General features: G+C 34.3%; 103 protein-coding genes, 3 tRNA genes, 1 pseudogene and 1 riboswitch (2 of these 108 running past the window's edge). Of the genes and pseudogenes, 25 read left to right on the top strand and 82 right to left on the bottom strand.

Translation table 11 applies throughout. The annotated features are described in order from the left end of the window. From WHC90_RS10475 to WHC90_RS10465, 3 genes are all read left to right on the top strand, one after another. Positions 1 to 1,217: the 3' portion of a DUF5686 and carboxypeptidase-like regulatory domain-containing protein gene (locus WHC90_RS10475; protein WP_188598414.1), read on the top strand. It extends 1,285 nt beyond the left edge of the window; the window shows 1,217 of its 2,502 coding nt (coding positions 1,286–2,502); the start codon falls outside the window, past its left edge; its stop codon occupies positions 1,215 to 1,217. Between the two features lie 90 nt (positions 1,218 to 1,307). Beyond that, positions 1,308 to 1,835, top strand: a complete 528-nt coding sequence (locus WHC90_RS10470; protein WP_188598413.1) for an inorganic diphosphatase — start codon at positions 1,308 to 1,310, stop codon at positions 1,833 to 1,835. A gap of 117 nt (positions 1,836 to 1,952) precedes the next feature. Beyond that, positions 1,953 to 4,412, top strand: coding sequence for a sodium-translocating pyrophosphatase (locus tag WHC90_RS10465; protein ID WP_188598412.1), 2,460 nt, complete (start codon positions 1,953 to 1,955; stop codon positions 4,410 to 4,412). Positions 4,413 to 4,527: 115 nt separating this feature from the next. Here the strand turns inward: WHC90_RS10465 and pckA are convergent, their stop codons facing one another. Both pckA and WHC90_RS10455 read right to left on the bottom strand, forming a co-directional pair. After that, positions 4,528 to 6,120, bottom strand: a complete 1,593-nt coding sequence (pckA, locus tag WHC90_RS10460; protein WP_188598411.1) for a phosphoenolpyruvate carboxykinase (ATP) — start codon at positions 6,118 to 6,120, stop codon at positions 4,528 to 4,530. A 95-nt stretch (positions 6,121 to 6,215) separates the two neighbouring features. Next, positions 6,216 to 6,599, bottom strand: a complete 384-nt coding sequence (locus tag WHC90_RS10455; protein WP_188598410.1) for a DUF423 domain-containing protein — start codon at positions 6,597 to 6,599, stop codon at positions 6,216 to 6,218. 110 nt (positions 6,600 to 6,709) lie between these two features. Here WHC90_RS10455 and WHC90_RS10450 point away from each other — a divergent pair, with 110 nt between their 5' ends. Then, positions 6,710 to 8,080: a saccharopine dehydrogenase family protein gene (locus WHC90_RS10450; RefSeq protein ID WP_188598409.1), complete on the top strand. Its 1,371-nt coding sequence runs from the start codon at positions 6,710 to 6,712 to the stop codon at positions 8,078 to 8,080. Positions 8,081 to 8,175: 95 nt separating this feature from the next. Here WHC90_RS10450 and WHC90_RS10445 read toward each other — a convergent pair whose 3' ends face one another. The 4 genes from WHC90_RS10445 to WHC90_RS10430 form a co-directional block, all read right to left on the bottom strand. After that, the gene (locus tag WHC90_RS10445; protein ID WP_229664906.1) at positions 8,176 to 8,904 is read right to left on the bottom strand and encodes a tRNA1(Val) (adenine(37)-N6)-methyltransferase; all 729 of its coding nucleotides are present in this window, start codon (positions 8,902 to 8,904) and stop codon (positions 8,176 to 8,178) included. Positions 8,905 to 9,071: 167 nt separating this feature from the next. After that, positions 9,072 to 9,296: a hypothetical protein gene (locus WHC90_RS10440; RefSeq protein WP_229664905.1), complete on the bottom strand. Its 225-nt coding sequence runs from the start codon at positions 9,294 to 9,296 to the stop codon at positions 9,072 to 9,074. 30 nt (positions 9,297 to 9,326) lie between these two features. Then, on the bottom strand, positions 9,327 to 9,683 hold the full coding sequence (locus WHC90_RS10435; RefSeq protein WP_188598406.1) for an RDD family protein: 357 nt from the start codon (positions 9,681 to 9,683) through the stop codon (positions 9,327 to 9,329). An 832-nt stretch (positions 9,684 to 10,515) separates the two neighbouring features. Further along, entirely contained in the window at positions 10,516 to 10,713 is a 198-nt protein-coding gene (locus WHC90_RS10430; RefSeq protein ID WP_188598405.1) for a hypothetical protein, read from the bottom strand. A 223-nt stretch (positions 10,714 to 10,936) separates the two neighbouring features. Here WHC90_RS10430 and WHC90_RS10425 point away from each other — a divergent pair, with 223 nt between their 5' ends. Genes WHC90_RS10425 through WHC90_RS10410 form a run of 4 tightly spaced genes read left to right on the top strand, consistent with a single transcriptional unit; the run spans position 10,937 to position 12,504 of the window. Next, the gene (locus WHC90_RS10425) at positions 10,937 to 11,692 is read left to right on the top strand and encodes a hypothetical protein (RefSeq protein WP_188598404.1); all 756 of its coding nucleotides are present in this window, start codon (positions 10,937 to 10,939) and stop codon (positions 11,690 to 11,692) included. A 2-nt stretch (positions 11,693 to 11,694) separates the two neighbouring features. Further along, a complete protein-coding gene (locus WHC90_RS10420; protein ID WP_188598403.1) occupies positions 11,695 to 12,117 on the top strand; it encodes a DUF5675 family protein in 423 nt (140 codons plus the stop codon). After that, positions 12,095 to 12,334: a hypothetical protein gene (locus WHC90_RS10415; RefSeq protein WP_188598402.1), complete on the top strand. Its 240-nt coding sequence runs from the start codon at positions 12,095 to 12,097 to the stop codon at positions 12,332 to 12,334. Before WHC90_RS10420 ends, WHC90_RS10415 begins: the two co-directional genes overlap by 23 nt. Then, positions 12,334 to 12,504: a hypothetical protein gene (locus tag WHC90_RS10410; RefSeq protein ID WP_188598401.1), complete on the top strand. Its 171-nt coding sequence runs from the start codon at positions 12,334 to 12,336 to the stop codon at positions 12,502 to 12,504. The genes WHC90_RS10415 and WHC90_RS10410 overlap by 1 nt, the downstream gene beginning before the upstream one ends. A 40-nt stretch (positions 12,505 to 12,544) precedes the next feature. Here WHC90_RS10410 and WHC90_RS10405 read toward each other — a convergent pair whose 3' ends face one another. Beyond that, positions 12,545 to 13,456 (bottom strand): hypothetical protein, encoded by a 912-nt coding sequence (locus WHC90_RS10405; protein ID WP_188598400.1) that lies wholly within the window; start codon positions 13,454 to 13,456, stop codon positions 12,545 to 12,547. Positions 13,457 to 14,372: 916 nt separating this feature from the next. Next, positions 14,373 to 14,897, bottom strand: coding sequence for an RES family NAD+ phosphorylase (locus WHC90_RS10400; RefSeq protein WP_340820564.1), 525 nt, complete (start codon positions 14,895 to 14,897; stop codon positions 14,373 to 14,375). 290 nt (positions 14,898 to 15,187) lie between these two features. Between WHC90_RS10400 and WHC90_RS10395 the strand changes: the two genes are divergently transcribed. Next, positions 15,188 to 15,811, top strand: a complete 624-nt coding sequence (locus WHC90_RS10395) for a hypothetical protein (protein WP_188598399.1) — start codon at positions 15,188 to 15,190, stop codon at positions 15,809 to 15,811. 89 nt (positions 15,812 to 15,900) lie between these two features. Here WHC90_RS10395 and WHC90_RS10390 read toward each other — a convergent pair whose 3' ends face one another. From WHC90_RS10390 to WHC90_RS10235, 32 genes are all read right to left on the bottom strand, one after another. Then, the gene (locus WHC90_RS10390; protein ID WP_188598398.1) at positions 15,901 to 16,803 is read right to left on the bottom strand and encodes a sce7726 family protein; all 903 of its coding nucleotides are present in this window, start codon (positions 16,801 to 16,803) and stop codon (positions 15,901 to 15,903) included. Positions 16,804 to 16,853: 50 nt separating this feature from the next. Continuing rightward, a complete protein-coding gene (locus tag WHC90_RS10385; RefSeq protein ID WP_188598397.1) occupies positions 16,854 to 17,516 on the bottom strand; it encodes an ATPase in 663 nt (220 codons plus the stop codon). Continuing rightward, complete coding sequence (locus WHC90_RS10380) at positions 17,513 to 18,112, bottom strand: hypothetical protein (RefSeq protein ID WP_340819270.1); 600 nt, start codon at positions 18,110 to 18,112, stop codon at positions 17,513 to 17,515. The genes WHC90_RS10385 and WHC90_RS10380 overlap by 4 nt, the downstream gene beginning before the upstream one ends. A 129-nt stretch (positions 18,113 to 18,241) precedes the next feature. Next, on the bottom strand, positions 18,242 to 18,520 hold the full coding sequence (locus WHC90_RS10375) for a helix-turn-helix domain-containing protein (RefSeq protein WP_026775378.1): 279 nt from the start codon (positions 18,518 to 18,520) through the stop codon (positions 18,242 to 18,244). 289 nt (positions 18,521 to 18,809) lie between these two features. Continuing rightward, complete coding sequence (locus tag WHC90_RS10370; protein ID WP_188598395.1) at positions 18,810 to 19,634, bottom strand: RteC domain-containing protein; 825 nt, start codon at positions 19,632 to 19,634, stop codon at positions 18,810 to 18,812. Between the two features lie 58 nt (positions 19,635 to 19,692). Next, on the bottom strand, positions 19,693 to 20,091 hold the full coding sequence (locus tag WHC90_RS10365) for a heavy-metal-associated domain-containing protein (RefSeq protein WP_188598394.1): 399 nt from the start codon (positions 20,089 to 20,091) through the stop codon (positions 19,693 to 19,695). Between the two features lie 31 nt (positions 20,092 to 20,122). Then, positions 20,123 to 21,895 (bottom strand): efflux RND transporter periplasmic adaptor subunit, encoded by a 1,773-nt coding sequence (locus tag WHC90_RS10360; RefSeq protein ID WP_188598393.1) that lies wholly within the window; start codon positions 21,893 to 21,895, stop codon positions 20,123 to 20,125. 11 nt (positions 21,896 to 21,906) lie between these two features. Then, a complete protein-coding gene (locus WHC90_RS10355) occupies positions 21,907 to 22,698 on the bottom strand; it encodes a cation transporter (protein ID WP_188598392.1) in 792 nt (263 codons plus the stop codon). Between the two features lie 4 nt (positions 22,699 to 22,702). Further along, positions 22,703 to 25,429 (bottom strand): heavy metal translocating P-type ATPase, encoded by a 2,727-nt coding sequence (locus WHC90_RS10350; protein ID WP_188598391.1) that lies wholly within the window; start codon positions 25,427 to 25,429, stop codon positions 22,703 to 22,705. Between the two features lie 12 nt (positions 25,430 to 25,441). After that, the gene (locus WHC90_RS10345; protein WP_026775403.1) at positions 25,442 to 26,797 is read right to left on the bottom strand and encodes an APC family permease; all 1,356 of its coding nucleotides are present in this window, start codon (positions 26,795 to 26,797) and stop codon (positions 25,442 to 25,444) included. A 5-nt stretch (positions 26,798 to 26,802) separates the two neighbouring features. Further along, entirely contained in the window at positions 26,803 to 27,096 is a 294-nt protein-coding gene (locus WHC90_RS10340) for a hypothetical protein (RefSeq protein WP_026775404.1), read from the bottom strand. A gap of 13 nt (positions 27,097 to 27,109) precedes the next feature. After that, the gene (locus WHC90_RS10335; protein ID WP_188598390.1) at positions 27,110 to 27,943 is read right to left on the bottom strand and encodes a universal stress protein; all 834 of its coding nucleotides are present in this window, start codon (positions 27,941 to 27,943) and stop codon (positions 27,110 to 27,112) included. A gap of 6 nt (positions 27,944 to 27,949) precedes the next feature. After that, entirely contained in the window at positions 27,950 to 28,441 is a 492-nt protein-coding gene (locus WHC90_RS10330) for a YybH family protein (protein ID WP_188598389.1), read from the bottom strand. 20 nt (positions 28,442 to 28,461) lie between these two features. Further along, positions 28,462 to 29,019, bottom strand: coding sequence for a potassium channel family protein (locus WHC90_RS10325; protein WP_188598388.1), 558 nt, complete (start codon positions 29,017 to 29,019; stop codon positions 28,462 to 28,464). A gap of 260 nt (positions 29,020 to 29,279) precedes the next feature. After that, positions 29,280 to 29,732, bottom strand: a complete 453-nt coding sequence (locus tag WHC90_RS10320; protein WP_188598387.1) for a heme-binding domain-containing protein — start codon at positions 29,730 to 29,732, stop codon at positions 29,280 to 29,282. Then, complete coding sequence (locus WHC90_RS10315; protein ID WP_188598386.1) at positions 29,733 to 30,281, bottom strand: DUF3347 domain-containing protein; 549 nt, start codon at positions 30,279 to 30,281, stop codon at positions 29,733 to 29,735. It lies immediately after the preceding gene. Positions 30,282 to 30,325: 44 nt separating this feature from the next. Then, entirely contained in the window at positions 30,326 to 32,848 is a 2,523-nt protein-coding gene (locus WHC90_RS10310; RefSeq protein ID WP_188598385.1) for a multicopper oxidase domain-containing protein, read from the bottom strand. Positions 32,849 to 32,922: 74 nt separating this feature from the next. Continuing rightward, positions 32,923 to 33,489: a helix-turn-helix domain-containing protein gene (locus WHC90_RS10305; protein ID WP_188598384.1), complete on the bottom strand. Its 567-nt coding sequence runs from the start codon at positions 33,487 to 33,489 to the stop codon at positions 32,923 to 32,925. A gap of 3 nt (positions 33,490 to 33,492) precedes the next feature. Beyond that, complete coding sequence (locus tag WHC90_RS10300; RefSeq protein WP_188598383.1) at positions 33,493 to 34,710, bottom strand: TolC family protein; 1,218 nt, start codon at positions 34,708 to 34,710, stop codon at positions 33,493 to 33,495. After that, entirely contained in the window at positions 34,707 to 38,435 is a 3,729-nt protein-coding gene (locus WHC90_RS10295; protein ID WP_188598382.1) for an efflux RND transporter permease subunit, read from the bottom strand. Before WHC90_RS10295 ends, WHC90_RS10300 begins: the two co-directional genes overlap by 4 nt. Positions 38,436 to 38,545: 110 nt before the next feature. Further along, positions 38,546 to 38,968, bottom strand: a complete 423-nt coding sequence (locus WHC90_RS10290) for an HYC_CC_PP family protein (protein WP_229664903.1) — start codon at positions 38,966 to 38,968, stop codon at positions 38,546 to 38,548. 63 nt (positions 38,969 to 39,031) lie between these two features. Beyond that, complete coding sequence (locus WHC90_RS10285) at positions 39,032 to 40,975, bottom strand: heavy metal translocating P-type ATPase (RefSeq protein ID WP_188598381.1); 1,944 nt, start codon at positions 40,973 to 40,975, stop codon at positions 39,032 to 39,034. After that, positions 40,972 to 41,334: a DUF3703 domain-containing protein gene (locus WHC90_RS10280; protein WP_188598380.1), complete on the bottom strand. Its 363-nt coding sequence runs from the start codon at positions 41,332 to 41,334 to the stop codon at positions 40,972 to 40,974. The genes WHC90_RS10285 and WHC90_RS10280 overlap by 4 nt, the downstream gene beginning before the upstream one ends. 56 nt (positions 41,335 to 41,390) lie before the next feature. Beyond that, positions 41,391 to 41,804, bottom strand: a complete 414-nt coding sequence (locus WHC90_RS10275; RefSeq protein ID WP_188598379.1) for a Fur family transcriptional regulator — start codon at positions 41,802 to 41,804, stop codon at positions 41,391 to 41,393. A 20-nt stretch (positions 41,805 to 41,824) separates the two neighbouring features. Next, entirely contained in the window at positions 41,825 to 42,154 is a 330-nt protein-coding gene (locus WHC90_RS10270) for a P-II family nitrogen regulator (protein WP_113966046.1), read from the bottom strand. A gap of 107 nt (positions 42,155 to 42,261) precedes the next feature. After that, on the bottom strand, positions 42,262 to 43,479 hold the full coding sequence (locus WHC90_RS10265) for an efflux RND transporter periplasmic adaptor subunit (RefSeq protein WP_188598378.1): 1,218 nt from the start codon (positions 43,477 to 43,479) through the stop codon (positions 42,262 to 42,264). A gap of 16 nt (positions 43,480 to 43,495) precedes the next feature. Beyond that, on the bottom strand, positions 43,496 to 47,911 hold the full coding sequence (locus tag WHC90_RS10260) for a CusA/CzcA family heavy metal efflux RND transporter (protein ID WP_188598377.1): 4,416 nt from the start codon (positions 47,909 to 47,911) through the stop codon (positions 43,496 to 43,498). A gap of 115 nt (positions 47,912 to 48,026) precedes the next feature. Next, entirely contained in the window at positions 48,027 to 48,332 is a 306-nt protein-coding gene (locus WHC90_RS10255; RefSeq protein WP_188598376.1) for a DUF6660 family protein, read from the bottom strand. 98 nt (positions 48,333 to 48,430) lie between these two features. Beyond that, complete coding sequence (locus WHC90_RS10250; RefSeq protein WP_188598375.1) at positions 48,431 to 49,681, bottom strand: site-specific integrase; 1,251 nt, start codon at positions 49,679 to 49,681, stop codon at positions 48,431 to 48,433. Positions 49,682 to 49,918: 237 nt separating this feature from the next. Then, positions 49,919 to 50,003 (bottom strand) — tRNA-Ser (locus WHC90_RS10245). A gap of 38 nt (positions 50,004 to 50,041) precedes the next feature. Further along, positions 50,042 to 50,569 carry a ribosome maturation factor RimM gene (gene rimM, locus WHC90_RS10240; RefSeq protein WP_188598374.1) on the bottom strand — a complete coding sequence of 176 codons (528 nt, stop codon included), beginning with the start codon at positions 50,567 to 50,569 and terminating at the stop codon, positions 50,042 to 50,044. Between the two features lie 20 nt (positions 50,570 to 50,589). Beyond that, positions 50,590 to 51,171, bottom strand: a complete 582-nt coding sequence (locus WHC90_RS10235; protein ID WP_188598373.1) for a 30S ribosomal protein S16 — start codon at positions 51,169 to 51,171, stop codon at positions 50,590 to 50,592. Positions 51,172 to 51,413: 242 nt separating this feature from the next. Here WHC90_RS10235 and dnaE point away from each other — a divergent pair, with 242 nt between their 5' ends. Then, positions 51,414 to 55,793, top strand: a complete 4,380-nt coding sequence (gene dnaE / locus WHC90_RS10230; RefSeq protein WP_188598372.1) for a DNA polymerase III subunit alpha — start codon at positions 51,414 to 51,416, stop codon at positions 55,791 to 55,793. 8 nt (positions 55,794 to 55,801) lie between these two features. On the opposite strand, the gene WHC90_RS10225 is transcribed toward dnaE, so the two are convergent. After that, positions 55,802 to 58,003, bottom strand: a complete 2,202-nt coding sequence (locus WHC90_RS10225) for a zinc-dependent metalloprotease (protein WP_188598371.1) — start codon at positions 58,001 to 58,003, stop codon at positions 55,802 to 55,804. A 73-nt stretch (positions 58,004 to 58,076) separates the two neighbouring features. Between WHC90_RS10225 and lipB the strand changes: the two genes are divergently transcribed. Further along, a complete protein-coding gene (gene lipB / locus WHC90_RS10220) occupies positions 58,077 to 58,781 on the top strand; it encodes a lipoyl(octanoyl) transferase LipB (protein WP_373284664.1) in 705 nt (234 codons plus the stop codon). 13 nt (positions 58,782 to 58,794) lie between these two features. Here lipB and WHC90_RS10215 read toward each other — a convergent pair whose 3' ends face one another. From WHC90_RS10215 to WHC90_RS10205, 3 genes are all read right to left on the bottom strand, one after another. Next, positions 58,795 to 59,292 carry a hypothetical protein gene (locus WHC90_RS10215; RefSeq protein ID WP_188598370.1) on the bottom strand — a complete coding sequence of 166 codons (498 nt, stop codon included), beginning with the start codon at positions 59,290 to 59,292 and terminating at the stop codon, positions 58,795 to 58,797. Between the two features lie 83 nt (positions 59,293 to 59,375). Continuing rightward, a complete protein-coding gene (locus tag WHC90_RS10210; protein ID WP_188598369.1) occupies positions 59,376 to 60,425 on the bottom strand; it encodes a nucleoid-associated protein in 1,050 nt (349 codons plus the stop codon). Positions 60,426 to 60,515: 90 nt separating this feature from the next. Continuing rightward, the gene (locus WHC90_RS10205; protein WP_188598368.1) at positions 60,516 to 61,115 is read right to left on the bottom strand and encodes a ribonuclease HII; all 600 of its coding nucleotides are present in this window, start codon (positions 61,113 to 61,115) and stop codon (positions 60,516 to 60,518) included. Positions 61,116 to 61,199: 84 nt separating this feature from the next. Here WHC90_RS10205 and WHC90_RS10200 point away from each other — a divergent pair, with 84 nt between their 5' ends. Together WHC90_RS10200 and WHC90_RS10195 are read left to right on the top strand one after the other, a co-directional pair. Beyond that, positions 61,200 to 63,158 carry a putative porin gene (locus tag WHC90_RS10200; RefSeq protein WP_188598367.1) on the top strand — a complete coding sequence of 653 codons (1,959 nt, stop codon included), beginning with the start codon at positions 61,200 to 61,202 and terminating at the stop codon, positions 63,156 to 63,158. Between the two features lie 18 nt (positions 63,159 to 63,176). Next, the gene (locus WHC90_RS10195; protein ID WP_308421292.1) at positions 63,177 to 63,422 is read left to right on the top strand and encodes a hypothetical protein; all 246 of its coding nucleotides are present in this window, start codon (positions 63,177 to 63,179) and stop codon (positions 63,420 to 63,422) included. Here WHC90_RS10195 and WHC90_RS10190 read toward each other — a convergent pair whose 3' ends face one another. Then, entirely contained in the window at positions 63,423 to 63,875 is a 453-nt protein-coding gene (locus WHC90_RS10190) for a GNAT family N-acetyltransferase (RefSeq protein ID WP_188598366.1), read from the bottom strand. Then, a complete protein-coding gene (gene nhaC, locus WHC90_RS10185) occupies positions 63,876 to 65,360 on the bottom strand; it encodes a Na+/H+ antiporter NhaC (RefSeq protein WP_188598365.1) in 1,485 nt (494 codons plus the stop codon). Between the two features lie 79 nt (positions 65,361 to 65,439). On the opposite strand from nhaC, the gene WHC90_RS10180 reads away from it, so the two are divergent. Next, the gene (locus WHC90_RS10180; RefSeq protein ID WP_188598364.1) at positions 65,440 to 66,468 is read left to right on the top strand and encodes a metal-dependent hydrolase; all 1,029 of its coding nucleotides are present in this window, start codon (positions 65,440 to 65,442) and stop codon (positions 66,466 to 66,468) included. A 7-nt stretch (positions 66,469 to 66,475) separates the two neighbouring features. Here the strand turns inward: WHC90_RS10180 and WHC90_RS10175 are convergent, their stop codons facing one another. Next, positions 66,476 to 67,675, bottom strand: coding sequence for an aminotransferase class I/II-fold pyridoxal phosphate-dependent enzyme (locus WHC90_RS10175; protein WP_188598363.1), 1,200 nt, complete (start codon positions 67,673 to 67,675; stop codon positions 66,476 to 66,478). Between the two features lie 154 nt (positions 67,676 to 67,829). Here WHC90_RS10175 and WHC90_RS10170 point away from each other — a divergent pair, with 154 nt between their 5' ends. Then, positions 67,830 to 68,288, top strand: coding sequence for an Lrp/AsnC family transcriptional regulator (locus tag WHC90_RS10170; RefSeq protein WP_188598362.1), 459 nt, complete (start codon positions 67,830 to 67,832; stop codon positions 68,286 to 68,288). Between the two features lie 69 nt (positions 68,289 to 68,357). On the opposite strand, the gene WHC90_RS10165 is transcribed toward WHC90_RS10170, so the two are convergent. The 7 genes from WHC90_RS10165 to WHC90_RS10135 all read right to left on the bottom strand — a co-directional run bounded on the left by WHC90_RS10165 (position 68,358) and on the right by WHC90_RS10135 (position 74,509). Continuing rightward, positions 68,358 to 68,981, bottom strand: coding sequence for a YceI family protein (locus tag WHC90_RS10165; protein ID WP_188598361.1), 624 nt, complete (start codon positions 68,979 to 68,981; stop codon positions 68,358 to 68,360). Between the two features lie 82 nt (positions 68,982 to 69,063). Further along, positions 69,064 to 69,516: a D-aminoacyl-tRNA deacylase gene (dtd, locus tag WHC90_RS10160; protein WP_188598360.1), complete on the bottom strand. Its 453-nt coding sequence runs from the start codon at positions 69,514 to 69,516 to the stop codon at positions 69,064 to 69,066. Next, positions 69,517 to 70,473 carry a ribosome small subunit-dependent GTPase A gene (rsgA, locus tag WHC90_RS10155; RefSeq protein WP_188598359.1) on the bottom strand — a complete coding sequence of 319 codons (957 nt, stop codon included), beginning with the start codon at positions 70,471 to 70,473 and terminating at the stop codon, positions 69,517 to 69,519. A gap of 93 nt (positions 70,474 to 70,566) precedes the next feature. Continuing rightward, positions 70,567 to 71,652, bottom strand: coding sequence for a bifunctional 3-deoxy-7-phosphoheptulonate synthase/chorismate mutase type II (locus WHC90_RS10150; RefSeq protein WP_188598358.1), 1,086 nt, complete (start codon positions 71,650 to 71,652; stop codon positions 70,567 to 70,569). 22 nt (positions 71,653 to 71,674) lie between these two features. After that, positions 71,675 to 72,526: a prephenate dehydrogenase gene (locus WHC90_RS10145; RefSeq protein ID WP_188598357.1), complete on the bottom strand. Its 852-nt coding sequence runs from the start codon at positions 72,524 to 72,526 to the stop codon at positions 71,675 to 71,677. Between the two features lie 10 nt (positions 72,527 to 72,536). Continuing rightward, positions 72,537 to 73,685, bottom strand: a complete 1,149-nt coding sequence (locus WHC90_RS10140) for a pyridoxal phosphate-dependent aminotransferase (protein ID WP_188598356.1) — start codon at positions 73,683 to 73,685, stop codon at positions 72,537 to 72,539. Further along, on the bottom strand, positions 73,682 to 74,509 hold the full coding sequence (locus WHC90_RS10135) for a prephenate dehydratase (protein ID WP_188598355.1): 828 nt from the start codon (positions 74,507 to 74,509) through the stop codon (positions 73,682 to 73,684). Before WHC90_RS10135 ends, WHC90_RS10140 begins: the two co-directional genes overlap by 4 nt. 383 nt (positions 74,510 to 74,892) lie before the next feature. Between WHC90_RS10135 and WHC90_RS10130 the strand changes: the two genes are divergently transcribed. From WHC90_RS10130 to WHC90_RS10120, 3 genes are all read left to right on the top strand, one after another. Next, on the top strand, positions 74,893 to 75,246 hold the full coding sequence (locus tag WHC90_RS10130) for a hypothetical protein (protein ID WP_229664902.1): 354 nt from the start codon (positions 74,893 to 74,895) through the stop codon (positions 75,244 to 75,246). A 78-nt stretch (positions 75,247 to 75,324) separates the two neighbouring features. Continuing rightward, positions 75,325 to 79,662, top strand: a complete 4,338-nt coding sequence (locus WHC90_RS10125; RefSeq protein WP_188598353.1) for a CusA/CzcA family heavy metal efflux RND transporter — start codon at positions 75,325 to 75,327, stop codon at positions 79,660 to 79,662. A gap of 10 nt (positions 79,663 to 79,672) precedes the next feature. Next, positions 79,673 to 80,818: an efflux RND transporter periplasmic adaptor subunit gene (locus WHC90_RS10120; protein ID WP_188598352.1), complete on the top strand. Its 1,146-nt coding sequence runs from the start codon at positions 79,673 to 79,675 to the stop codon at positions 80,816 to 80,818. A gap of 53 nt (positions 80,819 to 80,871) precedes the next feature. Here WHC90_RS10120 and WHC90_RS10115 read toward each other — a convergent pair whose 3' ends face one another. The 19 genes and pseudogenes from WHC90_RS10115 to WHC90_RS10030 form a co-directional block, all read right to left on the bottom strand. Continuing rightward, a complete protein-coding gene (locus tag WHC90_RS10115; RefSeq protein ID WP_188598351.1) occupies positions 80,872 to 81,063 on the bottom strand; it encodes a hypothetical protein in 192 nt (63 codons plus the stop codon). A gap of 45 nt (positions 81,064 to 81,108) precedes the next feature. Beyond that, the gene (locus tag WHC90_RS10110; RefSeq protein ID WP_188598350.1) at positions 81,109 to 81,888 is read right to left on the bottom strand and encodes a hypothetical protein; all 780 of its coding nucleotides are present in this window, start codon (positions 81,886 to 81,888) and stop codon (positions 81,109 to 81,111) included. Then, positions 81,889 to 82,263, bottom strand: a complete 375-nt coding sequence (locus WHC90_RS10105; RefSeq protein ID WP_188598349.1) for a hypothetical protein — start codon at positions 82,261 to 82,263, stop codon at positions 81,889 to 81,891. It abuts the gene before it with no gap. A gap of 202 nt (positions 82,264 to 82,465) precedes the next feature. Further along, on the bottom strand, positions 82,466 to 82,993 hold the full coding sequence (locus tag WHC90_RS10100; RefSeq protein WP_188598348.1) for a hypothetical protein: 528 nt from the start codon (positions 82,991 to 82,993) through the stop codon (positions 82,466 to 82,468). A gap of 92 nt (positions 82,994 to 83,085) precedes the next feature. Then, positions 83,086 to 83,580: a DUF6653 family protein gene (locus WHC90_RS10095; RefSeq protein ID WP_188598347.1), complete on the bottom strand. Its 495-nt coding sequence runs from the start codon at positions 83,578 to 83,580 to the stop codon at positions 83,086 to 83,088. Between the two features lie 4 nt (positions 83,581 to 83,584). Next, positions 83,585 to 84,037 carry a GbsR/MarR family transcriptional regulator gene (locus tag WHC90_RS10090; RefSeq protein ID WP_188598346.1) on the bottom strand — a complete coding sequence of 151 codons (453 nt, stop codon included), beginning with the start codon at positions 84,035 to 84,037 and terminating at the stop codon, positions 83,585 to 83,587. A 339-nt stretch (positions 84,038 to 84,376) separates the two neighbouring features. After that, a complete protein-coding gene (locus WHC90_RS10085; protein ID WP_188598345.1) occupies positions 84,377 to 85,414 on the bottom strand; it encodes an alpha/beta hydrolase family protein in 1,038 nt (345 codons plus the stop codon). Positions 85,415 to 85,521: 107 nt separating this feature from the next. Continuing rightward, entirely contained in the window at positions 85,522 to 85,689 is a 168-nt protein-coding gene (locus WHC90_RS12395; RefSeq protein ID WP_188598344.1) for an integrase core domain-containing protein, read from the bottom strand. Positions 85,690 to 85,803: 114 nt separating this feature from the next. Then, positions 85,804 to 87,711 carry a HEPN domain-containing protein gene (locus WHC90_RS10080; RefSeq protein ID WP_188598343.1) on the bottom strand — a complete coding sequence of 636 codons (1,908 nt, stop codon included), beginning with the start codon at positions 87,709 to 87,711 and terminating at the stop codon, positions 85,804 to 85,806. 298 nt (positions 87,712 to 88,009) lie between these two features. Continuing rightward, a tRNA-Asp gene (locus WHC90_RS10075) sits at positions 88,010 to 88,083 on the bottom strand. 65 nt (positions 88,084 to 88,148) lie between these two features. Further along, positions 88,149 to 89,072: a DUF58 domain-containing protein gene (locus WHC90_RS10070; protein ID WP_188598342.1), complete on the bottom strand. Its 924-nt coding sequence runs from the start codon at positions 89,070 to 89,072 to the stop codon at positions 88,149 to 88,151. A gap of 84 nt (positions 89,073 to 89,156) precedes the next feature. After that, positions 89,157 to 89,474: a thioredoxin gene (gene trxA / locus WHC90_RS10065; protein WP_188598341.1), complete on the bottom strand. Its 318-nt coding sequence runs from the start codon at positions 89,472 to 89,474 to the stop codon at positions 89,157 to 89,159. A 126-nt stretch (positions 89,475 to 89,600) separates the two neighbouring features. Continuing rightward, positions 89,601 to 90,554, bottom strand: a complete 954-nt coding sequence (metF, locus tag WHC90_RS10060) for a methylenetetrahydrofolate reductase [NAD(P)H] (RefSeq protein WP_188598340.1) — start codon at positions 90,552 to 90,554, stop codon at positions 89,601 to 89,603. Positions 90,555 to 90,614: 60 nt separating this feature from the next. Next, positions 90,615 to 93,296, bottom strand: a pseudogene (gene metH / locus WHC90_RS10055) (methionine synthase); the annotation flags it as partial. Between the two features lie 18 nt (positions 93,297 to 93,314). Then, complete coding sequence (locus tag WHC90_RS10050; RefSeq protein ID WP_188598338.1) at positions 93,315 to 94,316, bottom strand: homocysteine S-methyltransferase family protein; 1,002 nt, start codon at positions 94,314 to 94,316, stop codon at positions 93,315 to 93,317. 2 nt (positions 94,317 to 94,318) lie between these two features. Beyond that, a complete protein-coding gene (locus WHC90_RS10045; protein WP_188598337.1) occupies positions 94,319 to 95,512 on the bottom strand; it encodes a trans-sulfuration enzyme family protein in 1,194 nt (397 codons plus the stop codon). A gap of 55 nt (positions 95,513 to 95,567) precedes the next feature. Continuing rightward, positions 95,568 to 97,988, bottom strand: a complete 2,421-nt coding sequence (thrA, locus tag WHC90_RS10040; RefSeq protein WP_188598336.1) for a bifunctional aspartate kinase/homoserine dehydrogenase I — start codon at positions 97,986 to 97,988, stop codon at positions 95,568 to 95,570. 18 nt (positions 97,989 to 98,006) lie between these two features. Then, positions 98,007 to 98,966, bottom strand: coding sequence for an alpha/beta fold hydrolase (locus WHC90_RS10035; RefSeq protein ID WP_188598335.1), 960 nt, complete (start codon positions 98,964 to 98,966; stop codon positions 98,007 to 98,009). Between the two features lie 75 nt (positions 98,967 to 99,041). Next, complete coding sequence (locus tag WHC90_RS10030) at positions 99,042 to 100,334, bottom strand: O-acetylhomoserine aminocarboxypropyltransferase/cysteine synthase family protein (protein ID WP_188598334.1); 1,293 nt, start codon at positions 100,332 to 100,334, stop codon at positions 99,042 to 99,044. A gap of 123 nt (positions 100,335 to 100,457) precedes the next feature. Next, positions 100,458 to 100,582: riboswitch (SAM riboswitch) on the bottom strand. Between the two features lie 287 nt (positions 100,583 to 100,869). On the opposite strand from WHC90_RS10030, the gene metK reads away from it, so the two are divergent. Beyond that, positions 100,870 to 102,123, top strand: coding sequence for a methionine adenosyltransferase (gene metK, locus WHC90_RS10025; RefSeq protein WP_188598333.1), 1,254 nt, complete (start codon positions 100,870 to 100,872; stop codon positions 102,121 to 102,123). 81 nt (positions 102,124 to 102,204) lie between these two features. Here metK and WHC90_RS10020 read toward each other — a convergent pair whose 3' ends face one another. Next, complete coding sequence (locus WHC90_RS10020; RefSeq protein ID WP_262890147.1) at positions 102,205 to 103,410, bottom strand: geranylgeranyl reductase family protein; 1,206 nt, start codon at positions 103,408 to 103,410, stop codon at positions 102,205 to 102,207. A gap of 221 nt (positions 103,411 to 103,631) precedes the next feature. Between WHC90_RS10020 and WHC90_RS10015 the strand changes: the two genes are divergently transcribed. Both WHC90_RS10015 and WHC90_RS10010 read left to right on the top strand, forming a co-directional pair. Continuing rightward, positions 103,632 to 104,141 carry a DUF3124 domain-containing protein gene (locus tag WHC90_RS10015; RefSeq protein ID WP_188598331.1) on the top strand — a complete coding sequence of 170 codons (510 nt, stop codon included), beginning with the start codon at positions 103,632 to 103,634 and terminating at the stop codon, positions 104,139 to 104,141. Positions 104,142 to 104,262: 121 nt separating this feature from the next. Further along, the gene (locus WHC90_RS10010; RefSeq protein ID WP_188598330.1) at positions 104,263 to 104,877 is read left to right on the top strand and encodes a deoxynucleoside kinase; all 615 of its coding nucleotides are present in this window, start codon (positions 104,263 to 104,265) and stop codon (positions 104,875 to 104,877) included. Between the two features lie 147 nt (positions 104,878 to 105,024). On the opposite strand, the gene WHC90_RS10005 is transcribed toward WHC90_RS10010, so the two are convergent. Next, the gene (locus WHC90_RS10005) at positions 105,025 to 105,327 is read right to left on the bottom strand and encodes a hypothetical protein (protein WP_188598329.1); all 303 of its coding nucleotides are present in this window, start codon (positions 105,325 to 105,327) and stop codon (positions 105,025 to 105,027) included. A gap of 280 nt (positions 105,328 to 105,607) precedes the next feature. Between WHC90_RS10005 and WHC90_RS10000 the strand changes: the two genes are divergently transcribed. Next, positions 105,608 to 106,471, top strand: a complete 864-nt coding sequence (locus WHC90_RS10000) for a sigma-70 family RNA polymerase sigma factor (protein ID WP_188598328.1) — start codon at positions 105,608 to 105,610, stop codon at positions 106,469 to 106,471. A gap of 98 nt (positions 106,472 to 106,569) precedes the next feature. Next, positions 106,570 to 107,220, top strand: coding sequence for a ribulose-phosphate 3-epimerase (gene rpe / locus WHC90_RS09995; RefSeq protein ID WP_188598327.1), 651 nt, complete (start codon positions 106,570 to 106,572; stop codon positions 107,218 to 107,220). 54 nt (positions 107,221 to 107,274) lie between these two features. Here the strand turns inward: rpe and WHC90_RS09990 are convergent, their stop codons facing one another. Beyond that, complete coding sequence (locus WHC90_RS09990; RefSeq protein ID WP_188598326.1) at positions 107,275 to 107,694, bottom strand: CBS domain-containing protein; 420 nt, start codon at positions 107,692 to 107,694, stop codon at positions 107,275 to 107,277. Between the two features lie 139 nt (positions 107,695 to 107,833). Between WHC90_RS09990 and WHC90_RS09985 the strand changes: the two genes are divergently transcribed. Together WHC90_RS09985 and WHC90_RS09980 are read left to right on the top strand one after the other, a co-directional pair. Next, the gene (locus tag WHC90_RS09985) at positions 107,834 to 108,718 is read left to right on the top strand and encodes a ChaN family lipoprotein (RefSeq protein ID WP_188598325.1); all 885 of its coding nucleotides are present in this window, start codon (positions 107,834 to 107,836) and stop codon (positions 108,716 to 108,718) included. Between the two features lie 9 nt (positions 108,719 to 108,727). After that, positions 108,728 to 109,078, top strand: coding sequence for a DUF2200 domain-containing protein (locus tag WHC90_RS09980; RefSeq protein WP_188598324.1), 351 nt, complete (start codon positions 108,728 to 108,730; stop codon positions 109,076 to 109,078). 608 nt (positions 109,079 to 109,686) lie between these two features. Here WHC90_RS09980 and WHC90_RS09975 read toward each other — a convergent pair. The 6 genes from WHC90_RS09975 to murC all read right to left on the bottom strand — a co-directional run. After that, positions 109,687 to 109,760, bottom strand: a tRNA-Arg gene (locus WHC90_RS09975). Positions 109,761 to 109,773: 13 nt separating this feature from the next. Next, complete coding sequence (locus WHC90_RS09970; protein WP_188598323.1) at positions 109,774 to 110,226, bottom strand: GatB/YqeY domain-containing protein; 453 nt, start codon at positions 110,224 to 110,226, stop codon at positions 109,774 to 109,776. 87 nt (positions 110,227 to 110,313) lie between these two features. Next, positions 110,314 to 112,230, bottom strand: a complete 1,917-nt coding sequence (gene ftsZ / locus WHC90_RS09965) for a cell division protein FtsZ (protein ID WP_188598322.1) — start codon at positions 112,228 to 112,230, stop codon at positions 110,314 to 110,316. Between the two features lie 47 nt (positions 112,231 to 112,277). Further along, entirely contained in the window at positions 112,278 to 113,633 is a 1,356-nt protein-coding gene (ftsA, locus tag WHC90_RS09960; RefSeq protein WP_188598607.1) for a cell division protein FtsA, read from the bottom strand. A gap of 8 nt (positions 113,634 to 113,641) precedes the next feature. After that, the gene (locus WHC90_RS09955; RefSeq protein ID WP_229664901.1) at positions 113,642 to 114,361 is read right to left on the bottom strand and encodes a cell division protein FtsQ/DivIB; all 720 of its coding nucleotides are present in this window, start codon (positions 114,359 to 114,361) and stop codon (positions 113,642 to 113,644) included. After that, on the bottom strand, positions 114,362 to 115,343 hold the 3' portion of the coding sequence (murC, locus tag WHC90_RS09950) for a UDP-N-acetylmuramate--L-alanine ligase (protein ID WP_229664900.1). 365 nt of this gene lie beyond the right edge of the window; only the last 982 of its 1,347 coding nucleotides appear in the window; its start codon lies beyond the right edge, outside the window; the stop codon is at positions 114,362 to 114,364.

Genomic DNA, 115,343 nt, shown 5'->3' with positions numbered 1-115,343 from the left:
AAATTTCTGGCATCTTAAATACACTCTCAACAGGGTATATTAACCTTGTCCCTGGAATACAGTTAGGGCAGTATTGGAACACAGTTGTTGGTAATAGTGTAGAGGGAACAAAACTAAAACTAGGTTTTAGAACTTTTAAATCTGATGATGATCGATTTAGATTGAGTGGTTTTGTGGGGTACGGAATTAAAGACAAACGCTTTAAATTTGGTACAGAAGCAAAATATTTAATTTCATACAAACCAAGAATTGCGGTTGGAGCAGCTTATTTATATGATGTAGAGCAACTAGGTGCCAAACTATTAAATACCAATAGACTAAACGCCAATGTTTTTGACCCAAACGCCTTGTTTTCTAGAGGAGAAAATTACTTCTTGTCTTTTGTAAACAAAAGCGTTGTGAAGTTTGATATTGAAGCTAAGAAAAATTTACACGTTGGGTTTTCTATTGCCCACACAAAAATAAGCTCAGCAAGTCCTTCTGAGTTCTCCATAGATTATGTCAATGAGTTTGGAGGCATCTCTTCTAGAGTTACAGATGTGAGTACTGATTTGTATTTGGCTTACACTCCAGGAAGATTTGAATATGGTTTTGGTGTAGAGCAAAAAATGGGTAGAAACCTATACCCTTCTTTGGTAATCAATTATAAAAGAGGGTATAAAAATTTCCTAGACGGTGATTTTAACTACGATAAGATTCAGATAAAATACAGTCAACCAATTATACTTGGTAAGATTGGAATATTAGTAACCACTGCAGAAGTCGGAAAAACCTTTGGCACAGTTCCTATCGCTTTGTTAAGTCCTGTCCCTGCCAATCAAACTTACTGGCTTACAAAGAATACCTTTTCTTTGATGAATTATTATGATTATGTAACTGACAGTTATGTTTACGGAGATGCAGAACATCATTTTAATGGTTTTATTTTAAATAGAATCCCGTTAATAAATCGCTTAAAACTTCGAAGTATCATTTCTTTTAAAGGAGTCTACGGGACCATCTCTGATGAAAACATAGCTATCAACAGATCAAACATATCCTATGCAGCTCCAAGCAACAAATTATACTATGAATACGGCTTTGGATTTGAAAATATTGGCTACAAAGACATTCGTCCATTACGTGTAGATTTCCTTTGGAGAGGAGATCATACTAGCGTAAATGGCTTACCCTCACCTAAATTTGCAGTCCGCGTCGGAATAAAAGCAGGGTTTTAATTAAAAAATTACCTTGTTTTCTAGTAGAAAAACGTCAAAATATCACTACTTTTGTCCTCCGAAAAAAGAATCTAAAAAGACATAATTAATATGACGGCAAAAGAAAGAAAGACTTTTGATGTATTGATAGAGATACCAAAAGGAAGCAGAAATAAATACGAATACGATTTTGACTTACATAAAATCCGTTTCGACAGAATGCTTTTTTCTTCTATGATGTATCCAGCAGACTACGGTTTTATACCAGAAACCTTAGCTTTAGATGGAGATCCTTTAGATGTTTTAGTTTTAGGTACAGAACCAACATTCCCAATGTGTGTAATGGAAGTTAAACCTATTGGTGTTTTCCATATGGCTGATGAAAAAGGTCCGGATGAGAAAATTATTTGTGTACCAGTATCAGATCCTATTTGGAACGAGTTAAATGACTTGTCTGATATGAATCCTCACCAAGTAAAAGAAATCACTCACTTTTTTCAAGTTTACAAAGATTTAGAAAAGAAAAAAGTAGATGTTGGAGGTTGGGGAGATGCTAATGAAGCATACCAAATTGTAGACAAATGTATTGAGCGTTATATGCAAAGTGAACATAAAAAAAACGGCAATTTTACCATCTAAAAATTTGTTTTTTTAAAAAATATAATAAAAGCCTTACAATGAAAATTGTAAGGCTTTTTGTTTCTCGCTGATTTTGTTATATTTACAGATATTAACTACTAATCAAAACAATAAAATATGGAATCAATGATGATTTATATGCCATTAGTTATGGCAGCTTTGGGATTAATTTATATGGTCATAAAGAAATCTTGGGTATTAAAACAAGATGCGGGTGATGGAAAAATGAAGGAGATCGCAGATCATATCTACGAAGGTGCATTGGCATTCTTAAATGCAGAATACCGACTGCTCGCCATATTTGTAATAATAGTAAGTATAGCTTTGGCAACCGTATCATTTATTGTACCAACCACACATTGGTTAATCGTAATCGCTTTTATATTTGGAGCCCTCTTTTCTGCTTGGGCAGGAAACATGGGAATGAAAATTGCCACTAAGACCAATGTAAGAACTACGCAGGCTGCAAAAACTAGCTTGCCAAATGCTTTAAAAGTTTCTTTTGGAGGTGGTACCGTTATGGGTCTTGGTGTTGCAGGTTTAGCCGTTTTAGGTTTGACCGCATTTTTTATCATTTTCTTCCAGTTTTTTATGGAAGGAAGTTGGACATCAACAGCAGACATGACTATCGTTTTAGAAACCCTAGCAGGTTTTTCTTTAGGAGCAGAATCAATTGCTTTATTTGCTCGTGTTGGTGGAGGTATCTACACCAAGGCCGCAGATGTTGGAGCTGATTTAGTTGGTAAAGTAGAAGCTGGGATCCCAGAAGATGATCCTCGTAACCCTGCAACGATTGCAGATAATGTTGGAGACAATGTTGGAGATGTTGCCGGAATGGGTGCTGATTTATTTGGTTCTTATGTTGCAACCGTTTTGGCTGCAATGGTTTTAGGAAACTATGTTATTAAAGATATGGGGGGAAGTATTTCCGATGCATTTGGTGGCATAGGTCCTATCTTATTGCCTATGGCGATTGCTGGTGTAGGAATTATCATTTCTATTATCGGAACCATGTTGGTAAAAATAAAGAGCAACGATGCTAAAGAATCTCAAGTAATGGGTGCTTTAAACATCGGTAACTGGACATCCATTGTTTTGGTAGCCATCTCTTGTTACGCATTGGTAACTTGGATGTTGCCAGAAACAATGAAAATGGAGTTTTTTGGTGAAGGATTGCAAGACATCTCTTCTATGCGTGTCTTCTATGCAACCTTAGTTGGTTTGGTCGTTGGTGCTGTAATTTCATCGGTGACAGAATATTATACAGGACTTGGAAAAAGCCCTATTTTAAAAATTGTACAACAATCTAGTACAGGTGCAGGAACCAATATTATTGCTGGTTTAGCTACCGGGATGATTTCTACATTCCCTTCTGTGCTGCTATTTGCTGGTGCCATTTGGGCTTCGTATGCATTTGCAGGATTTTATGGAGTTGCATTAGCAGCTTCTGCGATGATGGCAACTACTGCTATGCAATTGGCTATCGACGCCTTTGGACCAATTTCTGACAACGCAGGAGGTATTGCAGAAATGAGTGAACAAGAACCTATCGTTAGAGAGCGTACAGATATTTTAGACTCTGTTGGTAATACAACAGCTGCAACAGGGAAAGGTTTTGCTATTGCATCTGCTGCATTAACCTCATTGGCTTTATTTGCTGCCTATGTAACCTTTACAGGAATTGACGGAATTAACATCTTTAAAGCACCTGTTTTAGCCATGCTATTTGTTGGAGGAATGGTGCCTGTAGTATTTTCTGCCTTGGCTATGAATGCCGTTGGAAAAGCAGCCATGGAAATGGTTCAAGAAGTACGTAGACAATTTAGAGACATTCCAGGAATTATGGAAGGTACCGGAAAACCAGAATACGACAAATGTGTTGCTATTTCTACAGAGGCTTCATTAAAACAAATGATGCTTCCTGGATTATTAACTATTGGGTTCCCATTAGCCATTGCATTTGTTCCGATGATTTTTGGAATGGATCCTTTGGCGATTGCAGAGATGTTAGGTGGTTATATGGCCGGAGTTACTGTTAGTGGTGTACTTTGGGCAATTTTCCAGAACAATGCTGGAGGTGCTTGGGACAATGCTAAGAAATCTTTTGAAGCAGGTGTAGAGATTAATGGCGAAATGACTTACAAAGGATCTGAGGCACATAAAGCTGCTGTTACCGGTGATACTGTAGGTGATCCTTTTAAGGATACTTCTGGCCCTTCTATGAATATTTTAATCAAGCTTACTTGTTTAATTGGATTGGTGATCGCTCCTATTTTAGGAGGACATACTTCTGATGAAAAAGCTGTTTTAGTCACACAAGAAGTGAACACAACAAACACAGTTGAATTTACAACAAACAAACAAGTTGATTATCAATTAGAGTATCAAGATGGTCTTACCATTGCTACAGTAACTATTACGAGTACTACAAATGGAGCAACCACAACCAGCACTCAAAAAATAAAAGGAACAAAAGCTGAGGTAAGTCAAAAGATTAATGAACTAATTGAAGATAATATTGGCAAAGAAGCTTCTCTAGAAAGAGAAAAAATATTAAAAGTGAACAAGATTTACTAATGATAGTTACTAAAAAAACACCTCAATGAGGTGTTTTTTTACTTTAAAATACGTTCAATTTTGCAAAAAAAAAGCTACTAAGTAATTAGTAGCTTTTTTTATTTTTATAAGAGACCTATACCAAAGGACCTCCATTCATTATTTCTTCATTTGCATAATCTTCATACTTAGCAAAGTTTTTTCTAAATGAATTTGCTAGCTCTGTAGCTTTTACATCATAAGCTGCTTTGTCTGCCCAAGTATCTTTTGGATTTAATACCTCATTAGGTACATTTTCACAATTAGTAGGCATTTCTAAGCCAAAAATTGGATGTTTTACAAATGTAGCATTGTCCATGTTTCCTTCTAATACCTCAGTAATCATAGCACGCGTGTATTTTAATTTCATTCGGCTTCCTGTACCGTAAGAACCACCAGTCCATCCAGTATTGATCAACCAAACATTAACACCCGCATCTTTCATTTTTTTACTCAACATCTCAGCATAACGCGTTGGATGCAAAGGCATAAAAGGCGCTCCAAAACAAGCAGAAAAACTTGGCGTTGGCTCGTTAATCCCTTCTTCTGTCCCGGCAACCTTTGCAGTATAACCAGAGATAAAGTGGTAAGCAGCTTGACCTGGAGTCAATTTAGATATTGGAGGTAACACACCAAAAGCATCTGCTGTTAAAAAGAAAATGTTTTTAGGGTTTTTACCAATAGAACCCGGTTGAATATTATCAATATGATAAATTGGGTAACTTACTCTTGTATTTTGTGTGATAGACGTATCTTCAAAATCAACAGAACCATCTTTTTTAAACACTACGTTCTCTAAGATTGCTCCTTTTTTAATTGCTTTAAAAATGTCTGGTTCTTTTTCTTCAGTTAGGTCAATTACTTTTGCATAACAACCTCCTTCAAAATTAAATACGGTATTGTCTTTTGTCCATCCGTGCTCATCATCACCAATTAATCTTCTTTCTGGATCTGCAGACAAGGTTGTTTTCCCTGTACCTGACAAACCAAAGAAGATTGCAGTATCATCATTTTTACCAACGTTTGCAGAACAGTGCATTGGCAATGTTTCTTTAAAAACAGGAAGCACAAAGTTTAATGCAGAGAAAATCCCTTTTTTAATTTCTCCTGTATATCCTGTTCCACCAATTAAAACAATTTTTTTAGAAAAGTTTAAAATGGCAAAATTTTGTTGACGTGTTCCATCAACTTCTGGATCTGCTTGAAAGTTTGTAGCAGCGATTAAGGTCCACTCTGCAGTAAAGTTTTCTAACTCTTCTTCTGTAGGTCTTAAAAACATGTTGTGAGCAAATAAATTACTCGATGGAATTTCTGTGATGACCTTAATGTTAGTTCTGTAATCTTTGTCTGCACAGACATAACTGTCTCTGACAAAAAGTTCTTTTTCAGAAAGATAGTCTGTTACTTTGTTGTATAGTTTGTCAAATTTATCAGCATCAAAAGGAATGTTGATGTCTCCCCACCAAACTTCATCTTTTGTTACATCGTCCATTACGATAAAACGATCCTTTGGAGAACGTCCTGTAAATTTTCCAGTATTAATTGCTAATGCTCCCGTGTTAGCCTCAACTCCTTGCCCTTTTTCAATTGTAATTGCATGCAATTCATCAGAACTTAAGTTGTAACGAACGGTCGCGTTTGATATTCCTAAATTTTCTAACGAAATCGATTTCGAATTAAGATTTACCATGTTTAATTTTTAAGTTATTTATTTAGTTGTGTTAAATAAGAAAGAACAAAAGTACAGATATTTTTGACAATCAATTAATCATTTCTGTTTTTTTATCACTTAGTTTTTTCACTGCTTTTCAAGAAAGTAAATGCCATTAAAGTCCAGCCTGCAATAAAGAGTAACCCTCCTAGCGGAGTTACAAACCAAATACTTTTAGCAGAAACACCTGCTAACTGGATTGCATAAATAGAACCTGAAAAAGCAAGAATCCCTAAAAAAAACAAATTGCTTATTTGCTTTCTTCTAGCCTCAGAAAATCCAGAATAGCTATTGACAAATAATAAAACGAGTACATGATAAAACTGGTATCGAACGGCAGTTTCAAAACTGCTTAAGCCATCAACTGTTAATATCTCTTTTAATGCGTGTGCTCCAAAGGCCCCTAATGCAATGGTTAGCACTCCTAGTATTGCTGTAATTGTTAAATTTTTATGCATTTTATCAAATTTTGTTAAATTTTAAACATTTTAATAATGGATTCTGTATCTTAGCTTTGCTGTTCTTCACAAAGTAAGAACTGCTGTAAAAATAACTATAATATTTAGGAATGCGGAACATACTTATTATCGGTGCAGGAAAATCAAGTGCATCGTTGATTCAATATTTATTAAACAAATCAAGTGCAGAAAAACTACAACTACATATAGGTGACATTCATTTAGAGCATGCAGACCAGATTGTTGCGGGACATGCCAATGCAAAAACCTTTCGCTTGGATATTTTTAACAGTGAAGAACGCAGTCTTGCTATTAAAAAGGCAGACCTCGTAATTTCTATGTTGCCTGCAAGTTTACATATAAATGTAGCCAAAGACTGTATTGAATTTGGTAAGCATATGGTAACCGCTTCTTATATTTCTGATGAAATGCAAGCCTTGGACAGCCAAGCCAAAGAAAAAAACTTGGTCTTTATGAATGAGATTGGCGTGGATCCAGGCATCGATCATATGAGTGCCATGCAAGCCATTGATAGCATTAGAGCGAAAGGTGGAAAACTAATGCTTTTTGAATCTTTTACTGGCGGATTGATTGCCCCAGAAAGTGATAACAACCTTTGGAACTATAAGTTTACATGGAACCCAAGGAATGTGGTATTGGCAGGACAAGGAGGCGCAGCAAAGTTTATCCAAGAAGGAACCTATAAATACATTCCGTACCATAAATTGTTTAGAAGAACAGAATTTTTAAACATTAACGGTAGCGGTAAATTTGAAGCCTACGCCAATAGAGATTCTTTAAAATACAGAAGTGTGTATGGGTTGGATGAGATCCCAACCATGTACAGAGGAACCATCCGTAAAGTTGGTTTTTCTAGAGCTTGGAATGTTTTTGTTCAGTTAGGGATGACAGATGACTCTTATACTATTGAAGAATCTGAACATATGAGTTACCGCGATTTTACCAATCTATTTTTAGCCTACTCACCTACCGATTCTGTAGAACTAAAATTGCGCTCCTACTTAAAAATTGATCAGGATGATATTATGTGGGACAAATTGGTCGAGCTAGATCTGTTTAGCACTCAAAAAACCATTGGTCTAAAAAATGCCACACCTGCAAAAATGCTTCAAAAAATCCTTTCGGATTCATGGACCTTACAAGCCACAGACAAAGACATGATTATTATGCATCATAAATTTGGCTATGAGTTAAACGGAGTAAAAAAACAATTAGAAAGCAGCCTAGTTGTAAAAGGAGAAAATCAAACTTTTACTGCCATGGCTAAGACTGTTGGGCTACCCGTAGCGATTGCAGCTTTAAAAATATTAAACAAAGAAATTACCACTAGTGGTGTTCAGCTTCCGATTAATAAAGAAGTCTATGAACCAATTTTAAACGAACTCGAGCAGTTTGATATCCGATTTATTGAAAAAGAAGTGCCTTATCTGGGCTATAACCCAGAACATGTGATAGGCTAAAAAAATAGTATCGATTATTTGGGGGAATAATTCATGCTTGGTGCGGTTTTGCTAAAACCGCACCTTTTTTATGCACTCTATTTAAAAACCAAGCCCTACATTTTAAGATAAAAGTCTTTGGTTAGCTCAATATAGTCTTCTGTATAGTTGTGGCGCTCTTTTTCTATGACTAGCTCCTGCTCTACTAGCTCTGTGGCTGTAAAAGAGAAACTCATTAAGCTTCTTTTAACCTCTGAAGTATAATTCCCTTTTACACGACACACCTTGTTTAAATGCAATTGATAAATCAGTGCCAATTGAGTAAACTGCGCTTCTTCTGCTGCCGGAATGACCACGGAAAAAATACCATCTGCACTAAGTAGTTGTGCAGCCCCTTTTAACAACTGATCAAAGGATAAGGCTGAGGTAAATCTGGCTTGATTTCTAGCCGAATTGTCTGTTTCATAGTCTGCTGTGTAAAAAGGTGGGTTTGATACGATTAAATCGTAGCTTTCTTCCTCTTCTGCCAACTCTTCAGAAAATTCTGTAAAATTAGCATGGTAGCAAAACAATCGATCAGCCCAATCAGACTGTTCAAAATTTTCTACCGCCTCTTCGTAGGCCTCCTCTTCTAGTTCTACTGCATCAATGGTCATTGCATCTGAGCGTTGCGCCAGCATTAGAGCAATGACACCCGTACCTGTACCAATATCTAAAATAGTATCAGGATAGGCATCCAAAGAAACCCAAGAACCAAGCAATACTGCATCGGTACCAATTTTCATTGCCGTCTTATCTTGGCGGATGTTAAACTCCTTGAATCTAAAAAGGGTTGATGAGCTCATAAATATAAGAGGAATAAATTGTTTTTATTGACCGATTTAGCGACCTATTATTTGATTATTTATCAATCAATCTTAAGGGCAAAATTAAGAAAATAAAACATAGGCGTAAACCTCTACTCTTTTGGTAGTGGAAATACGCCTCTAGCAATTGCTTTTACATCGTGTTTCTAATCGTTATTCGCTGGCTTGTAGATTGCTCCTGTGGCAAAATCAACGATTAATCCCGGGGCAAAAAGTAAAATATCCGCAATTAAAGCAACAACTCTAACCTGTCTTTGCTGTTCTCCTGGTGCTGGTTTCCTTTTTTGACTAGGGGTTACCTTGCCGCCAAGTATGGTTGCACAACTAGACAACATGATTGCAATAAAACCAACTGCGATTACTCTTTTCATTTTTTTCATTTGCTTATATTTAATGTGTGCTTATATTTTTTTTACTGCTGTTTTAGACAGCCGATCATGGATTCCGTTTGAACTGATAAAGTACGACAAAAAATCAATAGGGATTAATCTTGCCAAGGTTCTAATAAGTACGCTACTCAAACTCGGCTTTTCTTGAGTTTTTGCATCAATGACTTTGGTTTTGGTAATCATCTTTCCGATGGTTTGCCCAAAAGCAAACTCAAATATTAAATAGTATAGATAATACAACAGAATCATAAAATACTTTAAAATCTCCCTGCTCACGTAGTCTTTTAGCCCAAGAGAAAATAGTACCACAATAAGGTAGAAAACTAGTGAATCTATTAAGAAGTTATAAAATCTGATACGTTTTTTCATAGGGCCTTGGTGTGCTTAAGCCCTTAAATTAACGAATAAATACTGAATAAGATGCCTTTGAAGGTTTGATTTTATTTTTCTGTAAATTTTAGGAATGTTTTTATATTTCCGTTGTCAGCTTCTTTTATTTAATTTGGCTCTAAGTTGTGCTATTGTCATACTGAGTACTGTCCAAATTGGATTTATCTATTCAAATAAATCTGATATTCGAAGGATAAGTAGTAAGGATTAGCTGCGCTGATCCCTCAAAACTGCGTTTTGAAAATAAAACACCCAAACTTATAAATTCAAGTAAACTTAAGTTCGTATTCAAAGAGTAAGTAGCGGGATTAGCTGCGCTGATCCCTCAAAACTGCGTTTTGAAAACAAAACACCCAAACTTATAAATTCAAGTAAACTTAAGTTCGTATTCAAAGAGTAAGTAGTGGGATTAGCTGCACTGATCCCTCAAAACTACGTTTTGAAAATAAAATACCCAAACTTATAAATTCAAGTAAACACAACCTGATATTCGAAGGATAAATAATAGGGATTAGCTGCGCTGATCCCTCAAAACTACGTCTTGAAAATAAAACACCCAAACTTATAAATTCAAGTAAACTTAAGTTCGTATTCAAAGAGTAAGTAGTGGGATTAGCTGCGCTGATCCCTCAAAACTACGTTTTGAAAATAAAACACCCAAACTTATAAATTCAAGTAAACTTGATTTAACGTTTGGGTGTTTTATTTATTCGCAGAGAGGAAGGAACTAACACAATTCCCATAAACCCTGTATTTATCTATGTTTCCAAATATATGAATTTTTACTGACACCTAATTAGTCCCTTAAAATTTAATCTCTAATATACTTATTTACTATATCTAATTGAATTCCAGAGTATTCAGAAAATTCATCTACAGTTATAAATTGATGAGGTTCTTTATCCAAAAAACTTTTTATATCATTTAAAAGCTTTCGCCCATAACGTTCACTGCGCCCTGTAATACGCTGAATGTCCTTTGGGTATATGCAAGCTCTTTTTTGATTCATAATACACTATCTATGCTTTATCCATACTTAAGCCATATTCTATAATTATATGATGATGGTAATAATGCGTTGTTAAAATGTTGACAACACGTTAGTGTTATCAATATTTTAATGACGTTTATGGTGTTATCGGAAAGAACATCCAAAAACGGAATTTGATTTTTTATTGGCTGCCATAAAGTTACGTGATTTGAAATATTAATCATAAAAAAAAGTAAAAATTATGGCAAAACAAACAGGTATTATCAAATTAAAAGGAACTATCGGAGGTATTTCTTTTTACAAAACAAGTGATGGACATTTAGCTCGTGAAAAAGGTGGAGTGGACAAAAACAGAATTCAAAATGATCCTGCGTTTCAAAGAACGCGTGAAAATGGTTCTGAATTTGGAAGAGCAGGAAAAGGTGGAAAAGTATTACGAAATGCAATTCGTGTGCTTTTGCAGAATGCAAAAGACAAGCGTGTTGTAAGCAGATTAACAAAAGACCTTGTTGCTATTGTTAAAACAGACACCACTAATGAAAGAGGATTAAGAACCATCCAAGATGGGGATTTAAGCCTATTAGAAAGATTTGAATTCAATTTGAATGGTAAATTAGGAGCAACTTTATTTGCTGTATTTACAAATGCTTTCGACAGAGTTACTGGTGATGCAACTTTAAATATTGCTGCTTTTTCTCCAACTTTAAGAATTGCGGCTCCTGCAGGAACAACTCATTTTAAAGTTGTAATGGGTGCAGCAGAATTAGATTTTGCAAATGAAACCTCAACATTTGAAAATGATGAAACTGCAATTTTGCCTTATGCTGCAGCTGATACTGCTCCAATTGCTTTAACATCTACTATAACTGCAAATTCAACATTGCCAATTGTACAAGTTTTAGGAATTGAGTTTTATCAAGAGGTAAATGGACAAATGTATGCACTTAAAAACGGTGCTTACAATGCTTTAGCAGTTGTCACTATTGATACTCCTTAATTATGGAATTAGTGCTTCAAAGAGCGTATTTTAAAGAGGGTACTAATGGTACTCTCTTTCGCTCTGGTTTATTTCTTTGTCATACAATTGAGTTACCCTGGAAAAATAATAAGAGAAATATTTCTTGTATTCCAGAAGGAGAATATCAAATTGAGCCTCGTTTTTCTAAACGATTTAAACATCATTTAATTTTAAAAGCAGTAAAAGACAGAAGTTATATTTTATTTCATCCTGCAAATGATGCTTTAAAAGATTTAGAAGGCTGTATTGCTCCGGTTACTTATTTAAGTGGCATAGGAAAGGGTATTTATTCAAAAAATGCTATGCAAAAGCTACTGTCTCTGGTTTATCAAGCTAAAGACAGAAAGGAAATTATTTTATTAACTATTAAATCACAAAATTATGAACATAGTAGAACGTTATAAAAAACCAACACCAAGGTTTTTTAAAATTTTACGAAATATTGGTATTGCTTTAGCAACAGCTGGAGGTGCAATTATTGCAGCTCCAATTGCAATTCCATCATTGATTGTAACAATTGCCACTTATATGACGGTTGTTGGAACTGTAGCAACTGCAGTAAGTCAAGCAGTTGTTAAAGATGAAGATATTTCTGAAATTAAAGTAAATCCCTCAAAATAATGGACGGCAATACTAAATCTGCGATTATTGGCGGTACTTGTTTTTCATCAATATTACATATTGGTGTTGAAGATATAGCTACAACCATTATTTTAGCAGTTATTGGTGCTGTTGTAAGTTTTTTGGTTTCATTATTTCTTCGTAGAGTTACTAAAAAAAATAAATCTTAATTTTTTCACAAGATTAAAAAAGGGAAAAGTTTTATCAATTTTAAATGCTTTTTCCTTTTTTTTTTAGATTTATCGAATCTAAAAAATCATTGTGCCTTTTATTTTCTGCGAATACTATTTCTTTAAAATTAAGTAATGAATGTTGACTAACATAAAATTTATTTTGATTTAAAAGTTTTTCTTCTTCGATTAATGATTTCTCCAATGATGTCTTTTTCCAAATTAATTCATAATATAAATTAACTCTATTATCAATTTCAGGAATTTTTTCTGGAATAAAAGCAGGGAAATACTCATTTTCGATAGCTACTATTTCACAAAGAAGATTTACAATTGAAAACATCCTATTACATTCATTAATAGAATAATAATTTTCATTCCCTAAACTATGACTAATATAATGTCTATTTAAATTGGAAGATTCAAAGTCAAAATTGTCAGTATTTGAATAAAACCAATTTTTAAGACAGTTTTTTAAAGAATTATTGTAAATGTTTCTCCATTCGGGTTTAAAATGGTTTTCCGTGTTACAAAAATTATCAATCAATTTTATTAAAGAGGGCTTTCTAAAACCATTATTAATGTTCCAATCATAGTATGACAACAATATACCTTCTATGGCTGGTGTTAAACAATTAATTGCTGATAATAAATCTTTTTTATAATAGTGAAAAGTAGCTTTATCAACTATGTGAGAAAACTTGTTTAGATGAGGTAAAGTAATGAATCTATAAACAACAAAAGCTCTTGAATACGGATTGAATATGATAGGAGTTAATAAATGATTTATTTTATCATTACAAATGTTTTTGGTGTATTTATTAGACTCAATTTCTTTACAAAGTATTTTTATTCTTTCAAAATCTCCTCCAATAATCTCTCCATTAATAAACCAACCATACTTGGATAAAATTTCACTAACATATTTATATTTCTTCAAAAATTCATCCATTACACAAAGCTAATTGTTTTTTTGCTTAACGAAATGAGACAAACAAAGAATTTTGATAAAGAAACTAAATGAATTTAGCAGAATTTTTGTGCAGGAGAATGAGATAAGGAAAAAATATCAACGAATATTATCGTTTTTAAAGATTGATAAACAGAGGTGGGTTTGAGCGTGGAGTTTATCAATCTTTAAAAATGTTAGCCCAATGGCGATTGAATGGAAAATTATTAAAGACGAAGTACGTAGTGCGCTGGCAGAAGCGAAAATAAGTGTGTATTTTTTTATTTGTTCTGTACTATTTTTCTGATTGTTTTTGTAAAAAGTGAATGCCTCGAAAAATGTGTTTATTGACCCTAAATTTCTATGTTTACTAAATTGTGTTTAATATTGGATTAGCATTTGCTTTTGTGAAAATAATATTATCTCATTTTCTTACAAATAAAAAAATATACTCTTATTGGCTTTTTCTTGATTTTATAGGTGCTTTAGAATTATTCTTATTATTTCTAATTTTCAATGATTTATAACTCTAATCTATTGAAACTAAAAAAGCACTTATAAAAACAATGCAACAATTACGAAATGTTATTTAAATATCTAAATGTTATTAATTACTAACTATGTGAGCGTTGGAAGAGCGGCTATTTTACATAATGGCGTTATAGTGCCTGGAGTTTTTACGGAAAAGCATTATAACAGCCCATTATGTAAAGATAGCTTTGGGGAGTTTTGTGTTTTATGAAATAATAAAAACGTGTTGCTTTTTAGAGTTGAGTAATGAGTATGCGAATGAAACAAGCTCTAAAATGCAACTTCCTATAGAGTTTTAAAACGCTAAACTTGCGTTGGCGCGCGGAACAAACCAAAAGACAGAAGTTTTTTGCTTTTGCAACAAACTGGATTTTGGTTTGTGGGGATTTTAACTATTATCAAGTAATTTATGGTGCAGTTTTATATTCTCAATTTCATAAACTTTTGTATTAATACATTCCAATTTATCAGGATTGAAAATTGCTAAATTATAACCTTCAGCAAATAATGAACTCTGATATTCTACACCATCAAAACCTAATGATTTTATGTATTCACAGATATATTGAGTAGGAATATAGTCTAATGTTTTATCCTTTTTTCTTATCGGAAGAGACAACTCTTTTTGTAGAGTATAAATAAAAGGTAAATATTCTATATCTTCTCTTTCAGACCAATAAATGGGATCTGTTTCAATATTTCTAAAACTAATAATTTTTAATTCTTCTTTTACCACAAACTCACCAATTGTAACATAATCAAAGATTGTACTTCTTGTTTCGTATAAAGCAGTTTTTAAAGAATTTGCTATATATAAATATGATATCCCTTTAGGATTTGCTCTACCACCAGTTGCTAATTCATTGGGTGGATTACCCATTTGTTTTACAGTAAAATCTGTTTTATCTGATATACGACATCTGTAAAAAGTTTCATCAATATTAATATCTTTAATTAAGCTAATCTGTATAATAGATTTAAAAGTTCAAAGAATTACTTGCAAAATAACAATTTGAAAATTTTTATTTTCGTTTTAAAATCATTCCAAATATTATGAACTTTTATTTCTACTTTTATGATATTTGATGTATTTTGTATTAAATTAATTTTTAAACTTTACTAAACCATTGATAAAAATAGACTGAAATATGAGTTTACAAAATACAAAAGCATTAATCTATTAATAATAAATTTCTAATAATTATGACAAAAGTTACAAGTTTTATTGGAGAGCACACAGTAGAATTGACAATTGTGCCAATTTTAAAAAAAATTCTTCAGAAAGAATTTGAATTTATTGTACCAATATTTCCTTGGATGACAAGAGAGGGAGGAAATATATCGAAATTAATACACAAAAATGATGAGTTTAAGATTATTGGTTTATATCCAAGACGACCAAAGCTTTCGATCAAAAAAAATAGCAACATTTTTATTAAAATTAGTCCACAAATAATTCTTGGCGCAAGAAGTGGACAAGTCCAAGGAATACCCATCATTGGGGGTCTACCATTGGTTAAAAATTTTTGGGAATTAAGTAAAGACCCTAGATGTTTATGGCTAACTCTTGATTTTGAAAATGATGAACAATTAGAATATGAAATCGAGTTAGAAAATTTTTCTAAACTAGAAAAAACATTATTAAATAAAATTTTACCTGTTGAGAAAAATATTTATCAATTAATTAACAAAAAAGCTAAAAAACACAATATAAATCAAGCCCTTGAAGCATTTAAAAAAATTAAAATGGAAAGTATGAATTTAGATTTCTATTCAAGTTTTGCTTATATGGGTGGATATAAACCAATATACTTTTTACTGAAGTAAATCACAAAATATAGATATTTTATTCATTTAAAAAAGCTATTTGATGTATTATATCATTTAATAGAAAATGGATGATTTGTGTAAAGCGATTAATTCAAATTGTTTACCTCTGACATATGGGAAATACATAGCTTACTTTTTTTATAAAGAAAATCTTCTAATTCAATGAAATCTTTTTTTGAAAAATTTAAAGTGTAACAGATATGTTTTAATGAATCTGGAACTAAATCATCATTAAATAATTCTGGATTAGAAATATTTCTAAATTTTAATTCTTTGATAACTAATTTTTGAAACTCTAAAATATCTATTTTTTTTGAAAGTTTAAAACACTCTCTAAAAATTAGTGTGTTAGGAACAACAGGAATTGCTCCAAAATGTTTTTTCAGTAAACTAATATATTCCTCTTTTCTTAAACTTTTGAATAGTGTTTCGTGGGAAAATGAAAAATTTTGTTCTGCTTTTTTAATAGTTTTAAGCGCGTTTCTTTTTGTTAATTCAATTAAACCAATTTCTGTGTTATGAAATTTAACTAATAGATTAGGAATGTGTTTTGAATTTGAAACCACATAGATTTTATCAGCAAATTTTTTATAATCTGCTAATTGTTTATCCAATTTATCTAAACCATCTAATTCAGTTTTTATTTCATAAACACGAGCTTCACCATTTAAAATAACAAAGTCTGCTATTGAATTACCAATTTTAAATTCTGATAGTGCTATTGAATTTTTTAAGCTATACTTTTTAAGAAGTTTTTGATTTAAAAGGATGTTTTTATAAATATATTCATTTTTGTAAGTACCTAAAAGTGATTTGTAAATAGCATTAATGACTTCAAAGTTAGTGGTAGAATCTGATATTTTAGTGTGTTTGTTAATACGATAAAATGTATCAAAATAATTCTTATCCTTTACTATTTTTTTAAAATTAGCAGGAGATAGAATTTGTGATAAATTCCTTAAACTTTCTATATTTTTAGCTACTTGCATTATTTTACAAAGTTAACAATTTACAAAATTTAAACTAAATGATTTAAAAACTATTTTCGTTTATCTAAACTTTCTTTATCAAAAGCAATCAAATTAAATAATTCTCGCATTCTGGAACGTACACGAATACCATATCTGCTCTCTAATTCTTGTGCATTTAAGTTTGTAGTGGTGTGTGTTCTAATTTTACGTTTTAAAAATAAATCATAGCGAGAAAGAAGTATTTCTCCCATTACATTACAATCTTTACCAAAATGTCTTCCTGTGGTTTCTACACCTAAATCATCAAAACAATAAAAGCCATTATTACCATAATCTTCAATAATTTTAAAACCACTTTTATTAAAACTGAAAGTGATATTTCTTGCAGGAATTAGACTATGTTGATTTTGATGAGGTACAATAAACGGTAATAATTGCATCAAACTGGTTTTACCACAACCAACAGGACCAGATAATAAAATTCCTTTGTTAGGATCTATCTTTAATTTTCTACAAGTTTCAAAATCACGAATGAAATAAATACATAGTTTATAGAGAATTGCTTCATCTTCTGAATAAATTTTAAAATTTTTACCAAATAGTAGTTTGCCTTTTGCTTCTAAATAGATTAGCATTTTTGGAAAATCGTATATTATTTGATTTCCCTTTTGTTCGCCTAATTGAAATTGCACACTTCCTTCTTGAATGATATGTGGTTGTATTTTAATCATAAAGGTTCGTTGTAATTTTTATTTTTACTGGTCTTTAGGTTGTCTTGATTTTGGCTAACTGATTTTTGCGTTTCTTTATTTTTTATTTCTTCGGATTTTATCATCCAATTTTTAGCTGTTGCTTGCCAATTGACAATTATTGTTTTGCCACCAACTTTCCAACCAATACCTTGGTAATGGTTGAAGAATTTTTGTGCTTCAATTATTGGCCATTTTTCTTTTTCAAAAAAAACAACAACTTCTTTTTCATTTTTAGGCTGGTCAAGTTTATTAATGTTTTTATTGTTTCTATTAGTTTGTATATGTTTATTAATAGATACCAGTGCTTGTCCACTGCTTGTCTCGATATTGGTATTGTTGTGTACCAGAGCTTGTCCAGTACTTGTCTCGAATTTGAACATCTTAATTTTACTTCCTTTATAAGGGTTATGTGATGGATAATAAATTATATATTTCCAATGACTTAATTCTTTAATACACTTGTGATAGGTAGATTTTGAACCTATTTTAGAAAAACGCATTACCTCTTCACGATTTATGTAAAATTCTTCTAAAAACCGGTTGTTATTCCAAATTTGAAATAATGCTACATACAAGCTAATGTGTGTTGGGTTTAAACGATTGTCTTTTGAGAATTGAAAGAATACACCTTTAAGGTGTTTTATAAAATTTACGTTTTGCATAATCCTCCCCAACCCCTCCAAAGGAGGGGCTTTTATTTTAGTTTAAAATTTATTGTGAATGCGATTTTCTTCTAAAACTTTTACAATTTCTTCATAATCATAGTAAATTACACCACCTACTTTAGAATAGGGAAGTGTGCCATTGATTCTTAAATTTTGTAAAGTACCTGGAGAAATACTTAATAAATCTCTGACTTCTGGAGATTTCAGCCATTTCTTTGGTGCAAAGCCAGATTGATGATTAATCATTGCTTTGATGTCTTCTAATAATTCTTCTTTGAACTCTCTTAAATCTTCTGTTGTAATAATTGATGTTGGCATTTGAAAACGGTTTTAATGAAAGAAGAAGCTGTTGATTTTCCCCCAATAAACAAAACAACTCCTTCTTTCTGATTTGACTTTCGTTTGCAAATATGTACTGAATTATTAAGTTTCACACACAAGCTACACCCAACTTGGGTGTTTTTACACACTCATTATTAATGTGTTAGAATGATTTGTTTTAGTTTTTTGATTTTTAAATTAGCATAACAAAAAAGTGCAAATTATATGAAAATAATTTGCACTTTAAAACACCCAAGTTGGGTAATTATTCTTCTGACTCTATCATTTATTTCAAGAGCGATTCTCTTATTTTATCTATAAATTTTGTTTGGTTTATTTTTCTTGATTTAATTTCTAAAAATGTTCTGTAATAATCGCCTAATTCAATATTAAACATCTGCTCACAAACTGATGCCAATTCTTTGATATCTGCTGTACCACTATTAATTGCTCCTGAACTATGTAGTGCGTAAATCAATTCTATTAAATCGGTTTTATTACCTGTCCAAAATAATTTTGTCTGGTTTTTAAATACATTATAATTCGCTTCCATAGTATTATTATTTTCAAGTTTATCTATCTCTGTTTTTAGATGAACAATTAACATATCATAAGCTAATATTGTGGCTACTGTTGTATCGTGACTTGAAGAAAATCTTTCATCTGTAAAAAATGATAATGAATCTGGAAATAATCTTAAATCTGCTTTACCACGTAAAAAATATTCTTCATCTAAAAATTTAGCACCTCTTCTGAAATAATGATAAAATTCTAAATTATCATTAAAATAATTCTGCAACTTATCTATATGATTATTAAAGTATTTTATTTGAGATTTATTACTACTTCTTGGACGTTTACTTTCTATGCTAAATAATTTTACATAGTATATCAACTTACTAAAAACATGGGGTTTAGAATTTTTAAAAAAATAAATTTCATCTTGTTTTGAAATATCTTTTGTTTTTAAAAAAATACTTCTAATCTGTTCTAATACTTTTTTTGTAATTCTAATGCCTTCTTCTGCTCTTTCTATAGCACCTTCTGTTTCTTTTTCTAAAAAATCTAAATTATAATCTAACTGTTTAACAATATTTTTAATCTTTTTCAATTTTCATAATCTGGAGGAAATCATCTCATAGCAAAAATGATTTTTGTTACTAATCTATTTATTGGTTCATTTCCATAGTATGGTCATATTTACAACAACCAGGTAAATTATCATAAGCATCTAAATCTCCTATCGCTTTTTCTGTATCGTAACCAGAAGCTGCAATTGCTTTATGAATAGCCATTACATTCGTTTTACTTTCATCAAAAGAAACAGCAATTTTCTTTTTATCTACATCCCAAGCTGCAGTTGCAACTCCATCAACATTGTTTGCTGCTTTTTCAATAGTACTTTTACACATACCACAGTTTCCTCTTACACCAAAAGAAATTTCTGTTGTTGCTACTTTTTTAGAAACTTCAGTTTTATTGGTATTTGTTTCTTTTTTACCTTCGTTTTTACAGCTTGCGAACACTGTTGCTGCAATAATTACTACACTTAAAATTACTTTTTTCATTTGTTTAAAATTTAATTATTAATTTGTTTTATTATTCTATTACTTGTTTTACTTCACCACAGGTTAGCATTGCTTCGCCAAAGTATGGATTGATTACTTTTTCTTCTTTACTCAACCAATATGCACCATTGTTGTTATCTGCCATTGGACAAAATTCTACATAGACTTTTTCATTGACACCAAATAGTTGAACAGCATTGATTAGATGTGATGACAAATGCTTAAAATGGTCTCTTTGAGCTTTTATAACGGACGTTTCAGAAATTGAAGTTGCAGAAGATTTTATTTCGCCTTCTAATGACATCCAATGGTTATGCGCCTTATTATCTGACAACAATTTCATATCTACTTTGGTTAAATTGTTTAGTAAAGTTGATGCGCTTGTTGAAGTACTTTTTGAATCTTCTTTTACTAAAGCATCTTTTAAATTGATATATTCATTGTATACACTATTTAACTGTTGTTGAAATTTCTCTGATACTTCCAAACGCTCATTCATATTGGTGTGGTCAGTTTGTTTGTTGGATGCATTGTTATCCATACCTAAATGTCCTTCGTGTCCAGTCATTACTTTACCACCATCTTTATTCATCATAGACTTTTTGCCTTGTAATTGTGCTGCTGCATCAACCGTAAATGTTCCGTTAGTCACTATTTCATTTCCAACAAATAAACCTTCTACAACTTCATATTCATTACCAATTTGATTGCCTAATTTAATTTCACGCATTTCAAAAATAGGTTGGTCTGGATTTGTTTTAAGGTACACCACAGAACGTTCACCTGTCCATAATACAGAAGATGCAGGAATTGATAATACTTCATCATTTTTAGCTGTACTGCCTTCAATATTTGCGGTTACAAACATTCCTGGTTTAAATACATCGTCCTTATTGCTTAAAACAACACGTAAGGTTACAGTTCTTGTTTTCGTGTTTAAAACTGGGTCAATGAAATCAACTTTACCTTTAAACTCTTTATTAGGATAAGCATTGGTTGTTATCATCACTTCCTGTCCTTTTTTAAAGCGGTCAATCTGATTTTCATACACATCAAAGTTTCCCCAAACTGTGTTGAGATTGGCAATTTTTAATAAGGGTTGTCCTTGTTTGATGTAATCGCCTTGCTCTACCAATTTTTCTGTAACAGTACCCGAAACGGTTGCATAAACAGGAAAGTTTTCTTTTACTTTTCCTGTTTCTTCAATCTGGTTGATTTGATTTTCAGAGAGTTTCCATAATTTCAATTTATTACGGACTGCTTTGTATAAAGCAGGTTGAGATTCTTTTAAAGATGCTGCTGTAATTAATTCTTGTTGTGCTGCATAGAGTTCTGGTGAATAAATGGTTGCCAATAATTGACCTTTACGAACTTCTTCACCTGTAGAACTAATATTTAAATGTTCTATTCTTCCAGAAAAATAACTAACCTGAACTGTATTTGCCTCTTCATTTGCCACAATTTTTCCTGATAATTTAAGCGCATTGTCTTCTGCTGCTCTATTTCCAACAGTAGAAGTTTGAATGTTAGCCAATGCCATCGCATTTTCTGTCAGCTTAAATTGGTCTGCCATTAAACCTTCTGCACTACTTTCTGCAGGAATTAAATCCATACCACAAATGGGGCAGTCGCCTGGCTCTGGTTGCATAATCTGTGGATGCATAGAACACGTCCACATTTGATTGGTTGCTGCAACCGCATCGTGGTTTTGTTCTGTTTCTTGATTTGATGATTTACCAAAAATTACCCAACCTAAAAGTAGCCCTACAGCCAATATTCCGATATAAACTATATATTTTTTCATTTTACATTTTTTTATTTACTTAATTTTAATATTCTGAATGCTCCTTGTATAACTAAACCAAAAACTATTATTCCTATGATTAAATCTGGTAATCCAGTATTTAGCCAATGAACTAAAACACCTGCTACAATTACTCCGAGATTTATTATAATATCGTTTGATGTGAAAATCATACTTGCACGCATATGCGCTTCATTACTTTTTGATTTTTGTAATAAATAAAGACAGATACCATTAGCTATTAAAGCAAATATTGAAACGATAATCATTGTTGAGAATACAGGTAATGTCTCAAATCCTAAAAATCTTCGGATAACCTCAACAATACCTATTGTGGCAAGTACTATCTGAAAATAGCCTGCATATTTTGCAATACGTTTCTTTTTTAAAACTGTACCACCAACCGCTATTAAACTCAATCCATAAACAAATGAATCTGCCAACATATCTAAACTATCAGCTACCAAACCCATTGATTTTGAGATGATACCTGTACTCATTTCAATAATAAAAAATGCAAAATTGATAATAAGAATTGTCCACAACAGTTTGGATTGACTCCTCGTAGATTCAGTAATGATTGTGTCTGTTTCTTCTGAACTGATTAATGTTTCATTAAGTTTTAATTCTTTTATAGAATTACTGATTATATTCACATCAGCATTATGATATAATGTTAAGATTCTTTCTTCTAAATTAAAATCAAGTTGATTGATACTATCTATATCAGATAGCTTCATCTTGATTAGATTTTCTTCAGAAGGACAATCCATTTTTGATATTTTGAAAACTGTTTTCTGCATATAATTAAATGTTTTTTGCTCTTAATCGTAGTGCGTTACCTATTACCGAAACAGAGCTAAAACTCATTGCTAAAGCTGCTATCATTGGCGAGAGTAGTATTCCGAAGAATGGAAACAACACACCTGCTGCAATAGGCACACCTAAAGTGTTGTAGATAAGTGCAAAAAATAGGTTTTGCTTAATGTTCTTCATTACAGCATTACTTAAATTTTTTGCTTTTACAATACCGTGTAAATCGCCTTTTACGAGTGTTATCATAGCACTTTCTATCGCTACGTCTGTTCCAGTTCCCATAGCAATACCGACATCACTTTTAGCCAATGCTGGTGCATCGTTAATACCATCACCTGCCATAGCAACTACTTTTCCGTTTTCTTGTAATTTTTCTACTTCTTTGAGTTTGTCCTCTGGTAACATACTGGCTTTAAAATCTGTCAGATTTAATTCAGATGCTACTGCTTGTGCTGTATCGTGATTATCACCTGTAAGCATTATAACATCAATCCCTTTATCTTGAAGTGCTTTAATGGCTTTAGCACTTGTTTCTTTTATCTTATCGCCTATAACTACATATCCAACGACGGTTTCATCTATTGACAAATAAGAAACTGTTTTACCCTGTTCTTGGTAAGATTTAGCTTCGTCTTTCATTTTAGAAGTAATATCCGCTTTAGCATATTCCATCATTTTAGGATTACCTAATGCTACATTTTTTCCATCAATTTTAGCTTCAACACCTTTTCCTGTAACAGCACTAAAATCTTCGGACTTTAAAATTTCTGCGTTGTGTTCTTTGCCATATTTAACTGTCGCTTCTGCCAAAGGATGTTCGCTATTTGTATTTAATGACACGATGTATTGTAACACTTCTTTTTCGCTTAAAGCATCATTAAAAGCTCCAACGGTTTCAACTGTTGGTTTTCCTTCGGTAATTGTTCCTGTCTTGTCAACGATAAGCGTATTTACCTTATCCATTTTTTCAAGAGCTTCAGCATTTTTAATCAATACACCATTTTGAGCACCTTTACCCACACCAACCATTACAGACATTGGTGTTGCTAAACCTAAAGCACAAGGACAAGCAATGATTAGTACTGCAATTGCATTGACAAACGCATACACATAAACTGGTTCTGGTCCCCAAATAGACCATACAATAAATGTGATAATAGAAATAAGAACTACAACTGGCACAAAATAGCCTGAAACTTTATCTGCTAAATTTTGAATAGGTGCGCGACTTCTGCTTGCATCATTAACCATATGAATGATTTGTGATAAAAGCGTGTCACTTCCTACTTTTTCAGCTTTCATTAAAAAAGTTTGATTCCCATTAATGGTTCCGCTACTTACTTTATCTTCTTGAGATTTGTTTACAGGAATAGGTTCGCCTGTAATCATAGATTCGTCAATAGTTGTTTCGCCTTCAGTTATCACACCATCCACAGGAATTTTATCTCCTGGTTTCACTTTTAGAATATCATTTAATTCTATCTTATCTATACTGACTTCAATTTCTTCATCATCAACTATTTTTATAGCTTTATTAGGTGCTAACTTTAGTAACTCTTTTACTGCCGAATTGGTTTTACTATGTGCACGAGCTTCTAACAATTGACCTAAAAGCACTAACGTTAAAATCACAGTTGCTGCTTCAAAATAGACGTGAACTGCACCTGATTCTGTTTTAAATTGACTTGGAAATACGTCTGGAAAGAACATACCAAAAACACTAAACGACCACGCCACACCTGCACCAATCCCAATAAGTGTAAACATATTGAGATTCCAAGTCTTAATGCTTTTATAGGCACGTTCAAAGAACATCCAAGTGGCATAAAACACTACTGGAATTGATAATGCAAACTGAATCCAGTTCCAATATTTCTGTTCCATTATATCGTACAACGGATTGTTATTGAGCATTTCGCTCATAGCCATTAAGAAAATGGGCAAGGTAAATGCTGTGGCAATCCAAAATTTCTTTAATAGCTTTTTATACGTTTTTTCTTCTGCTGAACTATCTGCTTCCATTGGCACTAAATCCATCCCACAAATAGGACACGAACCTGCTTCTTCTTTTACAATTTCTGGATGCATCGGACACGTCCATTGTTCCTTTGAAGTTGCTGATAGATTTTGTTCTTCCACCAAATCCATTCCGCAAACCGGACAATCACCAGGTTTGTCATACGTTTTTTCTCCCTCACAATGCATTGGGCAATAAAAAGTACCTGTTCCTGTTCCTTTTCCTTTAGCTGCTTGTTTTTGTTCTTCTTTTATATGTTGGTGTTCTCCTTGTTTGTGAATACTATAACTACCACCATCCTTTTTTAAAGCTTCTTGAAAGATTTCTAATGAAATATGAGATTCCATTTCTATAGTTGCTTCAGCTTTCTTTAAATCAACGGTTGCTTTTGAAACACCAGCTACTTCTGAAAGTGTTTTTTCTACATGACTTCTACAACCATTGCAAGTCATTCCATGAATGTGATACTTATGTTTCATTTTATCATTATTTGGAATAAGAATACCATATCTGTCTCCATCATTTTTTAAAGCATCTTGAAAAGTTTCTAATTTAATATGAGCATCCATTTCTATGGTTGCTTCAGCTTTTTCTAAATCTACAGATGCTTTAGTAACACCTTCAACTTTTGAAAGTATTTTTTCTACATGACTTCTGCAACCATTGCAGGTCATTCCTTTTATTTTATATGTGTGTTTCATAATTTTAAAGTTTTACATTTTCATCATTTCTTCTTCATCCATTTCCATTCCCATTTTCATATTTCCATCTTTATCTGTGTGTGTTTTCATGAAAAGAAATTGAAACAGAAAAACAAGAGCTATTCCTATACTTGCTACTACAAGTACAAAAGGGTCGTTAACATATTTTAAATAAATGAATGCTGATAAAATAACAATATCCATTACTATTGCTATTATTGGAATAATTGGATTAAATTTTACTTCTTTTTTAAGGTATCTAAAAAGGCCCCAATGAATAGCAATGTCCATAATTAAATAGAAAATAGCACCAATGGAAGCTATGCGAGTTAAATCGAATAAAATAGTTAGTAGTATGGCTAAAGAAACAGTAAAAATTAACGAGGGATTTTTAAGTTTCTTCATTTTGTTCATATCAGGTACTTGTTTCATATTACCCAACATGCCTAACATTCTGGAAGCAGAATATATGCTGGCAATTACACCAGAAACTGTTGCTACAATAGCCAGTAGAATTGTTAAAATTGAACCCCATTCACCAAACAGCGGTTTTGCTGCTGCTGCTAAAGCATAATCTTTTGCTATTATAATTTCTTCAACACTTAATCCACCAGCAACCGACAATGCTAAAACAACATAGATAATTGTACAAACAGCAATTGAAATAATAATGGAACGCCCCACATTTTTATGTGGATTTTTAATGTCACCACCTTGATTTGTAATCGTAGTAAACCCTTTAAAAGCAAGAATTGACAATGCCAAGGCAGCTACAAATCCAAATCCTTCTGGTAAAGCTTGACTATTAGATGCTACATAATTACCTGTTATGGTTGGCAAACCTGAAATTATTAAACCAGAAATTGCTAACAATGAAATGCCTGCTACTTTAATTATTGCTGTAAAAGTGGCTGTAACTTCAATAATTTTATTACCAGAAATATTTATTATATACGCTACTCCAATAAGAATTACACCTAATATGGATGCATATCCAGAATATTCTGGCGGAAATAAGCGTAAAGTATAAGCACCAAAAGTACCAGCAACTAAACTTTCGGCAACTACCATTGATATGTACATTAATAGAGAGAAAGAACCTGCAGCTGTTCCAGGACCAAATGCTTTTGTTAAAAATTTTGCTACACCACCAGAAGAAGGATATGCGTTTGAAAATTTAACGTAAGAATATGAACTAAAACCAACTACTATTGCACCTGCTATAAATGCAATTGGAAACAAGTCACCTACTAACTCTGCAATTTGACCCATTAGCACAAAAATACCTGCGCCAATCATTACACCTGTACCCAAGGAAACAGAGCCTAATAATGAGAGTTTTTGGTTTGTTTTTTTTAGTATGTTCATTTTATTTATTTTAGTTTTTTTCGCATTGCTTCAGAAATATTTTCTGCATATACACCATAAGCATCTACCAACAATCCTTTAATTCCATTTTTAGATGAAATAGCGTAAAGAACGCTGTTATCATCAGTACTGCTCATTCCTTCAAAACGATGCATTTCATCTACATCAAAATCTTCTGGATGTAATTTTAATTTTAATGAGTTACATTCTATATGTTTTGGGCACATATTTAGGTTATACGTGTATCCGTTTGCTTGTAAAGTGCTTATTGCTTCAGAAAGAGTGTCGTAGCTTTTCATTATTTTAATTTATTTATAAATGAATTGTCATCACAGGTTTTTTCGAGTTATTTGTGATGTTTTCTGCAATACTTTTAGAGAATATATTAGATAAACCACTTCTATTATGTGTATACATTGCTACTAAATCTACTTCATTATCTTTTTGAAAAGTTTCGATACCTTTTAAAATGGTAGATTCATTATAAACGTGCATTTCATAATTTTCTAATTCTGGAAAGTTTGTTAAAAATTCTCTTATTGGCACTATACCATTTTTAATATTATTAAAATCTTTATTTGTATTGATATTTAATAAGTGAATTTTTGAATTACATTTCTCGGCTATTTTAACAACTTGTTTAAAAGCATTAGACATATCTTCCTTAAAATCAGAAACAAAAACAATGTTTTTAAAAGGAAATAGTGTAGCCTCTTCTTTAACAACTAAAATTGGGACGTGGATATCTCTAATAATTTTTTGAGTATTGCTCCCAAAAAATTGTTTTGAGAAATCTTCTTGTGTGCCTTTACTACCTGTTATTATGAAGTCGTGATGAAAATTGTGAGAATGTGCAGAAATTGCTTTTACATCTGAAATAAACTCCAAGAAAGTCCTCGATTTTAAACCTTTGTGTTCCGCATCTTTATCAAGACTTCTTAACTTGCTTTTGGCAATGCCAATCTCTTTTTGAGTATCAGGATAATTATGCTCGTCTGTTTTGTTTAACTTAACCCAGTCTACTGGTGTATGCATTTGATGTAAAAAATGAATTTCAGCATCAAAAAGTGTGGCAATTTCAATTGCTAAATGAGCTGCTTTATCACAAGTTTTTGAAAAGTCTGTTGGAACTAAAATGTTTTTCATAATCAATTAGATTTTTAGTTTTTTAAATGAGGTATGAGAATGAATTATCTTCCATTTTCCATCAATTTTTTGCAATATTGATGTTGCTACTCCCTTACTTTTAATGGTTCTTTCTTTTGTGTCCTTGGTTTTATTACCTTTTAGAACAATTGTGTAGATGTAATTTTCAGTTGTATAAGCATAGGACGAATTTACAGTTGCCTGAATCTCATAATCAGAAAAAATAAAACTTTTAAAATGTCCTAATTCTGGTCCTAAATGGTGAGATATATATTCTTTGTATGTACCTTCTAATTTTCCTTGCTCGAATATGATAGCATCTGGTGTAAAGAGTTCAAAAGTGCCTTCTGTTGTTAAATTTTGTATTGCATCTTTATAAGCTTTCATTACGGCTTTTACTTCCTTTGTGTCTTTAGTGTTAGAAGTATCCTGTGCATTTGTAAGATTAACTGTTAAAAGGAAAACAGTTAATAGAGTAATAAATTTAAGTACTTTCATAATTTAAGTTTTAAAAAAGATTATTTGTTTACATGGATTCTATTGATGTTTGCAATACCAAAAACTAAAACGAAAAAGCTTAAAACAACTTCTAAAATAACAATTAGTTTTCCTGATATAGAAATGGGTACAATATCTCCATAACCAACAGAAGAAAAGGTTATAAAACTGAAATACAAAAACTCAAAAAATTGTAAGAAAAACGAGTTAATGGGAATCGTTTCGAATTTAAAATTTGCTGAATTTAATATATATAACGCCTGGTAATCTGCTGAAAATGATAGCACAATTAAAATAATTAAGATTCCAAATAAAGTAAGAATGTGTGTCAGTTGATGACTTTCTCCTATTATTTTACTTAATTGTGTAAAAGTTAACCTTACAATAAAAATGGTTTTAAAAAATGCCAAACTAACAATTAAAAAAGGTAGAAAAATACTGTCAGAATCTACAACAATCCATAAGGTATAACTTAAAGATGAAGCAATAACTATACTGGTAGTAAGTATCACTTTTTTAAATAGTTGTTTATAAAAGTCTGTACTTTGAGATTTTTCTACAGTGTTTTCTTTAGGCATTTTAACTTATTTATTAACTAAATAATTGAAGTACAAATGCACCACCAACTATTAAAAATAATATTATATATACTATATAATTGAACCATTTTTTTATATTAGACTTATTTTCTGTGTCTTGAAAACTGTTTTTACAACATTCTTTCATTTCAATATCTTATTAAAATAATACCCAAAAATGAGAGTTAGACTTTATCCAATCAACCAAAAAAAATAAGACTTTCTCTCAAGTTCAAGTATCTTTTACTAATTTTTTATTTTTATAAACTATTTTTTAATTGGACGATAAAATTGATTATTTCATTCGTTTCTTCGCTTGAGAGCTTTGCATCTTTATGAATTAACGTGTAAGAATCTAAAGGCATTTCTCCGCTTTCTAATTGTTTAATAATAGATCGTAATTTGCTGGCTTTTCTTCGATTTGATAATGATTCCCATTCACTAAAATTTAATTCTTTTTTGCCATCTTTAATATGTTCTTCTAAAAACCAAGCAACTGGTTGTATTTTATTATACCAAGGGTATTTAGTGTTGTTACTATGGCAATCATAACAAGATACTTGCAACTTATTTTTTATATTATTTGGCACATTATTTACCAACATAAAATCGGTTACTGGTACAATATCAGTTTGGTTTCGTTCTGTGGGAATAAATTGTATTCCCACAAAAGCGACCAATAAAATCAACAATATGATTTTAACAGTTTTCATTTAGTTAATTTCTCTTTGTACTTTTCCGCACTTCAGCATTTTACTACCATAATAAGGGTTACGTACTTCTTTATTCATACTTAACCAAGCACTTCCTTTTTCATACATTGGGCAATATTGCTCATATAATTTATTAGAAGCACCTGTTATAGCAACCATATCTATAATGTCTTTACTTAAAACTTTAAAGTGCTCTCTTTGATGTGCTATTGGGCTTTTGGATATATGCTCTGCGTGTTCTTTGGCATCCAAAATAATATCCTTTAATTCTAATTTTTGAGCATCCGTATATTTAGAAACATCTAAATTTTCTAAACTTTTTTCTAATGAAGCACCCAATTCTTTTGCTTTTGATTCATCATCTGCTACTAAAGCATCTTTTAAATTGAAATAAGCGGTTAAAATTGCTTCAGCTTTTGCGTCTTGCATTTTCATTTTACTGTGATCCATTTTCATATCTCCGTGGTTCATTTTTTCTTTTTTCTGTGCATTGGTAAAAGAAACCGTTAACAATAATATTACTACTACACTAATTTTTAAATCTTTCATTTTATTTGTTTTTAAATTTATATTTGATTTACTACTATTCATTCTTAAAATCTTACTGATAATCCACCACCACCGCCAAAACGATTGTCGTAACTCGCCATTAAAGAGAAATTTCTTGATAGCATATATTCTGCTCCTGCGCTCCAAACTGTTTCTGAAGTGAAATCTTTATTTGTTGGTAAAGTATTTACAAAACCTAAATCTATTTGATATTCATAATAACCGAAAACAGACAGTTTAGGAAAAATCATTATACTGCGTCCTAATCCAATTCTTGGTCTTAATTTATTATCTACTCGAACATCTAAATTGAATAAGTAAGGTGTTAAATAGCGAAGACCGACAACTGCTGTAGTGTTTAATTTGTCTAAACTACCACGTGTTTCATTTTCTATATTTACCCCACCAAATACTCTTAAATAATCGTGTAGATAGCGTTCATAAGTAAATTCTCCTTCCAAATTTTTGTTCCATCCGTATTCGAAAGATGCATTAAATTGATTTCTTAAATTAGAAGTTGTTAAATTAATTGCTGTGTTATTTGAAGCTATATCTGCAATTCCCCAAGAGTACCATTTATCTGTTTCTGCAATAATTTTAGAAGCTGGAAATTCATCCATTTTTGGGTCTCTTGGTGTATCATAAGATACTACTCGCGCCATACCACCCATCATATGATATAAAATGTGACAATGGAAAAACCAGTCACCAGATTCATCACCATTATTTCCATAAAACTCTAAAGTAACTTTTTGCATTGGTGGCACATTTACCGTGTGCTTTAATGGTGAATAGTCGCCATTTACGTTAATAACTCTAAAAAAGTGACCGTGTAAATGCATTGGGTGGTGCATCATCGTCAAGTTATTGAAAGTAATGCGTGTTACTTCCTTATTATTTATCTTGATATTATCCGCCTCAGACAATGGTACACCATTCATACTCCAGATGTAACGACTCATATTACCTGTAAGGTTTAATAATATTTCTTTTACAGGAACATTTTTATCGTAGTTTGTTTTGTTAGGCGATTTCAAATAATCGTAATTGTATTCGGCAAACATATCCATTCCTTCCATTTTCATTCCAGACATTGTTTTGTCTTTCTTCATATCCATTCCTGCCATATTAGAATGGTCCATCTTGCCCATTGCTGTAGTATCTTTTGGTTTCTTCATATCCATGCCTGACATTTTTGAATGATCCATCTTCATACCTTCCATTTTAGAATTATCCATTGGCATAGAATCTTTAGGCTTCTCCATATTCATTCCAGACATTGTTTTGTCTTTCTTCATATCCATTCCTGCCATTTTAGAATGGTCCATTTTCATACCTTTCATTTTAGAGTGATCCATTGGCATAGAATCTTTAGGCTTCTCCATTTTAGAATGATCCATTTTCATATCTTCCATTTTGCCCATCTGCATCCCGTATTCATCCTTCATCTCAAAACGTTCATCTTTTTTTGGGCGATACTTTAAGGCGTGCGCTCCCATTTTCATATCCATTTTAGCCATTTTCATCATCATTCCAATTTTGTCTGGCTTCGGAATTTCTTGTGCTTTTAAAACGTTACCAGTACCCAAAAATGCTGATGCTGTACCAGAACCATCTTGTGCTGTGATTCTGAATTCAATTTTTCCTTCTTCCGGAATAGTTACAATAAAATCGTAGGCTTCTGCAATGGCTATAAAGGTTTTGTTCTTTTTAACGGGCACTACATCAAGGCCATCTGCCGAAACTAATAGTGGATCCACACCTCCAAAAGTCATCCAAAAAGAAGTAGAGGCACCACCATCTATGATGCGTAATCGTACTTTTTCTCCAGGTTTAAATTCTGGGTACGCAATGCTTTCTTCACCATTAATTAAAAATGCTGGGTAATATAAATCTGCTATATCTGCTCCTTGCATTCGTTGCCTCCAGAAATTTAGTTGTGCGCCAAATGCTCCACGAGCAATAACTTTATTAAGTGGTGTAGACGTACCTTTTTTAATGCCATACCATTCGTTACCTCGTTTTAAATTACGAAGCACACTCATTGGTTTTTCGTTGGTCCAGTCAGATAACATCAATACCAATTCTTTGTCATAGTCCAACACTTTTTCTTTAGGTTGAATAACAATGGAGCCATAAACACCACTTTGTTCTTGCAACATCGTGTGAGAATGGTACCAATAGGTACCAGATTGTTTTATTGGGAATTCGTATTTCTGTGTATGCCCAGGTTCTATAGGTGGTGTATTTAAGTATGGAACACCATCATAAAAATTTGGCAATAAAAGTCCGTGCCAATGCACAGAGGTTTCTACACTCATTTCATTTTTTACATAAATAACTGCATATTCTCCTTCTGTAAATGCTAAAGTTGGTCCAGGAATTGAGCCATTAACGGTCATTCCCATAACATCTTTTCCTGCTTTATTTACAGTTGCTTCACGTAAAGTTATGGTGTGTTCTCTTACTGGAAGGTTGTTTATATTTCCTTCTGTTACTTGTTTCTCTTGTGCAAAAACTATGGTAGTTAAAGCAATAAGAAAAATTGAAATTATTTTAGTTTTCATTTTATTATTCATTTTGTAAGTAATCAAAGTTACTACAGAACAAAAAGGTATTGTATTATAATTATGGTTCATATCTACACAATTTGGTCTAAAGGATTCCTGAAATTTCTCTGCTCATTTTTGTAAGATGATAAGCTCATACCAGTTTCATTTTTAAATTGACTACTAAAATGGTTTACATTGCTATAATCTAATTGCTGACTTATCTCTGTAAAATTATTTTCTTGCAATTGAATCAACTCTTTTGCCTTTTCTATTTTTAACTTTATAAAATACTTTTCTATGGTAATATGCTCCTTTAAAGAAAAAATTTTACTGATTTTTGAGTATTCTAAATTTAATTTTGATTCTAAATATTTAGAAAGTGTTTTATCTAATTGTAATGGTAATTTCTGCAATAATTTAATAATTGTTATTTTAGTTTGTTCTACTAACTTTTCTTCCTGTCCTAATAAAATTTCAAAATCATTTTCTTCTATAGCAGTTTTAATTTTTTCGAAATCATTTTCTGACTCTTCCTCGAAAATTATAGCACCAAGCTCAATATGTTTTAGTTCAATATCTAACTTTTCAAATTTTGTTTTAATGAACATTATACAGCGATTACAAACCATGTTTTTTATAAAAATTTTTCTTTCCATAATTTAATTGGTTAGATAATTAATAATTGTGGTTTGTACGAAGTAAGATTTTATAGACTCAATTTGATTCATTTCAAACTTCAATTGTAACTCTTGAATATCTAATACATCATTAAAATCTATAGTACCAGTTTCGTAGTTTTTAATTAGAATTTCTTCTGCATTTTTAGCTTGCTTCAGATTTTTAGTTTGTGTTTTATAACTAATTCTTGCAGAAATGCGTTCGTTTTTTGCTTTATCTAAAAACGTTTCCAATTTATTTTTTCGTTCTTGCTTCTGTGCTAAAAATTCTTCTTGTTGTAAGCTATTTTGTTTGGTTTTTGATTTATAACTATTATTAAAAATAGGAATAGAAAGAGATACCATTGGGATCAAAATATCTTTACCATTATCACTAAAACTAATATTTGGACGTTCTGTAACATTTATATAGTCTAAACCAAAACCAATCATTGGAGCGCTTTCTTTCTGATTTAATAATTCTGATTTTTCTATAGATTGATACAATCTATCGTACTTTAATAATTCTGGATGAACTGATAAATTATTAGTTTTGGTATCAAAATTTTCTGCAGGAAAATTCAAATCACTCACAACATTTATAAAAATTGATTTCTCACGATTCAATAACTTATTGAAGGTAGTTTGTTCTGCTAAATACTGTTGATTTAAAATTGCCAATAATTGCTCCATTTCATTTTGGCGCATTTGCAAACGCAATACATCTACCATAGATGCCTTATTAACTTCAACGGATGTTAATGCTAATGTTTCATAAGTTTGAAGTAGTTTTATATTTTCTTTTAAAACATTTTGCTTTGCTTTATTTGCATACAAATTATAATATGATTGGGAAACTGAAGTAATTAGTTTTCGCTTGGCAATTACAATATCTTCATATTTAACCTTTGCCATAGAAGAAACATAGCTTTCTCTGGAAGTAATTGTACCAAACCAAGGCAACATTTGTTTCACAGAAATTCTAAAACGTTGTGCACCAGTTCTGGTTTCTGGTTCACTTACAAAATACCCAACACCAAATTCAGTATTTGGCAATGTATTTACTTCATTCACTTTTTCTGATGCAATATTATATTGCAGTTCAAATTTTTGAATTGCTGGATTGTTTTTAAGAGCTTGCTCAATAAGTACATTTAATTCTTGTGCATTTGAAAAACCAAAAGCCAAAAAACTTATGAGTGTAAAAATTAAATTTTTCATTTGTTTGCTTTTTTTAATTTGAATTCTTCTCTCCAACTATATAAAACAGGTAAAAGAAAATAAGATGTAATGTCTATGACCATTCCTCCAAAAATTGGAATCGCCATTGGAATCATAATATCGCTACCTTTTCCTGTAGAGGTTAAAACTGGTAATAATGCTAAAATTGTTGTAACAGTAGTCATTAAACAAGGACGAATTCTTTTTTCTGCAGCTTCCAAAGCTGAAGCTCGTATGCTCTTTTTATCTGCAGGTTTTTCACGTTTAAAAGTTTGTGTTAAATAGGTTGCCATAACTACACCATCATCTGTAGCAATACCAAACAATGCAATAAAACCAACCCAAACTGCCACACTTAAATTGATGGTTTTCATATTAAATAAGTCTCGCATATTTTCACCAAAAAAGCTAAAATTGAAAAACCAATCTTGCCCATATAACCAAATCATAATAAAACCACCTGCAAAAGCAATGGTTATGGCTGTAAAAACCATAAATGATGTAGCAACCGATTTAAACTGGAAATATAAAATCAAGAAAATAATTGCTAATGCCAATGGAACAATAACAGACAGTGTTTTTTCTGCACGTAATTGGTTTTCATAAGTTCCCGTAAATTTATAACTGATGCCTTTTGGAACCGTTAATTCACCAGAATCTATTTTTTTTTGAAACAATTTTTGTGCATTTTCTACTACATCAACTTCTGCAAAACCATCTAATTTATCAAACAGTACATAACCAATTAAAAAAGTATCTTCACTTTTTATAACTTGTGGACCTTGCTCATATCTAATCGTTGCTAACTCACTTAAAGGAACAGGATTCCCTTTTTCAATAGGAATATAAATGTCTTTTATCGATTCAGGATTATTACGAAATTCTCTTGGATAACGAACTCGAATACCATAACGTTCTCTTCCTTCCACAGTTTGAGTTAATTGCATACCACCAACTGCAACTTTTAGAACATTCTGAACGTCTTCAATAGAAATTCCATAACGTGCTATTTTTTCTCTATCAATATCAATCAGTAAATATGGCTTACCAACAATTCTATCTGCAAAAACAGCTTCTACTTTAACACCTTCTGCTTGTTTTAAAAGGCTCTCTAATTGCAAACCAAAAGCTTCAATTTGTTTTAAATCTTGCCCTTTTACTTTTATTCCCATTGGTGCACGCATACCTGTTTGAAGCATTACCAATCTTGTTTCTATGGGTTGTAATTTTGGAGCAGAAGTAACGCCTGGTAATTTGGTGACTTTGACAATTTCATTCCAAATATCATCTGGAGAACTAATTTCTGATCGCCAATTTCTGTAGTATTCTCCATCTTCATCTTCGATAAGTTGAGACCTTTCGACTGCGCTCAAGGAGACATTTTCAGTATTATTTGGATTTGTTACAAAACCACCATTTTTCAATTCAAAAGCACCATCTTCATTTACTTTATAACGTTGTCTTTTTCCCTCTGAATTTCTCATATATTCAGTTTTATACTGAATCATATTTTCATACATTGACAAAGGTGCAGGATCTAAAGCAGATTCTGTTCTACCAGCTTTACCAACCACAGTTTCAATTTCTGGAATGGTTGCTACTGCCATATCCAATTGTTGTAAAACGCGTTTATTTTCTTCGACACCAGAATGTGGCATTGAGGTTGGCATCAGTAAAAAAGAACCTTCATTTAAAGAGGGCATAAATTCTTTACCTGTGTTATAAAATATCCAAAATCCAAATATAAGAACTGATGTTGGTATCATTAAAAACAACACTTTATTTGCTAATGCCCATTGTAGAATTTGACTATAATATTTTCTAAAAACTGAAAATATTCCTAAAATACCAAAGCAAATAATGGCTACAAAAATTAAGTTGATAAAGATACTTCTGTCAAAACCTAGTGGTCGCCAATATTCTGCAAGTAAGAATATAATAGCAGTACAAGAAATAATGATATTTATAAGGTTGTTATTTTTCTTGTTTAGTTTTCCTATAACAACTAATAAACCATTAACTCCAAAAGCAATTAGAATTACACCCAACCAATAACCACTAATTGTAATTACAATACCAGCCACTATTAAAGCGATATTTATAATATGATTAAAAGATTTTTTTAGTGTTGTTTTTCTGAATAAATAAGCTGCAAAAGGGGGAATTAAAAACAAAGCAATAACCAAAGAAGCTGATAGTGCCATTGTTTTTGTAAACGCCAAAGGTCTAAATAATTTTCCTTCTGCACCAATCATTGTAAAAACAGGTACAAAACTTATAATTGTTGTTAAAACTGCTGTTAAAATGGCACCAGAAACTTCTGCAGTTGCATTATAAATTACTTCGTCTGTAGTATATTTTGTTCCATCTTCACGAGTTTGTAACTTTTTATCATCTAAATGACGAATCATATTTTCGGCGAGAATTACGCCAACATCAACCATAGTTCCTATCGCAATTGCAATACCTGAAAGTGCTACAATATTTGCATCCACATTAAATAGTTTCATCGTTACAAAAACCATTAAAACTGCAACAGGTAATAAACCAGATATTAAAATAGAAGCTCGAAGATTGAAAACCATTACAATAATTACCAAAATGGTAATCAAAATTTCTAATGTTAACGCTTCATTTAGTGTGTCTAAAGTTTCTTCAATTAATTCTGTCCTATCGTAAAAAGGAACAATAGTTACTTGTGATGTTCTACCATCTGCTAAAACTTTTGTTGGTAAACCTCCTTTTAATTCTGCAATTTGAGTTTTTACATTCGTAATTACTTCCATAGGATTTGCTCCATATCTTGCAACTACGACACCTCCAACTACTTCTGCACCTTCTTTATCTAACAAACCTCTTCTTGTAGCAGGACCTAAAGAAACTTTACCAATATCTTTTATTTTGATTGCTGTAAAATCTACGGAAGTAACTACTGCGTTTTCAATATCATCAATCGATTTTATATATCCTAAACCACGAACTAAATATTCAGCTTGATTGATTTCTAAAGTTTGTGCTCCAATATCTTGATTGCTACTTTTAACGGCTTTTACAACTTGATTTAAACCAATATTGTATTGACGCATTAATTCTGGATTCACGTCCACTTGATATTCTTGAACATAACCACCAATTGAAGCAACTTCAGAAACGCCACTTGCAGACGACAATCCGTATTTTACGTAGTAATCTTGAATACTTCGCAATTCTTGTAAATCCCAACCACCAGTAACGTTTCCTTTTTCATCACGACCTTCTAAAGTGTACCAAAATATTTGTCCTAAACCTGTGGCATCTGGACCTAAAGCAGGATTTACACCTTCTGGTAATAAATTGTTAGGTAATGAATTTAGTTTTTCTAAAATTCTACTTCTGCTCCAATAAAACTCGATATCCTCTTCGAAAATAATGTAGATACTAGAAAAACCAAACATAGAAGAACTTCTAATTGTTTTAACTCCTGGAATACCCAATAGAGAAGTGGTTAAAGGATATGTAATTTGATCTTCAATATCTTGTGGTGAACGACCATCCCACTTTGTGAATACTATTTGCTGATTTTCGCCAATATCTGGAATAGCATCAACAGCTACAGGATTGCTTGGTAAAAATGGAATATTCCAATTAAAAGGAGCGTTTACGGTACCCCAACCTACAAATAATAAGAGTAGTAAAACTGCTACAAGTTTATTTTCTATTAAGAATTTGATGCTTTTATTTAGCATTATATTTTGATTATTAAACAATTAGACATAGATGTTAGAAAAACATCGAATACAACAAATTATCCTTATAACATTGAAGTTATAGGATATTATAGTCTATTGTTTAAAAATCAAATTAAATAAGTCTCGTCAATCTTGAAGATTTCTTTTATGACGAGTGGTGGTTCGTATTCTTCGAACGAAGATACATTATTCTCTAAATTTTCAAAAAGATTAATGTATGTGTAGATAAACGAAGCAATAAATAATTCTTGGTTAAAAGATATTTTATCAACCTGCAATTGTACTTCGTCTTGACCATCAATTAATACTTGTACATCTTTGCAACAATCTTTTTTTATGATTGAACAACCAGAAATAGTTGCAGAAGTATCTTTTTGACTTTCCATCCCACAAGTTGAAGCTTCAGAAAAAATTGCAGTATCTACAAGAGTATCACCACAAAAATGTTTTGTGATAGCAAATGAAGTTGTAGAAAATAAGACTACAAACGACATTAAAACAGCTAATATTTTATGTGATAACTTTGACATTCTAAAAACAAAGGTACGAAATAGTGACAAAAAAGATTAAAATTAATGTTGAAAAATATTGTTTTAATAAATTCTCTGTAATCTTACAGCATTCAATATTGCTAACAAAGCAACACCAACATCTGCGAAAACTGCTTCCCACATTGTAGCTAAACCACCTGCTCCTAAAATTAGGACAATCACTTTTACGCCAAATGCTAATCCAATATTTTGCCATACAATTTCTCTTGTAGAACGACCAATTTGAATCGCTTTTACCACTTTTGAAGGTTGATCTGTCTGAATAATTACATCTGCTGTTTCAATGGCAACATCACTACCAAAACCACCCATTGCAATACCAACATCACTTGCTGCTAAAACAGGTGCATCATTAATTCCATCACCAATAAAAGCAATCTTATTTTCTGAATTTTGTTTTAACTTTTCTACTTCATTCAATTTATCTTCTGGTAATAAACCACCTTTGGCTTCTTCAATATTTAATTCTGATGCTACTTTTTGAGTAATAGAATCTTTATCTCCAGAAAGCATCATTATTTTTTTAATACCTACTTTATGTAGCGCTGTAATTGTTTCTTTGGCATCCTCTTTTAATTCATCTGCAATAACCACGTAGCCAGCAAAAGCGTTATCAATAGCCACTAAAACTATAGATTCTACGATAGTGTCAATTTCTTTGGAAACTTCGATATTATTTGATGTAATTAAGGCTTTATTACCAACTAAAATAGTTTGTCCGTTTACAATACCTTTTAAACCTTTTCCAGCTATTTCAGACACTTCGGAAGCTTCATAGCCTGCATCTTCATCTTTATATTCCAAAATAGCTTTTGCAATAGGATGGGTAGATTGCTCTTCCATCGCCATCAGATATTTCATAAATTCAGGTTCTTCCCAATGGATGGTTTTTATTTCCTTTATTTTGAAAACACCTTTGGTCACAGTTCCAGTTTTATCCATCACTACCGTATTCACTTTGGTCATTTCATCCAAAAATGAAGCCCCTTTGAATAGAATACCATTTTTTGAAGCTGCCCCTAATCCACCGAAATATCCTAATGGAATTGAAATCACTAACGCACAAGGACAAGATATTACCAAGAAAATTAATGCTCTGTATAACCAATCTCTAAACACATAATCATCTACAAAAAAGTAAGGTATAAAAGTAACACCAATAGCTAAAAACACTACAATTGGTGTGTAGATACGAGCAAACTGTCTGATGAATAATTCTGTTTTAGATTTACGTGCTGTTGCATTTTGAACCAAGTCTAATATTCTCGCAATAGAACTGTCTTCAAACTTATTGGTTACCTCAACTTCAATAACGCTTTCCAAATTAATACTACCCGCGTAAACCTTTGCTTCTTTTTGAATGGAATCTGGTTTGCTTTCTCCTGTTAACGCAGCTGTATTTAAAGATGCTTTTTCGGATAATAAAATGCCATCCAATGGAATTTTTTCACCTACACGAATTTGAATTTTCTCTCCAATATTGACAACTTCAGGCGAAACACTTTTATAATCTCCCTCACGAAATACATTGGCTTCTTTAGGTCTAACATCTAATAATGCTTTTATATTTCCTTTTGCACGATTTACAGCAGCACTTTGAAATAATTCGCCTACTGCATAAAATAGCATTACTGCAACACCTTCGGGATATTCACCAATAACAAATGCACCAATGGTTGCTATAGACATTAAAAAGAACTCTGTAAAAACATCACCTTTTTTAATACTAATCCAACCCTCTTTTACAACAGGAAACCCTACAGGAAGATATGCAATACCATACCAAGCAATACGAATCCAATCCTTAAAGAATGAAACATCAAAATAATCTAAACCTATACCAATGATAAGCATTGTAAAACTTATTATTGCAGGCACGTAGGTTTTGAATGCACTTCCATTACCGTGATTATGACCATCATTATGCGTGTGTTGCACTTCTGAATTTGGTTTTAAATCTCTTAAATTGACTTTCTTTTTTTTCATTTAATTTCTAATAATATTTCAATGTCATTGGGAATAGGCATTCGTTTTAATGGTGGCACGTTTGCTCCACCAGTATTACCAAGTGGAACGTGATTTATAAATGATTTCCAGCCACCCACAAGCAACCTAATTATTTGACCTATTACTTCTTTCGTATCTTTTTGTCTAAATCCAAACTTTAGCATAAGCCAATGTGAATAGGTATGTTCTATAGGATAAGATTGTCCTATTATATGACTACGTTCTAAATGATACCAAGCATTACCAAACTGCTTATTTTCTAAACAGAAACTGTATTGTTTTAATTCTTGGTTATACGCCTGTTTTAGATGTTTAGGTATTTTAGTATTAAACTTCATATCCTCTAATTTTGGATAAATGTACTTTAATAGTAAGTGCAATGGAAGTGCAATAATTAGACACTACACTTATCGCAAATACCTTTTACCACCAAATTTACATTCTCTGACACAAAACCATTTGGCACTTTTATTTGTGGAATTTTATGGTCAGTTAAACAAGTTGTTTCATTACAATTATTACAATGAAAATGTAAATGCAAATCGTTTTTAATATCACAATTACAGCCTTCTTCACATAAAGCATATTTTGAAATTCCCGTGCCATCATCAATTTGATGTACAATACCTTTTTCCTCAAAAGTTTTAAGGGTTCTGTAAAGCGTGGTTCTATCCGCCTTTGTAAAAGCATTTTCAATATCGGTTAGGGCGACTGCAATTTTTTTTTGTCCCATAAACTTGTAGATGAGGATGCGCATTGCCGTAGGGCGAACCCTTTTGTCTTCTAAAAATTTTTCTATTTCAGTCATTAACTTGTGATTTTAACCATCTATTTCCCTATGGATTCTCCCGTTTTAATGTGAAAGGCATCCTCAATATTTGCGATATAAATAATCCCGTCTCCTGGTTCTTCCGTTTTACCATTTCTTAGAATTGTTTCAATTGCGGCTTGGGCTTCCTCATTTTGACAAACCAGTTCTAGCTTGACCACTGGACTATCTGTCACGTGAAAATCCAGCGACGGTCTTGCGCCTTTTGCCTTGAACGCTCCCGTGCCTTCTGCTTGTGACAGGGTCATACTTTTAAAACCACTATCAGCAAGAGCTTCAATTACCCTTTGGATCCGGTTCGGTTTTATAAATGCTTTTATTTCCTTCATTTTTTTAAATTTTTAATCAATTTTGAACCGAGTCTGTTTTATAATTTTTAACTAACTAATTAAGACGATAAACAAACTCGGAATCAAAACCTTTGATTATTATTGAATTAATGTCCGTGTTCCAGTTCGCCCTTTATCATTTCAGAAGACAGGTTATAAGCTCCGTTTATGACCACTTTGGCATCGGTTGAAACTTCGGCAGGCAGATTGACTTCAACAAAGCCTAAATCAGTAATACCAACCGTTACGGGTATCATTTTGAATTTCATTTTGCCTACTTCCATTTCCTCATCTTCATCCAAGATAAAAATAAAGGATTGCTCGCCTTCCTTTATAATGGCGGCTTCCGGAACGGCAAAACCCTTTTTCTCGCCCTGCACTATGCGCCCTTCTACATACATACCTGGCAAAAGATTTTTATCCTTGTTTTCTATATCAGCAAGAACTTCTATGGCTTTTGGGTCTGTCTCAAAAGTTTTACCTATAGACCGAACGGTTGCTTTAAGCAGTTCATCTGGGCGAGAGGCCGTGGAAAAATATATCTGTTGTCCTTTCTGGATTTGCTTTATGTCCTTTTCATAGACTTTGAAGTTTACATAAATTTTTGAATTATCGCTTATCGAGAACATTTTGGATTGTTGTGCCACGTAATCGCCAAGGCTAATCATTACTTCATCCACATAACCACTTATGGGTGTGGTAATGGGAACTGCGGAATATATCTGTCCTTCCGCCACTTTTTCCGGATTAATCCCCAACAACTTCAATTGGGCCCTCAAACCATTGACGCTGGATGTTGTGGAACGAAATTTTGATTGAGCCATTTGAAATTCCTTTCCCGAAGAAACGCCTTTGTCATAAAGCGTCTGCTTGCGTTCAAAATCCTGTTTCAAAAAGACCAGTTCGTCATTTTTTTCCTGATAGTCCTGTTGCATTGCAATGATATCCGGGTGTTCTATATATGCCAGCACTTGACCTTTGCTTACGTTATCTCCGGGTATTACTTTTATGGCACTCACATTTCCACCAACAAACGGGCTTATGTTCGCCTTGTCCTGTGGGAAAAGCTCCAGCGTTCCCGTTACCTTAATGTTGTTCCCTAAATTGCGTTCCTCCAAAGGTTTCATTTCCAAACCTATGGTTTCGGCCTGTTGCTTTGTAAGTTCCACAACGCCTTCTTCCTCGCTGTGACCTTCTTCTTCTCCTTCATTGGTTTTTGATACGCCTTCGGCTTCGTTATGCCCAAGTTCAGATTTTGGGGCATCATTACAACTCATAAACATAAGTGTAAATAATACGATACTTACTAATAATATATTCTTCATTTTTCTTTTTTTAAGATTATAAATTGCCCAATTGATATTGTATCTCAATGGATTGTTGGTTAAACTGGTTTATGTATTGCAAATGGTTTTGTTTTATCCTGATGGCACTGTTGAGAATTGTGATATAATTGACATAATCTATTTCGCCTTCCTTGGATGCCAATTGCGCTGTGGTAATTTGCTGTTCTGCCAACAATAGTGCGCCTTCTTCGTAATATTGCAAAATCTTCTTTGTTTTTTCAAGGGATTTGGTCAATTGCGACACGCGACTTTCTGTAACCGCCTTTTGCTCCAAATATTGATTCTCTGCTACCATTGCGTCTGCCTTTGCTGCTTTTACCCTTGACTTCTGCGGAAAAAACCATAGCGGAATGCTAATACCCGCCTGATAGGTGTTGAAGCCTGAAACATCATCTACAACCTGCCTGCCATACGATAAGCTGAATTTCGGTAGGAATTGTGATTTCTCAACGCCCACGTTTGCTTTACTTACTTCGGCATTTTGCAAGGCATATTGCAACATTGGGTTATTCGCTACCGAAGTGGAATCTAATGTCGCCATAAAATCCAATGTTTTGTATGGTTCACTAATCGTTTCAATGGATTCATCCGTTCCCAAATATTGTTTTAAGGCACGTTTGGCTATTTCAATATCATCAAAGGCTTGTTGCCTTAATACTTGAATCTGTTGAAATTCGGAAGAGGCTGAAATAAATTCCAATTTGCCTGTTTCTCCCGTATCATACCGAAGTTGGGCAGCGGTCTTAAAATTGGCATAAATACTGTCCAGTTGGTCTGCAAAGCGCAACTGCGCCTTATAATAATTTATTTGGTCATACGCTTGCATCACATTACGCACCAATTGTTGTTCACTGGCCACATAAAACTTTTCTCCCAAGGCAATACGCTCTTTGTAAAACTTCGATTTTGAAAAACCGGAAAGCAAATCAATGTTGCCCTGTTGCACACCAACGGTTGTCTGCACTCCAGGAAGATTATTTCCATATTCTTCTTTGCCCGTGAAAACTTGAGTGCTACCAAGGTCAAAACTCGTTCCCTTTAGTGCCTTTTCCCGTTCAATAAATGCTTGGCTCTCTTTAAGTGATGGATAATTCTGTTTAGCCATAGCAATAGCCTCATCAATGGTCAAGGTCTTTGGGATTGTACCATCTTGATTGGTGTCTTGGGCAAATGAAGTACCAGAAGCCATCAAACCTCCAACCATCAATAATACGGTTACAATATTGGTTGATTTTTTAATATAACTTACATCTCCACCATTGTCCTTCTTTTCTTTTCGGGATTCCAGCCAATAATAAAGAATAGGAATAACCACCAAGGTCAGAAATGTTGCCGTAAGCATTCCTCCAATGACTACTGTCGCCAAAGGTCGCTGTACTTCTGCACCACCAGAGGTAGAAATCGCCATTGGGATAAAACCCATAATTGTTGTAATGGCTGTTAATAAAATTGGACGTAAACGTTCGTGCGTTGCTTCGTATATACGTTTTTTTAAATCTGTCATTCCACTGTCTTTTAATTCATTGAATTTGTTTATGAGTATGAGTCCGTTTAATACGGCAACTCCGAAGAGCACGATAAACCCGACTCCGGCAGAAATACTGAAAGGCATTCCACGAATCAACAAAACGAAAACACCACCAATGGTCGCCAAAGGCACTGCCATATAGATCATCAAGGCCTGTGTAACTGAATTTAAAGCAAAGTAAAGCAGAACAAATATTGTTAATAGAACGATTGGAACTACAATCATCAATCGGTCTGAAGCACGTTGAAGGTTTTCGAAAGAACCTCCGTAGGTTACAAAATAACCTGGTGGCAGTTTCACGTCCGTTTCCAATTTTTGTTGAATTTCCTCGACCATCGATTTTACATCGCGCCCACGAACATTGACCCCTACCGAAATACGACGGGAGGTATTGTCCCTTGAAATCTGCATCGGACCTGGCTTATAGCTGATATCTGCAACCTCCTTTAAAGGTACTTGTGCACCGTTTGGCAGGTCTATGAAAAGGTTTTTTAAGCTATTGATGTCTTGTCGATATTCCTCTGCCAAACGAATGACCACATCGAATCGTTTTTCCCCTTCAAAAATGACTCCTGCCTGTTCTCCAGAAAATGAAGCACTTACATAATCATTCAGCTTGTCAACGGTTACACCGTATTGTGCCATTTTTGCCCGGTTATACACCACTGTCATTTGTGGCAAACCGCTTGTAGCTTCTACATTGAGGTCAGCCGCTCCGGGAACGGTTCTGATGACCGCTGCGATTTCCTGTACCTTGTCTGCCAAAACGCCTAAATCTTCTCCGTACAGTTTGATTGCCACGTCCTCACGAACCCCTGTAAGCAATTCATTAAAACGAAGTTCTACAGGTTGGGTAAACACGAAATTTACGCCGGGAACTACTGAAATTTTTTCCTGTATTTTTTCTATCAGTTCTTCTTTACTATCTGCGGAAGTCCATTTACTCTTATCTTTTTCAAGAATAATATAACTATCGGCAATATCCATAGGCATCGGGTCTGTCGGTATTTCGGCCACACCAATCCTAGAAACTACTGTTTTTACTTCCGGAAACTCATTGATTAACTTCTGAAGTTTCTCTGAAGCCTCAATAGATTCTGTAAGACTGCTCCCCGGTTTTATCAATGCTTGAAATGCAATATCGCCTTCATCAAATTTAGGGACAAATTCTGCTCCCATATTGCTGAAAATAAATCCTGAAATCAAAAGCAAGGAAACCGCGCCTATAACCACACCTGCCCGAAAGCGAAGTGCAAAATTTAATATAGGCAGATAGATACGATTCAGAACATCCATAATTTTATCACTGAACCTATCAATCTTGTTTTCAAACTTGGCGAACCAACTATTTTGATTTTTAGCAGGTTTTAAAAATAATGATGACATCATTGGCACGTAGGTAAGACAAAGGATAATCGCTCCTAAAACGGCAAAACCAAATGTAAATGCCATTGGCCGGAACATTTTCCCTTCCACACCGGTCAAAAAAAGAATCGGTGTAAAAACTATAAGAACAATTAGTTGACCGAAGAAGGCAGAATTCATCATTTTACTTGAAGAATCATAGGCGATTTCATCCATTTCAGCTTGGTTGATGGCGGTTGTGGATTTTTTCATCCGTTGATGAATGTGGAAAACCGCTCCTTCCACGATAATCACCGCTCCATCTACAATAATTCCAAAATCGATCGCACCCAAGGACATTAAATTTGCCCAAATGCCAAATTGTTTCATCAAAATAAATGCAAATAATAGACATAAAGGGATTATCGAAGCTGCTATCAAGCCACCACGGAAGCTTCCCAAAAGTAAGACCAAAACAAATATGACGATTAGGGCTCCTTCTATTAGATTGTTTTTAACGGTACTTGTGGTTGCCTCAATAAGTTCACTTCGGCTTAAAAAAGCATCAATATAAACACCTTCCGGCAGGGATTTTTGAATTTCTACAATACGCTTTTCCACATTTTCAATCACGTCGCCTGGGCTTTCGCCTTTCAGCATTAAAATTTGTCCACCTACGGATTCGTGACCGTCTTGGGTAAATGCACCATAACGCACTTGGTTTCCGTAGCCCACTTTTTCGGCAACGTCCCTTACCAAGACAGGGCTTCCATTTTGAGTGGTCACAACCGTGTTTTCCAAATCGGCGATACTTCGAGCCAGCCCTTCGCCACGGATAAAATTGGCTTGGTGGTTTTTTTCAATGTAAGCACCACCGGTATTAGCATTGTTCACTTTAAGAGCTTCAAAAACCTGATTCATTGTAATGCCAAAACTTTTTAGTTTATCAGGATTTATGGCAACTTCATATTGTTTTACATAACCTCCAAAAGCATTGACCTCGACTACGCCTGGCACTAAAGCCATTTGGCGTTTTACAATCCAATCTTGGATGGTACGAAGCTCCATTGCGTCATATTTGTCTTCATAGCCTTCTGTCACTTTTAAGGTATATTGAAAAATTTCGCCCAGACCTGTTGTTATGGGTGCCATAAAAGGTGTGCCAAAACCTTCGGGGATTTCTCCGGCAACTTCGGTTAATTTCTCCTGTACCAATTGCCGTGGCAGATAAGTGCCTGCCTCGTCCTTAAAAACAATGGTAACCACGGACAGCCCAAAACGGGATACTGAACGCAGCTCGATGACGTCAGGAAGATTGGCCATTGCCAATTCTACGGGATAGGTAACAAATTGTTCTATATCTTCTGTCCCCAAGTTTGGGGCCACGGTTATTACCTGTACTTGGTTGTTTGTTATATCGGGTACAGAACCCAAGTTTATAGTGGCCATAGACCAAATGCCCGTACCAACAAGTGCCACTATAAATAAGCCAATAATAAATTTATTATTAATGGAAAATGAAATGATTTTGTTAATCATAGAAAATGTATTAATTCAGTTAAACCTTCCAGTGTAATACGAAGGCATTATTAAATAATGTAATAATTGACCAGAAATGGTCTTGAAAGGATATAAATATCCTGTAATAACTGAATTACACCTTTGGTGGCTGTAAAATTGAAGGAGTGAAATCTTTTTCTATACCATTAAGGTAGAAAAAATCTTGTGTAGATATAAAGGATGTATTAAACTTAACATTTACCAATTTTAATTGCATAACATTAATGTGACAACATTGACAATTACAAAAAGGAGTGCATAAATCTGAATCTTGATTGTCATGGTTAAATCCCTGAGAAATTTCTGTTTTAACTTCATCATTAAGTACAGTATAATCTTCGCAAGGTGCTAAATTAAGTACAAGAATATAAGCTGATAATATAAAAGTTAAAAATTTCATTGCAGCAAAGATATAAATTATTTGATGCAATGGCTGTGCAAAATAATATTGACAAGTAATATAATAGAACGATTAAAATAAATAATTTTTGAATTTTACTATTCTTGATTTAGGTGTTTTAATTCTTTATAATTGGTTTCTTCTAATTTACTTCTTAATGTAGCCATATCCTCGCTAACTTTTCTATCAATTATTTTAGCATAATGCTGTGTTGTTTTTAAAGATTTGTGTCCAAGCATTTTACTTACAGATTCTATTGGAACACCATTAGTTAATGTTATAGTAGTTGCAAAAGTATGACGTGCTAAATGAAAAGTTAAGTTTTTATTTATTTCGCATAAATCAGCAATTTCTTTCAAATAAGCATTCATTTTTTGATTACTTAAAACTGGCAATAACTTGTTTGAATTTAAAACATCAGAATACTCTTCATATTTTTTTAAAATAGTTTCTGCAGAAGGCAATAATGGAATATTACTTTTGGTTTTAGTCTTTTTTCTGGTTGTTTTTATCCAACGACCACCATCAATACCAATTACAATATTATCTTTATTTAATGCTTTTACATCCGCATACGCTAAACCTGTAAAGCAACTAAACACAAAAATATCTTTTACCAAATTTAATCGACTTATAGAAAACTCTTTTTCAATTAATCTTTGGATTTCTCCCTCATCCAAAAATTCTCTTTCAACTGTCTTTAAAATTCCTTTCCAATTAAAAAACGGGTCTTTAACTATCCAGTCATTTGCGTAAGCGATTCTTACGACTTTCTTAAAATTGGTAATATACTTTATAGTTGTATTGTGTGCGCAATTTTTTTCTGTTTTCAAATAGTATTCAAACCCCGTAATAAATTTATTATTAATCTCTGTTACTGGTATATCTTCTATTTTATATTCGTGATTAATATAATTTTTTAAATGTTTTTTTGCTATTTTATATCTTTCTGATGTACCTAAAGCGTAATCTTTACCAACTAGCTTTTCCATTTGAATATTATGATTTTCAAATATTTCCAAAGTCATTTTTCTAATCTCATTTTTACCCTGGTAAATGTTTCTAATATTAGTAGCTGTAATTAATTTATTTTCTTCTACTAACCTTTGGTGTATTTTATAGATTCGGTTAGCAATACTATCAATATATTTATTAAGTTGTTGAGTTTCTCCAGAAGAACCTTTCATCTTACCAGCAGAAGAACTCCACTTTTCAACGTCAACCTTTCTCGAAATACTTAATTCGGCTCTTTTACCATTTACAGTAATCCTTAAATAAATATTTGCTTTTCCACTTTTATCTGCTTTACTACGTTTGATATAGAAAATAAATGAGAATAAATGTTGCATAGGTGTCAGTTAATTATTATAGCATAAATATACGAAAATTAAATTAAAACAAATCATAACTAATTAAATATCAGTTTATTTAGTTTAATTCGGTGTCAGTTGTGAATTTAAAAAATAGACTCCGAATACGCACCTTATACGTTAATTTTTGATGATTTTGATTGGTATGCATTGAATAGAAAAAACCCTACAAACATAGCGTTTGTAGGGTTTTGACTCTAATTAGTATTCTTTTAGCAGAGAGGAAGGGATTCGAACCCTCGATACGTTGCCGTATACACACTTTCCAGGCGTGCGCCTTCGACCACTCGGCCACCTCTCTAAAATTAAAACTTCAGCTTATGAGATCCTAAAATAAATTTAGGATAGATACATTTCTACAAGTCCTTCTGGTGTATCAAACTCAATGGTTTGATTTTCTCGATCTACTTTTTTGATAAAGTTATCAATCATCGGGATAAAAACATCCTTCTCACCGTTTTTGATTTCAAACAAAGGCTGGGCGGTTTTGTCATTGACACCTTCTATAATGCCAACATATCCATAACGGCTATCTACGGCTTTAAAACCGATCACCTCATGAAAATAAAACTTATCGCCTGTTAGTTTAGGTAGCATAGAAAGTGGCAAGTATACCTCTGCTTTCATAATACCATCGGCTTCTTCTTCGCTTTGAATATCTTCAAACTGAACTCGAAGTTGATTGCCTTTTTGAAGTAAACTTTTTTCAATAAAAAATGGAATCAGGTTATTGCCTAAGTCGACAAAAACTGATTCCATTTCTTGATACAATTCAGGTTCGTCAGTATCTAATTTGATCACTACCTCACCTCTAAAACTATGCTTTCTAACGATTTTGCCTAAATAAAAACAATCTTCTTTACGCATTACGTTATTGGGCTTTAGAATTATTCTGCAGATTTTTCTTCGGTAGCTTCTTCTGAAGTTTCTTCAGTTACTGCTTCTTCAGTTGTTGCCTCAGCTGCTTCTGCTGCCGCTGCATCTTCTGCTGCTTTTTGCTCAGCTAAGATAGCTTCTTCTGCTTCTTTAGCAGCGTTTACACGCGCTTCGTTTACAGCTTTTTCTGCTTCTAATGCTTTTGCTTTTGCTTCTGCTTGCTCTTTAGATAAACCATCTTTTTTAGTAGCGATTCTTGTTGCTTTTTCTTCTAACCAAGCAGTAAATTTAGCTTCTGCTTGCTCTTCAGTTAAAGCTCCTTTACGAACTCCACCAGCTAAGTGATTCTTTAATAAAGCACCTTTGTAAGATAAAATTGCTTTCGCAGTATCTGTAGGTTGTGCTCCATTTTGCAACCATTTAACAGCTCCATCAACATCTAAATCAATGATTGCTGGGTTTACATTAGGATTGTAAGTACCTAATTTTTCTAAGAATTTACCATCTCTTTTTGCACGTGCATCAGCTGCAACGATTGAATAAAATGGTTTTCCTTTTTTACCGTGTCTTTGTAATCTAATTTTTACTGACATATTTTTAAAATTTTAAGGTTCTCGACCTCGATTATTAATATTCTTATTATCTCGTAATAAGCGGGTGCAAATATACAAAATATTTTCAGTATAAAAATCAATAAAACAAGTAATTATCTAATGCTCAGCTTGAAATCAAGAAAATTTAAAATTGTTGATAAATCAGCATAACTAATCCGAATAGTTTTCACAGCTAATTTGTACTTTTATGCTAGCTAATTTACACCCTTCAAGCAGCCCATATGTATTTAATTTTTGACACCGAAACAACTGGTTTACCCAAGAGCTGGAACGCCCCAATTACCGACACAAACAATTGGCCAAGGTGTGTACAAATTGCGTGGCAACTACACGATGCAAACGGGAATCTGCTAGAACACAGTGATTTTCTTATTAAGCCAGAAGGCTATAATATTCCTTATGATGCCGAAAGAATTCATGGAATTTCTACAGAATTAGCAGAAGAACAAGGGATCGCTTTAGAAAAAGCGCTTGAATTGTTTAACATCGCTTTAGAAAAAACAACTTTTGTGGTAGGGCAAAATGTTGGTTTTGACCTAAACATTATGGGCTGTGAATTTCATCGTTTGGGTGTGCAAAACAAGCTAAATGATCTTCCTTTATTAGACACCTGTACAGAAAAGACCGCTTTAATGTGTCAGATACCTGGAGGTCGTGGAGGAAAATTTAAACTCCCTACCCTAACAGAACTGCATCAGCATTTGTTTGGAGCCGCTTTTAATGAGGCGCATAACGCAACTGCAGATGTTGAAGCCACTACTCGTTGTTTTTTAGAGCTTATTCGTTTAAGAGAATTTACCAAAGAAGAGCTTGATGTTGATGAAAGTTATTTTAAAGAATTTTCTGAAGCCAATCCAAAACCCATTGAGTTAATTGGCCTAAAACACATCAACCTAAAAAAGGAAAGCACTAAAATAAAAAAGCGTCTTGACAAGTTAAAAGACACCAAAGAGACCATAACTACCAATGAGGGCATGGCTGCTCTTGCCAATGTACAGTTTGCGCATTTACACAATCACACTCAGTTCTCAGTCTTGCAATCTACCATACAGATTAACAATATTGTAAAGGCTGCTGCCAAAGACAAAATGTCTGCCATAGCCATGACTGATACCGGAAACATGATGGCTGCTTTTCATTTTGTGGCATCTGTTTTAAACCACAACAAAGCTGCCAAAGCCACCAATGCTGCTCTCGAAGAAAAAGGAGAAGCTCCAACAGAAACTGTTTTAAAACCCATCGTTGGTTGTGAGTTTAACGTGTGTTTAGACCATAAAGACAAATCAAATAAGGACAACGGATATCAAGTAGTTCTTTTGGCTAAAAACAAAAAAGGCTATCACAATTTGGCAAAAATGTCTTCTCTAGCTTTTGTTGATGGATTTTATTATGTGCCAAGAATTGATCGAGAGATTATAAAAAAATACAAAGGAGACATTATTGTTTTAACAGGAAATCTCTACGGAGAAGTGCCTAGTAAAATCTTAAATGTTGGTGAACAACAAGCAGAAGATGCCTTGTTGTGGTGGAAACAAGAGTTTGGCGATGACCTCTACATAGAGTTAATGCGTCATGGACAAGAAGATGAAAACATTGTTAATGAAACTCTCTTAAAGTTTGCAAAAACTCATAATGTAAAAGTTGTTGCCAGTAACAATACTTTTTACTTAGAAAAAGAGGATGCCAATGCCCATGATATTTTACTCTGTGTAAAGGACGGAGAAAAACAAGCCACTCCAAAAGGCAGAGGCCGTGGTTATCGATATGGCTTACCCAATAGCGAGTACTATTTTAAATCATCCGAAGAGATGAAAACGCTGTTTGCAGATTTACCAGATGCCATCTTAAACATAGAAGAAGTTGTTGATAAAATAGAAGTTTACACCCTAGCTAGAGATGTCTTATTGCCTGCATTTGATATTCCAACAGAATTTCAAGACCCAAAAGATCTTGAAGATCAAGGCAAACGAGGCGAAAATAATTTCTTGCGTCATCTAACCTATGAAGGCGCTAAAAAACGCTATGGAGAAATTACGGATGCCATTAGAGAGCGTCTAGATTTTGAGCTTGAAGTTATAGAAAAGACTGGATACCCTGGATACTTTCTAATTGTAGAAGATTTTATTCGGGAGGCCAGAAAAATGGATGTTTCTGTAGGCCCAGGACGTGGTTCTGCCGCAGGATCTGTGGTAGCTTACTGCTTATGGATCACCAATTTAGACCCAATTAAGTACGACCTCCTTTTTGAGCGTTTCTTAAATCCAGAACGTGTGTCCATGCCCGATATTGATATTGATTTTGATGATGAAGGTCGTGGGAGAGTCATGGATTATGTAATTGACAAATACGGATCCAATCAGGTAGCACAAATTATCACTTACGGAACCATGGCTGCTAAATCTTCTATTAGAGATACGGCTCGAGTACTTGATTTACCCTTGTTTGAAGCCGATAGAATTGCCAAATTGATTCCGGGAATGAAACTGAAAAAGTTATTTTCTTTGGATGAAAAAGGACTCCGATCCAATCTGCGTTCAGAAGAGTACGCTTTGGTAGCTGATCTGATTCAGCTTTCTGAAGGGAATGATTTAATTGCAGAGACCATTAACAAGGCTCGTGTTTTAGAAGGCTCAGTTAGAAATACAGGTATTCATGCCTGTGGGGTGATCATTACACCTTCAGACATTACAAACTATGTACCCGTTGCATTGGCAAAGGACTCAGACATGTATGTCACTCAGTTTGACAACTCTGTGGTAGAAAGTGCTGGACTACTAAAAATGGACTTCTTAGGTCTAAAAACCTTAACCCTAATTAAAGACACTGTAAAAATTGTAAAAGCCAGACATGATGTTTTGCTTGACCCTGAAAGCTTTCCGCTAGATGATGAAAAAACCTATGAGCTTTTTCAACGAGGAGAAACCATCGGGATTTTCCAGTATGAATCTCCTGGGATGCAAAAGCACATGCGCTCTTTAAAGCCTACTGTTTTTGCCGATCTTATTGCCATGAACGCCCTGTACAGACCAGGACCAATGGAATATATCCCGTCTTTTATTAACAGAAAGCACGGCATCGAAGAGATTGATTATGACCTGCCTGCCATGGAAGAGTATTTGGCAGAAACTTATGGGATTACCGTCTATCAAGAGCAGGTAATGCTTCTGTCTCAAAAATTGGCAAATTTTACAAAAGGTGAAGCCGACGTCTTGAGAAAGGCAATGGGAAAAAAGCAGGCTGACGTTTTGGCTAAAATGAAACCAAAATTTATTGAGCAAGCAAGCATTAACGGTCATGATGCTAAAAAATTAGAAAAAATTTGGAAAGACTGGGAGGCTTTTGCTAGTTATGCCTTTAACAAAAGTCACTCTACTTGTTATGCTTGGATTGCCTACCAAACGGCTTATCTAAAAGCACATTATCCGGCAGAGTATATGGCTTCTGTGCTGTCTAACAATATGAACGATATTAAACAGGTGTCGTTTTTTATGGAAGAAGCCAAACGCATGGGGCTTACCGTACTTGGTCCGGATGTAAATGAATCCTATTCTAAGTTTTCTGTAAACAAAGAAGGCGCTATTCGTTTTGGAATGGCAGCCATTAAAGGAGTTGGTAGTTCTGCGGTAAAAGCCATTATTGATGAGCGAAAAGAAAATGGCCCTTTCAGCTCTATTTTTGATGTGGCAAAAAGAGTAGATCTACGCGTTGCAAACAAGAAAGCTTTTGACGGTTTAATTTTAGCGGGTGGTTTTGATTCCTTTACAGAAACACACCGAGCTCAATATTATGAGATAGATGAAAAAGGCCTAACCTTTATAGAAAAAGCCCTGCGCTATGGTAACAAATACCAAGAAAGCCAGAATTCATCACAGGTATCCTTGTTTGGAGAAGCCTCAGATATTCAATTGCCAGAACCAGAAATTCCAGATTGTGAAACCTGGGGTACCATGGAGCTTCTCGGAAAAGAAAAAGAAGTGGTTGGTATTTATATTTCTGCCCACCCTTTAGATGATTTTAAGAATGAGCTGCGTTTTTGCAATGCCAACTTATCTTATTTTAAAGGAGATCTAAAAAAATACATCGGAATGAATCTGTCTTTTGCAGGAATCATTTCTGATGTGCAACATCGAGTTTCTAAAGTAGGAAAAGGTTGGGGACTTTTTACCGTAGAAGATTATAACGAGAGTTATGAGTTTAGAATTTTTGGTGAAGACTATTTAAAGTTTAGACACTTTTTGGTTCCAAATTCCTTTTTGTTTTTAAGAATCACCATTAACCAAGGGTGGACCAATAAAGAAACTGGTGTAGTGGGTGAACCTAGAATGCAATTTACAGACATAAAACTCCTGCATGACACTATGGACAATCTCTGTAAAAAAATTACCTTGCAACTCCCTTTACAACAAGTGAACCCAGAACAGATAAAAAAATTACAGCATTTGTTTGTGGGCAATAATGGCAAACAATCTGTGCATTTTACCATCTATGATAAAAAAGAGCAAATAGAGTTAAACTTACCGAGTAGAAACACCAAAATTAAAATAACCAATGAACTGTTAAGCTCTCTAGATAAAGAACAGGTAACTTATAAACTCAATTAAGCAAGGACTTAGTTGATGAGTATTTTTTTAACCATTTGCTTAGCGCCATTTTTAATGTGCAATAAGTACAAACCAGATGCTACCTGACCGTAATTGAGCTCTTCACGAAAGACAGAAGGCACTTGCTCAAAAACATCTTCTTTGATGAGTCTTCCTTGAACATCTACCAAGTTAATGATCACTTTGCTAGACACGGTCTCAAACTCCAATTTAAGCAATCCTTTTGTTGGGTTTGGGTACAAGGCAAAATCAATAAACTCTTCTTCATTTGCTGTTTTATCAATGCTAAAATTTGAAGCATTTACCGCATAAAATAAATTGTTTACCGCCTCTACTTTTATTCTAGCCAAACTGGTATTAACATTAGGCAATACAATTAATTGACTCCCATCATTAGGTGTATTGGTTAGTATGATGGTATCAAAAGTCTGACCACCATCGGTAGAGAGTAAAATATTAACCAAGCTACAATTTACAGGAGCTACATCAGAATTTGCCACATCCCAAACAACGGTCTGAGTAGAGTTCCCTTGCAAAGTAGCATTGCTATCGTGAGAAGTAACTACAAAGGGTCCTGAATTTCCATCCACCCCAACCTTAATATCATCATAGGCAGTGGCATTTACATTATCTCTAACAGTTAATCTAAAATTTAAATTTCTTGTTACAGATGGTAAGACTTCCCAAGTGCTAAAGGTTTTCCCTGTTAAAACGGTATCTAGTACAGGCATATATCTATTAGGATTACCAATCGGATTAACTGATCTAAACATTGGCCCCCCTGTACTGCTTGCATCAGGAGCCATCGGAAAACCTAAAGTATTATCAATCTGCTCCCAAGTATATGTAAGCTCATTATCTGCATCGGTATCAGAACCTGCTCCTTTAAGTACAAATGGGGTTAAGCTTGGAATGGTTACATTGGCACCTGCCTGTGCAGAAGGCGGCGTGTTTCCAGTTTCAGTAATCACAGCACAGCTCCCTTGCCCGCTTAAAAGATTCCACATTTCTTGAATACTTATAGCATGAAAATAAGCATCGCTACTGCTTTGTACATTTGGCTCACAGATCCCCGCATATCCCATAATTGTAGAAGCGCTTCCTGGTTCTACTGCGGTACCAGAATTTCTTTGACAGTCATTGTATTGGGTATGATTTGCCCCAAACTGATGACCTAACTCATGAGCCACAAAATCTATATCAAAAGTATCGTTGATCGGAGATCCTGAACCCGTAATTCCTTTTGCCTTAACTCCTGTTAAACAAAGCCCCATGGCTGCCAAACCTCCACCACCTGTGCTAAAAGTATGACCTACATCATAATTGGCATTACCAATAATATTGTCTATTTTGGCTTGAGACTCCTTAATTAATTCATCAGCATCACTATTGGAAAACCCATCCGATAGCGGGTCAAAAAAGATCAGATCTGCATTGTTTGCTACCAACTGCATGCGAACACCAAGATCTCTTTCAAAAATGGCATTTACTCTAGTCATTGAAGTGTTAATTGCAGAAAGTACTGCTGCTTTTTTTTGAGCCTCTGTAGCAGAGGCTGCAATATTTTGATTGGTTAAATGAAACTGAGAATACTCGGCAGTAGTAGCCACTGCCAGTCGATAAGTTCTTAGTTTACCATCGTGGTTTGCCGTCGTTTTACTTAACGCTGTACTCTTTTGTTGATAGGCGTTTATTTGATCTTCTACAAAACATTCAAAATCTTGATTTTTAGTTGAACTTTTTTGATAGCCAATTAAAATTTTATGGTCTTTAGTATAGGGATCTATAAAATAAACTGGGTAGTTTTTAGAGCTAATCATGGCATGAAAACCATCAGCTGCTTGACTAAATCGAATAGTTGCTGTTGGGTCATCTAATCCTACACCGCTATATGATTTTATTTGAGGATACTCTAGCGCCAAGGCATCTGAAAGTACAGCTGCCTCTTTAACAGTAAAACGCTGTATACCTAGCGGAGTCGGCAAATTGATAACTCTTTGGTTATTCTTTGCAAGTGTAACTAGCCCATTGTTTAGCAGACTAGTATTAACCGCATACAATTGATAGTTTTCTGGCGTATTAGATCTAGCACTTAATTCTTGCTCATTAGTTAATGGAACCTGAGGAATACTCTCAAAAAACTCTTGAGACACCACAGGACTGGCCGTTAATAAACAACCGAGTAAAAAATAGTGTAGTCTTTTTTTCATATGCTAGTGTACTAAATTACAAACCGAAGTATGTACTTACAAAGATAATTAATATTTATCTTTGCATACAACAATGATAAACAAAACTGTACACATACAAGATCTAGGAACCAAGGATTATCAAGAAACTTGGGATTATCAAACTGCTTTATTGCAAGAGATCGTCGATCTAAAAATTGCCAATAGAAAAGCGCAAATAGACCTACAAACACCCAATCATTTTTTGTTTGTAGAGCATCCTCATGTATATACTTTAGGTAAAAGTGGTGATCTTTCTAACCTGCTACTAAACGAAGCACAGTTAGCTGCAAAAGGCGCCAGTTTTTACAAGATTAACAGGGGTGGTGATATTACCTATCACGGTCCTGGACAGCTTGTGGGCTACCCTATTTTAGATTTAGAAAATTTCTTTACAGACATTCACAAATACCTGCGTCTGTTAGAAGATGTGATTATCAAGACACTTGCAGAATACGGCATAGAGAGTGAACGAAGCAAAGGCGAAACTGGAGTTTGGCTTGGTGTAGGTACACCTTTTGCGCGTAAAATTTGTGCCATGGGCATCAGAACCAGCCGTTGGGTAACCATGCATGGTTTTGCCTTAAACGTCAATGCAAATCTTGGTTATTTTGACAATATTATTCCCTGCGGAATTAAAGGAAAAGCCGTTACCTCTATGGAGGCAGAATTGGGCAAAAAAATTCCTTTAGAAGAAGTCAAAGAAAAAATACTAAAACATTTTAAGACTGCTTTTGAGGTAGAGCGTTTTGACTATTAATCAAGCTATACTGCTACTTTAAGATAGCAAACGAATCAAAAAATGTTTTTGCCTCTGCTGGTTTAAAATTTTCTGCTTTGGCAAAAACCATTAACTGATACAAGTACAGACCTTTAGAATACACCCTATACGCTGATAAAAGCCCATTCTCTTCCATCTTTAATGAGGCAGAAATGCCTTTTGCTCCACTCAAGGTCATATTCTTCTGACTTAACAAACTTGCTTTGGTGGCCTCAGCAAAGGTTTTTAAAGAGGTTTTTAGCAAAACATCAATATCATTTGCCTTGTTTTTTTGATGAGTACTAGAAACCACAAACATCATATCTTGATGCCTAAAGGCAACCCGATACACGGTGCTATTTTCATTTTCTTTAGTACTTTCTCTAATTTCTGATTGGTGGGCAATTGAAAATTTCCCTAATTCGGAAGTGAAGGTTTGCTTCGTATCTTGGGCGATACCTATTTGAAGACAGCAAAACCAAACGACACATCCTAAGATCGCTTTTTTCATCTTTACAAAGTTTAGTATGAGTAAATATACAAATTCTAATCAAAAAAAACTAAAGAAAAAATGGGCTCTTTGTGTGGCTATCCTTATTTTTCTTCGTTAAAATACACCTTGTAGTATTTCATTTTTTTATCTTCATCATAACCTCTCTCCAGGTACTCAGAAGCTGCATCAGGTGCATCAATATCTAGCTTAATCTCTATATGTGTGTCTAGCTTGATGCTGGTTTTAATCTTTTGTTTCTCTCGTTTTAAAACTACATCAGACACTTCAAAATTGTTGCGAATTAATACGTCGTTTAAACTTTCAAAATGTTTTTTATAATCGTCAAACATTTCTTTATGCTTTTCTTCTTCAAAGATTTCTTCTTTAAAATTAGCATAGTCTACGGACTCGTTTTCTTTAAAATAATCAACGGTATTTGCTAAAAACTGTCCTTGTTCTTGCTTGCCAAATTCTGGCTTGATAATCTCTTCTGAAAACTCTTTACACAGTTCTAAATAACTTTGTGTGTGCTGATTTCTATCATCGGCATAAGAAACAGATAAAAAGTTTTTAATCCAATATTGCGCATCGTAATTGTTGTTATCTATACTTAACACTACAGTTCCTTGCGTATCTGTTGTGTTTAAAATTAAACAACCCTTGTCTATTTTTTTAGTGCTGATTCCCTGCTGTACAGCTACATCAAAACTGCCTTCTTCTAAATAAGTCTGAAAAAAATCAATCTTGTTTTCTATCTTAAAAACTCCAATGGCTTCTGTTAGCACATCTTGATACTCAATGCCTTCTATAAAAGCCACTATGACATCACCTTTTTTAATTTGGGCAGAGTTGGACTGCTCAAACAAATGATTAACGATGTGTTTTGATTGCTCAATAAAAGTACTCTCATCTTTAAAAACAGTACTCGCATAGTTGTTCATCTCATTAAGTCTTACATCTGCATGATGACTAAAACGATAACTTTGAGTAAGGTTGGTAAATGGCTTTAAAAGAAACGGCAGCATTAATTGGTAGCTTTCTTCATCAAAACGCATAAGGTTTTCAGAAAAATTATTCTGACCACTGTTGTATTTGTTGGCTACTTTGTGTAAAATACACTTGGTAATTTCTGCTCGAGTTCTCTTAATCATGGGATGAGTATTTAGCTTGCTAAAATAGCTGAACTTTTTAAAAATAAAGATAAAAAAAGAAGATACTTCTAAGAAAAAACAAACGCGCTTTTACAAATCTAATTTTAGCTGTTCTGGAAGCAAACGAAAGCTTTTTCTATGATGTGGTGTGATGCCAAATTCTCGAATAGCCGCTCTGTGTTGTTTGGTAGGGTAGCCTTTATTTTTACTCCAATAATATGCTGGAAACTGAGCATGTAAGTCTTCCATATAGGCATCTCTATACGTTTTTGCCAAGACTGATGCTGCTGCAATGCTTAAAAATTTGGCATCGCCTTTTACGATGGTTTCATGCGGAACATCTTTATAGGGTTTAAACTTATTGCCATCTACAATAATAAACTCAGGCTGAGGTTTTAATTGCGCAATAGATCTTTGCATTCCAACAATAGATGCTTGCAAGACATTAATGGCGTCTACCTCTTCTGCCGAGACAAAACTAACCCCAAAACTAAGGGCAGCCTCCTCTATAATTGGTTTTAGGTGCATTCGTTGTTTTTCTGTAAGCTGCTTTGAATCGTTGAGTAAGGGATGCTCAAAATCTGCAGGTAAAATTACGGCCGCAGCAACCACTGGACCAGACAGACAACCTCTACCGGCTTCATCTGTGCCTGCTTCTAAAAGAACCCCGCTATAATTTGCTTGTAACATGACTACAAATTAACAGTTTTAGAAGAAACAATTCCTCTTTTTTTCCGTTTAAATATTTTACATTTGCCTAACAAACCTTGATTTATGAAGAAGTTTTTAATCGTTTTTACTTGCTTGTTTTTTTTGACAAACCTTTTGCAGAGTCAAATTAGAACCACACAAAGCAATAATAACGTGTTTTACAACATGGATCAAGACACCGTTACCCCTATAGAAATAACAGTTAGCCTTAGCGGAAAAACCAAGTATACAGATTACAAAATTATTTCTTTCAAAAAGGACACCACTTTAATAGATACCACCCTAACGATTGCCAAAGAATACAAGTTTAATTTTTTGCGTAAAGATTTGTTCGGACTCTTGTCATTTGCCAACCAAGGACAAACATTTAATCAGCTTACATATAATTTTAATCAACTGAGCTCTTCACCAGAAATGGGCATTACAGGTAAGCAATTTAACTACCTAAAAACAGAGGACATTAATTATTATGAGGTCCCGACGCCAAGTACAGAAATTTTGTACAGGACAGGAATGCAACAAGGTCAGGTTTTAGACGTGCTTTTTACCTTGAATTTTTCGAGACGCTTAAATGTAGGTATCGCTTATAAAGGATTGCGTTCTCTGGGAAATTATAGAAACTCATTGGCAAGTCAAGGAAATTTTAGAACCTTTTTTAGCTATCGCTCTAAAAACGACAGATATGCTCTAAGAGGACACATTGCCAAACAAGATTTATTAAATCAAGAAAATGGAGGTTTAACCACCTCAGCTATGAATGATTTTACCACAAACGACCCTAACTTTAAAGAGCGTGGTCGTCTGGATGTAAATTTAGAAAATACCGAGACTGTTTTTGACGGAAACAGACTCTACTTAGAGCACGATTTTAAATTGTTTGTGAGCAGAGATAGCAGTCAAACAAAAGACTTTAGCAATTTAAAGCTTGGGCATGCCTTTCGTCATGAAACCAAAAATTACGAGTTTATCCAACCGACTATAAACACTGATTTATTTGGCAGCACAAGCGCCTTAAGCAGCATTAATGATCAGGTAGAAAGTAAGCGTGTAGACAATAAACTCTATTTAGAATTCAACTCTAAATATATTTTAGGAACCTTTAGAGCCTTGGCCAATTTTAGCAATTACGCCTATGGATATGCAACTGATATCAATCCTACTGTTAGTCCTATTGCTAGCCCAAAATTACGCGGTAGCGCCCTAGGTTTTGGAACCAGTTGGCAGGCTTCTATAAAACAATTTCAGTTAAACGCAAGCCTAATAGTAACCCCAGGTTCTGATCTACTTTCTGGAAACCATTTTTATACAGAAGCGCTCTATACAAAAAGCAAGGAGTTGACGTTAAAAGCAAGCATACTGCTAAACTCAAAAGCTCCGAATTTTAACAGCATACTGTATCAGAGTTCTTATGATGATTATAACTGGGAGAACTCCAACTTTAAAAATGTCAATACTCGAAACTTACAGGTGGGTGTAACATCAAAATGGCTAGAAGTTTCTGCTGATTTTAATCATATAGAAAACTATACTTATTTTGATGAAAACTCAAAACCAGTGCAGGCTGCTGAGAATATTTCTTATATGAAAATAAAGGCCCAAAAGGAGTTTACTTTTGGAAAATTTGCCTTAGACAATACCTTACTGTATCAGAAAGTTGCTACCGGCTCTGATGTTTTTAGAGTTCCTGATTTTGTAAGCAGAAACACCTTTTACTATACAGATTACTGGTTTGAAGGCAAGCCGATGAAAGTACAAATAGGTGCTACTTTAAATTATTTTAGCAGTTATAAGGCCAATGCATTTAACCCCTTGTTAAATGAGTTTTATTTACAAAACAACACAGATATTGGCTACCCAACCATTGATGTGTTTTTTAATGCACAGGTAAGAAGAACTCGATTATTTTTAAAAATTGACAATGTTACCTCTAGCTTTTCTGATAGAAACTATATGTCTGCACCCAATTATCCATACAGAGATTTTGTAATCCGTTTTGGCTTGGTTTGGAACTGGTTTATTTAAGCCCTAATACATTTAATAATGATGAAACTACAACTTGCCAAAAACTGGAAACTATTTTTACTAGCCTCTTTAACCTTAGGACTGGCTCCTTTTAACCCTCCTCATATTGTAGGGAAAATTCAGTGGGTTCTTGGTGGAAATGCGTTTTCTGGAAGCGATGCAATGCAATTTCAAGATCTTTTTGACTTGCTGCTTCACGGACTCCCTTGGTTGTTGCTTATAGCTTCAATACTTGCCAATTTGCTACCAAATAAAACAAAATAATTAATGTAAAGGAAGTGACATTTTTGGCATGAATCGTCCAAAAATACTGCTGTTTTTTTGACCTACAGTCTGAAAACCCTGGCTACTATAAAAAGGTGCTGCATTAGGATCTGCATCTAGTGTCATCAACAAATTCTCTGGATTTTTTTTAGCAATTTCAATCGCGTGAACAAGTAGTTTTTTACCGATTCCCTTTCCTATAAAACTAGGCAAAACAAATAAGAATTCTAATTCAATTTTATTATCTAGAGGTTGGTTTAAAACATAAAAGCCAAGAATCTTTTGACCTTCTTTCCACACATAGACCTGCATCTCTTGAATCATTTCTGGACTCACTGTTAACTCATCAGTCCAAGACAAAATTTGCGCTTCAGAATAGCCCCAATACGCTTTAGAAATAAGCGCCACTTGAGTGATGCTTGTTGCATCAGAAGACAGAGCTTTTACAATCATTTACTTTTGTACCAATTGTTTTATTTTGATGTTGAATGCTGCAAAGATTAGCGTCATAATCGGACTTAACCAGTTAAAGATTGCAAAGAAAAAGTAATCTGCAACACTTACTCCTAAAACACCAGATTGGTAAGCACCACAGGTATTCCAAGGGATTAAAACCGAAGTTACTGTACCAGAATCTTCTAAGGTTCTACTTAAATTTTCTGGAGCTAAACCTTTGTCTTCGTATGCTTTTTTAAACATTTTACCTGGTACTACAATAGCTAAATATTGATCTGAAGCAGTAATGTTTAAAGCCAAACAACTTGCAACTGTACTAGCAAACAAACCAAATACAGAAGTTGCTAAACTCAACAGTGCTTTACTTATTCTTGCTAAGGCTCCTATAGCATCCATCACTCCTCCAAAAACCATGGCACAAATGATCAACCAAATAGTCCCGAGCATTCCACTCATTCCTTTTGCAGTAAACAAATCATTTAGCTCTACACTGGTAGTCTCTACAGATGAGCTTACCGTCATTGCATTCATAATTCCTTTGTAGGCAGAATTAAAAGTCAATGAGTCTGCTCCTGCTACTTTAGCAACAATGTCTGGCTGTGCTATAATTGCTGTAACACCTCCAAGTAGAGTACCAACTAGCAAAGCTACCAATGGCTCTGTTTTTCTCACAATCATAAAGATGACAAAGGCTGGCACTAAAAACAACCAAGGCGAAATATTAAAAGCACTATCAATGGCAGTTAATTGATCTGAAATATTTGGAACTCCTGTGGTATCAATTGACAAGCCAATAATTATAAAAACAATAAGGGTAACAATAATGGTAGGCACCGTGGTAAGAGTCATATATTTAATATGGTCAAAAAGATCTCCTCCTGCCATGGCCGGCGCTAAATTGGTGGTATCAGAAAGCGGTGACATTTTATCTCCAAAATAAGCTCCAGATAGCACAGCACCTGCAGTCATTCCTGCAGAAATCCCTAAGGTATTCCCGATTCCAACCAAGGCGATACCAACGGTTGCTGAGGTGGTCCAAGAACTCCCTGTAGCAATAGAAATAATGGCACAAATAATTACAGAAGCGGCTAAAAATATGGTCGGATTTAAAATTTGTAAACCGTAGTAAATCATCGATGGGATGATTCCACTTATCAACCAAGTTCCTGCTAGTGAACCAACCATTAAAAGTATGAGTATGGCACCTGTTGTAGACTTGACATTCTCTGCAACCTCTTCTATCATTTGCTTGTAAGAAACTTTATTTCTAAAACCTACTATAGCAGCTACAGCAGCACCTAGCAACAAAATAAATTGATTACTCCCACTTAAAGCATCATCACCATAGGCGTAAAAAACATTGTAGAACAACATGGTTATCAAGGCAAAAACAGGGATCAAAGCCTCCCAGATATTTAGTTCTTTATTCTCTATAATTGGGTCGTTTTTTGGCTCGGTAGGTTTGATGTTCTGACTTTCCATGTAGTAGTTAAATTTTGTTCCGTAATGTTACGATTTTAAGACCTGTTATGCAAATCAAATTCTTTCTTACATTTGCCGCATGGATTCATTAACTCAAATCGTTTTAGGGGCCGCATGCGGTGAATTGATTTTAGGAAAAAAAATAGGAAATAAAGCCCTTTTATTTGGAGCAATTGGTGGAACCATCCCCGATTTGGACGTGCTTTTGGGTGCTCTCTTTTATTCAAACTCTATAGATCAATTGGCTTTTCACAGAGGGATTATGCACTCTTTGGTATTTGCCATCATCGCCGCAATGGTCTTGGGATTTGTCGTTTTTGAAGCCTACAATACAAAGAAACGAAAACACAGCACTACCTTAAAAGATTGGATGCTGCTGTTTTTATTTTCGATTGGCACACATCCTATTTTAGATAGTTTTACACCCTACGGAACTCAATTGTTTGCACCATTTTCTGATGTGCGAATCGCCTTTAATAACATTTCTGTAATTGATCCTTTTTATACACTGCCTTTTTTAATCTGCATGATAGTAGTGCTCTTTTTAAAAAGAAACAATCCAATGCGATTAACATGGGCAAAGGCCGGAATTTACATCAGTTCTGTGTACATGGTCTGTACGCTATTCGCCAAAATATACATCGATAGCGTTTTTAAAAACTCCTATAAAAAAGCAGGTATTGAAACTCTTAGGTTTAGAACCCAACCCACGGCTTTAAACGCTATTTTATGGTATGGGATTGCAGAAACAAAAGAGGATTATGTACTCAGTTATTATTCATTATTTGACTCGAGCTCTACAGCAAATAAAATGATTCATGTTTCAAAAAACCACGAGTTACTATACATGAATGCTCCTGATCTAAAAAAAATGGCTTGGTTTAGCGACGCTTTTTTTATGTTAGAACCTATCAAAAACTCTAACCATATAAAATACAATGATTTGCGCTACGTGCTGCCTACAGAAAAGGACTCCATAAACGCAATGATGACTTTTACAATCAAAAAAAAGGGGGATCGTTTTGAAACGACACCCCCTGAATATGATAATTTAGAAAACTTTAGCGTGCTCTTAAACAGATTGTTTACACGCTTAAAAGGAATCTAAAAAAGATCTATAAGACACCTACTTCTTTCATACAGGCTTTCATCATCGCATAAGTTCTTTCTATATCGTTATCCAATCCAATTGAAAAACGAATTAGTCCATCGGTTAAGCCCATTTCTTTTTGTTCTTCTAAAGGAATCTCAGAAGATGTAGATGTTCCTGGCGCTGAGAATAAGGTCTTGTAAAAACCTAAACTTACGGCCAAATATCCCAAGTTTTTATCTTGCATTAACTCCATCAAAGCATTTGCTTTGTCTAAAGAACCTGCATCTATAGTTAGCATTCCTCCGTAACCATACTCCTCATTCATCATAGATTTAAACACCTCATGAGAAGGATGTGATTCCAGACCAGGATATACCGTTTTTAAACCATCTGCCTCAAACTTCTCTGCTAAAAACTGTGCATTCTTGCTGTGTTGTTTCATACGAATGTGCAGGGTTCTCATGTTTTTTAAGATCGATGAAGATCGAAGACTATCCATCGAAGCCCCTAATAACATACTTGCTCCGTCTATAACACTCTTTAATGAGTTTACAAATTCTTGTGTTCCACAAACAACACCTCCCATAGTATCAGAAGACCCGTTGATGAATTTTGTTAAACTGTGCACAACAACATCTGCCCCTAATTGAGCTGGTGAAATTGAAAGTGGAGAAAAAGTATTATCAACCACTAAAGTTAAGTTGTGCTTTTTTGCCAAGCTTGCCAATACTTTGATGTCTGCTACTTCTAAAAGTGGATTACTGACAGTCTCACAATACAACATTTTTGTGTTTGGCGTTATTGCCGCTTCTACAACATCTAATTTTGTAATGTCTACAAAAGAGGTTTGGATACCCATTCTAGGTGTAAAATTCTTTAAGAAAGCATAAGTACCTCCATAAATAGTTCTACTAGAAACAATATGATCTCCACTTCCACATACCTGAAGAATTGTAGGGGTTATTGCTCCCATACCAGAACCCGCAACATTTGCAGTTTCTGTACCTTCCATCGCTGCTAAAGCTTCTCCTAAATAAAGGTTACTTGGCGATGAGTGACGTGAATACAAATAACAACCATCTGTATTCCCCTCAAAGGTATCAAACATGGTTTTAGCCGATAAAAAAGTATAGGTTGATGAATCTGAAATTGATGGATTTACACCTCCGAACTCTCCGAAGTACTGCAAATCTTGAATATTGTCTGCTGGCTTAAATTTCATAGATATAAAGTTTAGTAAACAAATAAACAATTATTATGATTAATAATCAATACATTACCAGATATACAGATTATTTACCTATTTTTATATTTAAATTTAGTTTTAAAATCTAAATATACCAAAAACACAACAATTTCTTAGAAATATTTTCAGCATGAACTTAGACCTAATCGATAAAAAACTAATCAACCTGTTGCAAAAAGATTGTAAACAGACCACAAAAAAGCTAGCCCTTCAACTAAACCTATCAGTAACAGCTATTTATGAGCGAATTAAAAAACTCGAAAAGGAAAAAATCATTAAGCAGTATGTAGCGCTGATTCAAAAAAACAAAATTGATCGTTCTTTTTTGGTTTTTTGTCACCTTAAACTCATTCAGCATTCAAAAGAATACCTAACAACTTTTGAAAGTGAGGTGATTAAGCTTGATGAAGTTTCTGAATGCTTTCATGTAAGTGGTGATTATGACTATATCTTAAAAATCTACGTAAAAGACATGCAAGCCTACCGAGAGTTTATGGTTAACAAGCTCACGGCACTTAAACATATTGGAAGTACGCATAGTATCTTTACCATTGGGGAAGTTAAAAATACTACCGCAATAACCTTATAAAATATAGCGCATAAAAAAACTCCAAAACAAAAAATGCTTTAGAGTTTTAAATTAGGTATTAGACCTTATTTATCTTACTGCTGCTTTTACTGTGAAAGACAATTCCATATCGTCATTGATAAATTTATCTTTTAAATTATCAAAGAATGATTTAGATCCGTATTTTACATTAAAGTCTGCTCTGTTAACAACAAAAGTTTCACTTTTAAAAGTTACCATATTCCCTTCTTTAGAAATAGTTGCAGGGATTGTAATGCTTTTGGTTACATCCTTGATCGTTAAGTTTCCAGTAACAGCTAATTTTCCTTCTTTATTTTCTACAGAAGTAATTACAAACTTAGAAGTTGGGTATTTTTCTACGTCAAAAAAGTCTGCCGATTTTAAATGCCCTTCTAATCTTCCTGATCCATCTGCATCAACTATGGTAGACATGTTTATTACAAACTCCCCTGCTGTTAAAGCTCCATCTTCTAGCGCAAGAGCTCCTTCTTTTAATTTAACAGTCCCGTTGTGAGTCCCGGTTGGCTTTTCACCTTTCCATAATAACACAGAATTTTCAGTATCAACATTGTTTGTCAATACAACTGCTTCCTTCTTTACCTCTTTATTAGTTGTAACTGTTTTTGACTTGTCTTCTTTACAAGACGTCAATGTGGCTGCAACAACTAACATAACTCCTACTAGTTTTTTCATCTTTATTTCGTTTTAAATATTAAATTCTTATTGTTTTTAACTCCGCAAAGATAGCAAAAATAAAATTTAATTTCCTAGGGAATTAAATTTTATTTTCCGTGTCAAAAAGCAAGGTTACTGGGCCATCATTTAGCAAGGATACTTTCATGTCTGCACCAAATTCTCCTGCCTGAACTTTCTTAGACAAATCAGTTTCTAATTGCTTTATAAAATCTATGTACAGTGGTTTTGCAACTGCTGGTTTGGCTGCTTTTAGATAACTAGGTCTGTTTCCTTTTTTTACACTTGCCTGCAAGGTAAACTGGCTAACAACTATGGCATCACCATCCATATCTAGTAAGGACTTGTTCATCTGCCCATTGGCATCGTTAAAAATTCGGGTATTGGCTATTTTTTTACTCAGCCAGAGGATATCATCTTGAGTATCATTTTCTGAAACTCCTAGCAGGATTAGCAATCCTTGACCAATCTCTGCAATTTTCTTACCGGCCACACTTACACTTGCGTTGCCAACTCTTTGAATAACTGCTTTCATTTACAAATCGTCATTTTCCCAACTTTCTGTTCGGTAATGCTCATCTTCTCCTGCGATGATTTGCAGATAACTTCGATAACGTGAATACGAAATTTCTTCATTTTCAACAGCCTCTTTTACAGCACATTTAGGTTCTTCTACATGCAAACAATTATTAAACTTACAGTTGTTTTTAACTGCTAAAAATTCTGGGAAATAATCATCTACCTCTTCTTTTTCCATATCGACAACCCCAAATCCTTTGATTCCGGGTGTATCAATTATAGAAGCATCAAAACTTAGATCAAACATCTCGGCAAAAGTTGTGGTATGCTGTCCTTGTTTGTGCTGGTTAGAAATCTCTTTGGTCTTTAAGTCTAAATTAGGTTCTATAGCATTGACCAAGGTAGACTTCCCTACACCAGAATGCCCTATAAACATACTTGTTTTCCCTAACATCAACTCTTTAATAACAGATACATTTTTACCTTCTGTTGCAGAAACCTCAACACATTGATATCCAATTTTTTCATAGATATCTTTTAAGTACATAACTTCTGCTCTTTGCTCTAAGGCATAAGAATCAATCTTGTTAAAAACCAAAACCACCGAGACAGAATAGGCTTCTGCGGTGACCAAAAATCGATCTATAAAACTGGTAAATGTGGGTGGGTTATCAATGGTAATTAGCAGAAAAACCAAATCTACATTGGCAGCAATAATATGGGTTTGCTTAGAAAGATTCACTGATTTTCTAATGATGTAGTTTTTACGCTCATGGATTCCATGAATCACACCTGTTTCTGTGTCATTCTTAGTTTCCATCTCAAAATCAACCACATCTCCTACCGCAATTGGATTGGTACTTTTAATTCCTTCTATCCGAAATTTTCCTTTGATTCTACACTCAACAAAAGTGCCGTCATTAGACTTTACCAAATACCAACTTCCCGTAGATTTATAAACGATTCCTGTCATTATTACAAATATGAGAATAATTTAATAGTTATCACAAAAAAGATTCCCGCTTCTGCCTGTCGGCAGACAAGTTTGCGGGAATCACATTTAAACTTATGATTTTTTGATGATTTTTTCTTGATGATTGATACTCTCTTGGTGAATTGCTTTAAACATTTTTAATACAAACTCTTCACTTAAACCTCTTTCTTCTCCTTCTAAAATCATGTTCCCTAGAATTTCATTCCATCGTTTGGATTGTAAAACCGCTACGTTTTTCTCCTTTTTTAAGGCACCAATCTCATCAGCGATTTTCATTCTTCTTCCAAGGGTCTCTATCAATTGACTATCAACAATATTAATCTGCGCACGTAAATTACCGATAGTGACTCTAAAATCAGTCTCTGTATCAGTTACTTTTCTGATTCGCAAATCTTCCATGATTTGTTTTAATTTATCAGGAGTTACCTGTTGTGCCGCATCACTCCAAGCCTCATCTGGTGTGGTATGTGTTTCTACCATCAATCCGTTGAAGTTTAAATCTAGGGCTGTTTGAGACACATCAAAAATTAAATCTCTATTTCCGGTAATATGTGATGGATCACAAATTAGAGGAAGATCTGGAAATTTATTTTGCAATTCGATGGCTATTTGCCATTCAGGTATGTTTCTGTATTTGGTTTTTTCATAGGTAGAAAAACCACGGTGGATAACCCCTAAATTTTTAATGTTTGCTGCATACAATCGCTCTACACCACCCAACCATAAAGCCAAATCTGGATTGACTGGGTTTTTAACCAACACTATCTTATCAGTTCCTTCTAAGGCATCGGCAATTTCTTGAACAATAAAAGGGCTTACTGTTGATCGAGCTCCGATCCAAAGCAAGTCAATATCGTGCTCTAAAGCCAACTTTACATGGGCTGCATTGGCCACTTCAGTAGCCGTTTTCATCCCAGTTTCTTCCTTTACCTTTTGCAACCACTTTAAACCCAAAGCACCAACTCCTTCAAAATTACCAGGACGCGTTCTAGGTTTCCAAATTCCCGCTCTAAAATAACTGACATCAGAATCTTTAAGTTCATGAGCAATTGCCAACACTTGCGCTTCTGTTTCTGCACTACAAGGCCCTGCTATAACCAGCGGATGATCTAATCCTAAATCATCTAACCAGGTTTTAAGTTGTTTTGTATTTTCCATTGTTAAAATTTGTTCTTCAAAGTTATAGGTTTATTCCGTTTAATATTTCTTTTATTCTATTTGTATTTGCCATTTCTTCATAAATGGCTGTAAATTGATCATTTTCCATCAGTTTTTTAAACTGCTGAAGGTTTTCTATATAGCCATCCAAGGCTTCAATTACATTGGTTTTGTTGTGCTCAAAAATGGGAGCCCACATAGCCGGAGAACTTTTAGCCAATCGAACCGTACTGGCAAAGCCACTCCCTGCCATATCAAAAATATCGCGCTCGTTTTTCTCTTTTTTTATGACTGTTTTCCCTAACATAAAGGCACTGATATGCGATAAATGCGATACATAGGCAATGTGTTTATCATGAGAAACTGCATCCATATATCGAATTCGCATTCCCAGTTTATAAAAAATATCCAAAGCCTTTTCTTGCAATTTAAAGGCCGTTTTTTCTACCTCACAAATTATATTGGTTTTGTTAGAGAATAAATTTTTAATTGCCGCAGTTGGTCCAGAATATTCTGTTCCTGCAATCGGGTGTGCCGCTAAATAGTTTCTTCTTTTGGGATGTGTATTTAACAGAGCACAAATTTTTTCTTTTGTTGATCCTACATCAATAACCAACGCATGGTCATTGATAGCATCCAACACCTTGGGCAGCACTTGCAATTGTGCATCTACTGGGATAGCGACCAACACAACATCTGCTTCATTCAATCGCTCAAAACTGGTTTTCTCTTGTATGATTCCCAAAGCAATTGCACTTTTTATATGGTCTTCATTTGCATCAATCCCAAAAACCGCTATCTCATCATAGTGCTCTTGAAGATCTAAAGCAAAGCTTCCTCCAATTAAACCCAAACCTATAATTACTACGTTCATTTTTTCTAGTTTATTTTTTTACTCGATTCAAGGCTTTAAGAATCACTTCTTTACTTACACAAAGTGAAAAACGAATATAGCCCTCTCCGTTAGATCCAAAAACGGTTCCTGGCGCCACAAAAACATTATAATCATACAATAACATGTCTGTCATTTCTTCTGAGGATTTAGCTAGAGGTACCTGCGCCCAAACAAACAATCCTGCAGCGGTTTTATCAACCTTACAACCCAATTCTTCTGCAAGTTGCCAAACCAATTTTCTCCGTTCATGGTAAATCTCATCTTGTGCTCTAAACCAATCCTGCTCTAGGTTAAGCGCAGCAATGGCGCCTTGTTGAATCCCAAAAAACATCCCAGAATCACTTTGAGTTTTCACCTTTAAAACCTGCTCTAAATAGGATTGTTTTCCCAATAACATTCCGACTCTCCAACCTGCCATATTAAAACTTTTACTCAGCGAGTTTAACTCTAATGCACAGTCTTTTGCCCCTTGATATTGCAAGATGCTTTTAGGACTTTCATTTAAAATAAAACTATATGGATTGTCATTTACTATTAAAATCTTGTGTTTGGTCGCAAAGGCTATCAAACGTTCAAAGGTTTGCGATTGCGCGCTGGCACCTGTGGGCATGTGCGGGTAATTAACCCACATCAATTTAACGGCTGACAAATCTTCTTGCTCTAAAGCATCAAAATCTGGTTGCCAATCGTTTTGAGCACTTAAATTATAAAACACAGGTTTTGCTCCAACCAAATTGGTTACAGAACTGTAAGTTGGATAGCCTGGATTGGGAATCAAGACAGCATCACCTTTGTTTAAAAAAGCCAAAGAAATTTGCAAAACCCCTTCTTTGCTACCCATTAGCGGTAGCACCTCTGTATCTTGATTTAAGACCACAGCAAATTGTTTTTTATAAAAACCAGCAATGGCTTCTCTAAATGCAGCTGTTCCTTGATAACTCTGATACATATGTGCTGACTCTACATCAAAACTACTGCTCAAAGCTTTAATCACTTTGGGAGATGGTTGTAAATCTGGACTTCCGATACCCAAATTAATGACAGGTTTTCCTGCGTCTATTAGGCTTCTAACTTCTCTTAACTTTGTAGAGAAGTAGTACTCTTGTATTTGTTCTAATCTTGCTGCTGGTGCGATCATAGTTTTCCGTTTTTATAGGCTCCTAAAATTTTAAATTCATCGGCCATGATGGCGATGATTGATTTTGCTTTTTGATAATCTGCATAGTTCTCAAAGGTTACATCGACAAAAAATGCGTATTTCCAAGGCGTTTCTATGATGGGCAATGATTGTATTTTGGTTAGATTTAAATTGCAATCACTCATTACATTTAAAAGCGCTGCTAGGCTTCCTCTTTGATGATCTAAAGTGAATTTTAACGAGGCTTTATTAGCACTTTTCTCTGAATCTTCTGCATCCTTAGTTTTTAGAATAACAAAGCGTGTTGCATTGCTATTGATGGTTTGTATGTCATCAGCCAACACCTCTAAGCCAAAAATATCAGCGGCGATTTTTGGTGCAATTGCCGCAACTCCTTTTAATTTGTTTTTAGCGATTCTCTTGGCGACTTCGGCAGTATCTACATCTTCTACCAATCTAATCTGCGGGTACTTTTTAAAGTATTCTTTGCACTGCAATAAGGCCATGGGATGTGAGCAAACCTCTACAATATCACCAAGCTTTTGATTAGGCAACGCCATTAAATGATGATGTATATTTAAGTAGTACTCACCGCTAACGTATAGGTTATTCTGATCTATAAGCGCATAGTTTGGGATGATAGACCCTGCAATTGTATTTTCTAGCGCCATGACAGCTTCATCACAGGTGTTGTCTAGCAAAGCTGCAACCAAGGCATCAAAAGACATGCATTCTACAATGGCTATATTAGCGCCATAATAATCGTAAGCGACCTTATGGTGATTGGAGCCTTCAGCTCCTTGTATGGCAATTTTTTTGTTCATTTTAGTGCAAAAAAAAAGCCTCGAAATTCGAGACTTTATGAAATATTATTTTTAGGTAACAATACGATACAAAGTCTCAGCTCTTATTAAAAAAATAAAAGTAAAAATAGAAACCTTGCCAAACGTTTTGTAACATCTTTGTCTAATTGTTATATGCTGACAAATCTAAAGATTAATTTGAAACAAACAAACTTTACTAAAAAAAATGCAGCTATTTTTAACGATATCGATATAGTTGCTCAATCCTTATTTTTAACAAATCTAATTTGCAATTAGATTCTGAGCTTCTTTTTTTTTAAAAAGACTTGTTTTTACAACTATCAAAATAGTATATTTATCACTTGAAATCATTTTTATCCATATCACTCTCATTTTTTTTACTGATGCAAAGCGTTGGTATTCACATTAGTGACTTAATTCAACTGGATGAGCTTATTGAACACGCTCAATTTCACAGCAAAGAATACGGAGATAATGTCTTTGTGTTTCTTTCTAAGCACTATGGTGAGTTAAAAGCCGAGCATGAAGAGCAACACCAAGAAGAAAAAAAAGATCACCAACAATTACCATTTCAACATCAGTATCATATTTCTATGAATGCTTTTGAAGCTGACCTTCCAAAAATCGAGCTCATTGAATTAGATTTTGCAGAACACACCAGCACTAACTTTTACTATCAAGATCCTACATCAACGCATCACGCTGAAGGACTCTTTCAGCCTCCCCGCATCGCATAAAATTATCGAGTTTATTTTTTTTCTGTTCCTTTTCATTTTTTGATTTGGAACCTATTCACTTTGATTATTTTATAAAAGATGTTATCCTATATTATAAATTTCAGTATTAAGAACAAATTTGTTGTTCTACTTTTTACAAGCTTTATTATTGGTTTTGGCTTGTATTCTTTATCGCAAATTCCAATTGGAGCTGTTCCAGATGTCACCAACAATCAGGTGCAGGTAATTACAACTTCTCGCAACCTATCTACACAAGATATGGAGCAGTTTATTACTTATCCTGTAGAACTAGAAATGGCGAATCTTCCTGGAGTACAGGAAATTAGATCTATTTCTAAATTTGGCCTTTCTGTGGTCACCATCGTTTTTGATGATGACTTAGGTACCTTTTTACCCAGGCAGCTTATTGCAGAAAAAATAAAATCTGCAACAGAAAAAATCCCTGAAGGCTTTGGGACTCCAGAAATGGGACCTATTACCACAGGACTTGGGGAAATCTACCAATACATTTTAGATGTAAAACCCGAGTTTAAAGATCAGTACACACCACAAGACTTACGCAGTATCCAAGACTGGGTGGTTAAACGTCAACTCTCTGGAATTCCTGGAGTGATTGAGGTAAATACTTGGGGTGGTTTTCTAAAGCAATATGAGGTTGCCATTAATACGCAAAAACTCAATGCCGTTAATATTAGTGCTCAAGAAGTTTTTACTGCCCTAGAAAAAAACAACAGCGTTTCTGGAGGTGGTTATATAGAAAAAGTCAATCAAGCCTATTTTATTAGAGGTGAAGGTTTGATTGGATCTATAGAAGACATTGAAAATATTGTGGTCAAAAACAGCAATGGCTTACCGATCCTTATTAAGGACATTGCCAGTGTTGGCTATGGAAACGCAATCCGCTTTGGAGCCATCACCGGAAACGGTGAGGGAGAAAAGGTATTGGGTCAAGTAATGATGCTTAAAGATGCCAACTCTAAAAAAGTAATTGAAGCCATTAAAGAACGCGTTGAGAGTATAGAAAGCTCTTTACCAGAAGGGGTGTATATTAATGCCTTCTTAGACCGAAGTGATTTGATTGCCAAGACCACATTTACAGTGAGTGAAAACCTTATTTTAGGTTGTTTGATTGTTATTTTTGTGGTGGTCCTACTCTTAGGGAATCTAAGATCTGGACTGGTGGTCGCATCTGTAATACCGCTCTGTTTATTATTTGCTCTTTCATTAATGTATATTTTTGGAGTGGATGCTAACTTAATGAGTTTGGGTGCAATTGATTTTGGAATCATCATTGATGGAGCCGTCATTATAGTAGAGTATATAGCCTTTCAGATAAGTCAAAAACAACAGCAAATAAATAGTTTAAAACCACAAGAGCAACAAGATTTAAAAGATCAAATCACGTTTACTGGGGCATCAAAAATGATGAACTCAGCCATCTTTGGTCAATTAATTATCTTGATTGTTTTTATCCCAATCTTATCTTTAAGTGGTGTGGAGGGAAAAATGTTTAAACCCATGGCACTAACCTTTAGCTTTGCTTTGATTGGCGCCATGCTATTGTGCTTTACCTACGTACCCGTAGTAGCCTCTATCTTTTTAAAACCTAGCAAGGCAAGTGATAAAAACATTTCTGTTCGCCTTATGAAATGGCTGCACAAAAGATATGAGCCAATCATACACTGGGCCTTACTTAGCAAAAAGCTAGTTTTAAGCATTGCCGTAGCGCTTTTAGGTTTTTCTATCTATCTCTTTACCACCATGGGCGGTGAGTTTGTTCCTACTTTAGATGAAGGGGATTTTGTAATTCAACCTGTGCTAAAAACAGGAACCTCACTAAGTAAAACAGTTGCCATTACTACGGATATAGAAAAAATATTGTTAGAAAAATTCCCAGAAGTAAAGCAAGTTGTAACTAGAATTGGCGCTGCAGAAGTACCTACGGACCCTATGTCTATGGAAGAAAGTGATGTGATTATTACATTAAAACCAAAAAGTGAGTGGACTTCTGCTAACTCTAAGGATGAGTTGGCTGATCTATTTAAGGAAGCCTTGGCTGTGATCCCTGGAATGGAAGTAGAGTTTACGCAACCTATAGAAATGCGTTTTAATGAATTAATTACAGGAGTAAGAGCAGACATCGCAATCAAGATTTTTGGTGATGATCTAAACACACTTGCAAAAAAAGCAGAAGAAATTAGCAATTTAATTAAAGATGTTCCTGGAGCTGCTGATATTTCTGTCGAAAAAATTGAGGGGCTTCCTGAGATGAATGTCAACTATAACCGACAAAAAATAGCGCGTTATGGCCTAAACATCCAAGATTTAAATGAGATGATCTCTATGGGCTTTGCCGGGAAAATTGTCGGGAGTGTTTTTGAAGGTGAAAGACGTTTTGATTTGGTCGTACGATTAGAACAAACACAGCGAAAAGACATAGACAACCTTAAAAATTTACAAATTGACTTGCCCAATGGAGGGAAAATTCCATTAAGTGAACTGGCAGAGATTAGCTATAAAAAAGGAGCTGCTAAAATCTCTAGAGACAACACCAAAAGACGAATTGTTGTCGGGATAAATGTTCGAAACCGCGATTTACAATCTGTGGTGGACGATGTGCAAAATCTTATTGATACGAATATTAAACTACCGATAGGCTACACCATTACCTATGGAGGTCAATTTGAAAATCTTCAAAGTGCCAAAGCGAGATTGTTGATTGCCGTACCTATTGCCTTGGTTCTGATCTTTATTTTACTGTATTTTGCCTTTCATTCTGTAAAAGAAGCACTGATGATTTACTCTGCAATTCCTTTGGCAGCAGTCGGCGGAATCTTACTCCTATGGCTCCGTGACTTGCCTTTTAGCATCTCTGCAGGAGTTGGGTTTATTGCGCTCTTTGGAATCGCCGTCTTAAATGGAATCGTTTTAATAGAGCATTTTAAAGAACTAAAAAAACAAGGCTTTGAAAGTATGGAAGCACTCATTAAACAAGGAACAAAAGATCGATTAAGAGCCGTCTTATTAACAGCAGCAGCGGCAGCCTTAGGTTTTTTACCGATGGCCATCTCTACCAACGCAGGAGCCGAAGTACAAAGACCTCTGGCAACAGTGGTTATTGGTGGATTGGTGACTGCCACCTTGTTAACTTTAATTGTTTTACCAGTTTTGTACGCCCTTTTTAATCGTCCTAAAAACAATACAGAAAAGAGCAGTACAAGCAAAACAAAAACAGTGTTAACAATCGCTTTGGTGTGCTTTTCTTTAACAGGTTTTGCGCAAGAAACCAACGAGTTAAGTTTAAAAGAACTGCTAAATATGGCTCAAGAAAACAATGCACTTTTAAAGGCCACTAAACTACAAGTGGATCAATTTGATGCCTTAAAAAACAGCGCTGTTCTTTTTGACAAAACGCATCTGTATTACGAGTTCAATGAAAATAATCTGGCGCCAAACAATCTACCTTTAAAAGTGTTTGGAATACAGCAAGACATTCGTTTTCCTACTGCCTTTTTAGCAGAGAAAAAGCTGCATCAGTCACGATTAAAAATGAGTAGTACAAAGCTTGAAATTGATCAAAAAGCTTTAAACCGAAAAGTGTATTCAGCCTATTATCAATATCAGAATACTAGAAAAAAAGAAGCTGTCTACAAAAGCCTTCAATTGCTTTATACTGATTTTGCAAAAGCTGCAAAAAGGCGTTTTGAGCTTGGAGAAACCAATTATTTAGAAAAAATTACAGCGGCTTCTAAACAGCAACAAATAGCTTTGGCCTATACCAAGTCACAGCAAGAGTTGTTTTTGGCCTATAATCAACTAAAACAAACGGTTCAATCAACGGATAGTCTAAAGATTGCTGAAGAAGCATCCTTAAAACTACCTTTAACTGTTTTAGAGCCTGCCAACAGCGCCGAAATGGCCTATCAGCAAAATATGATAGCAGTACATGAGGCAGAGAGTCGTCTTGAAAAGCAACAGGCATTACCAGACATTAGTCTTCAGTATTTTCAAGGGAGCAATTCATTGTTAAATGGCAACCTAAATGGCTATCAGATTGGGGTTAAAATCCCAATTTTATTCGGAGGGAAATCAGCAAAAATAAAATCAGCAAAAATTGCAACCGATGTAGCCATCTCTGAAGCTGAAAACTACAAAATTGAGTTGATAGCAAAATTAAAAAGTTTGCAAACTCAGTTAAAACAAGTGCAAAGCTCTATAAGTTATTATGAAAACGAAGGACTTGTCCTTTCTGAAGAAATTTTAAAAACCGCTAACGGAAGTTTTAAAAATGGAGCCATTGACTTTTACCAATACATTCAGAGTTTGGAGAGCGCCTACACTATTAAACTAGGGTATCTGGATGCTCTAAATCAGTACAATCAAATTATTATAGACATCAATTTCTTAACCTTATAAGTATCAAATCATGCCACAAAATAAATACAAATTAATCTTCTTTAGCTCACTATTGATGCTATTTAGTTGCAACAGCAAGCCATCAGAAAAAAGTGCAGAAGAGACCTTTATTACAAGTACTCAAGAAAACCAAATTAGCTTGACAAAAGCTCAGTTTGAACATCAAAAAATGCAGTTTGGAAGCCTAGTAGAAAAGCCGTTTCCAAATATTGTAAATGCCAATGGAACGATTGATGTTCCGCCAGAAAACAGAGCCATTGTCAATGCAACCATGGGTGGGTATATTAAAACGACTCCTTTACTAATTGGAGATAAAGTTAAAAAAGGACAGGTATTGGTTACCATTGAGAACCCTGAGTTTGTAAGCCTACAACAAAAATACCTTGAGAGTCACAGTCAATTGCCTTCATTAGAGGCTGCCTATAAAAGAGAGCAAACCTTATTTGCCGAAAAAATAAGCTCAGAAAAAAACTATTTAAAGGCAGAGAGCGATTATAAAACCATGCTTGCTACTTACAAAGGAATTGCAAAACAACTACAGTTACTAAACATTTCTAAGGAGCAGGTAATCCAAGGAAATTTTACCAGCATTGCAACAGTATATGCTCCTATTTCTGGTAGCATTACCAAAGTAAACGTAAGTAGAGGCTCGTATGTTTCTCCATCCACTTTAATTTTAGAGATTATTAACAATGATCATATTCATCTAGAGTTATCACTGTTTGAAAAAGACATCATGCAAATTAAAAAAGGACAAGAAATTGTGTTTAGTATTCCTGAAGCTTCATCACAAAAATACAAAGCGACAGTACATTTAGTTGGGACTGCATTAGAAGCCAACCGCACTGTAAAAGTACATGGACATATAAATGATGAAGATCACAAACATTTTTTAACTGGGATGTTTATAGAGGCTGCTATTGTTACAGCGTCTCAAACCAAGCTTGCCTTACCAAGCGAAGCCGTTGTTGATATTGAAGGAAAAAACTTTGTACTTATCTTAGATAAGCAAGATGACAAGGGCTATCTTTTTCACAAGAAAGAGGTTAAAACTACAAAGAGCCACGAGGGCTTTGTACTGATAGAAAATGCAGCTGATTTTAATGCAAATACACAATTTTTAACTCAAGGAGCTTATACTCTTTTGGGCATCTAACAAATTCTTAAAAACACAAAAGCCTCTTTTAACTTTTAAAAAAGAGGCTTTTTTTATTCTTTATTATCCTCTTCTTCATTTTTTCCTTTTTGCATTAGAGCACTTCCGATTCCTGCTCCAATGGCAATACCCACACCTAGCCATAAACCCAAATTGTTTGTTGCAACACCTAAACTTGTACCGATGGCAACTCCTAAGGCAACTGAAATTGCAAGTTTAGAACCTGCTTTTTTTTCTTTATCCATACTATTTCATTTTAATTAACATGTTTAAATAAGCAGCTATAAATTTTATCCCTTCTTTTTCTTAGCAAAAACATTTTGTATGATAAAAGTGTACAGTAAGGCCCAACCCACAATGACACATAAAATCTGTAACAGATCTAACATCAACTCAGATTCTATATACGTAGCAATGGTAGGTTTTATCATAACTGTTTGTCCAAAACTAAGAAAAAGTGAACCGATTCCGATAAGCATTCTTAACACTTTTTTGGAAGTAGATTCCTCAACTTCCTCAGGAACTTCGATCAATTTGTACTCAAATGCACTTGACCATACTATTTGATTAACGGCAAAGCCATCATAGCATTCTGTAGCGCTTAATCCATAGGCTTTTAAGCAAATTATAAAACGCTCAAGACCACCAAAGGGATAATTGGCTGTAGAAAAATCTACCCTACCAGAATTTTCATCTATCTTGGTTAGCGCATCCAATTCTACCTCAAAACCAAACTCTAAATAGTTAAAGAGCGAAAGCATATCTTGCACTCCTAATGCTTGGAGTTTTTCATTGTCTTCTTTTAGGTAATTCTCAAAAAAACTTAGTACATACTTAGGCAATAGCTCTTTGCATCTTCGCTCTTCTGGTTTTTGGTCTAAAAATTCAGAAATTTCGGCAACCGCAGCAGCCACTTCTTCGTCTGTTTGTTTATCATCCCAATCAATTACGGGACCTTCCTCTTCTGCAAACTGAAATCCAGGTGCTCTAACAGCATGCATATGTGCATAGAGTTTTTGAAAATCTTGATATTTTAACGGGTCTTCTATATTAAATTTAATATAAAGCATTTAATGATTTTGTGTATTGAGTTTATCCTGATAAAAAAGTTCAGGTTTTCTTAAGTAGGCTGCAAAAATGGTTGCCACAATAATAAGCGCCGTAACTTCTATCGGCTTTCCTTTGTACAAATGGACACAGACAATAAAACACATATACAAAGACAAGAAAACGGTTCCGATGAGCAGTGTTTTTTGAAATAAAAACAAACAAGTAGCGATAAGTAGTAAGACACCTACCAGAATAAGCACTGTTTGGTTTTTAATCACCTTATCAAGTTGGCCAGAATTGAAAACTTTGGTAAGTCCATTTTGAATAAAAATAACCGCCATGACAACTGAAGGTAGTTTTACTAGTAATTTTTTAAGCAGCTCTGCTGTTTTCATATTTTTTTATTGATGCGCTGTGCTTATACAGCTACAGCTGTTAAATATAAGGTAAATCCACATAAAAGCAAACAGGAGAAAATAAACAGGAGTATTGCTTATGTGATTTTCAACAGCAAAAAAGATTATTATTCATTAAGGGAGGGGTTACTAGAGTAGACAGGAGCTAGTGATTGATTTTTGGTGGTGTTGGGCAAATACTTTATTTATTTTTAAAATCTTTATAGTCAATATAAAAAGCATATTCCCCCTTTCTTTTCTTCAATTTCATTCTGTACATTACTTTTCCATCGCTAATAATAATTCCTTTTTTAAGTTTTAATACCTCTAATTTTTCTTTTTTCTTTTCAATTCGCTCTGCTTTTTTAGAAGAAAAATGCGTTAAAGGCATAGGAACCTCAATTAATTTAATTTCACCAAGATTTAATTGGGCACTATCAATCTTTTTGATGTTCTCTATAATAAGTGGATAAAAAAACAAATATGTGAAAACTATTTTATCAAATGTCTCTTCTGTGCTTAAGGTAAATGAACCACTTTCAAAATTGGTAGAAGTTTCATTCAAATATTTAGTACCAGAATATGTTTGTACAATTACTCCCGGAAGACTCTGTTTGTCATTGTAATGAATAACCTTTCCAGTTAACGTTATTTTATGTTGGCCAAGCGCTCTCTGATTACTAACCAATACTATAAAAAAGAAAAAAAGTATTATAAATGTGGGTTTCATTTTTTAGTATTTACGAACGTGTTTGTATGATTTGCTGGGCCTGTCTGCCAGCAGGAAGGGGTTTTGGTAAGTAGGTTTGTACTAGCAATGTATTATATACTTTGTTGTGCGTTCGTTTTCATTTCTCTAAATATCCAAACCATTCTATCTAAAAACCACATTTTAGCCATATATGCAGTAATTGAACCCATTATTGTCAAATTTATTTCTAATTTCCATAAACCAATTATTAATATAATTCCGCCTATAGTTTGTAATATGGTTAGAATAAGAACTGGTGTAGAGTGGTGTTTTGGTACTGGGAAAGTCTTTCGTTCAGCCCAACACCTTTCTCCTAATACAGCTTCTGCACCCCAATTATCTATACTTTTTGGCTTATTAAATAAGGTTGGATTTAAAATTATCCAAACAATAAGAATTGCAATTGGAATTAGACAATACCATCCAATCCAAACTCTTGACCATACAGCTAGAATTATAAAAGGTAATGTAGCAAACCTTGTCCATATAGACCAAGGATTAGTATGCCTCATCCAACTCTCCCCTTCAAGTTTGAATATTTTTGCTATCCGTTTTTCTAATGCCATAATTCTATTTGTTTTTTTGCTCCCATTTAATTTTCAGTAGTGGTATTTCACTTTCAAGAAATTCATAATAATTTAGAATTTCATTTAGGTTTTGTTTCTTTAAACTATCTGTACTTAAATCAAATTGCAATCCTTTTTCCAAAATTATTTTAAATTGTGTAACTGATTTCACCTTGGATTCCAAAATCTTTTCAAGATTATTCAAAGCTATTTTGTAATATGATTTTCTATCACCTGAAATCATATGCCTTTCAATCATATTTTGATTTAGCAACAAGTTTACATTTCCACTTATGGAACCTTTACTGGCTTTAAGTGAATCTTTCAAATCATCAAATGAATTATTGTCAGATTCAGAAGAAATTAAATATCCCAATATTCGTCCTGCCATTTTGGGTAATCCATAATTCTCATAAAATAATCCGACATCTTCAATATATTTTTCTTTTTTAGTCATTGTTTAAATTCGTATTCAACAAAGGCACATAAAGTTCAGTGTTTAATGAACTATATTTTTCAATCTTTTTGTTTTTTATAAAATACTTTAATAATTAATTACAATTTCAGTTTTCGGATTCTATTCTCAAATGACACACAACGTTTAGTATATGAAAAGTAGGCGGTTAGGAGGTACTAAACTTTCGATTAAGCAGAAAGTTTGATACGAGCCAAAAGCATTTATTTTATTACTTTTTGCCTATTTTTTATATAATTTATTGTGCTTAGTGTTTCTTTTGTTTTCATTTTAAATGATTGCAATAAGCGAATATTATAATTAGTTCAATTTTTTTACTGTTTATATATGCTCTTTTTGTGTGTCTTCATTGAATACTTGGTTGCCTCTTAAGTATTTATTAAACCAACTTATGGTAATTGAATCTGCTTTTTTCTTATTTTTTGATAAAGTATGATCATCATCATTAAAAGACACTAGTTTGTAGGGGAAGTTTAAACTGTCAAGTTTTGTTGCTAATTGTTTAGCTTCAGTATAATTTACTCTTTTGTCATCTTTGCCATGTAATAAAAGTAACGGAGTCTTATTAAGCTCTTCTGACCAAAAAACAACAGAACGATCAGTTAATTCTTGGTTTTTATTTTTATAATAATTAGGGATAAGTTGCTCATGCACATTTTTTTCTAACTCTGGACGATCTTCGACTGATGTAAATTCATTGGCTGAACCTGCCATTACTACTGCCGCTTTAAATATATTTGACTTTTGAAGGGCTTTATACGTCATCATACCTCCTCTACTATGACCATAAATACCTATTTTAGACGTATCGGCCATTGTTTCTTCTGAGAGTGTAGATACTAAGTTTAATACATCATTAACATCTGCTCCTCCAAATTCTTCTTTCCCTTCGCTACCACTGTTTCCTCTATAATTTGAAGCAATAACAACATAGCCTTGTTCTGCAAGTACGGTCATATATTTATTAACCATCCTAAAGTCAAGTCTACCATAATCTCTATTTCCTCCTCTATTAAATATGATACAAGGATACTTACCTTCTTTCTTAGGCGTTACCAAACTGCCAGTAACAATTAATCCGTCACTTTTGTATGCTATTGAGTAATGAATTGTATTGTTTAAAGGCTTGAATTTTGGAAGAATATTTCCGTAAAAGCCTAATAAATGATACTGAAAACTTTCTAATTTTTGTTTTTTTAAAATCTCATTTGCCTTAAAAGATCCAAATTTATTTTTGGTTTCTTCAATTGTGTTGGTTTGAATATCATTGTCTATTGTCAATAAACTCCAAAATAGCAAACCAACAGTAATAAGTATAATTGATAATGTTGATATTGCTATATGTTTAAATAATTTCATAAGAAGAGTGTTTTATTTTTAGACGATTAAATTTTCTTTCTGTTACAATCTTTCAGTTGTGAATCTAATGTCTAGTCCTGAAATATGGCTAAAGGTAAAAATTGAATTTACGCTGATAATTTATATACCATATTTGGTGTATTATAGTCTAAAGATATGTGTAATCTTATTTCGTTGTATAAATTTTTTGCAGCTCTCTTTGCGTGAGCCACATTATCAAAGGTTTGGTCGAGATAAAATTCATCTTTTAAGATACCTTTTACGCGCTCTGCCATTGCATTCCTGCCTGCCGCTGGCAGGTAGAAAATCCGCGAGCTTGCCTGCCGTAGGAAGGGGTTTTCGTAAGTAGGCTAGAACTAGCCATTAATTATACACGGTGTTGGCTAGTTTTAAATTTTAAATAAATCTACAGTGTTATTCTTTAAATCTAACAACAATTCTTCTTTTCTCAAGTATATATTTATCAATGCATTTGATATTTTATTATCATCAATATCTTCAGTTGAAATTAATTCCCGTATGATAGAACCAGTATAATTCTTAGCTTTCCATACATAATATGGTAATAAGGCATTATTAAAATGTGCATTATGAACTATTAGGTTTCTAAGCCTGTAAATCATTAAAATATCATTCTTTATCACTGAAATTTGATTTTGTATTACTTTTATAGAGGTTGTAGATTCAGAATAAAAATCAATTATTTTTTGATTTTGTTGTTTTTTGAATATATCTTTTTCTAATTTATTTATTTCGCCCAAGTGTTGTACAAACTTGTTTAAATAAATTTTCTCTCCAAAACGAGTTTTAAGATTTGCTTTAAGTATTAATTCTTCACTAAAACCATATGGGTTTTTATTAAATACAGATTGAACAGAATTACTATAGTAATAGTAAACCTCCCATCCATAATCATATATGAAAGAAAACATTTTATTTGCTGAAACTATTTCTTGAATTAATTGGATTTCGCTTTTTCTATTAGATTTTATTACTTCATCTATAACTGTCTTGTCTTTTTTAAATAAGCTTTCTATGGCAATCCAATAGTTTAAAATTTTATCTTCTTGTCTTGTAGCTTGTTCAGCTTTACTATACCAATGTATTGCGTTTAAAAGTTTAGTGTTTGTGTTCGGTTTTTTTAAATCCCAAAGAAAACTATGCTTATTAATTTTTAATAAATACTCTTCGTAATCCTTTAAATCTAAAGAATCCATAATTTTTTTAGCTTCTTTATTTGCACTCCAACTACCAAAAACACAATCTCCATTTTGTTCAATAATATAATTTGATGAATTTACTTCAATTGAAGTTTTGTTATTTATATAACAATTAATCAAATCAATAGCATTTTCAAGTTTGTTTAAAGCTTTTGACAAAGAAGAATTAGGTAATAAATAATCGTCAATTTCCACAGAAACTTGAACAAATTTCTCCTCGTTATCTTTATTTTTTGAATTCAAAATTTCTCTTGCTGAAGATGCTTCTTTAGTTATAAACCTTTTTTTATCTAAAGAATAAAAAGTGACTCCCGCTATTTTTAATAAGGCTGAACCTTTGATTCCTCGAATTTCAAAAATATAATTAGCTCTTTCTTTGGCTTTATAATAATAATATGAGAGAGTTCTAATCCTTTTTTCAGTTGTTAGATTGTCAATTATTTTTTTTAATTCTTTATTGAATTTTTCATAATCATATACACCATCGTTAGATATATATATGTTGTGATTTATATTATGTGGAAAGTTTGAATAATATGTGTTACTTATTTTGCTATGAAGATGGTATTCATCAAAAATATTACTTGAAAATTTCTCTGTATCCTTTAAGCTATAACCTTTAATAATGAATTCTACTATTACGTTTTGAGTTAGGTTTTTAATGTCAGAGATAAACTGAATATCTATGGGTTCATTCTTGTTTAAGTGTTTACATAACAATTCTAAATTATTGTCAAAATATTTTCCTTTTTCAAATTCAACCTTTATGTTTTTAGCGATTTCTAAAATTAATTTTGTTCTATCAGAATTGAAATTTGATCTAAGTAGTTTGAATTTGGAAGCGAATTGTTTTTTTATTACTGGATCATTTTCAGAATAATCATTTATTTTAGAATAAAAATATTCTTTATTGTTTTTGTTTTTAAACGAATTTTCTTCAATTTCAGTAATTATATCTTCAATTAATGTATGCGGTGTTTGTAGAGATAAACCAAAAGATTTTTTTAAAAAATCTTTTATTAAGTCTTCCCATAACTCTATCCAGAAGGTAGTTCTATTTATTATATGATTTTCCAAAGTTTTTATTTATTACTGCCAACTAGTAATATAATGCATTTCAATCCTTCTATCTCACATAAAGATCATGTTAAAAGACGTTTACTGACAAACAACTAGTTTTCAATTTTTTACTAAAGTAAGAAAAATAGCATTATAAAAAAGTTTTGGAGGTGGTGGTAGATGAGTTTTTAAAATGCCTCTTATAAAGACAGCTCTCTATGGAGAGCTTAGACCTTTTTTGTATCCAAACATAACCGAAACCATTCGATATGTACGGAAACAAAAAAAGCTCCTCAATAAATTGAGAAGCTTTTTGCGGTCTGGACGGGACTCGAACCCGCGACCCCCTGCGTGACAGGCAGGTATTCTAACCAGCTGAACTACCAGACCGTTGCTCTTAGCGGATGCAAATATAGGATGGTTTTTAATATTACCAAAAGAAAAACTAAAAAAATTTACAAAAATTTTCGTCGACTTACCAAGTAGCTGGTAAGCACCGTATCAAAGCCTGCCTTACAGTCTACGGGTACATAATCTATTTGGTACTTCAAGCATTTCTCTTTCAACTCTTTAAAATAATCCTCAACAGCTTCTTGATATTCTTTTTGTACTTCTTGGCTAAACAACTGCACTTCATCCCCGGTTTCTAAGTCAACAAATTTCTTTGGACTGTCATCAAAATTTAATGAGATTTCTGTATCCTTATCATATACATGGAACAAAACGACCTCATGTTTGTTGTATTTTAAATGACGCAATGCTTCAAATAACTGCTCTTTAGCTGTGGTAGTTTGCCACATATCCGTAAAGACAAAAAGCAAGGACCTTCTGTGTATTTTCTCGGCGATCTCATGCAAAAATCGATAGGTGTCTGTGGCTTTGGTGTTTTTTGTTGATTGCAGTAGGTTTTCTAAGGTATGTAAAAGCATGTTTCTATGCCTTTCGCTCCCTTTTTCTAGAGCGTAATACTCATAGGTGTCAGAGTAGATACTCAAACCAACCGCATCGCGTTGACGCTTTAGTATTTCTAGCAAGCAGGCTGCTGCCACTGCAGAAAAACCAATTTTGTTTAATTTGTTTAGCGCTGTGTTTTTTTCCTGTGGATATTGCATGGAACCAGAGTTGTCTATAATAATATGACAGCGTAAATTGGTCTCTTCTTCGTATTTCTTGGTGTATAATTTTTCTGTTTTAGCAAATAGTTTCCAATCAATATGCCTAGTGCTTTCGCCGGCATTATACAGCTTGTGTTCTGAAAACTCTACAGAAAATCCATGAAAAGGACTTTTATGCATGCCTGTAATAAAACCTTCTACCACTTGTTTAGCGAGAATGTTTAAATGACTTAGCGTTGCCGTATGTTCTTTTGAGAGTTCCATAGAAGTATCTAAAATAGAAAAAGGTTTGACCTAAGCCAAACCTTTTATACTATTCTTGAAAATTAGTTTCTAATTGAATGCTACTTAGATGGCAGCATCAATTTTACCTGTATAGACATTTTTAGGAGCAACTCCTACTTGTTTGTCTACTACTTCACCGTTTTTAAAGATCAATACAGTAGGAATATTACGCACACCGTATTTAGCAGCAAACTCTTGATTTGCATCCACATCTACTTTACCTACTACTGCTTTCCCTTCGTATTCTGTATGAATTTCATCAACGATTGGTCCTACCATTCTACAAGGTCCACACCAAGCTGCCCAAAAGTCAACCAATACTGGCTTGTCAGATTTCAATACCACCTCTTCAAAATTCGCATCTGTAATTTCTAATGCCATGTTCTTTATATTTTTAAATTATTAATTCTTTTCTGTATTACAAAAGTAATCAAATAATTAAGCTGTGCAATCCAAAGAAAATTACTTTTCACAATGATAGTATCAATACACTCTATGATGCCAAATTTAAAAAACCTCAGTAGCTATTGCCCTGATATTGTCACTCTTACCCATAGAGTAGTAATGGATCAAAGGCACGCCTGCTGCTAGCAACTCTTTTGATTGTTGTATGCACCAATCTACACCTACTGCTCTAACATCAGCATTGCTTTTACAAGCTTCAACATCTTTAATTAAGGGCTCTGGCAAATCAATCTTAAAAACCTGCGGTAGCAATTGCAAATGTCTGTTAATGGCCATGGGTTTTAGCCCAGGAATAATAGGAACTGTAATCCCTATAGCTCTTGCAGCAGCAACAAAATCAAAATACTTCTGATTGTCAAAAAACATTTGGGTTACCACATAATCGGCACCAGCTGCCACTTTTTCTTTCAATCGTTTTAAATCTGACTGCAAAGAAGGGGCTTCGAGATGCTTTTCTGGATAGCCTGCAACTCCGATGCAAAAATTAGGTTTATAATCTGTCTCTACCACATTGTGTAAATAAGTACCCTTGCTTAAATTTTTAATTTGATCGACTAGCTGAGTCGCATATTGATGACCTCCTACAGTTGGCTCAAAATATTTTTGATGACTCATGGCATCACCTCGCAAAGCCATCACATTGTCGATCCCTAAATAATGACAATCAACCAATAAATACTCAGTCTCCTCTTTGGTAAATCCTCCACAAAGCACATGCGGAACCGTATCCACATCAAACTTGTGTTTAATGGCAGCACAAATACCAACAGTGCCTGGACGCATTCGAGTAATTCGCCTATCTAACAAGCCGTCTTTTTCTAAATAAACATGCTCTTCTCTAGAGGTTGTTACATCAATAAAAGGAGGGTTAAACTCCATTAATGGTGCAATATTCTCATATAAATCTTTAATATGATGCCCTTTTTTAGGCGGAATAATCTCAAAAGAAAACAAGGTTTTTCCTGCTCCTTTTTCTAAATGTTCAGTTACTTTCATAACGCTGTTTTTATCTTATTTTTTAAATGCGATCCACAAGGATTCGCAGTCTTTTTATGTTTAACACGAATCATCAGCAATGGATGGATGCAACCATTTTCTAGCTTTGTCTAAGGCGATTCCTTTGCGACTAGCAAAATCTCTTACTTGCTCATCGGTAATTTTTCCGAGCCCAAAATAACGGGCTTCAGGGTTGGCAAAATAATAACCAGACACCGCGGCTCCTGGCCACATCGCCAAGCTTTCGGTTAGCGAAATGCCAACTTGTTTTTCTACATCTAACAGCTCCCAAATGGTCTCTTTTTCTAGATGATCTGGGCAGGCTGGATAACCGGGTGCGGGCCGAATTCCTTTGTAAGCTTCTTTAATCAAATCATCATTAGTCAATGCCTCATCAGCTGCATATCCCCAATGACGTAGCCGTACTTCTTTGTGTAAGTATTCTGCCAGAGCTTCTGCAAAACGATCGGCTAAAGCCTGCACCATAATGGCATTGTAATCATCCTGTTGTTCTCTGTATTTGGCAGCCAGTTCATCAGCACCAAAAACAGCCGTTGCAAATGCGCCCATATAATCTTGCTTACCAGAACTTTTAGGCGCTATAAAATCAGCCAAGGCAAAACTTGGTTTTCCTTCTCGTTTTTTTAGCTGCTGCCTTAAGGTTCTAAACACCGCTTTTTCTTTGCCGTTTTTAGTAATCAAAATGTCATCGTCATCTATTGTATTGGCTTCAAACAGACCAAAAATGGCCTTGGCCTTTAATTGTTGTTTTTGCAAAATTTCTTTGAGTACAGTTTGAGCATCAGAAAAGAGTTGAGTTGCCTGCTCTCCTACCAGATTATCCGTTAAAATAGCAGGGTATTTTCCATGCAAATCCCAGCTTCTAAAAAATGGACTCCAATCAATAAATGGCAGCAAGGTTTTTAAACTCACCTGTTCTAATTTCTGAATTCCCAAAGCCTTGGGTTTTACAAGTTGACGCTGTTGCCAATCTATTTGAAACTTACGTGCTCTTGCCTCTTTAAGGCTTGTATAGGTTTTGGTTTTGCCTCGTTTTAGAAATTTTTCACGAAACTCATCATAGTCTTTTTTTAATTTGGCTACATATAAATTACTGGTTGTTGGATGCAATAAATCACCCACAACAGTTACCGCTCTTGATGCATCGTTTACATGCACCACCGCATTTTTGTATTGAGGTGCTATTTTTACAGCCGTATGTGCTTTAGAGGTGGTTGCACCTCCAATTAATAAAGGAACTATAAAATTTTGTCGCTCCATTTCTTTTGCCAGATAAACCATCTCATCTAGTGAAGGGGTTATCAAACCACTCAAACCAATAATATCTACCTGTTCTTTTTTAGCGGTTTCAATAATTTTTTCTGGAGGCACCATAACCCCTAAATCAATAATTTGATAGTTGTTACAGCCCAAAACCACACTCACAATATTTTTTCCGATATCGTGCACATCTCCTTTTACGGTTGCCATTAAAACCTTCCCTAAAGCACGTTGTTTTTCAGTTTTTTGAGCTTCGATAAATGGATTTAGATAGGCCACTGCTTTTTTCATCACTCGAGCCGATTTTACCACCTGAGGCAAAAACATTTTCCCTGCCCCAAACAAATCACCTACTACTGACATTCCAATCATTAAATGCCCCTCAATAACATCTATGGTTTTAGCAGTTTCTAAACGCGCTTCTTCTACGTCTTCTACAATAAAAGCATCAATCCCTTTAACCAAACTATGAGTAATTCTTTCTTGTAGTGGTAAGGACCTCCATTCTAGCACTGCAACTGGATCATCTCTTTTAACTCCTTTTACAGATTCTGCCAAATCCATTAATCGTTCTGTAGCCCCATCATTTTTATCAAAAATAACAGCCTCAATTGCCTCTAATAAATCTTTTGGAATATTGTCATAAACCTCTAATAAGGCTGGATTTACGATACCCATATTCATACCAGCCTGAATGGCATAATACAAAAACACAGAGTGCATGGCTTCTCTAACGGTGTCATTTCCTCTAAATGAAAAAGACACATTGCTCACACCTCCACTAACACTTACATTGGGTAAATTACTACGCACCCATCGAGTCGCTTCAATAAAATCAATGGCATTTTTTCTATGCTCATCCATCCCAGTTGCTACCGGAAAAATATTCAAATCAAAAATGATATCCTCTGCAGGAAAACCTACAGTATCTATAAGTAATTTATAAGATCGCTCAGCAATTTCTATACGTCTCTCATAAGTATCTGCCTGTCCGTTTTCATCAAAAGCCATTACAATGACCGCTGCCCCATAGCGCTTAATCTGGGCAGCTTGCCAAATAAAAGTTTCTTCGCCTTCTTTTAAACTAATAGAATTGACCACGCTTTTTCCTTGAACCACCTGCAAACCCGCTTCTAAAATTTCCCATTTAGAACTGTCTATCATAATAGGAACTCGACTAATATCAGGCTCTGCGGCTACTAAATTTAAAAAACGCACCATGGCTTCTTTTCCATCAATTAGACCATCATCCATGTTAATATCGATAATTTGAGCACCTCCTTCTACCTGATGTCTGGCAATGTTTAAAGCCTCATCAAATTTTTCTTCTTTGATCAATCTTAAAAACTTACGAGAACCCGCCACATTGGTTCGCTCACCAACATTGATAAAATTGCTGTTTTCATTTAAAACCAAAGGCTCTAAACCAGAGAGTTTCATGTATTTAGTTTGCTTCATTTTTTGTGATTTTAGGTTCTTCTAAACAGAAATTTTTCTAGGTTGATACTTCGCTGCAATACTCGCGATCACTTTAATATGTTCTGGTGTAGTACCACAGCAGCCGCCAATAATATTGATCAAATCTTTCTTTAGGTATTCTTCTATTTGAGCTCCCATCTCTTCTGGGCTTTCATCATACTCTCCAAAAGCATTGGGCAGTCCTGCGTTGGGATGAGCAGAAATGGCAAAGCTGGTTTTCTGAGCAATTGCCTCTAAATGAGGTTGCAACAAATTGGCACCAAGTGCGCAATTAAAGCCCACCGAAAAAAGAGGAATATGTGAAACTGAAATTAAAAAGGCTTCTGCAGTTTGCCCAGACAAAGTGCGTCCGCTGGCATCTGTGATGGTTCCACTTAGCATAATAGGAATGCTAATTCCTCGCTCTTCTTTTACTTGTTCAATAGCAAATAAAGCGGCTTTGGCATTTAAGGTATCAAACACTGTTTCTACCAATAATAAATCTACCCCACCATCAAGCAAAGCTTCTACCTGTTCTTTATAGGCAATCCGCAGTTCATCAAAAGTAACCGCTCTGTATCCAGGGTCGTTAACATCTGGAGACATGCTTGCAGTTCTGTTAGTAGGGCCGATGCTTCCTGCTACAAATCGTGGTTTATGAGGTTCTTTTTTAGTAAATTCTTCTGCTACTTCTTTGGCAATTTTAGCCGACTCAAAATTTAATTCATAGACCAAAGATTCTAACTGATAATCTGCCATGGCAATGGAAGTACCAGAAAAGGTATTGGTCTCGACAATATCTGCACCTGCCTCAAAATATTTTGCGTGAATTTCTTTAATTGCCTTAGGCTGTGTAATAGAAAGCAAATCATTATTGCCTTGTAATGGGGTTGGATAATCTTTAAATCGCTCACCCCTAAAATCAGCTTCAGAAAACTTATAGGCTTGTAGCATCGTACCCATGGCCCCATCGAGCACCAAAATTCGTTTTTGTAATTCTTTAAAAATTCTAGTTTCCTTCATTGTTATTGTTTTTTTGCCTGCACTTTTATTGTTGCTAAAGCTTGTTTTAAATCGGCGATTATATCAGAGACATGTTCTAAGCCAACGGAGACTCTTACCAAGCCATCGGTAATTTTTACTTCCAAACGATCTGCCTCAGCTAATTTGCTATGGGTAGTGCTGGCTGGATGCGTTACGATACTTCTGGTATCTCCCAAATTTGCAGAGAGTGAACAGAGTTTTAATGCGTTTAAAAATTGACGCCCAGCAGACAATCCTCCTGCCAACTCAAAGGCAACAATACTGCCTCCTAATTTCATTTGTTTTTTGGCTATTTTATACTGCGGATGCGATATCAAAAAAGGATATCTTACAAAATTAACTTGCGCCTGTGTTTCTAAAAACTCGGCTACTTTTAGCGCATTTTCACAGTGCTTTTCTACCCGAATCGCTAGCGTTTCTAAACTTTTAGACAATACCCAAGCATTAAATGGAGACATGGCGGGCCCAGTGTTCCTAGAAAACAAGTAAATCTCTTTAACCAGAGCTTTTTTACCCACGACAACCCCTCCTAAAACTCGTCCTTGTCCATCAATTAATTTGGTGGCCGAATGAATTACGAGATCTGCTCCAAAATCAATGGGGTTTTGCAAATAGGGTGTTGCAAAACAGTTGTCTATCACCAACAATAAGTTGTGCTTTTTAGCTAATCTTCCCAAAAGCTCTAAATCTAAAAGATCTACTCCAGGATTGGTAGGGGTTTCTGCGTACAAGATCTTGGTATTTGCCTGTATCAGGCTCTCTATTTTATCAAGCTCTGAGACATTAAAATAACTGGTTTCTATTTGCCATTTAGGCAAGTACTTAGTAAACAGCGTATGCGTAGAACCAAATACAGATCGACAAGAAACTATATGATCACCAGCATTTAATAAGGCTCCAAAAGTAGAAAACACTGCCGCCATCCCCGTTGCAAATGCATACCCAGCTTCTGCGTGCTCCATAGTCACCATTTTATTGACAAATTCTGTCGTATTTGGATTTGTAAAACGACTGTACAAATTCTTCTCTTTCTCCTCTGCAAACGAAGCTCTCATATCTTCGGCATCGTCAAAGACAAAACTCGAGGTTAGGTACAAAGGAGTAGAATGCTCTCCAAATTGACTGCGCTCTGATTGGCTTCGAATGGCCAGTGTTTCAAAATGTAAATCTTCCATAGTATTCTTCTTCCTAGCTGCAATCGAACTAGGCTTTTTTATAAGCGAATAGCTTTTAATTATTGTTTTTTGCCAAACGTAAAATATCTCCAAAAACACCCCTAGCAGTTACTTTTGCTCCAGCTCCTGCTCCCTGAATAACAATAGGTTGCTCTCCATAGGATTCTGTGTAAATTTCAAAAATAGCATCAGAACCTTTTAAAGATCCCAAGGGAGAACTTACGGGAACAGAGGTTAGCTTAACATCTAAATGACCTTTGTTCTGAAACAAATCGCCAGAAAGATCTCCTATATATCTTAGTACATGATCCTCTTTTTGAGCCTGCTTTTTAGCCGTAAAAACAGCATTAAGATCAGCCAAAGAGCTTAAAAATTTAGCAGAAGAAGTCTCTCTAAAAGCCGGTGGGATTAAATTTTCAATATGGATATCTTCAAACTCATTTTCCAGATCGAGTTCTCTGGCTAAAATCAATAATTTTCTCGCCACGTCATTTCCGCACAAATCTTCTCTTGGATCTGGTTCTGTATAGCCCAAATCAATGGCTTCTTGTAAGACGGTAGAAAAAGGAATATCAGCTGATGAAAACTTGTTAAACAGATAGCTTAATGAGCCAGAAAAAACGCCTCGTATTCGCGTGATATTCTCTCCTGATTCATGCAGTAATTTAATGGTATCTATTAAGGGCAAGCCCGCTCCCACATTGGTTTCATACAAATACTCTTTTTTGTGTTCTTTTAAGGCCTCTCTCAAGGTTTTATAAAAAGAAAAAGAGTTGGTATTGGCAATTTTATTAGAAGACACCAAGTCAAAACCAGCACTTACCAAAGGCAGGTAATTTGAGACAAAATCTGCAGAGGCAGTATTGTCTACGGCAATTAAATTTTCTAAATGATGTGTCTTTGCAAATTGAATGATCGTTTCTACACCTAGCTTTGTGGTCTCTTGATTTTCTAACTGATGAGCCCAATCTTTAGAAACCCCATCTTGATTGACTAAAACCTGCTTAGAATTTGCAATGGCAAAAATTTTCAGTTCTATTTTTCGTCGATCTAAGACCGCTTTGGCATTTTCTAAAATTTGATTTATAAGAGTTCCTCCAACCAATCCCTTGCCAAAAACAGCAATGTTTACCTTTTTAGCCACCCCAAAAACCTGACCGTGAATTACATTTACAGCCTTGTGAAGGTCTGCTTTTTTTATAACCAAACTCACATTTTTACCCGTAATGGTATTGTTAAACAGCAGCGGAACAATCTGATTTTTTATCAAGGCATTAAAGGGATGGTGAAAATTATTTAGATCTTGTCCAATAATTGAAACCACTGCAACATCATCAATCACAGAAATTCGATGCACATCTTTGGTGTAAAAATCCATTTCAAAAGCAGCCTCAAGGGCCAAAACAGCCTCTGTGGCTTTTTCCGCATCAACAACAAGACCAATTCCACGCTCAGAAGAACCCTGAGAAATAATACTTACACTAATCTGCTGATCACTTAAAGCTTTAAAAATTCGAGCATCTACCCCAACCTTTCCCAACAAACCTCTTCCTTCAAAATTAATGAGGGCAACCTGGTTTAAAACCGCTATTGATTTAATCCCTTTCTGATTGGACTCTGAAGTAATTAAAGTGCCTTGATCCTCCAGATTAAAACTATTTAAAATACGCAAATTGATATTCTTTTCTAAAAGGGGCGTAATGGTTTTAGCATGCAAAATAGTAGCACCAAAATTGGCCATCTCATTGGCTTCGGCAAAAGACAGTTGCGCTATTTTTTTTGCATCCTTAACCAAATCAGGGTTTGCGGTATAAATACCATTTACATGAGTGTAGTTTTGCAGTTCTTCGGCAGCCAAATAATTGGCCAAAAGTGAAGCAGTATAATTACTTCCGTTTCTGCCCAAGGTGGTGGTTTCATTTTTAATATTAGCCGCAATAAACCCAGTAACCACGGGCACTACATTCTTGTCAATTTTATTAAAACAAGCCAAAACTTTTTCTTTTGACAGTGCCTCAATTGGACTGGCATTGCCAAAGTTTTCATCTGTCACCAGCAATTGTCTTGCATCGATGGCTTGTGCAGTGATCCCTGAACTTTCTAACAAAGACGTAAGCATTTTTACAGCCAATAGCTCACCTTGCGCCAAAACCTCATCCTTAATTTTTTGGCTGCAATCTTTAAGTAAAAAGACCGCCTCTAATAAATTTTCTAAGCGCAAAAACTCAACACTTAAATCAGCATTTTGGGTTGGTTGCTGCTGTTCTTCTTTAAAATTTTCTAATGCTGTTTTATAGGCAGATCCTCTTGCCGCTTTTTCTAAGAGCTGTTCTAATTGATCTGTGGTGTTTCCTCTAGCTGATGCGACCACAACAATTTGCTCTCCTTTTTTTATCTTCTTTTTGATGATGGCGATTGCATTGTCTATGCCAATACCATTTGACAAAGAAATGCCTCCAAATTTTATAACTTTCATTTTTTTATGGGTCATCACCTAATTAAAAATAGGTGTGAGAATTTTTTGTAATTGTTTATACTCTATTAAAAAGGCATCATGCCCATGGATCGATTTGATCTCGTGATAACTCGCTTTTTCTGATCCTAAAAGCATATAGGTTTCTCTATTTTCTTCTGCTGTAAAAAACAAATCAGAATCTACTGCAACCAGATGAATTTGTGCCTTAATACTTTTTAGCAACGCCCTTACATTTTCTGTATTTTGATCAACCGCAATACTTTTTAGCAATTGATTCATTAAAAGATAGGATGACACCTGAAATCGTTCTTGTAGTTTTTTGCCGTGATGCAACAACCAGCTTTCTACGTTAAATATTTTAAGTGCCTCATTAGTTGTCCGTTTAAAACGCGCTTTAAAAGATGCTGGAGTTCTATAACACAGCATGGCGTGCATGCGTGCATCATGAACTGGTTGACTTGAGTTTAATAACAGCTTTTCCTGAATCAAACAGTTGGCAATCAACCAATCAGTGGCTTTCCAATCAGAGGCTACAGGAATCAAATGCTGCGTTAAATTGGGTGCAAGAACTGCCATCTCCCAAGCGATTCCACCACCTAAAGACCCGCCAATGACGGCAAATAATTGCTTTATATTTAAGGCTTTTAAACCCTCTAAAAACAAACGTGCCACATCTTTGCATTGCCAATCTTTATAATTTTCTATTTGCTGCCCATCATATCCATTTCCGGGAATATTAAATGCCAAAATGCTATACTTATGGGTGTCTATTACTTTTTGGGGACCAATTAAATCACTCCACCAACCTGCAGCTCCGCAAACAGTACTGTTCCCTGTGAGCGCATGATTGACTAGCACAACAGGTGCTGTTCCTAATGCGGGCCCAAACAATTCATAGCTAAGGGATATACTGTCTATTTGATTCCCTTTTTCGGTAGAAAAATTAAGTAACTGAATATGAGATAAAGCTGGTTTCATTTGTGATGATTTTTAAGCTGATTTAACGCAGTCAAAAGCTTATTAAACTTCTGACTGCGTTTATAGAGATGTGTTTTAGGCAAGAACCTGATGATTAATCTTAGCAAATGCCTCTTGCAAATCTTTTTTTAGATCTTCAAGATCCTCTATACCAACAGACAACCTGATTAAATCTTCAGAGACTCCTGCACTAAGTTGCTCCTCGTTGTTTAATTGCTGATGTGTGGTACTCGCTGGATGAATGATGAGTGATTTTGTGTCTCCAATATTTGCCAACAGAGAAAATAACTGAGTAGAATCAGCAATGGTTTTTGCAGCTTCAAAACCTCCTTTGACGCCAAAAGTAACCAAGCCACTTTGACCTTTTGGGAGATACATATCAGCCAATGATTTATAGGGACTGCTGGACAATCCTGGATAATTAACCCAGGCAACTTCTTTTTGATGTTCTAGCCATTGCGCCAAAGCCAATGCGTTCTCGCTGTGTTTTTTAATTCTCAATTCTAAAGTTTCTAAGCCCTGAATAATATGAAAAGCATTCGTAGGACTTAATGCCCCTCCAAAATCACGGAGGCCCTCTAAAATTAATTTAAAAGTAAAAGCCGCGGCACCTAAAACTTGGTGATATACCAAACCGTGGTAACCTGCAGAAGGTTCTGTAAACTCTGGGAATTTTCCGCTAGACCAATCAAAGGTTCCTGCATCAATAATTGCGCCTCCTAAAGAATTTCCATGCCCTCCAATGTATTTTGTCAACGAGTGAATAACTATATCCGCACCGTGTTTTATTGGGTTTAACAAGGCTGGACTCGCTACAGTATTATCTACAATAAATGGGATTTTAGCCTTTTTGGCTTCTTGAGAAATTGCTTTCAAATCCAACACATCTAATTTTGGATTCCCTAAAGACTCCACAAAAATAGCTCTGGTGTTTTCTTGAACCGCTGCCCCAAAATTTTCTGGCTCTGTAGCATCCACAAAAGTGGTTGTAATGCCCAATCTTGGTAAGGTGACCTTTAACAAATTATAAGTCCCTCCATACAAACTGCTAGAAGCCACAATATGATCTCCTGCTTTTAACAAGGTTAGTAAACCCGTAGAAATAGCAGCGGCGCCTGAAGCAAATACCACCGCACCAATTCCGCCTTCTAAAGCCGCTAAACGATCTTGTAAAACTTGATTTGTAGGATTGTTTAATCGGGTATAAATAAAACCCAACTCCTTTAATGAAAAAAGATTTGCAGCATGGTTTGAATCGTTAAACACATACGAGGTTGATTGGTAAATTGGGACTGCTCTGGTGCCTGATGTTTGTGCAACATCGTGTCCTGCGTGCAACGCATTGGTTGCAAAATTTTGTGTACTCATTTTTCTTTTTTTTGAGTTAATAAAAAATTAAAACAAAAGCCAAATGCGTCAATTTTTACTGACGTACCTACTAGAAAAATGTTATAAAGATTGCATACAATTACTGGCCTGTAATTGTTTGTTTAGTTATCTATCCAATTTCTGATAAATGAATCCGAAATTAAGTAGAATTTAGCACCTTCTTTACTAAGTGTAAAGGGTTGCTAAGGTTTCAATGGGTCTAATCCCTCCACCTTTCTTGATAACATTTCAATAAGTTCTTGAACTTTCTGAGTGCAAATATTCAGTTAGAAAAAGTTAATACGCAAGCTTTTTTTGATTTTTTTTAAAAAACAGCAAATGAGCTGCTAAATATTTTCAAGTGAATCTCTTTTTTGTTTCAATTTTAAGCGTACCTTTGCCCTTAATACTCGAGGAAAAATTTGAACTGATTGCAACCTCATTAAAAAAAGCTAAAGCAGTACATTTCTACTCCTTTATCGCTCTAACGCAATCACATTTTTTTTTCGAAGTTTAATTTAAAACTAGAATAATTATGTCTTATTTTTTTACGTCCGAATCTGTTTCAGAAGGACACCCAGACAAAGTTGCAGATCAGATTTCTGATGCATTAATTGATCATTTTTTAGCCTTTGACCCAGCGTCAAAAGTAGCTTGTGAAACACTTGTTACCACAGGACAGGTTGTGCTTGCCGGCGAGGTAAAATCAAACACCTACTTAGATGTTCAAAAAATTGCAAGAGATGTGATCAATAAAATTGGTTACACAAAAAGTGAATACATGTTTGATGGAAATTCATGTGGTGTTTTCTCTGCTATTCACGAGCAATCTGATGATATCAATCGCGGTGTAGACAAAGCTAATAAAGAAGAGCAAGGTGCAGGAGATCAAGGAATGATGTTTGGTTACGCAACCAATGAAACTGAAAACTTAATGCCGTTGGCTTTAGATTTATCGCATCTTATTTTAAAGGAATTAGCTGTTTTACGAAGAGAAAACAAAGAAATAGAATACCTAAGACCTGATGCAAAAAGCCAGGTGACAATTGAATATTCTGATAACAATGTTCCTCAAAGAATCGAAGCGATTGTGGTTTCTACTCAGCACGATGACTTTGATGAAGAAACAGCAATGTTGGCAAAAATCAGAAAAGATATTATTGAAATATTGATTCCTAGAGTTAAAGCTCAATTAAGCCCAGAGATTCAAACCTTATTTACAGATGACATTAAATATCACATCAATCCAACAGGTAAATTTGTGATTGGCGGACCTCATGGAGATACGGGCTTAACAGGAAGAAAAATCATCGTAGATACATACGGAGGAAAAGGAGCCCATGGTGGTGGTGCTTTTTCTGGAAAAGATCCAAGTAAGGTAGATAGAAGTGCTGCTTATGCAACACGTCATATTGCAAAAAATCTTGTTGCAGCGGGTGTTGCTGATGAAATTTTAGTACAGGTTTCTTATGCAATTGGAGTTGCAGAGCCGATGGGTGTTTTTGTAGACACTTACGGAACCTGCCCTTTTAATATGACTGACGGTGAAATTGCTGCCAAAGTAAGTACACTTTTTGATATGAGACCAGCGGCAATTGAAGACAGGTTAAAACTACGTAACCCAATCTATAGCGAAACAGCTGCTTATGGACATATGGGTCGTCAAAACGAGGTAGTAACCAAAACCTTTGAACAACCAAATGGAGATCCTATAACTATGGATGTAGAGTTGTTTACTTGGGAGAAATTAGATTATGTAGACAAAGTAAAAGAGGCTTTTGGCTTGTAATACACTTGTTTAATTCACATAAAAAAACCTCCTAGCAATTTTGTTAGGAGGTTTTCTTTTGGTTATTTTCTGCTTAAGAATCTATTTAAACACAAATCCTTTAAGTTTGTCTAATATGCTTTTCTTAATATCAGCTGGGTACGAGCGCAAGCCCATAAACACATCTGTCATTGCTTCACCAAAACGAACTCCGTATTTTTTCATTAAAAAATGTCTAACTCTTGCATTTTCATAAAACAATTTTGACAAATAAACACCTGTTTTTAACTCAGGGATCAAAACTTCATTAAGCTTGGCATTGTAAATTTCTTCTGTTTTTTGACTGTCCAATTTAGCATCTATAATAGATTCCGCAGCCATAACTCCGGTAAGTATTGCATTAGAAATACCTTCAGCCGTTACCGGGTCTGCAAATCCTGCTGCATCTCCTACTAAGAGTACATTTTTTCTAAAGAATCCATCTTCTCTAGGTGAAACAGGTATTTGAAAACCGTGAAATTCTTCATTTACAACCTCAGTAATCCCAAGGGTAATTAAGTATTCTCTGTAATATTTCTTTAAATCAATTTTGGTTCTTCTGGCAGAAGCTACTCCAATAGACAGGTGGTTTTTCTTTGGAAAACTCCAACCGTAACCCAATGGAACTGCGTCAAAATCAAAGCGTACTTCTTTAGACAATCTTTCAAAATCTTCTGGCGACACTTCAACTTCATATTCTAAAGCTGGAATCAAATAACGAGTATCTTCCCAACCAGTAAGTTTTGCAGTTGGACTAAGAGCTCCATCAGCTGCTATGACAAATTTTGACTGTATATCTCCTTGAGATGTATGTAAGGTGATCGTCTCACCAAACGTAATGTCTTTTAATTTGTGACCTTCTAACAACGTAATTCCAGCTTCTTTTGCTTTCTGTACAATTAAGTTATCAAAATCATCACGCATAATCATGCTTACAATAGGCTCATCTCTCTCTGGTTGTAAGTGGATTCCTGCCTTATCAAAATAAACATCAATCTTGTAAAATTCTCTTTCAACTACAGAACTCACATCAAAAGGCATGTTCTTACGTCCTCTAAACACAAAACCTCCTCCACAAGTTTTATATCGTGGCAATGTTTCTTTTTCTATTAGCACTGTAGAAATACCATTCTCCGCCAACTTTAAAGCAGCAGAAGCTCCTGCGGGGCCACTTCCAATTACTGCTACATCAAATATTTTCATTCTAAAAAATTTTTGTAAATATATTATTTTTATACCTAAAACTGGAACAAATAGCCTTGAATGCAAAACGTTTTATCTGTTTCGTAGTTAGGACACAAAATATTTATCCTAAAGTGTTATTTAAAACGCTCCATTTTTTCTTTTTCTAAATAAACCTAGAGAAAAACAGATGTATGCTATTCTACAACTTCTAGAAACAAACAACATAACTCACATTTTTTTGTTGTTAAATACGCTTAAAATACGTAACTTTCACACTGCTGTATTGCACTATTAATACAATAAAAATGAAAAAATTTTTTTACTTTTTTTTAGCTATACCACTAATTTTTGCCTGTCAAGAAACTCCAGAAATTAGCTCTATTAATCCTGTAAACTGGGACAAAAGAATAGCTACAATTAATCCAGAGACTAGCATGTCAGCCGGAAAAACCTACCTCTCTGTTTACTCTCAAATTTACAGTCAAACAGAACACAAGACCCATAATTTGACAGCTATGGTTAGCTTGAGAAATACGAGTATCTCTGACACCATATATATTTTAAAGGCCGATTATTTTGACACCAAAGGAAAACGCATCCGAAGTTATTTTAATAAACCTATTTATTTAAGTCCTTTAGAAACCGTAGAAATTATTATAGATGAGTTGGACATCAGTGGTGGAACTGGAGCTAATTTTATCTTTGAATGGAAAACACCAATAGCTAGTCCTGAACCAATTTTTGAAGGAATCATGAGCTCAACAATGGGACAACAGGGCTTATCTTTTACAACGATTGGAAAAAGAATAGACTAATCCCAAGCATTGATTTTAATTATAAACATTAGCGATTAAGTATATAAATTGATTTGCTAAACTGCCTTCGACTGCTAAAATTTGTTTAACTTTATCGACCATTTAATTCTATAGAACTATTATGCATGTAGCTATTGCAGGAAATATTGGTGCCGGGAAAACCACACTTACTCAATTATTAGCCAAACACTATCATTGGAAACCTCATTTTGAATCAGTTGATGAAAATCCTTATTTGGACGATTTTTATGCCGAAATGGAACGCTGGTCATTTAATCTACAAGTTTATTTCTTAAACAGTAGATTTCGACAAATACTCGAATTAAGAGAAAGCGGAAACAATATAATTCAAGACAGAACCATCTATGAAGACGCTCATATATTTGCGCCCAATCTTCATGCCATGGGATTAATGACTAACAGAGATTTTCAAAATTACAGTTCGCTATTTGAACTGATGGAGAATTTAGTAAAACCACCAGATTTACTCATTTATTTAAGATCTAGCATTTCTAATTTGGTTGGACAGATTCATAAAAGAGGAAGAGATTATGAAAACTCTATCAGTATTGATTATTTAAGCAGGCTTAATGAACGTTATGAGGCTTGGATATCTACGTATACAAAAGGAAAATTATTAATTATCGACGTAGATAATCTGAATTTCGTAGAAAATCAAGAAGATTTAGGCTATGTTATTGATCGTATAGATGCACAAATAAACGGTTTATTTTAAGGCACTATACTTAACCAACCCATATAAAATAAGGGCTATCGAATATCTTCGATAGCCCTTTTAAATTATGATAGAAATCCCCCAATACCTATCATGTTGACAAAGTACGGGTTTTTTTTTATAAAATTTGAATTATTTTATAAAAAATTATATTTTCAATAGTTTATATATTTTATTATCTAAATATTTATTTTCTCTAATTTTTTTACTCACGACGTAATCAATAACAGCCAAAGAGATAAATAATGCTACCAATAAGCTAGAGAAAATCAAAGTCAAATCTGAACTAGTTTGAGCAACATTGTTATAATAAAAAATCAAAAAAGAAAAAACAATAAATAAAGCCATTAAAATTGGGCTCATAATTTTAAAAACAAGAATTTTCCTCTTGTTTGTTTTTAATTTTTCTCTTAAGATAGTAAAGCGACTTTCTGCTTTTGTAAATTCCATACTTCTTGTTTTTAAGCTTAGACAAACTAGCGTAAACAAACTTCCCATTTCTTTGGGGGCGAAAGAAGTTATTACAACTAAAAAATTAATGAGGGGAATAGCAAGGAGCAATATAAAAAAGTTTTCAGTTTTATTTATTGCTTATTTTGCTGAGACAAAGTTAATTAATTTTTCAATAAAAAAAAACTTTTTTTTGTTTGTAACATTATTTGATGTTTTTACGTATAAATATATGTAGCGAAATTAGTAATCACATTTACAAAAGAAGAGAGACAATTAGATGAGACAACTTAAAATTACCAAGCAGGTTACCAATAGAGAAACCGCATCATTAGACAAATATTTACAAGAGATAGGAAAGGTTGATTTAATTACAGCCGATGAAGAAGTAGAATTAGCTCAGCGAATTAAAGCTGGTGATCAAATTGCTCTTGAAAAATTAACCAAAGCAAATTTGCGTTTCGTAGTCTCAGTTGCAAAACAATATCAAAACCAAGGATTAACCCTACCTGATTTAATTAATGAAGGAAATTTAGGATTGATCAAAGCAGCAAAGCGTTTTGATGAAACTCGTGGTTTTAAATTTATTTCTTATGCTGTTTGGTGGATTCGTCAATCTATTTTACAAGCATTAGCAGAACAATCAAGAATTGTTCGTTTGCCTTTAAATAAAATTGGGTCTATCAATAAGATTAATAAGATGTACGCTTTCTTAGAACAAGAAAATGAACGTCCTCCTAGTGCAGAAGAAATTGCTAAGAAATTAGACATGACTGTAAATGACGTAAAAGAGTCTATGAAGAACTCGGGACGTCATGTATCTATGGATGCACCTTTAATTGAAGGAGAAGATTCTAACCTATACGACGTTTTAAACTCTGGTGAATCACCAAACCCTGACAAGGCTTTATTACATGAATCTTTACGCGTTGAAATCTCTAGAGCTCTAGAAACTTTAACTCCACGTGAAGCAGATGTAGTAAAACTATACTTTGGTTTAGGAGAGCACCAACCAATGACTCTAGAAGAAATTGGTGAAACTTTTGATTTGACTCGCGAGCGTGTTCGTCAAATTAAAGAGAAAGCTATTAGAAGATTAAAACACACTTCTAGAAGTAAAATATTAATGACTTATTTAGGATAAACCCTAAAGAAAATCAATCATAAAAAGCGTTCAATTTATTTTGAACGCTTTCTTTTTTATATTGTATTTTTGCAAAGAATAACACAACAACACAACAAATGACAACTTTAATTGCTCCTTCAATACTAGCGGCAGATTTTGCCAACTTACAACGAGACATCGAAATGGTTAATAAAAGTGAAGCTGATTGGTTTCATATTGACATCATGGATGGTGTATTTGTACCAAACATTTCTTTTGGAATGCCTGTTTTAAAAGCCATTGCAAAACATGCCAATAAAACCATTGATGTACATTTAATGATTGTAGACCCTGATCGCTATATTAAAACCTTTGCCGATTTAGGAGCTAATATTTTAACGGTACACTACGAAGCTTGCACTCATTTACACAGAACTATACAAGCTATTAAAGCTGCAGGGATGAAAGCCGGAGTGGCCTTAAACCCACATACACCAATTGCTGTATTAGAAGATGTTATCGCTGATCTAGACTTGGTTTGTATTATGAGCGTAAACCCAGGATTTGGAGGACAGTCATTTATTGAAAATACTTACAAAAAGGTACGTCAATTAAAACATTTGATCGAGTTTTCAAAATCAGACTGTCAAATAGAAATAGACGGAGGAGTTACCAATAAAAACGCTGCTGCGTTAACAGAAGCTGGTGCTGATGTTTTGGTCGCTGGAAGTTATGTTTTTGGATCAGAAGATCCTTTGGCAACCATTGCTGATTTAAAAACGATGTAAAAACATTGAAATATAAAAAAAGCCGAAGCATTTGCTTCGGCTTTTTTTATACAATTAATATTGATCTAATAGATATTGTAACAAATCTGTGGTTGTTACGATTCCTACTAATTTATCTTGATCCAAAACTGGCAAGGCGTGGAATTCATTTTTAGCTAAAATCTCAGCAACTTCTTTAATGGTATGAGTTACAGAAACCGATACGATATCTTTTACCATTACCTGCCCTATTGTTAAGACACTATACACAGTACTATCAACCTCACTCTCTCCAGCTCCATAAGAATCAACATAGCTAATTCGCAACAAATCTGTGAGACTTAACATTCCTATAATTTTAGCTCCATTTACAACCGGAATATGACGGATACTATACTCTTTAAATAGTTTTTCTGCTTCGACTAAATTGTTTGATAAATTTACAGTGATTAAATTATTAGACATGATCTTAGTTACTAATTCTCTTTTTTTCATAATTCTCTGGGTTTAAATTGTTATATAAAGATCAAGCTATAAAACTGTTAATTGTATGATTTAAATCAGCTTTGATTATTTAAAATTTAACTATATTAGAATTCTGTAACCAAACTTCAATCTTTAAAAAACAAAAATCATGCAGCGTATTCTATACACAAGTATCCTACTATTGACTTTTATGAGCTCATCTTTTGCTCAAGACAAACCGGCCTATCAATTGTTCAATCAAAAAGGAAAGCAAGTTAAATACCAAAAAATGATTAAAGATCTTGCTAAAAATGACATGGTCTTTTTTGGGGAATACCACACCAACCCAATTTCTCATTGGTTGCAGATAGAAATGGCCAAAAGTTTTCACGAACTAAAAGGAGAGAAATTATTTTTTGGTGCAGAAATGTTTGAAAGCGGCAATCAATTAGTTTTAAATGAATACTTAGCTGGCTTTTACGACGAAAGCAAAATGCTTCCAGAAATCACCCAATTATGGGGGAATTATCAAACAGACTACAAACCTCTTGTTGAATTTGCTAAAGAAAAACAATTGCGTTTTATCGCAACGAATATCCCGAGAAGGTATGCTGCCATGATCAATAAAAAAGGAATGGGTGCCTTAAAAGAATTAAGCCCAGAAGCATTGGCTTTAATTGGTCCAGACTTAGAAAATCTTTTTGATCCAACAGTAAAAGCCTATGCAGAAATGGCTAGCAAAATGGGAGGTCATGTACCACCAAACATGTTAAACATTCAAACGGCACAAGCTGCAAAAGACGCTACTATGGCTTATTTTTCATTAAAGAATTTTAGCGAAGGAGATTTATTATTACATTTTGAAGGTTCTTACCATTCTAATTACAATCAAGGAATCATCTGGTGGATTAACAAAATAAAACCTGGCTTAAAAATAGGATCAATAACAACAGTAATGCAAGCAGAGTGGGATAAAATGACCGATGAAGAAAAAGCAACAATCTCAAATTACACCATTGTAGTTGCAGACTCAATGACACAGACAAAAAGATAAGTTAGCTAAATGAAAAAACATAGAATCTTCACCACCTCTTTTGCAGGTGTCTATCCTCACTATGTAGAAAAGGCCGAGAAAAAGGGTCGAACTAAAGAAGAAGTAGATTTAATTATTTGCTGGCTTACTGGTTACGATCAAGAGAAGCTGCAAAAACATTTAGATGCAAAAACTGATTTTGAAAACTTCTTTGATCAGTGTCCTCAAATCAATACGAATGTGTCTAAAATAACGGGGGTGATTTGTGGCCACCGGGTAGAAGAAATAGAAGATCCTTTAATGCAAAAGATTCGATATCTAGACAAACTTATTGATGAATTGGCTAGAGGAAGAAAAATAGAGAAGATTTTAAGGGGTTAAAATACGCTGTAGAAATTTCTTGGGTATAGTACTAGTTTCATACGGGTTACATAGACCATTTTAATAAATTAAAATGGTCTAGATCAAAACGGACTAGGATTAACTCCCTTCGGTCGTTGATCCTTTGGCGTCCGTAAACACATCTCAATATCAAAACGAACTAGGATTAACTCCCTTCGGTCGTTGATCCTTTGGCGTCCGCAAACACATCTCAATATCAAAACGAACTAGGATTAACTCCCTTCGGTCGTTGATCCTTTGGCGTCCGCAAACACATCTCAATATCAAAACGGACTAGGATTAACTCCCTTCGGTCGTTGATCCTTTGGTGTCCGCAAACACATCTCAATATCAAAACGGACTAGGATTAACTCCCTTCGGTCGTTGATCCTTTGGCGTCCGCAAACACATCTCAATATCAAAACGGACTAGGATTAACTCCCTTCGGTCGTTGATCCTTTGGTGTCCGCAAACACATCTCAATATCAAAACGGACTAGGATTAACTCCCTTCGGTCGTTGATCCTTTGGCGTCCGTTTTGAAAAACAAAAAACCAGACTTACAAATTCAAGCGAGCTTGATTTGACGTCTGGTTTTTTGTTTTATTGTGACTCCGGCAGGATTCAAACCTGCAACCCTCAGAGCCGAAATCTGATATTCTATTCAGTTGAACTACGGAGCCAGTAAATTTATTTTTATGAGGCTAAATTCTTTTTAACCAAGGTAGAAATGGTTTTTCCATCGGCTTGTCCTGCTAATTCTTTAGAGACCATACCCATTACTTTACCCATATCTTTCATGCCTTCTGCACCTGTCTTTTGAATCGTTGCAATTACAACTGCTTCAATAGCTTCTTCAGAAAGTGCTTCTGGTAAAAATTGTTCGATAATAGCTGCTTCTTCCAATTCTGGTTTAGCTAAGTCTTCACGACCTTGTTCTACATATACAGCTGCACTATCCTTTCTTTGTTTAACTTGTTTCTGTAGAATTTTCAACTCCTGTTCTTCGGTCAATTCTTCTGTAGCACCAGACTCTGTTTTTGCTAATAAAATAGCAGACTTTACAGCTCTCAAAGCTTGTAAAGCAACAGTATCCTTGGCTTTCATTGCCGTTTTCATTTGATCCATTAATTGGGTTTGCAAACTCATGTTTTGTGTTTTTATATTGCAAATATACACATAAAAAATTCCTGATTTCTCAGGAATTTTTAAAGTTTATTGGCTATTATTTCTTTACTAATCTACATTATCGTGTAAAAAAGAATTATTTGATCTTAACTGAACTTCATCACTTGCATCAGTACTTAACGTGGTTCTAGATTTGCTTAGATCAGAGTTAACCTCATCCAAATCTACACCCAATCTCTTATATGCTGGTTGGCGCTCAATCTCATCAATATTCTTATGAACCTGATCTGAAAACTTATAGTTAAATCCTTTCATTTTTTGCTTTCTCATTTCTGCAGTCTTCTCTAACTCAGAAATTGTCAAACTTAAAGGAGAGATCTCATCAGAAATTGTTTCAATCTCATTTACATTTGGAACCTCTTTGGTTTTTACCTCAAAGTTCATCTCTTCTTCTTCCAAAACAAGTTCTTTGGTTTGTTTTGGGGTAGAACTTTTTCCGATCGTAGGTTGTGAGTCAAAATCTTCTAAGACATAACGCTTTTCAACTACTTCAGTTTTCTTGGCAACTATTTCTATAGCATCGTGCACCTCAATATCATTTACATCGTCAATAGACAAATCAAAGCGTTTTATTTCTTTTGGCTCTGCCTTAATTTCTTCATAGCTATTTAAAGGCAAATCAAATAATAAATCTGCTTGCAATTGCACAGGCTCCTCTTCCTTTATCTCAGGAGTATTCTCTACTTGCGGAATTGCATCTGTGATAATAAAATCATCTTCTGATACTGTATCAACAGAAATCTCTTCAAAAACAACATCAATATTTTCTATAGCTGCTGTTGTAGCAACTAAAGGCTCTCTTGGCTCTTCAACTTCTTCTTCTAATACATGTACAATTTTCTCTTTGGTTGGCAAACTGCTAATCGGCTCATCTAATAAAGAGGATTTTTGAACTGAAGTCTCAGAAAAATCGTAGGTTGCTTTTTGCTCGTCTTCTAGTGTATGAATAATTTTTCTAACTTCTGTATTGGTAATCGCCCCTTGTTGATCTGCTGCAAAACCAGTAGCCACAACAGTAACAGAAATGGCATCTCCAAGAGAATCATCCTCTCCAATACCCATAATGATGTTTGCATCATAACCTGCTTCTATTTGGATGTGGTCATTAATTTCTCCTATTTCATCTAAGGTAACCTCATTTACTCCAGACACAATCAACAACAGCACATTCTTTGCACCAGTAATTTTATTGTCATTTAACAATGGAGAATCCAAGGCTTTGATAATCGCATTTTTAGCACGTGTTTTACCATCTTCTTTTGCAGAACCCATAATAGCAGTTCCACTGTTAGATAGTACTGTCTTTGCATCGTGTAAATCTATATTTTGCTTATAGTGATGTGTAATTACTTCTGCAATTCCTCTAGCTGCGGTTGACAAGACCTCATCTGCTTTAGAAAAACCAGCTTTAAAACCAAGATTTCCATAAACTTCTCTTAGTTTGTTATTGTTAATCACGATTAAAGAATCTACATTATCACGAAGCGTATCAATCCCAATTTGCGCTTGCTTTGAGCGCATTCTTCCTTCAAATTGAAAAGGCATGGTAACGATTCCTACCGTTAAAATATCCATGTCTTTGGCTATTTTAGCAATAATTGGAGCAGCTCCTGTACCGGTACCTCCACCCATTCCTGCAGTGATAAAAACCATCTTGGTCTGAGTGCTTAACATTTGCTGAATCTCTTTTATGCTTTCTTCGGCTGCTTTTTCTCCAATTTCTGGATTTGCACCCGCACCTAATCCCGAAGTTAGATCAGCTCCTAATTGAATTTTATTAGGTACTGGACTATTTTCTAAGGCCTGGGCATCTGTGTTACAAATCACAAAATCTACTCCTCTAATATCTTGTTGGAACATGTGATTTACGGCATTGCTACCTCCACCTCCGACACCAATTACCTTAATGGCATTGGATTGTGATTTTGGCATGTCGAATGAAATGCTGTCAAATTCTTCGCTCATAATTATTCTATTCTTTTAATGTGATTATACTATCTGTTCTTTATCTTTTACTCAGCGTTGTCTAAAAAATCTTTAAACCGCTCAGTAAATTTGTCAAAAAATGATTTCCCTCTAGGTTTAGAAGGCTCTTCTGACACCTGTTTTTCTACTTCTTTTTGATCTGTATCAGCAAGTTCATTTTCTTCTTCAGCCAAAGCTTCTTCTGCTGCTTTTAAGGCATCTTCTTCTTGCTGTTGCTTGGTTCCTTTTTCTAAGCCTTCCATTAACAATCCAACTGCTGTCGCATATGCTGGGCTAGACAAAGCATCATCAGAATCTCCCGCCAAATGTTCATTAGGATAACCTATTCTAGCATCCATTCCAGTAATATACTCAACTAATTGACGTAAGTGTTTTAGCTGCGCTCCACCACCAGTTAACACAATCCCACCAATAAGTTTCCCTTTTGCGGTTTCATGTCCGTAATTCTTAATTTCTAAATAAACATGCTCAATAATTTCTTGAACTCGTGCATGAATTATTTTAGAGAGATTTTTTAAAGTAATTTCTTTAGGCTCTCTACCTCTCAATCCAGGTATCGAAACTATTTCTGTTTCTTTATTTTCACCTGGCCAAGCTGATCCAAACTTAATCTTTAACAATTCTGCTTGCTTTTCAATAATTGAACAGCCCTCTTTAATATCTTCTGTTATGACATTTCCTCCAAATGGAATAACAGCCGTATGTCTAATAATTCCATCTTTAAAAATAGCCAAATCTGTAGTTCCTCCTCCTATATCAATCAAAGCAACACCTGCTTCTTTTTCTTCTTGACTCAAAACAGCCGCGGCTGATGCCAAAGGTTCTAGAGTAATTTTAAAAAGATCTAAACCTGCGCTTTTTACACATCTTCCAATATTTCGAATTGATGAAACTTGCCCCACTACTACATGGAAATTAGCCTCTAGTCGGCCTCCATACATCCCTACTGGTTCTTTAATTTCACCCTGACTATCTACTTTAAACTCCTGAGGTAATACATGGATTATTTCTTCTCCAGGCAACATCACTAATTTGTGTACTTGATTAACCAAATTATCTATATCAGCTTCATCAATAACTTCATCTGAGTTCTCTCTGGTGATATAATCACTGTGATGTAAACTACGGATATGCTGTCCTGCAATTCCAACCACAACCTCTTCAATTTTATGACCAGAAACACTTTCTGCCTCCTCGACAGCTTGCTGTATTGATTGAATAGTTTGGGTAATATTACTTACTACCCCACGTTTTACACCCAAGCTTTTAGCCTTACCAATACCCAAAATCTCTAACTTGTTGTACTCGTTTTTACGTCCAATCATGGCAACAATCTTGGTTGTTCCAATATCTAAACCAACTGATATTTTATTGTTCTCCATTGCTGTAATTATTTTGTGCACACAACTTGGTTGTGATATTTTAAATTTATTGTTCGATACTTATTGATCGTTTGATCTTCAAAGGTTGTATTGTAAAACGCTTTTAGCTTTTTAAATTTTACTGAAATTCTCTCTAAAGAGCCAAACTCGATCTTTTGATTTCCGATTCGAGTGTCTAACACCCACTCATTTTTCTGCGTTTTATGCAGACCTATGATTTCTTTTTTCAAAAAATCATCTGCTAAAATTCGCTGAACAAAGCTTTTAATTTCTTGATCATCTTCTGCTTCAAATTGACCTGTTACCAGAAGAACTCTTGCAGAATAATGATTAGACAAGGGCACTCTCACCCCTTCTTTATCAAGATAATACATATCACCACCCGAATAAACCCGAGCAATAGGAGTGCGCTGTTTTACGCGTGCTTTTAACAAGCCATCGATTGTTAAATACACACTGGCGCTCTCAATAAACGGGTTAGAAACTACTGTATGTTCTATCTCTTGTAAATCTATGATAGATTTTGCTTTGTTTTGAACAGGTTCCTGATTTTGTATTAACAATTTATCAACCATTTCTTGAGTTAAAAATTCTTTAAATCCATCTGCAAATTCAATCGAAATTTGCTTCACTTTCTTTTCTGAATTTCTTCGAGAAGAAAAGCCGAACAAAAAAATCAAACTTGTAAAAAGCAAGACAAAAACAATATAACTTAAAGCCTTTTTCATCTAGATTATTTCTTTTTTTTGAAGCGCATTCGCAGCTTCTGTAATTAAAACACCTATATCTCCTGCTCCAAGCATCACTACTATCTTTGAATCGTCTTTTTTCAACTCTGGCAAAAGATCTTTTTTAGCCACTATTTTTTTATCATTCAAACTAACTTTCTCTAATAACCAATCTGAATTTACGCCCGCTATTGGCTCTTCTCTTGCTGGATAAATATCCAATAACAAAAGCTTGTCAAATTGAGATAAAGCGATTGCAAAATCATCAATAAAATCTCTGGTTCTGCTAAATAAGTGAGGCTGAAAAACACAGGTTACTTTTTCTTCTGGGTACAGTTCTCGCACTGCTTTAGCAACGGCTTTTATTTCTGTTGGATGATGTGCATAATCATCAATCAAAACCAAATCATCCGTTTTGATTGCATATGAGAACCTTCTTCTTACCCCCTTAAAACTTGCTAAAGAAGCTTTAATTTGCTGTAGAGGAATACCATAAACATCTGCCATGGCCAAAGCGGCTAGAGCATTCATTATATTGTGCCTACCCGGCAAATAAAACGTAACATCGCAAATTAATTCTGTTGGTGTTTGTACATCAAATACATAAGCCCCATTTTCGATTCGCACATGAAAAGCTCTGTAATCAGATTCTTCATCAATAGCATAGGTTAAACCTTTAATTGGCAATCCTTTTGCAACGATTAAGGTATCTGTTACTTTGTTTGAAAAATCTACAAAAGATGTATTTAAGGCTTCTGGATTTTTATAAATATCCAGATGATCGGCATCCATAGACGTTATACAAGCAATGTTTGGCGCCAATTGTAAAAATGAACGATCAAACTCATCTGCCTCAACCACACTGAGCTTATCTGCCCCCAAAATTAAATTTGATTGATAATTTTCAGATATACCTCCTAAAAAAGCAGTTGCACCACTCGGCTGCATAATATGCCCTAAAATAGAAGAGGTAGTGGTCTTT

Source organism: Polaribacter pacificus (assembly GCF_038024035.1).
Taxonomy (GTDB): domain Bacteria; phylum Bacteroidota; class Bacteroidia; order Flavobacteriales; family Flavobacteriaceae; genus Polaribacter; species Polaribacter pacificus.
This window is presented reverse-complemented; position numbering and strand designations above follow the sequence as displayed.

Bases quoted from the DNA above. Each gene is read 5' to 3' on its own strand.
- WHC90_RS10145 (WP_188598357.1), bottom strand. From the start codon at position 72,526: ATGAACGTAGTAATTATAGGTTTGGGTTTAATTGGAGGAAGCTTTGCT.
- pckA (WP_188598411.1), bottom strand. From the start codon at position 6,120: ATGGTAAATCTTAATTCGAAATCGATTTCGTTAGAAAATTTAGGAATA.
- WHC90_RS10305 (WP_188598384.1), bottom strand. From the start codon at position 33,489: ATGGAAAGAAAAATTTTTATAAAAAACATGGTTTGTAATCGCTGTATA.
- WHC90_RS10210 (WP_188598369.1), bottom strand. From the start codon at position 60,425: ATGATTAAGAGAACTCGAGCAGAAATTACCAAGTGTATTTTACACAAA.
- WHC90_RS10175 (WP_188598363.1), bottom strand. From the start codon at position 67,675: ATGAAATTTAAGCCAGCAGACAATATTCAAGATTTGCAGTACTTCGGA.
- WHC90_RS10005 (WP_188598329.1), bottom strand. From the start codon at position 105,327: ATGGAATTTACAAAAGCAGAAAGTCGCTTTACTATCTTAAGAGAAAAA.
- trxA (WP_188598341.1), bottom strand. From the start codon at position 89,474: ATGGCATTAGAAATTACAGATGCGAATTTTGAAGAGGTGGTATTGAAA.
- WHC90_RS10215 (WP_188598370.1), bottom strand. From the start codon at position 59,292: ATGAAAAAAGCGATCTTAGGATGTGTCGTTTGGTTTTGCTGTCTTCAA.
- rsgA (WP_188598359.1), bottom strand. From the start codon at position 70,473: ATGACAGGAATCGTTTATAAATCTACGGGAAGTTGGTATTTGGTAAAG.
- WHC90_RS10120 (WP_188598352.1), top strand. From the start codon at position 79,673: ATGCCACAAAATAAATACAAATTAATCTTCTTTAGCTCACTATTGATG.
- WHC90_RS10205 (WP_188598368.1), bottom strand. From the start codon at position 61,115: ATGTTACAAGCAAATTATAGCGGGGTTCTTTTAGAAGCAGGCACAGAT.
- WHC90_RS10365 (WP_188598394.1), bottom strand. From the start codon at position 20,091: ATGAAAAAAGTAATTTTAAGTGTAGTAATTATTGCAGCAACAGTGTTC.
- WHC90_RS10425 (WP_188598404.1), top strand. From the start codon at position 10,937: ATGGCAAAACAAACAGGTATTATCAAATTAAAAGGAACTATCGGAGGT.
- WHC90_RS10090 (WP_188598346.1), bottom strand. From the start codon at position 84,037: ATGACTAAAAAAGAAAAATATATTGAAGATGTCGGATTATTTTATGAG.
- WHC90_RS10235 (WP_188598373.1), bottom strand. From the start codon at position 51,171: ATGTCAGTAAAAATTAGATTACAAAGACACGGTAAAAAAGGAAAACCA.
- WHC90_RS10355 (WP_188598392.1), bottom strand. From the start codon at position 22,698: ATGCAGAAAACAGTTTTCAAAATATCAAAAATGGATTGTCCTTCTGAA.
- WHC90_RS10395 (WP_188598399.1), top strand. From the start codon at position 15,188: ATGACAAAAGTTACAAGTTTTATTGGAGAGCACACAGTAGAATTGACA.
- WHC90_RS10385 (WP_188598397.1), bottom strand. From the start codon at position 17,516: ATGATTAAAATACAACCACATATCATTCAAGAAGGAAGTGTGCAATTT.
- WHC90_RS10300 (WP_188598383.1), bottom strand. From the start codon at position 34,710: ATGAAAAATTTAATTTTTACACTCATAAGTTTTTTGGCTTTTGGTTTT.
- WHC90_RS10095 (WP_188598347.1), bottom strand. From the start codon at position 83,580: ATGGCATTAGAAAAACGGATAGCAAAAATATTCAAACTTGAAGGGGAG.
- WHC90_RS10170 (WP_188598362.1), top strand. From the start codon at position 67,830: ATGAACTTAGACCTAATCGATAAAAAACTAATCAACCTGTTGCAAAAA.
- WHC90_RS10375 (WP_026775378.1), bottom strand. From the start codon at position 18,520: ATGCCAACATCAATTATTACAACAGAAGATTTAAGAGAGTTCAAAGAA.
- WHC90_RS10200 (WP_188598367.1), top strand. From the start codon at position 61,200: ATGAAGAAGTTTTTAATCGTTTTTACTTGCTTGTTTTTTTTGACAAAC.
- WHC90_RS10450 (WP_188598409.1), top strand. From the start codon at position 6,710: ATGCGGAACATACTTATTATCGGTGCAGGAAAATCAAGTGCATCGTTG.
- rpe (WP_188598327.1), top strand. From the start codon at position 106,570: ATGACAACTTTAATTGCTCCTTCAATACTAGCGGCAGATTTTGCCAAC.
- dtd (WP_188598360.1), bottom strand. From the start codon at position 69,516: ATGAAAGCAGTTATTCAAAGAGTTGGCAACGCAAGTGTAAGTGTGGCC.
- WHC90_RS10195 (WP_308421292.1), top strand. From the start codon at position 63,177: ATGATGAAACTACAACTTGCCAAAAACTGGAAACTATTTTTACTAGCC.
- WHC90_RS10415 (WP_188598402.1), top strand. From the start codon at position 12,095: ATGAACATAGTAGAACGTTATAAAAAACCAACACCAAGGTTTTTTAAA.
- WHC90_RS10225 (WP_188598371.1), bottom strand. From the start codon at position 58,003: ATGAAAAAAAGACTACACTATTTTTTACTCGGTTGTTTATTAACGGCC.
- WHC90_RS10140 (WP_188598356.1), bottom strand. From the start codon at position 73,685: ATGATCGCACCAGCAGCAAGATTAGAACAAATACAAGAGTACTACTTC.
- WHC90_RS10340 (WP_026775404.1), bottom strand. From the start codon at position 27,096: ATGAAAAGCTACGACACTCTTTCTGAAGCAATAAGCACTTTACAAGCA.
- WHC90_RS10405 (WP_188598400.1), bottom strand. From the start codon at position 13,456: ATGGATGAATTTTTGAAGAAATATAAATATGTTAGTGAAATTTTATCC.
- WHC90_RS10470 (WP_188598413.1), top strand. From the start codon at position 1,308: ATGACGGCAAAAGAAAGAAAGACTTTTGATGTATTGATAGAGATACCA.
- thrA (WP_188598336.1), bottom strand. From the start codon at position 97,988: ATGAAAGTTATAAAATTTGGAGGCATTTCTTTGTCAAATGGTATTGGC.
- WHC90_RS10290 (WP_229664903.1), bottom strand. From the start codon at position 38,968: ATGTCAAAGTTATCACATAAAATATTAGCTGTTTTAATGTCGTTTGTA.
- dnaE (WP_188598372.1), top strand. From the start codon at position 51,414: ATGTATTTAATTTTTGACACCGAAACAACTGGTTTACCCAAGAGCTGG.
- WHC90_RS10310 (WP_188598385.1), bottom strand. From the start codon at position 32,848: ATGAAAACTAAAATAATTTCAATTTTTCTTATTGCTTTAACTACCATA.
- WHC90_RS10330 (WP_188598389.1), bottom strand. From the start codon at position 28,441: ATGAAAGTACTTAAATTTATTACTCTATTAACTGTTTTCCTTTTAACA.
- metK (WP_188598333.1), top strand. From the start codon at position 100,870: ATGTCTTATTTTTTTACGTCCGAATCTGTTTCAGAAGGACACCCAGAC.
- WHC90_RS10250 (WP_188598375.1), bottom strand. From the start codon at position 49,681: ATGCAACATTTATTCTCATTTATTTTCTATATCAAACGTAGTAAAGCA.
- WHC90_RS09955 (WP_229664901.1), bottom strand. From the start codon at position 114,361: ATGAAAAAGGCTTTAAGTTATATTGTTTTTGTCTTGCTTTTTACAAGT.
- WHC90_RS10165 (WP_188598361.1), bottom strand. From the start codon at position 68,981: ATGAAAAAACTAGTAGGAGTTATGTTAGTTGTTGCAGCCACATTGACG.
- WHC90_RS10000 (WP_188598328.1), top strand. From the start codon at position 105,608: ATGAGACAACTTAAAATTACCAAGCAGGTTACCAATAGAGAAACCGCA.
- WHC90_RS10030 (WP_188598334.1), bottom strand. From the start codon at position 100,334: ATGAGTACACAAAATTTTGCAACCAATGCGTTGCACGCAGGACACGAT.
- WHC90_RS10440 (WP_229664905.1), bottom strand. From the start codon at position 9,296: ATGAAAAGAGTAATCGCAGTTGGTTTTATTGCAATCATGTTGTCTAGT.
- WHC90_RS10445 (WP_229664906.1), bottom strand. From the start codon at position 8,904: ATGAGCTCATCAACCCTTTTTAGATTCAAGGAGTTTAACATCCGCCAA.
- WHC90_RS10260 (WP_188598377.1), bottom strand. From the start codon at position 47,911: ATGATTAACAAAATCATTTCATTTTCCATTAATAATAAATTTATTATT.
- WHC90_RS10110 (WP_188598350.1), bottom strand. From the start codon at position 81,888: ATGCTTTATATTAAATTTAATATAGAAGACCCGTTAAAATATCAAGAT.
- WHC90_RS09990 (WP_188598326.1), bottom strand. From the start codon at position 107,694: ATGAAAAAAAGAGAATTAGTAACTAAGATCATGTCTAATAATTTAATC.
- WHC90_RS12395 (WP_188598344.1), bottom strand. From the start codon at position 85,689: ATGGCAGAGCGCGTAAAAGGTATCTTAAAAGATGAATTTTATCTCGAC.
- WHC90_RS10180 (WP_188598364.1), top strand. From the start codon at position 65,440: ATGGATTCATTAACTCAAATCGTTTTAGGGGCCGCATGCGGTGAATTG.
- WHC90_RS10275 (WP_188598379.1), bottom strand. From the start codon at position 41,804: ATGACTGAAATAGAAAAATTTTTAGAAGACAAAAGGGTTCGCCCTACG.
- WHC90_RS10390 (WP_188598398.1), bottom strand. From the start codon at position 16,803: ATGCAAGTAGCTAAAAATATAGAAAGTTTAAGGAATTTATCACAAATT.
- WHC90_RS09980 (WP_188598324.1), top strand. From the start codon at position 108,728: ATGAAAAAACATAGAATCTTCACCACCTCTTTTGCAGGTGTCTATCCT.
- WHC90_RS10035 (WP_188598335.1), bottom strand. From the start codon at position 98,966: ATGAAACCAGCTTTATCTCATATTCAGTTACTTAATTTTTCTACCGAA.
- WHC90_RS10325 (WP_188598388.1), bottom strand. From the start codon at position 29,019: ATGCCTAAAGAAAACACTGTAGAAAAATCTCAAAGTACAGACTTTTAT.
- WHC90_RS10280 (WP_188598380.1), bottom strand. From the start codon at position 41,334: ATGAAGTTTAATACTAAAATACCTAAACATCTAAAACAGGCGTATAAC.
- WHC90_RS10105 (WP_188598349.1), bottom strand. From the start codon at position 82,263: ATGAAAACAGCAGAGCTGCTTAAAAAATTACTAGTAAAACTACCTTCA.
- WHC90_RS10320 (WP_188598387.1), bottom strand. From the start codon at position 29,732: ATGAAAACTGTTAAAATCATATTGTTGATTTTATTGGTCGCTTTTGTG.
- ftsZ (WP_188598322.1), bottom strand. From the start codon at position 112,230: ATGAGCGAAGAATTTGACAGCATTTCATTCGACATGCCAAAATCACAA.
- WHC90_RS10125 (WP_188598353.1), top strand. From the start codon at position 75,325: ATGTTATCCTATATTATAAATTTCAGTATTAAGAACAAATTTGTTGTT.
- WHC90_RS10345 (WP_026775403.1), bottom strand. From the start codon at position 26,797: ATGAACATACTAAAAAAAACAAACCAAAAACTCTCATTATTAGGCTCT.
- WHC90_RS10410 (WP_188598401.1), top strand. From the start codon at position 12,334: ATGGACGGCAATACTAAATCTGCGATTATTGGCGGTACTTGTTTTTCA.
- WHC90_RS10335 (WP_188598390.1), bottom strand. From the start codon at position 27,943: ATGAAAAACATTTTAGTTCCAACAGACTTTTCAAAAACTTGTGATAAA.
- WHC90_RS10350 (WP_188598391.1), bottom strand. From the start codon at position 25,429: ATGAAACACACATATAAAATAAAAGGAATGACCTGCAATGGTTGCAGA.
- ftsA (WP_188598607.1), bottom strand. From the start codon at position 113,633: ATGGAGAACAATAAAATATCAGTTGGTTTAGATATTGGAACAACCAAG.
- WHC90_RS10100 (WP_188598348.1), bottom strand. From the start codon at position 82,993: ATGAAACCCACATTTATAATACTTTTTTTCTTTTTTATAGTATTGGTT.
- WHC90_RS10360 (WP_188598393.1), bottom strand. From the start codon at position 21,895: ATGAAAAAATATATAGTTTATATCGGAATATTGGCTGTAGGGCTACTT.
- nhaC (WP_188598365.1), bottom strand. From the start codon at position 65,360: ATGGAAAGTCAGAACATCAAACCTACCGAGCCAAAAAACGACCCAATT.
- WHC90_RS10420 (WP_188598403.1), top strand. From the start codon at position 11,695: ATGGAATTAGTGCTTCAAAGAGCGTATTTTAAAGAGGGTACTAATGGT.
- WHC90_RS10050 (WP_188598338.1), bottom strand. From the start codon at position 94,316: ATGAAGGAAACTAGAATTTTTAAAGAATTACAAAAACGAATTTTGGTG.
- WHC90_RS10285 (WP_188598381.1), bottom strand. From the start codon at position 40,975: ATGAAAAAAAAGAAAGTCAATTTAAGAGATTTAAAACCAAATTCAGAA.
- WHC90_RS10270 (WP_113966046.1), bottom strand. From the start codon at position 42,154: ATGAAGGAAATAAAAGCATTTATAAAACCGAACCGGATCCAAAGGGTA.
- WHC90_RS09985 (WP_188598325.1), top strand. From the start codon at position 107,834: ATGCAGCGTATTCTATACACAAGTATCCTACTATTGACTTTTATGAGC.
- WHC90_RS10265 (WP_188598378.1), bottom strand. From the start codon at position 43,479: ATGAAGAATATATTATTAGTAAGTATCGTATTATTTACACTTATGTTT.
- lipB (WP_373284664.1), top strand. From the start codon at position 58,077: ATGATAAACAAAACTGTACACATACAAGATCTAGGAACCAAGGATTAT.
- WHC90_RS10430 (WP_188598405.1), bottom strand. From the start codon at position 10,713: ATGAATCAAAAAAGAGCTTGCATATACCCAAAGGACATTCAGCGTATT.
- WHC90_RS09970 (WP_188598323.1), bottom strand. From the start codon at position 110,226: ATGAGTTTGCAAACCCAATTAATGGATCAAATGAAAACGGCAATGAAA.
- WHC90_RS10190 (WP_188598366.1), bottom strand. From the start codon at position 63,875: ATGATTGTAAAAGCTCTGTCTTCTGATGCAACAAGCATCACTCAAGTG.
- WHC90_RS10255 (WP_188598376.1), bottom strand. From the start codon at position 48,332: ATGAAATTTTTAACTTTTATATTATCAGCTTATATTCTTGTACTTAAT.
- WHC90_RS10315 (WP_188598386.1), bottom strand. From the start codon at position 30,281: ATGAAAGATTTAAAAATTAGTGTAGTAGTAATATTATTGTTAACGGTT.
- WHC90_RS10435 (WP_188598406.1), bottom strand. From the start codon at position 9,683: ATGAAAAAACGTATCAGATTTTATAACTTCTTAATAGATTCACTAGTT.
- metF (WP_188598340.1), bottom strand. From the start codon at position 90,554: ATGAAAGTAACTGAACATTTAGAAAAAGGAGCAGGAAAAACCTTGTTT.
- WHC90_RS10295 (WP_188598382.1), bottom strand. From the start codon at position 38,435: ATGCTAAATAAAAGCATCAAATTCTTAATAGAAAATAAACTTGTAGCA.
- WHC90_RS10115 (WP_188598351.1), bottom strand. From the start codon at position 81,063: ATGGATAAAGAAAAAAAAGCAGGTTCTAAACTTGCAATTTCAGTTGCC.
- WHC90_RS10455 (WP_188598410.1), bottom strand. From the start codon at position 6,599: ATGCATAAAAATTTAACAATTACAGCAATACTAGGAGTGCTAACCATT.
- WHC90_RS10015 (WP_188598331.1), top strand. From the start codon at position 103,632: ATGAAAAAATTTTTTTACTTTTTTTTAGCTATACCACTAATTTTTGCC.
- rimM (WP_188598374.1), bottom strand. From the start codon at position 50,569: ATGCGTAAAGAAGATTGTTTTTATTTAGGCAAAATCGTTAGAAAGCAT.
- WHC90_RS10150 (WP_188598358.1), bottom strand. From the start codon at position 71,652: ATGGAAAATACAAAACAACTTAAAACCTGGTTAGATGATTTAGGATTA.
- WHC90_RS10010 (WP_188598330.1), top strand. From the start codon at position 104,263: ATGCATGTAGCTATTGCAGGAAATATTGGTGCCGGGAAAACCACACTT.
- WHC90_RS10135 (WP_188598355.1), bottom strand. From the start codon at position 74,509: ATGAACAAAAAAATTGCCATACAAGGAGCTGAAGGCTCCAATCACCAT.
- WHC90_RS10070 (WP_188598342.1), bottom strand. From the start codon at position 89,072: ATGGAACTCTCAAAAGAACATACGGCAACGCTAAGTCATTTAAACATT.
- WHC90_RS10085 (WP_188598345.1), bottom strand. From the start codon at position 85,414: ATGAAATTATTTAAACATATAGCAATATCAACATTATCAATTATACTT.
- WHC90_RS10130 (WP_229664902.1), top strand. From the start codon at position 74,893: ATGCAAAGCGTTGGTATTCACATTAGTGACTTAATTCAACTGGATGAG.
- WHC90_RS10465 (WP_188598412.1), top strand. From the start codon at position 1,953: ATGGAATCAATGATGATTTATATGCCATTAGTTATGGCAGCTTTGGGA.
- WHC90_RS10045 (WP_188598337.1), bottom strand. From the start codon at position 95,512: ATGGAAGATTTACATTTTGAAACACTGGCCATTCGAAGCCAATCAGAG.